Origin of the sequence: Streptomyces sp. JH002, assembly GCF_050916115.1 — a bacterium.
In the GTDB taxonomy this organism is placed as follows: Bacteria; Actinomycetota; Actinomycetes; order Streptomycetales; family Streptomycetaceae; genus Streptomyces; species Streptomyces xiamenensis.
Map to the genome: position 1 here is coordinate 3,226,909 of NZ_CP087989.1, position 113,302 is coordinate 3,340,210.

Annotated in this window: 104 protein-coding genes, 2 tRNA genes, 2 pseudogenes and 1 riboswitch (2 of these 109 running past the window's edge); of the genes and pseudogenes, 51 read left to right on the forward strand and 57 right to left on the reverse strand. The window is 70.8% G+C overall.

Features of this window, described 5'->3' with window-relative positions; all coding sequences use genetic code 11:
* Positions 1–402, forward strand: partial view of a rhomboid family intramembrane serine protease gene (locus H7827_RS14645; protein WP_386537833.1) — the 3' portion only. 486 nt of this gene lie to the left of the window's left edge; only the last 402 of its 888 coding nucleotides appear in the window; the start codon falls outside the window, past its left edge; the stop codon is at positions 400–402.
* Between the two features lie 184 nt (positions 403–586).
* Here the strand turns inward: H7827_RS14645 and crgA are convergent, their stop codons facing one another.
* Positions 587–847 carry a cell division protein CrgA gene (gene crgA / locus H7827_RS14650; RefSeq protein ID WP_030732651.1) on the reverse strand — a complete coding sequence of 87 codons (261 nt, stop codon included), beginning with the start codon at positions 845–847 and terminating at the stop codon, positions 587–589.
* A 109-nt stretch (positions 848–956) separates the two neighbouring features.
* On the opposite strand from crgA, the gene H7827_RS14655 reads away from it, so the two are divergent.
* The 5 genes from H7827_RS14655 (at position 957) to H7827_RS14675 (ending at position 4,596) form a co-directional block, all read left to right on the forward strand.
* Complete coding sequence (locus H7827_RS14655; RefSeq protein WP_432745637.1) at positions 957–1,694, forward strand: DUF881 domain-containing protein; 738 nt, start codon at positions 957–959, stop codon at positions 1,692–1,694.
* 92 nt (positions 1,695–1,786) lie between these two features.
* Complete coding sequence (locus H7827_RS14660; RefSeq protein WP_030732646.1) at positions 1,787–1,969, forward strand: hypothetical protein; 183 nt, start codon at positions 1,787–1,789, stop codon at positions 1,967–1,969.
* The gene (locus H7827_RS14665; protein ID WP_200365968.1) at positions 1,969–2,622 is read left to right on the forward strand and encodes an aminodeoxychorismate/anthranilate synthase component II; all 654 of its coding nucleotides are present in this window, start codon (positions 1,969–1,971) and stop codon (positions 2,620–2,622) included. Before H7827_RS14660 ends, H7827_RS14665 begins: the two co-directional genes overlap by 1 nt.
* A complete protein-coding gene (locus H7827_RS14670; protein ID WP_432745639.1) occupies positions 2,619–3,836 on the forward strand; it encodes a class E sortase in 1,218 nt (405 codons plus the stop codon). The genes H7827_RS14665 and H7827_RS14670 overlap by 4 nt, the downstream gene beginning before the upstream one ends.
* On the forward strand, positions 3,820–4,596 hold the full coding sequence (locus H7827_RS14675; RefSeq protein WP_432745641.1) for a class E sortase: 777 nt from the start codon (positions 3,820–3,822) through the stop codon (positions 4,594–4,596). Before H7827_RS14670 ends, H7827_RS14675 begins: the two co-directional genes overlap by 17 nt.
* A gap of 31 nt (positions 4,597–4,627) precedes the next feature.
* Here the strand turns inward: H7827_RS14675 and H7827_RS14680 are convergent, their stop codons facing one another.
* A complete protein-coding gene (locus tag H7827_RS14680) occupies positions 4,628–4,813 on the reverse strand; it encodes a hypothetical protein (RefSeq protein WP_432745643.1) in 186 nt (61 codons plus the stop codon).
* 57 nt (positions 4,814–4,870) lie between these two features.
* Positions 4,871–5,260: a LysR substrate-binding domain-containing protein gene (locus tag H7827_RS14685; RefSeq protein ID WP_432745645.1), complete on the reverse strand. Its 390-nt coding sequence runs from the start codon at positions 5,258–5,260 to the stop codon at positions 4,871–4,873.
* Positions 5,261–5,355: 95 nt separating this feature from the next.
* On the opposite strand from H7827_RS14685, the pseudogene H7827_RS14690 reads away from it, so the two are divergent.
* Positions 5,356–5,991: pseudogene (locus tag H7827_RS14690) on the forward strand (flavodoxin-dependent (E)-4-hydroxy-3-methylbut-2-enyl-diphosphate synthase); the annotation flags it as partial.
* A 190-nt stretch (positions 5,992–6,181) separates the two neighbouring features.
* A complete protein-coding gene (locus tag H7827_RS14695; RefSeq protein WP_432745647.1) occupies positions 6,182–7,105 on the forward strand; it encodes an RNA polymerase sigma-70 factor in 924 nt (307 codons plus the stop codon).
* A 102-nt stretch (positions 7,106–7,207) separates the two neighbouring features.
* Here the strand turns inward: H7827_RS14695 and H7827_RS14700 are convergent, their stop codons facing one another.
* Positions 7,208–8,323, reverse strand: a complete 1,116-nt coding sequence (locus H7827_RS14700; protein ID WP_432745649.1) for an NAD(P)/FAD-dependent oxidoreductase — start codon at positions 8,321–8,323, stop codon at positions 7,208–7,210.
* A 981-nt stretch (positions 8,324–9,304) separates the two neighbouring features.
* Here H7827_RS14700 and H7827_RS14705 point away from each other — a divergent pair.
* The 3 genes from H7827_RS14705 to H7827_RS14715 all read left to right on the forward strand — a co-directional run bounded on the left by H7827_RS14705 (position 9,305) and on the right by H7827_RS14715 (position 12,416).
* Positions 9,305–9,496, forward strand: coding sequence for a hypothetical protein (locus H7827_RS14705; RefSeq protein WP_432745651.1), 192 nt, complete (start codon positions 9,305–9,307; stop codon positions 9,494–9,496).
* Between the two features lie 995 nt (positions 9,497–10,491).
* Positions 10,492–11,280, forward strand: a complete 789-nt coding sequence (locus H7827_RS14710) for a hypothetical protein (RefSeq protein ID WP_432745653.1) — start codon at positions 10,492–10,494, stop codon at positions 11,278–11,280.
* A gap of 797 nt (positions 11,281–12,077) precedes the next feature.
* On the forward strand, positions 12,078–12,416 hold the full coding sequence (locus H7827_RS14715) for a MerR family transcriptional regulator (RefSeq protein WP_386537840.1): 339 nt from the start codon (positions 12,078–12,080) through the stop codon (positions 12,414–12,416).
* Positions 12,417–12,514: 98 nt separating this feature from the next.
* On the opposite strand, the gene H7827_RS14720 is transcribed toward H7827_RS14715, so the two are convergent.
* Positions 12,515–12,652 carry a hypothetical protein gene (locus tag H7827_RS14720; protein WP_386537842.1) on the reverse strand — a complete coding sequence of 46 codons (138 nt, stop codon included), beginning with the start codon at positions 12,650–12,652 and terminating at the stop codon, positions 12,515–12,517.
* 302 nt (positions 12,653–12,954) lie between these two features.
* Here H7827_RS14720 and H7827_RS14725 point away from each other — a divergent pair, with 302 nt between their 5' ends.
* Positions 12,955–13,158: a cold-shock protein gene (locus H7827_RS14725; protein WP_386537844.1), complete on the forward strand. Its 204-nt coding sequence runs from the start codon at positions 12,955–12,957 to the stop codon at positions 13,156–13,158.
* Positions 13,159–13,476: 318 nt separating this feature from the next.
* On the forward strand, positions 13,477–14,991 hold the full coding sequence (locus H7827_RS14730) for a DEAD/DEAH box helicase (protein WP_432745656.1): 1,515 nt from the start codon (positions 13,477–13,479) through the stop codon (positions 14,989–14,991).
* A 177-nt stretch (positions 14,992–15,168) separates the two neighbouring features.
* Here the strand turns inward: H7827_RS14730 and H7827_RS14735 are convergent, their stop codons facing one another.
* Both H7827_RS14735 and H7827_RS14740 read right to left on the reverse strand, forming a co-directional pair.
* Positions 15,169–15,324, reverse strand: a complete 156-nt coding sequence (locus H7827_RS14735; RefSeq protein WP_432745658.1) for a hypothetical protein — start codon at positions 15,322–15,324, stop codon at positions 15,169–15,171.
* Between the two features lie 170 nt (positions 15,325–15,494).
* Positions 15,495–15,567, reverse strand: a tRNA-Ala gene (locus tag H7827_RS14740).
* A gap of 143 nt (positions 15,568–15,710) precedes the next feature.
* Here H7827_RS14740 and H7827_RS14745 point away from each other — a divergent pair.
* Positions 15,711–16,271, forward strand: coding sequence for a helix-turn-helix domain-containing protein (locus H7827_RS14745; RefSeq protein ID WP_030732633.1), 561 nt, complete (start codon positions 15,711–15,713; stop codon positions 16,269–16,271).
* 328 nt (positions 16,272–16,599) lie between these two features.
* Here the strand turns inward: H7827_RS14745 and H7827_RS14750 are convergent, their stop codons facing one another.
* Together H7827_RS14750 and H7827_RS14755 are read right to left on the reverse strand one after the other, a co-directional pair.
* The gene (locus tag H7827_RS14750; protein WP_432745660.1) at positions 16,600–16,797 is read right to left on the reverse strand and encodes a ferredoxin; all 198 of its coding nucleotides are present in this window, start codon (positions 16,795–16,797) and stop codon (positions 16,600–16,602) included.
* Positions 16,798–16,814: 17 nt separating this feature from the next.
* Positions 16,815–18,023 (reverse strand): cytochrome P450, encoded by a 1,209-nt coding sequence (locus H7827_RS14755; protein ID WP_432745662.1) that lies wholly within the window; start codon positions 18,021–18,023, stop codon positions 16,815–16,817.
* Positions 18,024–18,124: 101 nt separating this feature from the next.
* On the opposite strand from H7827_RS14755, the gene H7827_RS14760 reads away from it, so the two are divergent.
* A complete protein-coding gene (locus H7827_RS14760; RefSeq protein WP_432745664.1) occupies positions 18,125–18,781 on the forward strand; it encodes a TetR/AcrR family transcriptional regulator in 657 nt (218 codons plus the stop codon).
* Between the two features lie 37 nt (positions 18,782–18,818).
* Here the strand turns inward: H7827_RS14760 and H7827_RS14765 are convergent, their stop codons facing one another.
* The 10 genes and pseudogenes from H7827_RS14765 to dnaA form a co-directional block, all read right to left on the reverse strand.
* Positions 18,819–18,962 carry a DLW-39 family protein gene (locus H7827_RS14765; RefSeq protein ID WP_218941161.1) on the reverse strand — a complete coding sequence of 48 codons (144 nt, stop codon included), beginning with the start codon at positions 18,960–18,962 and terminating at the stop codon, positions 18,819–18,821.
* A 201-nt stretch (positions 18,963–19,163) separates the two neighbouring features.
* Positions 19,164–19,240: transfer RNA gene (locus H7827_RS14770), tRNA-Ile, on the reverse strand.
* A 69-nt stretch (positions 19,241–19,309) separates the two neighbouring features.
* Positions 19,310–19,894 carry a DUF3566 domain-containing protein gene (locus tag H7827_RS14775; RefSeq protein WP_200365977.1) on the reverse strand — a complete coding sequence of 195 codons (585 nt, stop codon included), beginning with the start codon at positions 19,892–19,894 and terminating at the stop codon, positions 19,310–19,312.
* A 113-nt stretch (positions 19,895–20,007) separates the two neighbouring features.
* Positions 20,008–22,620 carry a DNA gyrase subunit A gene (gene gyrA, locus H7827_RS14780; protein WP_432745667.1) on the reverse strand — a complete coding sequence of 871 codons (2,613 nt, stop codon included), beginning with the start codon at positions 22,618–22,620 and terminating at the stop codon, positions 20,008–20,010.
* Positions 22,621–22,680: 60 nt separating this feature from the next.
* On the reverse strand, positions 22,681–24,735 hold the full coding sequence (gene gyrB, locus H7827_RS14785; protein ID WP_386537898.1) for a DNA topoisomerase (ATP-hydrolyzing) subunit B: 2,055 nt from the start codon (positions 24,733–24,735) through the stop codon (positions 22,681–22,683).
* Positions 24,736–25,016: 281 nt separating this feature from the next.
* A complete protein-coding gene (locus H7827_RS14790) occupies positions 25,017–25,655 on the reverse strand; it encodes a DUF721 domain-containing protein (RefSeq protein WP_432053342.1) in 639 nt (212 codons plus the stop codon).
* Positions 25,588–26,724: a DNA replication/repair protein RecF gene (recF, locus tag H7827_RS14795; RefSeq protein ID WP_432745669.1), complete on the reverse strand. Its 1,137-nt coding sequence runs from the start codon at positions 26,722–26,724 to the stop codon at positions 25,588–25,590. Before recF ends, H7827_RS14790 begins: the two co-directional genes overlap by 68 nt.
* Positions 26,725–26,746: 22 nt before the next feature.
* Positions 26,747–27,622 carry a phosphogluconate dehydrogenase (NAD(+)-dependent, decarboxylating) gene (gene gnd / locus H7827_RS14800; RefSeq protein WP_030732591.1) on the reverse strand — a complete coding sequence of 292 codons (876 nt, stop codon included), beginning with the start codon at positions 27,620–27,622 and terminating at the stop codon, positions 26,747–26,749.
* Between the two features lie 220 nt (positions 27,623–27,842).
* Positions 27,843–28,974, reverse strand: a pseudogene (gene dnaN / locus H7827_RS14805) (DNA polymerase III subunit beta).
* A gap of 808 nt (positions 28,975–29,782) precedes the next feature.
* Positions 29,783–31,684, reverse strand: coding sequence for a chromosomal replication initiator protein DnaA (gene dnaA, locus H7827_RS14810; RefSeq protein WP_432745672.1), 1,902 nt, complete (start codon positions 31,682–31,684; stop codon positions 29,783–29,785).
* Positions 31,685–32,054: 370 nt separating this feature from the next.
* Here dnaA and rpmH point away from each other — a divergent pair, with 370 nt between their 5' ends.
* The 8 genes from rpmH to H7827_RS14850 all read left to right on the forward strand — a co-directional run bounded on the left by rpmH (position 32,055) and on the right by H7827_RS14850 (position 37,726).
* Entirely contained in the window at positions 32,055–32,192 is a 138-nt protein-coding gene (gene rpmH / locus H7827_RS14815; protein WP_078635495.1) for a 50S ribosomal protein L34, read from the forward strand.
* A gap of 28 nt (positions 32,193–32,220) precedes the next feature.
* The gene (gene rnpA / locus H7827_RS14820) at positions 32,221–32,589 is read left to right on the forward strand and encodes a ribonuclease P protein component (RefSeq protein ID WP_030732583.1); all 369 of its coding nucleotides are present in this window, start codon (positions 32,221–32,223) and stop codon (positions 32,587–32,589) included.
* On the forward strand, positions 32,586–32,900 hold the full coding sequence (yidD, locus tag H7827_RS14825) for a membrane protein insertion efficiency factor YidD (protein ID WP_078635493.1): 315 nt from the start codon (positions 32,586–32,588) through the stop codon (positions 32,898–32,900). The genes rnpA and yidD overlap by 4 nt, the downstream gene beginning before the upstream one ends.
* Before the next feature lie 12 nt (positions 32,901–32,912).
* Positions 32,913–34,001, forward strand: a complete 1,089-nt coding sequence (yidC, locus tag H7827_RS14830; protein WP_432747989.1) for a membrane protein insertase YidC — start codon at positions 32,913–32,915, stop codon at positions 33,999–34,001.
* The gene (locus H7827_RS14835; RefSeq protein ID WP_375879571.1) at positions 34,001–34,522 is read left to right on the forward strand and encodes a protein jag; all 522 of its coding nucleotides are present in this window, start codon (positions 34,001–34,003) and stop codon (positions 34,520–34,522) included. Before yidC ends, H7827_RS14835 begins: the two co-directional genes overlap by 1 nt.
* A complete protein-coding gene (gene rsmG / locus H7827_RS14840; RefSeq protein WP_432745675.1) occupies positions 34,519–35,298 on the forward strand; it encodes a 16S rRNA (guanine(527)-N(7))-methyltransferase RsmG in 780 nt (259 codons plus the stop codon). Before H7827_RS14835 ends, rsmG begins: the two co-directional genes overlap by 4 nt.
* Before the next feature lie 275 nt (positions 35,299–35,573).
* Positions 35,574–36,620, forward strand: coding sequence for a ParA family protein (locus H7827_RS14845; protein ID WP_078635491.1), 1,047 nt, complete (start codon positions 35,574–35,576; stop codon positions 36,618–36,620).
* Positions 36,617–37,726, forward strand: coding sequence for a ParB/RepB/Spo0J family partition protein (locus tag H7827_RS14850; protein WP_432745677.1), 1,110 nt, complete (start codon positions 36,617–36,619; stop codon positions 37,724–37,726). Before H7827_RS14845 ends, H7827_RS14850 begins: the two co-directional genes overlap by 4 nt.
* A gap of 94 nt (positions 37,727–37,820) precedes the next feature.
* On the opposite strand, the gene trxA is transcribed toward H7827_RS14850, so the two are convergent.
* The 7 genes from trxA to H7827_RS14885 form a co-directional block, all read right to left on the reverse strand.
* Complete coding sequence (gene trxA / locus H7827_RS14855) at positions 37,821–38,168, reverse strand: thioredoxin (RefSeq protein WP_046724106.1); 348 nt, start codon at positions 38,166–38,168, stop codon at positions 37,821–37,823.
* A gap of 67 nt (positions 38,169–38,235) precedes the next feature.
* A complete protein-coding gene (gene trxB / locus H7827_RS14860; RefSeq protein ID WP_432745680.1) occupies positions 38,236–39,198 on the reverse strand; it encodes a thioredoxin-disulfide reductase in 963 nt (320 codons plus the stop codon).
* 125 nt (positions 39,199–39,323) lie between these two features.
* The gene (locus H7827_RS14865; RefSeq protein WP_432745682.1) at positions 39,324–40,157 is read right to left on the reverse strand and encodes an anti-sigma factor family protein; all 834 of its coding nucleotides are present in this window, start codon (positions 40,155–40,157) and stop codon (positions 39,324–39,326) included.
* Positions 40,154–40,876 (reverse strand): RNA polymerase sigma factor SigM, encoded by a 723-nt coding sequence (gene sigM, locus H7827_RS14870; RefSeq protein ID WP_200365985.1) that lies wholly within the window; start codon positions 40,874–40,876, stop codon positions 40,154–40,156. The genes H7827_RS14865 and sigM overlap by 4 nt, the downstream gene beginning before the upstream one ends.
* Positions 40,877–40,940: 64 nt before the next feature.
* Positions 40,941–42,590 (reverse strand): protein kinase family protein, encoded by a 1,650-nt coding sequence (locus H7827_RS14875; RefSeq protein ID WP_432745684.1) that lies wholly within the window; start codon positions 42,588–42,590, stop codon positions 40,941–40,943.
* A 176-nt stretch (positions 42,591–42,766) separates the two neighbouring features.
* Complete coding sequence (murJ, locus tag H7827_RS14880; RefSeq protein ID WP_432745686.1) at positions 42,767–44,788, reverse strand: murein biosynthesis integral membrane protein MurJ; 2,022 nt, start codon at positions 44,786–44,788, stop codon at positions 42,767–42,769.
* Positions 44,789–44,824: 36 nt separating this feature from the next.
* Positions 44,825–47,128 (reverse strand): DUF6049 family protein, encoded by a 2,304-nt coding sequence (locus H7827_RS14885; RefSeq protein ID WP_432745688.1) that lies wholly within the window; start codon positions 47,126–47,128, stop codon positions 44,825–44,827.
* Between the two features lie 64 nt (positions 47,129–47,192).
* On the opposite strand from H7827_RS14885, the gene H7827_RS14890 reads away from it, so the two are divergent.
* Positions 47,193–48,773: a CCA tRNA nucleotidyltransferase gene (locus H7827_RS14890; protein ID WP_432745690.1), complete on the forward strand. Its 1,581-nt coding sequence runs from the start codon at positions 47,193–47,195 to the stop codon at positions 48,771–48,773.
* On the opposite strand, the gene H7827_RS14895 is transcribed toward H7827_RS14890, so the two are convergent.
* The 3 genes from H7827_RS14895 to H7827_RS14905 all read right to left on the reverse strand — a co-directional run bounded on the left by H7827_RS14895 (position 48,745) and on the right by H7827_RS14905 (position 54,258).
* Positions 48,745–50,073, reverse strand: a complete 1,329-nt coding sequence (locus H7827_RS14895; protein WP_432745692.1) for an MFS transporter — start codon at positions 50,071–50,073, stop codon at positions 48,745–48,747. The genes H7827_RS14890 and H7827_RS14895 overlap by 29 nt on opposite strands.
* 12 nt (positions 50,074–50,085) lie before the next feature.
* The gene (locus H7827_RS14900; protein WP_432745694.1) at positions 50,086–51,522 is read right to left on the reverse strand and encodes a glycosyltransferase family 87 protein; all 1,437 of its coding nucleotides are present in this window, start codon (positions 51,520–51,522) and stop codon (positions 50,086–50,088) included.
* A gap of 63 nt (positions 51,523–51,585) precedes the next feature.
* Complete coding sequence (locus H7827_RS14905; protein ID WP_432745696.1) at positions 51,586–54,258, reverse strand: transglycosylase domain-containing protein; 2,673 nt, start codon at positions 54,256–54,258, stop codon at positions 51,586–51,588.
* A 411-nt stretch (positions 54,259–54,669) separates the two neighbouring features.
* On the opposite strand from H7827_RS14905, the gene H7827_RS14910 reads away from it, so the two are divergent.
* On the forward strand, positions 54,670–55,302 hold the full coding sequence (locus H7827_RS14910) for a PadR family transcriptional regulator (RefSeq protein WP_432745698.1): 633 nt from the start codon (positions 54,670–54,672) through the stop codon (positions 55,300–55,302).
* Between the two features lie 71 nt (positions 55,303–55,373).
* A complete protein-coding gene (locus H7827_RS14915; RefSeq protein ID WP_432745700.1) occupies positions 55,374–56,456 on the forward strand; it encodes an inositol-3-phosphate synthase in 1,083 nt (360 codons plus the stop codon).
* Positions 56,457–56,540: 84 nt separating this feature from the next.
* Here H7827_RS14915 and H7827_RS14920 read toward each other — a convergent pair whose 3' ends face one another.
* The 3 genes from H7827_RS14920 to H7827_RS14930 all read right to left on the reverse strand — a co-directional run bounded on the left by H7827_RS14920 (position 56,541) and on the right by H7827_RS14930 (position 59,273).
* On the reverse strand, positions 56,541–57,572 hold the full coding sequence (locus tag H7827_RS14920) for an alanine racemase (RefSeq protein WP_030732533.1): 1,032 nt from the start codon (positions 57,570–57,572) through the stop codon (positions 56,541–56,543).
* Positions 57,573–57,666: 94 nt separating this feature from the next.
* Entirely contained in the window at positions 57,667–58,785 is a 1,119-nt protein-coding gene (locus H7827_RS14925) for a lipid II:glycine glycyltransferase FemX (protein ID WP_030732531.1), read from the reverse strand.
* Between the two features lie 185 nt (positions 58,786–58,970).
* Positions 58,971–59,273, reverse strand: a complete 303-nt coding sequence (locus tag H7827_RS14930) for a hypothetical protein (RefSeq protein ID WP_386541355.1) — start codon at positions 59,271–59,273, stop codon at positions 58,971–58,973.
* Positions 59,274–59,478: 205 nt separating this feature from the next.
* Here H7827_RS14930 and rpsF point away from each other — a divergent pair, with 205 nt between their 5' ends.
* The 4 genes from rpsF (at position 59,479) to rplI (ending at position 61,230) form a co-directional block, all read left to right on the forward strand.
* Positions 59,479–59,769, forward strand: coding sequence for a 30S ribosomal protein S6 (rpsF, locus tag H7827_RS14935; RefSeq protein WP_030732527.1), 291 nt, complete (start codon positions 59,479–59,481; stop codon positions 59,767–59,769).
* Between the two features lie 101 nt (positions 59,770–59,870).
* Positions 59,871–60,446 carry a single-stranded DNA-binding protein gene (locus H7827_RS14940; RefSeq protein WP_364240474.1) on the forward strand — a complete coding sequence of 192 codons (576 nt, stop codon included), beginning with the start codon at positions 59,871–59,873 and terminating at the stop codon, positions 60,444–60,446.
* Positions 60,447–60,521: 75 nt separating this feature from the next.
* The gene (gene rpsR, locus H7827_RS14945; RefSeq protein ID WP_003978893.1) at positions 60,522–60,758 is read left to right on the forward strand and encodes a 30S ribosomal protein S18; all 237 of its coding nucleotides are present in this window, start codon (positions 60,522–60,524) and stop codon (positions 60,756–60,758) included.
* Between the two features lie 19 nt (positions 60,759–60,777).
* Entirely contained in the window at positions 60,778–61,230 is a 453-nt protein-coding gene (gene rplI, locus H7827_RS14950) for a 50S ribosomal protein L9 (protein WP_030732522.1), read from the forward strand.
* 169 nt (positions 61,231–61,399) lie between these two features.
* On the opposite strand, the gene H7827_RS14955 is transcribed toward rplI, so the two are convergent.
* A complete protein-coding gene (locus H7827_RS14955) occupies positions 61,400–62,731 on the reverse strand; it encodes an MATE family efflux transporter (RefSeq protein ID WP_432745705.1) in 1,332 nt (443 codons plus the stop codon).
* Positions 62,732–63,319: 588 nt separating this feature from the next.
* On the opposite strand from H7827_RS14955, the gene H7827_RS14960 reads away from it, so the two are divergent.
* Positions 63,320–67,078, forward strand: coding sequence for a replicative DNA helicase (locus H7827_RS14960; RefSeq protein ID WP_432747990.1), 3,759 nt, complete (start codon positions 63,320–63,322; stop codon positions 67,076–67,078).
* Positions 67,079–67,118: 40 nt separating this feature from the next.
* On the opposite strand, the gene H7827_RS14965 is transcribed toward H7827_RS14960, so the two are convergent.
* Both H7827_RS14965 and H7827_RS14970 read right to left on the reverse strand, forming a co-directional pair.
* Positions 67,119–67,442: a thioredoxin family protein gene (locus H7827_RS14965; RefSeq protein ID WP_432745707.1), complete on the reverse strand. Its 324-nt coding sequence runs from the start codon at positions 67,440–67,442 to the stop codon at positions 67,119–67,121.
* Between the two features lie 2 nt (positions 67,443–67,444).
* Complete coding sequence (locus H7827_RS14970) at positions 67,445–67,819, reverse strand: MerR family transcriptional regulator (RefSeq protein WP_432745709.1); 375 nt, start codon at positions 67,817–67,819, stop codon at positions 67,445–67,447.
* Between the two features lie 101 nt (positions 67,820–67,920).
* Between H7827_RS14970 and H7827_RS14975 the strand changes: the two genes are divergently transcribed.
* Both H7827_RS14975 and H7827_RS14980 read left to right on the forward strand, forming a co-directional pair.
* Positions 67,921–68,970, forward strand: coding sequence for a MerR family transcriptional regulator (locus tag H7827_RS14975; RefSeq protein WP_432745711.1), 1,050 nt, complete (start codon positions 67,921–67,923; stop codon positions 68,968–68,970).
* Between the two features lie 31 nt (positions 68,971–69,001).
* The gene (locus H7827_RS14980; protein ID WP_432745713.1) at positions 69,002–69,595 is read left to right on the forward strand and encodes a hypothetical protein; all 594 of its coding nucleotides are present in this window, start codon (positions 69,002–69,004) and stop codon (positions 69,593–69,595) included.
* A 6-nt stretch (positions 69,596–69,601) separates the two neighbouring features.
* Here H7827_RS14980 and H7827_RS14985 read toward each other — a convergent pair whose 3' ends face one another.
* Together H7827_RS14985 and H7827_RS14990 are read right to left on the reverse strand one after the other, a co-directional pair.
* Positions 69,602–70,351, reverse strand: a complete 750-nt coding sequence (locus H7827_RS14985) for an SDR family NAD(P)-dependent oxidoreductase (protein ID WP_262833565.1) — start codon at positions 70,349–70,351, stop codon at positions 69,602–69,604.
* 118 nt (positions 70,352–70,469) lie between these two features.
* Positions 70,470–70,862: a VOC family protein gene (locus H7827_RS14990; RefSeq protein ID WP_432745715.1), complete on the reverse strand. Its 393-nt coding sequence runs from the start codon at positions 70,860–70,862 to the stop codon at positions 70,470–70,472.
* Positions 70,863–71,021: 159 nt separating this feature from the next.
* On the opposite strand from H7827_RS14990, the gene H7827_RS14995 reads away from it, so the two are divergent.
* Positions 71,022–72,392 carry an MFS transporter gene (locus H7827_RS14995; protein ID WP_432745717.1) on the forward strand — a complete coding sequence of 457 codons (1,371 nt, stop codon included), beginning with the start codon at positions 71,022–71,024 and terminating at the stop codon, positions 72,390–72,392.
* Here H7827_RS14995 and H7827_RS15000 read toward each other — a convergent pair.
* A complete protein-coding gene (locus H7827_RS15000; RefSeq protein WP_432745719.1) occupies positions 72,334–72,807 on the reverse strand; it encodes a MarR family winged helix-turn-helix transcriptional regulator in 474 nt (157 codons plus the stop codon). The two genes, H7827_RS14995 and H7827_RS15000, sit on opposite strands and share 59 nt — an antisense overlap.
* Positions 72,808–72,950: 143 nt before the next feature.
* Between H7827_RS15000 and H7827_RS15005 the strand changes: the two genes are divergently transcribed.
* Positions 72,951–74,177, forward strand: coding sequence for an MFS transporter (locus tag H7827_RS15005; protein WP_432745721.1), 1,227 nt, complete (start codon positions 72,951–72,953; stop codon positions 74,175–74,177).
* Here H7827_RS15005 and H7827_RS15010 read toward each other — a convergent pair.
* On the reverse strand, positions 74,137–75,036 hold the full coding sequence (locus H7827_RS15010) for a GNAT family N-acetyltransferase (protein ID WP_432745723.1): 900 nt from the start codon (positions 75,034–75,036) through the stop codon (positions 74,137–74,139). The genes H7827_RS15005 and H7827_RS15010 overlap by 41 nt on opposite strands.
* A gap of 147 nt (positions 75,037–75,183) precedes the next feature.
* Here H7827_RS15010 and H7827_RS15015 point away from each other — a divergent pair, with 147 nt between their 5' ends.
* Positions 75,184–76,557, forward strand: a complete 1,374-nt coding sequence (locus H7827_RS15015) for a serine hydrolase domain-containing protein (RefSeq protein ID WP_432745725.1) — start codon at positions 75,184–75,186, stop codon at positions 76,555–76,557.
* 67 nt (positions 76,558–76,624) lie between these two features.
* Here H7827_RS15015 and H7827_RS15020 read toward each other — a convergent pair whose 3' ends face one another.
* Positions 76,625–77,089: a GNAT family N-acetyltransferase gene (locus tag H7827_RS15020; protein WP_364240512.1), complete on the reverse strand. Its 465-nt coding sequence runs from the start codon at positions 77,087–77,089 to the stop codon at positions 76,625–76,627.
* 226 nt (positions 77,090–77,315) lie between these two features.
* Here H7827_RS15020 and H7827_RS15025 point away from each other — a divergent pair, with 226 nt between their 5' ends.
* Both H7827_RS15025 and H7827_RS15030 read left to right on the forward strand, forming a co-directional pair.
* Positions 77,316–78,515 carry a globin domain-containing protein gene (locus H7827_RS15025; protein WP_200366022.1) on the forward strand — a complete coding sequence of 400 codons (1,200 nt, stop codon included), beginning with the start codon at positions 77,316–77,318 and terminating at the stop codon, positions 78,513–78,515.
* A 42-nt stretch (positions 78,516–78,557) separates the two neighbouring features.
* The gene (locus tag H7827_RS15030; RefSeq protein ID WP_432745728.1) at positions 78,558–79,553 is read left to right on the forward strand and encodes a pyridoxamine 5'-phosphate oxidase family protein; all 996 of its coding nucleotides are present in this window, start codon (positions 78,558–78,560) and stop codon (positions 79,551–79,553) included.
* A gap of 13 nt (positions 79,554–79,566) precedes the next feature.
* Here the strand turns inward: H7827_RS15030 and H7827_RS15035 are convergent, their stop codons facing one another.
* The 3 genes from H7827_RS15035 to H7827_RS15045 form a co-directional block, all read right to left on the reverse strand.
* Complete coding sequence (locus H7827_RS15035) at positions 79,567–80,064, reverse strand: NUDIX hydrolase (protein ID WP_432745730.1); 498 nt, start codon at positions 80,062–80,064, stop codon at positions 79,567–79,569.
* A 37-nt stretch (positions 80,065–80,101) separates the two neighbouring features.
* Entirely contained in the window at positions 80,102–81,244 is a 1,143-nt protein-coding gene (locus tag H7827_RS15040) for a cystathionine gamma-lyase (protein ID WP_432745732.1), read from the reverse strand.
* Positions 81,245–81,600: 356 nt separating this feature from the next.
* Positions 81,601–81,972: a phage holin family protein gene (locus H7827_RS15045; RefSeq protein WP_386535896.1), complete on the reverse strand. Its 372-nt coding sequence runs from the start codon at positions 81,970–81,972 to the stop codon at positions 81,601–81,603.
* Between the two features lie 51 nt (positions 81,973–82,023).
* Between H7827_RS15045 and H7827_RS15050 the strand changes: the two genes are divergently transcribed.
* A complete protein-coding gene (locus H7827_RS15050) occupies positions 82,024–82,341 on the forward strand; it encodes a cupin domain-containing protein (protein ID WP_030732473.1) in 318 nt (105 codons plus the stop codon).
* A gap of 149 nt (positions 82,342–82,490) precedes the next feature.
* The gene (locus tag H7827_RS15055) at positions 82,491–82,703 is read left to right on the forward strand and encodes a DUF5326 family protein (RefSeq protein WP_030732470.1); all 213 of its coding nucleotides are present in this window, start codon (positions 82,491–82,493) and stop codon (positions 82,701–82,703) included.
* On the opposite strand, the gene H7827_RS15060 is transcribed toward H7827_RS15055, so the two are convergent.
* Positions 82,669–83,940, reverse strand: a complete 1,272-nt coding sequence (locus tag H7827_RS15060) for a YibE/F family protein (RefSeq protein WP_432745735.1) — start codon at positions 83,938–83,940, stop codon at positions 82,669–82,671. The genes H7827_RS15055 and H7827_RS15060 overlap by 35 nt on opposite strands.
* A gap of 74 nt (positions 83,941–84,014) precedes the next feature.
* A riboswitch (TPP riboswitch) is annotated at positions 84,015–84,128 on the forward strand.
* Between H7827_RS15060 and thiC the strand changes: the two genes are divergently transcribed.
* Positions 84,123–85,721 (forward strand): phosphomethylpyrimidine synthase ThiC, encoded by a 1,599-nt coding sequence (thiC, locus tag H7827_RS15065; RefSeq protein ID WP_386535902.1) that lies wholly within the window; start codon positions 84,123–84,125, stop codon positions 85,719–85,721. (Overlaps the previous riboswitch by 6 nt.)
* Before the next feature lie 29 nt (positions 85,722–85,750).
* Here the strand turns inward: thiC and H7827_RS15070 are convergent, their stop codons facing one another.
* Entirely contained in the window at positions 85,751–86,677 is a 927-nt protein-coding gene (locus H7827_RS15070) for a BRO-N domain-containing protein (RefSeq protein WP_432745737.1), read from the reverse strand.
* Between the two features lie 182 nt (positions 86,678–86,859).
* Between H7827_RS15070 and H7827_RS15075 the strand changes: the two genes are divergently transcribed.
* Together H7827_RS15075 and H7827_RS15080 are read left to right on the forward strand one after the other, a co-directional pair.
* The gene (locus H7827_RS15075) at positions 86,860–87,561 is read left to right on the forward strand and encodes a DUF2637 domain-containing protein (protein ID WP_432745739.1); all 702 of its coding nucleotides are present in this window, start codon (positions 86,860–86,862) and stop codon (positions 87,559–87,561) included.
* 214 nt (positions 87,562–87,775) lie between these two features.
* On the forward strand, positions 87,776–88,576 hold the full coding sequence (locus tag H7827_RS15080) for an SAM-dependent methyltransferase (protein ID WP_432745741.1): 801 nt from the start codon (positions 87,776–87,778) through the stop codon (positions 88,574–88,576).
* Here H7827_RS15080 and H7827_RS15085 read toward each other — a convergent pair.
* The 6 genes from H7827_RS15085 to hisC form a co-directional block, all read right to left on the reverse strand.
* Positions 88,573–89,322 (reverse strand): SDR family NAD(P)-dependent oxidoreductase, encoded by a 750-nt coding sequence (locus H7827_RS15085; RefSeq protein WP_432745743.1) that lies wholly within the window; start codon positions 89,320–89,322, stop codon positions 88,573–88,575. The two genes, H7827_RS15080 and H7827_RS15085, sit on opposite strands and share 4 nt — an antisense overlap.
* A 37-nt stretch (positions 89,323–89,359) precedes the next feature.
* Complete coding sequence (locus tag H7827_RS15090) at positions 89,360–90,988, reverse strand: sensor histidine kinase (protein ID WP_432745745.1); 1,629 nt, start codon at positions 90,986–90,988, stop codon at positions 89,360–89,362.
* A 14-nt stretch (positions 90,989–91,002) separates the two neighbouring features.
* Entirely contained in the window at positions 91,003–94,593 is a 3,591-nt protein-coding gene (gene cydD / locus H7827_RS15095) for a thiol reductant ABC exporter subunit CydD (RefSeq protein ID WP_432745747.1), read from the reverse strand.
* Positions 94,594–94,632: 39 nt separating this feature from the next.
* On the reverse strand, positions 94,633–95,637 hold the full coding sequence (cydB, locus tag H7827_RS15100) for a cytochrome d ubiquinol oxidase subunit II (protein ID WP_432745749.1): 1,005 nt from the start codon (positions 95,635–95,637) through the stop codon (positions 94,633–94,635).
* Positions 95,638–95,657: 20 nt separating this feature from the next.
* Positions 95,658–97,199: a cytochrome ubiquinol oxidase subunit I gene (locus tag H7827_RS15105; protein ID WP_200366040.1), complete on the reverse strand. Its 1,542-nt coding sequence runs from the start codon at positions 97,197–97,199 to the stop codon at positions 95,658–95,660.
* Positions 97,200–97,339: 140 nt separating this feature from the next.
* Positions 97,340–98,485 carry a histidinol-phosphate transaminase gene (gene hisC, locus H7827_RS15110; RefSeq protein WP_432745751.1) on the reverse strand — a complete coding sequence of 382 codons (1,146 nt, stop codon included), beginning with the start codon at positions 98,483–98,485 and terminating at the stop codon, positions 97,340–97,342.
* A gap of 323 nt (positions 98,486–98,808) precedes the next feature.
* Here hisC and H7827_RS15115 point away from each other — a divergent pair, with 323 nt between their 5' ends.
* The 3 genes from H7827_RS15115 to H7827_RS15125 all read left to right on the forward strand — a co-directional run bounded on the left by H7827_RS15115 (position 98,809) and on the right by H7827_RS15125 (position 102,488).
* A complete protein-coding gene (locus tag H7827_RS15115; protein WP_030732437.1) occupies positions 98,809–99,975 on the forward strand; it encodes a LacI family DNA-binding transcriptional regulator in 1,167 nt (388 codons plus the stop codon).
* 179 nt (positions 99,976–100,154) lie between these two features.
* Positions 100,155–101,135, forward strand: a complete 981-nt coding sequence (locus tag H7827_RS15120; RefSeq protein ID WP_386535934.1) for a metallophosphoesterase — start codon at positions 100,155–100,157, stop codon at positions 101,133–101,135.
* 237 nt (positions 101,136–101,372) lie between these two features.
* Positions 101,373–102,488, forward strand: a complete 1,116-nt coding sequence (locus tag H7827_RS15125) for a hypothetical protein (RefSeq protein WP_432745754.1) — start codon at positions 101,373–101,375, stop codon at positions 102,486–102,488.
* A gap of 24 nt (positions 102,489–102,512) precedes the next feature.
* Here H7827_RS15125 and H7827_RS15130 read toward each other — a convergent pair whose 3' ends face one another.
* Positions 102,513–103,406, reverse strand: coding sequence for an HAD family hydrolase (locus H7827_RS15130; protein ID WP_432745756.1), 894 nt, complete (start codon positions 103,404–103,406; stop codon positions 102,513–102,515).
* A 98-nt stretch (positions 103,407–103,504) separates the two neighbouring features.
* On the opposite strand from H7827_RS15130, the gene H7827_RS15135 reads away from it, so the two are divergent.
* The 5 genes from H7827_RS15135 (at position 103,505) to H7827_RS15155 (ending at position 108,056) form a co-directional block, all read left to right on the forward strand.
* On the forward strand, positions 103,505–104,434 hold the full coding sequence (locus H7827_RS15135; RefSeq protein WP_200366048.1) for an LLM class flavin-dependent oxidoreductase: 930 nt from the start codon (positions 103,505–103,507) through the stop codon (positions 104,432–104,434).
* Between the two features lie 117 nt (positions 104,435–104,551).
* The gene (locus H7827_RS15140; RefSeq protein ID WP_386535943.1) at positions 104,552–105,505 is read left to right on the forward strand and encodes an ABC transporter ATP-binding protein; all 954 of its coding nucleotides are present in this window, start codon (positions 104,552–104,554) and stop codon (positions 105,503–105,505) included.
* On the forward strand, positions 105,502–106,407 hold the full coding sequence (locus H7827_RS15145; RefSeq protein WP_386535946.1) for an ABC transporter permease: 906 nt from the start codon (positions 105,502–105,504) through the stop codon (positions 106,405–106,407). Before H7827_RS15140 ends, H7827_RS15145 begins: the two co-directional genes overlap by 4 nt.
* Entirely contained in the window at positions 106,404–107,321 is a 918-nt protein-coding gene (locus tag H7827_RS15150) for an ABC transporter ATP-binding protein (RefSeq protein ID WP_432745759.1), read from the forward strand. The genes H7827_RS15145 and H7827_RS15150 overlap by 4 nt, the downstream gene beginning before the upstream one ends.
* A 12-nt stretch (positions 107,322–107,333) precedes the next feature.
* The gene (locus H7827_RS15155; RefSeq protein WP_432745761.1) at positions 107,334–108,056 is read left to right on the forward strand and encodes an ABC transporter permease subunit; all 723 of its coding nucleotides are present in this window, start codon (positions 107,334–107,336) and stop codon (positions 108,054–108,056) included.
* A gap of 71 nt (positions 108,057–108,127) precedes the next feature.
* On the opposite strand, the gene H7827_RS15160 is transcribed toward H7827_RS15155, so the two are convergent.
* From H7827_RS15160 to efeB, 5 genes are all read right to left on the reverse strand, one after another.
* Entirely contained in the window at positions 108,128–108,757 is a 630-nt protein-coding gene (locus tag H7827_RS15160) for a hypothetical protein (protein WP_432745763.1), read from the reverse strand.
* A gap of 419 nt (positions 108,758–109,176) precedes the next feature.
* On the reverse strand, positions 109,177–110,016 hold the full coding sequence (locus tag H7827_RS15165; RefSeq protein ID WP_030732411.1) for an HAD family hydrolase: 840 nt from the start codon (positions 110,014–110,016) through the stop codon (positions 109,177–109,179).
* Entirely contained in the window at positions 110,013–111,293 is a 1,281-nt protein-coding gene (gene serS / locus H7827_RS15170; protein WP_432745766.1) for a serine--tRNA ligase, read from the reverse strand. Before serS ends, H7827_RS15165 begins: the two co-directional genes overlap by 4 nt.
* 466 nt (positions 111,294–111,759) lie before the next feature.
* On the reverse strand, positions 111,760–112,692 hold the full coding sequence (gene pheA / locus H7827_RS15175) for a prephenate dehydratase (protein ID WP_386535961.1): 933 nt from the start codon (positions 112,690–112,692) through the stop codon (positions 111,760–111,762).
* Positions 112,693–112,726: 34 nt separating this feature from the next.
* Positions 112,727–113,302: the final stretch of an iron uptake transporter deferrochelatase/peroxidase subunit gene (gene efeB, locus H7827_RS15180; RefSeq protein WP_432745768.1), read on the reverse strand. Its footprint extends 669 nt past the window's final position; the window shows 576 of its 1,245 coding nt (coding positions 670–1,245); the start codon falls outside the window, past its right edge — the gene reads right to left on this strand; the stop codon is at positions 112,727–112,729.

Here is a 113,302-nt window from a genome sequence, read left to right on the forward strand (position 1 = left end):
GCGGCGCTCGGCCGGCTCCGGTACGTCGCGCTGTATCTGATCTCGGCGCTGGCCGGCTCGGCCCTGTCGTACGTGCTCGCGGCGCCGAATCAGCTCTCGCTCGGCGCCTCGGGGGCCATCTTCGGGCTGTTCGGCGCGACGGCCGTGCTCATGCGCCGGATGCGGTACGACATGCGGCCGATCGGTGTGCTGCTGGCGATCAACCTGCTGATCACGTTCACCTGGTCGGGCATCGCCTGGCAGGCGCACATCGGCGGCCTGGTGGCCGGGGCGGCGATCGCCTACGGCATGGTGCACGCGCCGCGCACCCGGCGGACGGCGGTGCAGGTCGCGACCTGTGCGGTGGTGCTGGCCGTGATCGTGGTGGCCTGCGTGATCCGCACACAGCAGCTCGTGGGCTGATCCTACTTATCCACAGGTCGCATCAGACCTGTGCACAACCTGTGACCGCCCCCGTCACATCTACGTTTCCGCAGGTCAGACGAGGTGTGCGCAGAGCGCCCGGCAGTCGGGAGCCGGAGCTTCGCCCCAAGTTATCCACAGCCCATCCGATGATCGGTGTGGATAACTCAGGGTGTGGCCCCGGTCACTTCCACTGCGTCGAGACGACGAACCCCACGGCGATGAAGCCGAAGCCCACGACGATGTTCCAGTTGCCCAGCGCACCCACCGGCAGATCGCCCTGGGTCACGTAGAACAACACGATCCATGCCAGGCCGATGACGAACATCGCCAGCATCAGCGGCGCCACCCACCGGCGGCCGCCCATGTCCAGCCTGGTGGTCTCCTTCTTCTCCGGGGCCTTGAAGGAATCGTCCTTCTTCTTCCGGATCCGGGACTTCGGCACGAGGGACTCTCCTGTCGATCGTGCGGCGGCTGGGGCGCGCACAGCGGTGGGATCGTCAGCTAGCGTAGTGCTTCCACGGCCAATACAGGAGACCAGGGGTGGGAGTGGGGTGCGAGTGAACCGGATACGTCCCGCCCGACTGGGGACCATCACCGTCTTCGCACTCGCCGGACTGCTCTTCTGGGTCAGCTTCAGCGTCTCCGGCGGCAGCAACATCCGCACCGACGACTCCCTGCTCCAGATGTCCGACCTCATCAGGGAGCGCGGCCGCGACAACGCCCGCCTCGAATCCGACGCCGCCGAGCTGCGCGCCGAGGTCGACGCCCTCACCAAGCGCGAGAACCCGGCCGACCCCGCCGGCAGCGAACGCCTCGCCCGCGTCGAGGACGCCGCCGGGCTCAGCGAACTCACCGGCGACGCCCTCACCGTCACCCTCACCGACGCACCCGCCGACGCCGTACCGCTGCTCCCCGGGCTCCCCGACCCGCTGCCCAACGACCTCGTCATCCACCAGCAGGACCTCCAGGCCGTCATCAACGCCCTGTGGGCCGGCGGCGCCGAGGGCATCCAGGTCATGGACCAGCGGCTCATCTCCACCAGCGCCGTGCGCTGCGTCGGCAACACCCTCATCCTCCAGGGCCAGCTCTACTCCCCGCCCTACACCGTCACCGCCGTCGGCGACCGCGAAGCGCTGCGCTCCGCCCTGGACGAGGACCCCACCATCCAGAACTACCGTGCCTACGTGGACGCCTACGGCCTGGGCTGGAAGGTGGAGGAGAGCACGGACGTGACCCTGCCCGCCTACACCGGATCCACCGCCCTGCAGTACGCCGGCCCGGCCGAATGATCCCGATCCTCTGAAGGGCACCCGCCACCCGTCGTAGGCTTGGGGCACGCGGCGCCGCCGCGCGGAGCGGGACACGAAGGAGAAGCGACGCCATGTACGGCTGGATCTGGCGGCACCTGCCGGGCAACACGCTGGTGCGCGCGCTGATCTCCCTGGTGCTGGCCCTCGGGGTCGTCTATCTGCTGTTCAGCTATGTCTTTCCCTGGGCCGAACCCCTCCTCCCGTTCAACGACGTGCCGATCAACGGCGAGCAGGGACAAGGGGCAGCCGGCTGATGAGCGCGCGCATTCTGGTCGTCGACAACTACGACAGCTTCGTCTACAACCTCGTCCAGTACCTCTACCAGCTCGGCGCCGAGTGCGAGGTGCTGCGCAACGACGCCGTACGCCCGGCCGACGTCACCGCCGACCGCTACGACGGGGTGCTGCTCTCCCCCGGGCCCGGCGCCCCCGAACAGGCGGGCGTGTGCATCGACATGGTGCGGCACTGCGCGGACACCGGCGTCCCGGTGTTCGGGGTGTGCCTGGGGCTGCAGGCCATGGCGGTCGCGTACGGCGGGGTGGTGGGGCGCGCGCCCGAGCTGCTGCACGGCAAGACCTCCGAGGTCGAGCACGGCGGCACCGGTGTCTTCGCGGGGCTGCCCTCCCCGCTGACCGTGACCCGCTACCACTCGCTGGCGGTCGCCGAGGGCACCGTGCCGCGGGAGTTCGAGGTCACCGGCCACACCGGGGGCGTCGTCATGGGGCTCAGGCACCGCACCCTGCCCGTGGAGGGTGTGCAGTTCCACCCGGAGTCGGTGCTCACCGAGGGCGGCCACCGGATGCTCGCCAACTGGCTGGCCACCTGCGGCGATCCGGGCGCGGTCGAGCGCTCGCACGGGCTGGCCCCGGTCGTCGGGCGGGCCGGACGGCAGGAGCCCGCGGCGTGACCGACGGGCGTGGGGGAGAGGGAGGCCCCTGGTACCCCGGGGAGGACGCCTACTACCCGCCGCACCAGCAACCACAGCAGCCCCAGCAGCCGCACCAGGAAGCACCGCAGCCCCAGCACCCCCCGCAGCAGCAGTCCTACCAGGAGCCGTACCCGTCCTGGTCACCGCAGCCGTACGACGAAACCCCGTACCAGGACGCCCCGTACGAGCCGGCCCCCTACGACAGCGGCACCGCCGACCCGCAGACCGTGGGGCTGCGGCCCCCGGCCGGCCTCGGCGGGGACGAGGCGGCCACCACCGTGCTGCCGCCCGTCCCGCCGGACGGGGGCCCGGCCGCCCCCGCACCCGTGCCCCCGCCGGGCGAGGGCCGCGCCGCCCGCCGCAAGGCGGCCAGGGCCGCCGGCCGGCACGGCGCCGCCCCGGTGCCCGAGCCGCGGCCCGCGGCACGGCCCGAGGCCCCGCCGGAGACCGGCGGCCGCGCCGCCCGCCGCAAAGCGGCCAAGGCCGCCAAGCAGACCGGCACCGCCATCAGCAATGTGATCGGCGAACTGTTCATCACCACCGGCGTGCTGCTCATGCTGTTCGTCGTCTACCAGCTGTGGTGGACCAACGTCGAGGCCAGGGCGCACGCCAACGGCCAGGCCGACTCCCTCCAGGAACAGTGGGACCGCGCCGAGAGCGGCGAGCGCGAGGAAGAGGAGGACGACCGCGAGGCCGGTGTCTTCTCCCCCGGCGAGGGCTTCGCCATCATCTACCTCCCCACCCTCGATGTCCGCGCCCCCATCGCCGAGGGCGTCGACCCCAAGGCCGTTCTCGACAAGGGCATGGTCGGCCACTACACGGCCGAGGACCAGCTGCCCACCGCCATGCCCTGGGACGAGGAGGGCAACTTCGGCCTCGCCGGGCACCGCAACACCCACGGCGAGCCGTTCCGCTTCATCAACAAGCTCAACCCGGGGGACCCGATCGTCATCGAGACGGAGACCACGTACTACGTGTACGAGATGGCCTCCCGGCTCGACTCCACCTCCCCCTCCAACATCAGCGTCCTCGACGCCGTGCCCGACCAGGGCGGCTTCACCGAACCCGGCCGCTACATCACCCTCACCACCTGCACACCGGAGTTCACCTCCACCTACCGGATGATCGTCTGGGGGCAGTTGACCGAGGAGCGTCCCCGCAGCGAAGGAAAACCCGATGCCCTCGTCGACTGAACCGGACACCGGCGCCGAAGAGATAGCACCCGAGCCGGACCCCGCACCGCCCGGCGAGCAGCCCGGCGCAGCGCGGCGCCGCGTCGCGCTCGCCATCTCCGTCTTCGGCGAACTGCTCATCACCGGTGGCATCGTGCTGGGCCTGTTCGTCGCCTACTCGCTGTGGTGGACCAACGTGGTCGCCAACCAGGAGGCGTCCCGCGCCAGTGACGCCGTGCGCGACCACTGGGAGAGCGAGGAGGCCGACCCCGAGGACCCGGTGGCGTACGACCCCTCCGACGGCATCGGCTTCCTGCACGTCCCCACCATGACCAAGGACGAGATCCTGGTCCTGGAGGGCACCGACCTCGACACCCTCAACGGCGGCGTGGCCGGCTACTACAACGAGCCGGTGGAATCCGCCATGCCCTGGGACGAGGAGGGCAACTTCTCGGTGGCGGCGCACCGGGACGGCCACGGCGCCAAGTTCCACAACATCCACAAGATCGAGGAAGGCGACGCGATCGTCTTCGAGACCCGCAACACCTGGTACATCTACCGGGCCTACGCGATCCTCCCGGAGACCTCGCGGTACAACACCGCCGTCCTGGAGGACATCCCCACCGAGTCCGGTGCCACCGAAGCCGGCCAGTACATCACCCTGACCACCTGCACCCCGGTGTTCACCTCCCGGCACCGCTACATCGTGTGGGGTGAGCTGGAGCGCACCGAGCCCGTGGACGAGCAGCGCACCCCGCCGGCCGAGCTGCTCGCGGACTGACCACCGCCGCGAGCACCCGCGCAGCAGGCGCTCAGACCACCGCGGGCGCTCCCGCCGACCCGCGCAGCTCGCGGATGAGGGCGCGTACGGCAGCGGCCCCCGCCTGCTCCCGGATGGTGACGCAGCCGATCCGCCGGATGGAACGTTCCGCGCCGAGGTCGGTGGTCCGGAGGGTCGGCGGCGCCGCTGTCAACGACAGCTCCGGCAGGATCGCCATCCCGACGCCGCTGCCACCACTCCCGGGTGGAGGAGGGGCAGTTCTCACTCCCGTCGATCACGGCAGTGAGCGCGGCGCCAGGTGTCCCGCCCGGTGCACCAGCGGGTAGGGATCCTCCAGCAGCGGACCGCCGAACAGCCCCGGCGGTTTCGGGCTGCTCGTACCCATCCTGGCGATGGCCAGGTCGGCGCGGCCCGCCGCGGCCTCGCGCACGATGCGGACCTCGGGTTCCAGCCGGAGGTGGCGGGCGCGCGGCCGTTCCAGCCCGGGCGGTAGCAGATACAGCTCCGCGCTGCGGAACGCCTCGATCCGTACGGTCCCGGTTGCCGCACCGGCACCGGCACCCGGCCCGCCCCCGGAAGCGGCAGCCCTCGTCCTTGCGCGCCTCGGCCGCCATGACGTCCGGCAGCCGCGTACAACGCGACGGAGCCGGTGGCCGCTCCCCACAGCCTCGACGCGGTCGTGGACAACGGCTGCTCCGCAAGCTGATGACCGCCCGGGGGGTGATCACCCCGGCCGTACATGCGGCCTCGGTCCACATCCTGTGGGAGGCCTCGCTCTTCGCCGAACACGGCTTCCACGACCTGAAGATCTCGGTCAAGCACAACGATCCGGTGATCATGATCCGCGCCCACGAGCTCCTGGCCGAGAGCTGCGACCACCCGCTGCACCTGGGCGTCACCGAGGCCGGCCCCGCGTTCCAGGGCACCATCAAGTCGGCCGTCGCGTTCGGCGCGCTGCTGCGCCAGGGCATCGGCGACACCATCCGGGTGTCGCTGTCGGCACCGCCGGCCGAGGAAGTCAAGGTCGGCGACCAGATCCTCCAGTCGCTCAATCTGCGACCACGCACGCTGGACATCGTCTCGTGCCCCTCGTGCGGGCGGGCGCAGGTGGACGTCTACAAGCTCACCGAGGAGGTGACCGCAGGCTTGGAAGGGCTGGAAGTGCCACTGCGGGTCGCGGTGATGGGCTGTGTCGTCAACGGCCCCGGCGAGGCGCGGGAAGCGGACCTCGGAGTGGCGTCCGGCAACGGCAAGGGGCAGATCTTCGTCAAGGGGAAGGTCATCAAGACCGTCCCCGAGTCGAAGATCGTCGAGACGCTGATCGAAGAGGCACTGTTGATCGCCGAGGAGCGGAAGCTGGAAAGCGGTCCCCTGCGGGTGGAAGCCCGTCCATAGGGCATGTTCACTGGCGACGACGAACCGCCCCGGTCAGCGGATGGCCGCCGCATCCGGCCGTGTGCGCGCGGGCGAAGCGGCGGTGACGAGGATGACCGAAGGGCGTGGTTTCTCCCACGCCCAGGCCGAGCCGAGCTTGGCCGGCAACCGCGCCACCCCTCGTGGCGCCCAGGCTTCACAGAGGAGTTCTATGACCCGGACCGAGGAGTTCGAGCAGCTGAGACCCCTGCTGTTCTCGATCGCCTACCGGATACTCGGCAGCGTGAGCGAGGCCGAGGACTCGGTTCAGGAGACCTGGCTGCGCTTCGAGTCCTCCAGGACACCACACACCTCGACCAAGGCATTCCTCTCGGCCACGGTGACCCGGATCTCCATCGACGTGCTGCGCTCCGCCCGCTTCCGGCGGGAGAGGTACGTCGGGCAGTGGCTCCCCGAGCCACTGCTCAGCGACCCCTACGAGGATCCCGCGCGGTCTGCGGAGCTGGCGGACTCGGTGTCGATGGCAGCCCTGTTGCTGCTCGAACGGCTCAGCCCGCTGGAACGGGCGGTCTTCGTACTGCGGGAGGTGTTCGGGTTCGGCTATCCCGAGATCGCGTCGGCGGTGGGAAGGTCGGAGCCGGCGTGCCGCCAGCTCGCGGCCCGGGCGCGGCGCCACATGGACGCGGGCCGCCCCCGGTTCGAGGCCGACCGCCAGGAGCGGGAGAAACTGGCGGCGCGCTTCTTCGAGGCGCTCCGGGAAGGCGATGTGGCGGGCCTGCGGGAACTGCTGGCCGCTGACGTGCAGATGGTCGGGGACGGCGGCGGCAAGGCCCCGCAGCTGGCCCATGGCACCAGCGGCCTGGAGAACGTGGCCCGGCTGCTGGGTGCGATCTTCCCCTGGATGGTGGAGATCGGGGTGGAGTTGGAGCCACGCGAGGTGAACGGCCACCCGGGCGCGATCTTCCGGGACCGGGACAACAAGGTGCTCAACACCTTGTCCCTTGACATCCATGAGGGGCGTATCCAGACCATCCGCTCGGTGATCAACCCCGACAAGCTGGGCCATGTGGGTCCGGTGGCCGATGCCTGGGAGGTCAACCGCGAGCTGAACCAGGCCCGTCGGCCCCCACATTGACAGAAAGAACCGAGTGCGCCCAGCGCCGGTGCGGATGGTCCGGCGCGGATTTCGCCGACTTCCCGGACCGGCAAGGGGCCGGCAGCCGGGTCCGGTTCCGGCCTACTTGGCGCTGCCCGGCTGCTTCGGCCCCGACCGCCAGGCGATCTTCGCGGTGCGCGCGCAGTACTTGGCCGTCCGTGCCCCTGCTTCCTTGCCCACCGCCGCGATGCGGCTGGCGATGTACAGCCGCTTCGGGCTGTCATCCTGCCGGGTCAGCTGGACCACGGCATCGCGTCGGCCGAGACTGAGCGCGGTCCCCGTATACCCCTGCGAGTACGGCTTGGGCTTGCGGCCCTTGAGCAGCCGGGCCAGGGTGTCGGCGGCGTGCGCTCCCTGCGGACCCGCCGTCTGGCAAGCGGGGCGGGCGCCGGGGACGGCGGCGCAATCGCCGATGACAAAGATCCGCGGGTCACTCACACTGCGCAGATACGCGTCGACGACGGCGTAGCCGTGCTCATCGACCTTCAGGCTGCTTCGCGCGGCCAGATCGGGAACACTTCCGAGCACGGCCCACAAGGTGAGGTCCGAACCGAGCTCCCCATTCGATCGCAGCAGCACCTTGTCGGTTCCCCGCTCGCCCTCACCGCGCAGCACCTGGGTCACAGTGTCCTCCAGCACCGTCACCTTCAAGCGCTCCAAGCCGGTGCGTACCCGCTTGCGGGCCCCTTCCGAGAAGGTGGGCGCGAGGCTCTGTCCCACCAGCCGCACCCGCAGGTCGGAGCGCCCGTAGGCGACTTCGGCTGCGGTCTCGATGCCGGTCAGCCCCGCACCGATGACGGACACGGTGCTGCCGGCCGGCAGCCGCGCCAGTGCCGCACGGGCATTCTCCGCACCCTCCCATGTCCCGACCGGGACCGTGCCGGGCAGCGGCGAGACGGTGCTGCCGACCGCCAGGAACAGGTAGTCGAAGTCGAGGTTCTCTCCCAGATCGAGCGTCACGCTGCCGTTGCCGATCTTCTCGACGGACGCCACTCGTGCGTGGATGCCGGCGCGCAGCATCTTCGTGAGGGGGGTGGCGGCCTTGCCCGTCCCGGCGATCTGTTCGTGCAGTCGCACCCGCTCGACGAAGTCGGGCCGCGGATTGATCATTGTGATCTCCGCTTCAGGAACCTTCTTCGCCAGTCGGTTCGCCGCGAGAGTCCCGGCGTACCCGGCGCCTGCCACCGCAACCTTCATGTCTGCCTCCTGCGTCGGGATGGGTTCCCCCATGGGACGAGGCAGACGGTTCCCCTGTGACACGAGAAAAAGTGACCTGCGTCATACAGCCCCCCATGCCGCCGCTCCACCCTCGCGAGTAAACGGAATCAGACACTCAGAGTGAGAATGGCAAATCGCTCTTGACGAGTGCTGTCATCTCTAGGAATCTGGGCCATCCTTCGCCACGCGGCAATCTCGCGGCCGCTGTCCGGCCCGACCACAGTTCTGCCGGTGCGCCGCGCATCATCCCGCGTGGCAGGGGCACACGGGCACCATTCCTCGACTGACCAGCCGAGGTTGTATGCACACCAGAAGGGGGATTGTGGTGGGCAGAGCACTGTGCCGATCCGCATGCGGAAGTACGGGGGAAAAACCAGGCCGGGCCAGTGACGGGGGAACTTTATGCTTGTCGTGCCGGGATCGTCTCATCAATGATCTGCTGAATCTGCCCACGCTGTATTCCGACTGCGGCACAGGCACCCGATCAAATTTGGTGCGCGTCATACGGAAGGTGCCACGGAGGGCCGCCGTCACCGATTCGATGAATCCCGCCGCCGCGGAAATACGGTCTTCGATCTGCACGGTCCTCGCTTCCTGGGCCGGCCTCGTCGCCAACGAGCGCCGACTGGAGCCACCGATCCGGGACGTCCGGACGCTCGCTCACTTTCTGGTGCGGCACGCCGAGTGGCTGAGCCGCCATCCCGCGGCAGGCGAGCTGGTGAACGAAATCCGGGATCTCACGTGTACCGCCAAAGACATCGCGTATCCGGGAAGTGTCCGACGTGTGCGTATCGGCCACTGCCCCGACAGCGAATGCGGTGGTGAACTAGTCGCACGCATCCGCCCGCACAGTGATTTCTCCTCCGAGATTGCCTGCACGATGTCCCCGGGTCACACGTGGCCGATCACTTGGTGGACGAAGCTCGCGCGCCGGATGCAAAACAGCCAGGGGGAAAGAGCGTGAATCGCGACATCGCCGTGACCGGCCTGACCGCCCATGACATCGCCACTCTCTGGCGCATTCCCAAGGGCACCATATACCGCTATGCCCATACGTATCGATGGCGTCGCTACACCGACACCGGGCGCACCTACTACCACCCGGACGACGTAACGACCACCTTTGACACGTTGAGTCTGGAGGAGGGCTAGTACTCCAGCGGGATTTCGCTGTCCGAGCTGCGGGTTCCGGTGAGCGGCTTGAGTGTTGCGGGCCGAGGAATGGTCGGGGGTGGTCTCACGGAGGCCGCCCCTCGACCGTGTGGCAACGTCGTATCCGTCACTGTGAGTCGATGGTCCCGGATGCCTCAGGAGCTTCGCCCTTCTTCCTTGGCCTGGTGTGCCGTGGGGCAGCCGGGAAGGCGTGTGCGAACACGGCGAAGGGTGATGTGCCGATACCAGCCCACGGAGTGGCGGACTTTGCACTGATCCGGGCCGCACTCGTTTTTCGCGGTCTGGAAGCACTCCCCGACGGCCCAGCGCGTCCCGGCTGTCCACCCCGGCTTCCGGGCGGTGGTCTCCGGAGGAGCGTAGGCAAGGTAGTAGGCGATGGCGCCGGGCTTGCGGATCGGGCCCTTGGCGCCCTGGCCTCGGGAAGTCTTCTCCCACGCCGCGCCCGGTGCCTGTGCGAACAGGGCCTCGGTGCGGGAACAGCCCACGGTGAACGGCGACGTGAGCACGGACAGCACGTATCCGACGCCCCAACCGTCGCGACCACCAAGAAAGAACCGGGATGAACGCCCCCGTTTCCATCCTTCTGGGTCCGACTCGATCCGGCTTGGTCCCGGGCCCGTGCTGCCATGTCAGCACGGGCCTCAGCATGATTGCATACGCAATCGGAGCGGGGCGGATTATCCAGTTCGAGGGTGCGGGTCCGCCCGTCGGCCAGATCGATGAGAACCCGTCGCAAGCGCACTCGCTTACCCGGTGCCGCTCAGTGCTCCAGCCCGGCACGGGCAGCAGGCAGCTCGGCCGAACAGCGACGGCAGTTCCTCCCATCAGCCCTCTCCCCACCCCCGGGTGACGACTGGGCGGCCATCCTGCGCCTGCTGCTCCAGTCCCTGTATGAGGAGGCTCGCTACGAGTCCGGCGCGGGCCGAGCGGCACTCCACGGTGGCATCGTCCTGTGCGGATCGGCCCTGTCGGTCATGCACGACCTACTCTCGGGCCAGCAGGCACTGCGCGGGCGTGCCACGCTCGACCTGCGCCCGAGTCCGCTGGGCTTCCGCGCCGCCCGCCGGTCCTGGGACATCGAGGACCTGCACACCGCGTTCCTGGTCGACGCCGTCTGCGGAGGTGTCCCGGGCTGTCAGGTACTCGCCGAACACGACACACCGCAGCACCCGGCCGGCTTCGACGCCTTCGCCGCCAATGGCCTCCTCACCCCCGGACATCCGCTGTACTCGCGCACCGAGACCGAATACCTCCTGCGCGAGGACCCGCGCCTGGACCAGCGGTCCGCCTCCTACCCCCTGCTGGGCGCCATGGTCGGCGGAGCAACGACCCCCACGGAGATCGGCGCCCGCATCGGAAAGGAACGCTCCACCACCGCACACGCCCTCGAAGTCCTGGAAGCAGCCGGATACGCCCGGCGCGACCGGGATCTCCTCAAGAAGCGCTCCCTCTCCCAACTGGTCCCCGACCCGGTGATCCGCTTCAACCAAGCACCGCCCGCACCAGGCACGAAGTCGACGTCACTCTCCTCGGCCCCGGCGAATCCCCCCGTCAGGCCCACCGCACCATCCGGCTGGTCGGCGAGGCCAAGGCGACCGCCTGACCGCGCGGCCCCGAGGACCTCGACCGCCTCGAACACATCCGCGCCCTCCTCGCCCGGCAGGGCCACCACACGGAAGGCGCGGTCCTCGCGCTCTTCTCCCTCCACGGTTTCTGGCCCGACCTGGAAGCCATCACCGCCCACCGCGACGATGTCCTCCTGATCAGCCCGCCAGAGCTCTACGGCCGCACCCTGGCGTAGTGGGTGAGCCTGGCCGGAGCTGGACCGCCGGGCACCCATCTCGTGACCTGTACCGACTATCTCTCTGCCTGGGTCACAAAAATCTATGTCGGCCGGAGTAGACATTGGGCAGCGGTGTAGCTATGGTTTCTCTCGTAACCAGAAAGACCGCAGGGCCCGGCAGACACGAACTGCCGGGCAGCAGTATCCGCAGTTCGCAGGACGGTGCGGTGGTGGAGTTTCGAAGCCAGGGTTGTTGCAGGACGGCGACGGGGCTGACGACCGGACCGGGTGGCCCGTAGTGATCAGGGGCCGCCGAGAGCAGTACCGCAGTTCACGCAGCAGTGTGGGCAGCACCTCGGTGAAGGCGTCGGCTGCGGACGCACGCACCGGGAGGTTCGACAGTGAGGTTCCAAGCCGGAGCAGACGCAGGACGGGCAACGGGGCCGGCTGTCGAAGGGTGGTGCTGTGACAGGCCACCGAGCATTGTGCAGGACAGCAGTAGGCAAGTGATTGATCCCAGAGGGAAGAACGGAGGAGGCAGGCACCATCAGGATCGCCTGGGCGGATTTTTGAGCCCAGGTACCGCAGGACATCGATAGTGAGGTGGTCTCCGGTCAAGCAACCGCGATCCCCGCAGCCCCGACAGCGTTCAGGTCGGGCCGGCGGACACAGAAGGCCGGCGCAGTATCAGGGCCGGCAGATGGTGTAGCAGTTCCTTCGGGGCCCGGGTGCCGTACGGCACCCGGGCCCCTCCACGCGTTCCGCAGAGAGGTGCCAATGACAGCAGACGACTCCTTCGGCCGTCTCGACGACGACGACTATCCCGCCTACACGATGGGCCGGGCCGCCGAGATGCTCGGTACCACGCAGGGCTTTCTCCGCGCCATCGGCGAAGCCCGCCTCATCACCCCGCTGCGTTCCGAGGGCGGCCACCGCCGCTACTCCCGCTACCAGCTCCGCATCGCCGCCCGTGCCCGGGAGCTCGTCGACCAGGGCACCCCCATCGAAGCCGCCTGCCGCATCGTCATCCTCGAAGACCAGCTCGAGGAAGCCCAGCGCATCAACGCCGAATACCGCCGGGCCGCCGCCTCACAGAAGCCGACAACCGCGGGCTGAGGCGGCCCGGTCCCGCCTGTGCGCGGAGCGTACTGCGGGCCGGGCCCCGGGCGGACCGCCCACCCGACGGGTACGCCACCGACGATGGCCAACGGCCGTCAGCCGATGGTGGCGGGATCCGGGGCATGGGTGAGCGGCCATGAACGCGTCAGGACGCGCTCATGGGCCGCCGCCGGGAAAAAGGTTGCCGCCGCGACGATCGCGCCCGCCGAGCCGTATGTGACGACCGCTTCCACCGGAACACTGTTTCGCGTGTGAGCCAATATCTATTGCCGCGGGACGAGGGTTAACCATGTCGCGCGGACAGCGTGTTTATCACAGCGAACAAATTCACTTTATCGGCCGTGCGCGGGCCACTACCGCATGCTACTGTCGATATCAGTTGCAGTTGTGGTTCCCAAAAACTTCAACGCTTACATCAGAGTTCAGCCGAGAAAAGCGTTTTGTATCCGGTAGTTCTCCGGGCCGGGCATCATCGCGGCGACCCGGTATCCGTGGATCGCGGGTGTCGGCGTACTGCCCCACAAGGAGATATGACATGGCGTCTGGCACTGTGAAGTGGTTCAACGCGGCCAAGGGCTTCGGCTTCATCGAGCAGGACGGTGGAGGTGCTGACGTGTTCGCCCACTTCTCGAACATCGCCGCCGAGGGCTTCCGCGAGTTGCTCGAAGGCCAGAAGGTCACCTTCGACCTCGCATCGGGCCAAAAGGGCCCGATGGCCGAAAACATCATTCCCGCCTGACGCTGACGCGCACTTCGTAGCTGGGCCGCATCTCTCGGGGCGCGGGCCACAGCTACGGAATTCCCCTCAGTGATGCCTCCCGCAGGACAGACCCCCAGCTCTCCTCCAGGAGTGCACGTCTTTCCCGGGCCGCACCCATCGATGTCCGGGGTCTCACTCCGAAATGACGTCACCCATTTCATCGCCTCCGCCCCGGACCGGGTTCACAGCAGGCGATATTCATTCAGCATTCCATTTCGGCCCGTTCTTGTGATTCCCCGTGCTGCCCTTCCGCTGCGGAAATTCCTTGATACGTGCCGTATCAAGGAAGGTTCTCAAATGAACCCCACACGCACGAACGACCGCACCCCCCGGACCCGCCGGACCGGCGGCCCCGCTCTCGGTTCCGGCGCCGCTACGGGCCGGGGCACTCGCTTCGGCTCGCCCGCTCCGAGCCGTTCCGGGAGCCCGAGCCGCTCGGGCGGCCATGGTCGGCGTTCCGCCGCGGCCTCGGGCGAGTTCGCCCCGCCGAAGACGATCACGCCCGCACTGCCCGCGGCCGAGGCGTTCGCCGACCTCGACATGCCCGCCCAGCTGCTGGCCGCGCTGACCGCGCGGGGCATGAGCGCCCCGTTCCCGATCCAGGGCGCGACCCTGCCCAACACTCTCGCCGGCCGCGACGCCCTGGGACGCGGGCGCACCGGATCCGGCAAGACCCTCGCCTTCGGCCTCGCCCTGCTGGCCCGCACCGCGGGCCGGCGCGCCGAGCCCCGCCAGCCGCTTGCCCTGATCCTCGTCCCGACGCGTGAGCTGGCCCAGCAGGTGACCGACGCACTCACCCCCTACGCCCGCTCCGTGAAGCTGCGCCTGGCGACCGTCGTAGGCGGAATGTCGATCGGCCGCCAGGCCAACGCGCTGCGGGGCGGCGCCGAAGTCGTCGTCGCCACGCCGGGCCGGCTCAAGGACCTCATCGACCGCGGTGACTGCCGGCTGAACCAGGTCGCGATCACCGTCCTGGACGAGGCCGACCAGATGGCCGACATGGGCTTCATGCCCCAGGTGACCGCGCTCTTGGACCAGGTGCGCCCCGAAGGCCAGCGGATGCTCTTCTCCGCCACCCTCGACCGCAACGTCGACCTTCTGGTCCGCCGCTACCTCACCGACCCGGTCGTCCACTCCGTCGACCCATCCGCCGGCGCGGTCACCACGATGGAGCACCACGTACTGCATGTGCGCGGCGCGGACAAAAACCGTACGACCACCGAGATCGCGGCCCGCGACGGCCGGGTGATCATGTTCCTGGACACCAAGCGCGCTGTGGACAAGCTCACCGACCACCTGCTGGCCAGCGGTGTGAGGGCCGCCGCCCTGCACGGCGGGAAAGCACAGTCGCAGCGCACCCGGACCCTGACCCAGTTCAAGACCGGACACGTCACCGTGCTCGTCGCCACCAACGTCGCCGCACGCGGCATCCACGTCGACAACCTCGACCTCGTCGTCAATATCGACCCGCCGACCGACCACAAGGACTACCTCCACCGCGGTGGCCGCACCGCGCGGGCCGGCGAGTCAGGCAGCGTCGTCACCCTCGTCACCCCGAACCAGCGCCGCGACATGAGCCGTCTCATGACCGCCGCCGGGATCGTGCCCCGGACCACCCAGATCCGCTCGGGCGAAGAGGCGCTGAGCCAGATCACCGGCGCCCAGGCACCTTCCGGCATCCCCGTCACGATCACCGCGCCGGTGGCCGAGCGACGCAAGCGCAGCGCGGCCTCGCCCCGCCGACGCCTCCCCGCCTCGGCTGCCCCGCGCAGGACCGCGCGGCAGACGTCCTTCGGCGCGGCGGGGGCCTAGAAATCTCATGATCAGGTAACAGACGCCCCCCCGCACACCAGACCGCGGTGAACGCCGTGGACAAAGGCGCACTGCGAGTCTGCGACGACATGACCACCGACGTCGCTCTGTCCGGCATCGGCCCCGGGGTCGGTACGTCGGTTGTCGGTTGTCAGTTGTCGGTGAGAACGATCATGGTCATGGCGTGAGCGTGCCGACCAGGGTCTCGTACTCGCGGCGGACCTTGCGCTGAGCCGGGGCCACCGGAACACCTCGGCCATCGGCGAGCCGCTGACAGCGGGCCAGGAGCCCGCGGAGCCCGTCGGGGACGCGCAGGGCGGCTGGCTCACCCATCAACTCACCTCTCCGCAGCCGCACTCCGTGGTCCGGCCCAGGAGATCACCGGGAGAGACAGGGGAAGCCAACCCCTTGGGAGGCACGGACCGCCTCTGCGCCCAGCGAGAACCAGTGGGCACAAAAGAGCCCTCCGAACTGCGTTTCCGCCGTTCGGAGGGCATCCAACGTGGAGCCTAGGAGAGTCGAACTCCTGACATCCGCCATGCAAAGACGGCGCTCTACCAACTGAGCTAAGGCCCCGGGGCCCTCTCGGGCATGCCCTAGCGTACCCAATCTTCCCACCGGAAACCGACCGGGTATCGCCCCGCGCCACCGCGCTCCGTAGGATGACGCGCAACTTCGCTCACGTGAAGCGATCAGGGGAGAACAAAGGGGAGAGAACGATGGACTCAGCCCAGCAGGAGGCCACGGAGAAGGCGAGAGAGCAGCAGACCACCTGGTACGGAGAGCCCCTGGGCACCCTTTTCCGCAGGCTGATCACCGACCTCGGCCTCAACCAGGCACGGCTCGCCGTCGTTCTCGGGCTGTCGGCACCCATGCTCTCCCAGCTGATGAGCGGACAGCGGGCGAAGATCGGCAACCCCGCCGTCGTCCAGCGGGTCCGCGCGCTGCAGGAACTTGCCACCGAGGTACGCGCCGGCCACCTGAGCGCCGCCGAGGCCACCGCCGCCATGGACGACATCCGCCGCAACTCCGGCGGCAACGTCCTGGGCGCCCACTCCGGCACCGCCCGCTCCGGCTCCCTGGGCATCCCCGCCAACCCCACCAAGCGCGTCGTCCGCGAGATCCAGGCGCTGCTGCGCTCGGTCTCCGACGCCACCGAGATCCAGAGCGCCTCCCGGCTGCTCACCGACAGCCATCCCGAACTTGCGGAGTTCCTGCGGATCTACGGCATCGCCCGCACCCGTGAGGCCGTCGAGCACTACGAGAGCCACCAGGGCTGATAGGGAGGTCCTCGCGGCGGCCGTCGAGCTGCTGACCGGTGAGGAGGGCCCTGGGCGCACGGCAGCGGGTGGAGGTCGCGCAGCCGCCGTCCGCCCGGGGCCGACCAGCAGCAGCACCCCGAGCCCGTCCGTCACCGGTCGTCCTTCAGTACCTGGGCGCCCGGGGCCAACACGTCGAGCGTCGTGGGCTACGTGCCGGCGCGGCCGGCATGAGCATCAGCATCGTGCCCGCCGCGCCCGCGAGCCCCCTGTCCGCGCGTCGTATCCGGTCCATGGTCACGGGGCCCCGCGACCCCGTGACGTACCGGGCCCCGTCCTGCCCGCCGGTCTACCCGCCGCTCACTCGGAGCGCGCCGGACGGGCACAGGGCGACCGCATCGCGTACCAGCGCCTCCTGCTCCCGGGTGGGTTCGGGGGCCAGGAGGACGACGGTGCCCTGGTGTTCCTCCTGGTCGAAGACCTCGGGCGCGGTGAGCGCGCACATCCCGGCCGCCACGCACACCTGTTGATCCGCCGTGATCCGCACGGCGGTCCGCTCCCCGCTCACCAGGTGACGGGCAGCCGGTGCAGCCCGTGGATGGCGGCCCGGGTGCGTACGGGTACCTCTTCGGGCGGGGCGGCGAGCCGTAGTCCCGGGAAGCGCTGCAGGAGGGCGGGGAAGGCCAGCCGCAGCTCGATCCTGGCGAGTTGCTGGCCCAGGCACTGGTGGATGCCGTGGCCGAAGGCGAGATGCCCCGGCCGGTCGGCCGCCGCGTCGGGGCGGTCCGCGTCGGTGAAGCGCTCCGGGTCGCGGTTGGCGGCACCGAGGTGGAGGGTCACCGTCTCGCCGGCCCGGATCAGCTGCCCCTCGATCTCGACATCGGTCACGGCGGTACGCACGAGGACGTACACCACGCTGAGGTAGCGCAGCAGTTCCTCGACGGTGGTGTTGATGGTGACCGGATCGGCGGCGGCCGCTCGCACAGCTGGATCGGTCAGCAGGACGAGGGTGCCCAGCGCGAGCACGTTGGAAGTGGTCTCGTGTCCTGCGATGAGCAGCAGGGTGGACATGCCGGCGATCTCGCGGTCGGAGAGCGTGGGGTCGGCGGCCAGGGAGCTGATCAGGTCGTCGGCGGGCTCGGCGCGTTTGGCGGCCACCAGTCCCTGGAGGTAGCCGGTCAGCCGGTCCAGGGCCGCGGTGACCTCCTCCTCCGGGAGCTCGAAGTCGATGAGCTGTTCGGTGTCGCGCCGGAAACCGGCCCGGTCGGAGTAGGGGACGCCGAGCAGTTCGCAGATGACCAGGGAGGGGACGGGCAGCGCGAAGTCCTGTACCAGGTCGGACGGGGCTCCGGCGGCGGCCATCGCGTCGAGCCGCTCGGTGATGATCTCGCCGATCCGGCCCTCCAGCTGCCGCATCCGGCGCACGGTGAACTGCCCGGTGAGCAGCTTGCGGTAGCGGATGTGGTCGGGCGGGTCCATCAACAGGAAGAAGCCGGAGGGGGTGACGTCCTTCGGCTTCTCGGGCCGCCCCATGGGCGGGTGGTTGAGTTCGGGGCGCGTGCTGAACCGGGGGTCGGCGAGGATCGCGCGGGCAGTGGTGTGGCCGGTGGCCAGCCAGCCGAGGTGGCCGTCGGCGAAGGTCATGCGGCGGATCCGCGGCTCGCCGGCCGGGGCGGTCAGCCCGGGCGGCGGATCGAAGGGGTTCGGCCGGGCGAGGGGCAGCGCCTGTGGTGCGGGTTCGGCAGCTGTGCCGGGCATCGTCACATCGCTCATGACCACGCCTTACCCCGGAAAACAGCACTCGATGCAAAATCTCATCTCGTGAAAATTTTCAGCAAGCGCTATTTTCGGCCACGGTGTGCTAGGTTCTCGCCGTGACCGAGGAACCGGGGCTGCGCCAACGCAAGAAACGCCGCACCCGGCAAGCCCTCATCGAAGCCGCCCTGCGCCTGTTCGCCGAACAGGGATACGAGCGCACCACGCTCCATCAGATCGCCGCCGCGGCCGACATCTCCACCCGCACCTTCTTCAGCTACTTCGCGAGCAAGGAAGATGTGGTCTTCTTCGACTTCGAGCCGCGCCGCCTGCACGCGCTGGCCATCATCAGCGACCGCGCCCCCGGCGAGAGCCTGAGCACACTGCTGCGCCGCACCGTACGGGGCATCACCACCGACCGGGACACCGGCGTGGACCGGCTCTTCGCCCTCGCTCCCGTCCGCGACGCCCTGGTGGCCACGGTCCCCGCCCTCCAGGCCCGCGAACTCCACCTCACCTTCGCCCTCCAGCGGGATCTGGCCGACGCCCTGACGGAGGTCTTCGCCGGTGAACTCACCCCGCTCGACGCCATGACGGCCATCGGCGCGCTCAGCGGCGCCCAGCAACTGGTCGCCTCGGTGGTCCTGGAGAACGGCGGCTCCCCCGAGGACCTGCACGCCGCCATCACCCGCACCACCGACATCGTCCTCGACGGACTGCGCCGCCTGGACGGCCACCAGGAGCCGCACGACAGCACAACGGGCCCCGGCCGCTAGCTGCGCGGCAGGGGCCCGGAGGCGATATGCCTGGGAGTCAGACGCCCGCTGGGGTGGAGTCGGCCGGCACGGTGTCCGTGGCCTCCGTCCAGAGGTCGTCCTCGGCCTTCTTGGCCTGGAGCTGCCGGTACACGAGGAGGCCACCGACGGTGGCCAGTGCGACCAGGAGGAGCTTCTTCACCGCGCTACCTCGTCCTTCTTCGACGTAAACAATCATCCGCCGCCCGATGATACCGAATGAGCCGGGCGAAGCGCCGCTGTCAAGAGCGAGCAGGGCTCACCCGGTCGGGCGGACCCGCCGAGCGCGGTGCCCCGACCGGCGGTTGGCGTCAACCGGTGACACAGAACGCCCCCGGCCGAACCCGGCCGGGGGCGTTCACGCTGGTGGGGCTAACAGGACTTGAACCTGTGGCCTCATCCTTATCAGGGATGCGCTCTAACCATCTGAGCTATAGCCCCTCGCGCACGGCAAGGTTAGCGCATCCCGGCCCCGCTTCCCAAATCGGTTGGCGGAACCCTGATCTGCGGTTACTCGTCCTCCGCCAAGGTGACCTCCACACCGCCGACGAAGCCCGCCGACAGGTTGTAGATGAAGGCCCCCAGCGTGGCCAGCGCGGTGGCCAGCACCACGTCGATCACCGCGATCAGCGTGGTGAACATCAGCACCCGCGGCAGCGACAGGAACGCCTCCAGGTCGAAGCCCGAGCCGTCCTCCGCGCCCGTCGCCTCGATGATCACGTCACCGATGGAGGAGAAGACCCCCATCGCGTCCATGACCATCCACAGCACCCACACGGCGATGATCGTGCAGATGCCGACCGCGATCGACAGCAGAAAGCTGACCTTCATCACCGACCACGGATCGGCCTTGGCCACCCGCAGCCGCGCCTTGCGGGTACGCGGCACCGTACGGGCCCCCGTACGCGGCCGGCGCACCCCTCCGCCGGAGGTGCCACCGCCCAGGGTGCCTCCGCCGGAGGTGCCCCCGCCGCCGCCCTGGTGGCCGACGGACGGGGCACCGCCCGGCGGCGCCGGGTAGGCCTGCGGCGGATGGTACGTCTGGCCGGTCTGCCCGTCCTGTGAATAAGGATCCACCGGTCTGGCGCTGGTCATCGTGGAACCCCCACGAGTCGTCTCTTCCTGGGACGGCCCGGCGGACTGTGGCCCGGCCTCACTGCTCGTACCGCTCGTAGCGCCCTGTGCGGCGCCCGCGGCACCCCTCACGCCTACTCCTCGTCGCTTGTGACCGGGCCGGCGTCGCCCTCGGCGCCGCCGTCGCCCTCGATGGCCTCGACTTCCTCGGCCTCCCGGCCCGCCTCGGCATTGCGTGCGATGCCGACGACGGCATCCCGCTTCCCGAGGTTGATGAGCTGGACGCCCATGGTGTCACGGCCGGTCTCCCGCACCTCGTTCACCCGGGTACGGATCACGCCACCGCCCAGGGTGATGGCCAGGATCTCGTCGGTGGCCTCCACCACCAGCGCGCCGACCAGCGAACCGCGGTCCTCGACGATCTTCGCCGCCTTGATCCCCAGGCCGCCGCGGCCCTGCACCCGGTACTCGTCCACCGGGGTCCGCTTGGCGTAACCGCCGTCCGTGGCGGTGAACACGTACGTGCCCGCCCGCACCACGTTCATCGACAGCAGTTCGTCACCGGGGCGGAAACTCATCCCCTTCACCCCGGACGTGGCCCGGCCCATCGGCCGCAGCGAGTCATCGGTGGCGGTGAACCGGATGGACTGCGCCTTCTTGCTGATCAGCAGCAGATCGTCGTCCGCCGAGACCAGTTCGGCACCGATCAGCTCGTCGTCGCGGCCGTCCTCCATCTCCCGCAGGTTGATGGCGATGACCCCGCCCGAGCGCGGCGAGTCGTAGTCCTTGAGCGCGGTCTTCTTCACCAGACCCGACTTGGTGGCCAGCACCAGGTACGGCGCCGCCTCGTAGTCGCGCACCGCGAGGATCTCGGCGATCCGCTCATCGGGCTGGAACGCCAGCAGGTTCGCCACGTGCTGGCCGCGCGCGTCGCGGCCGGCGTCCGGCAGCTCGTACGCCTTCGCCCGGTACACCCGGCCCTTGTTGGTGAAGAACAGCAGCCAGTGGTGCGTGGTGGAGACGAAGAAGTGGTCGACGATGTCGTCCTCGCGCAGCTTGGTGCCGCGCACCCCCTTGCCGCCGCGCTTCTGCGCCCGGTAGTCCACCGCCTTGGTGCGCTTGACGTAGCCGCCGCGCGTGATCGTGACGACGATGTCCTCTTCGGCGATCAGGTCCTCGATGGACATGTCGCCCTCGAACGGCACCAGCGCGGTGCGCCGGTCGTTCCCGAACTTGGCGACGATCGCCGCCAGTTCCTCGGAGATGATGGTGCGCTGCCGCGCCGGGGAGGCCAGGATCGCGTTGTACTCGTCGATCTTCGCCTGGAGCTCGTCGTGCTCGGCGATGATCCGCTGCCGCTCCAGGGCCGCGAGGCGGCGCAGCTGCATCTCCAGGATCGCGTTCGCCTGGATCTCGTCGATCTCCAGCAGCCGCATCAGGCCGCCGCGCGCCACATCGGCCGTGTCCGAGCGCCGGATCAGCGCGATGACCTCGTCGATGGCGTCCAGGGCCTTCAGCAGACCGCGCAGGATGTGCGCCCGCTCCTCGGCCTTGCGCAGCCGGTAGCGGGTGCGGCGCACGATCACGTCGATCTGGTGGTTCACCCAGTTGCGGATGAACGCGTCCAGCGACAGGGTGCGCGGCACCCCGTCCACCAGCGCCAGCATGTTGGCGCCGAAGTTGGTCTGCAGGTCGGTGTGCTTGTAGAGGTTGTTCAGCACCACCTTGGCGACCGCGTCCCGCTTGAGGACGATCACCAGCCGGCGGCCGGTGCGCGAGGAGCTCTCGTCCCGCACGTCGGCGATCCCGCCGACCCGGCCGTCCTTCACCAGATCGGCGATCTTCAGCGCGAGGTTGTCGGGGTTGACCTGGTACGGCAGCTCGGTGACCACCAGGCACTGCCGGCCCTGGACCTCCTCCACCGCGACGACCGCCCGCATGGTGATCGAGCCGCGGCCGGTGCGGTACGCCTCCTCGATGCCCTTGCGGCCCACCACCAGCGCGCTGGTGGGGAAGTCGGGGCCCTTGATCCGCTCGATCAGGGCCTCCAGCAGCTCCTCGGGGCTCGCCTCGGGGTGCTCCAGGTACCACTGGGCGCCGGCCGCGACCTCGCGCAGGTTGTGCGGCGGGATGTTGGTGGCCATGCCGACCGCGATACCGGCCGAGCCGTTGATGAGGAGGGAGGGGAAGCGCGACGGGAGGACCGTCGGCTCCTGGTTGCGGCCGTCGTAGTTGTCCTGGAAGTCGACGGTCTCCTCGTCGATGTCCCGGAGCATCTCCATCGCCAGCGGCGCCAGGCGGCACTCGGTGTACCGCATGGCGGCGGCCGGGTCGTTGCCCGGGGAGCCGAAGTTGCCGTTGGAGTCGACCAGCGGCATCCGCATGGTCCAGGTCTGGGCGAGCCGCACCAGGGCGTCGTAGATGGAGCTGTCGCCGTGCGGGTGGTACGTACCCATGACGTCACCGACGACGCGGGCGCACTTGTAGAAGCCGCGCTCGGGGCGGTACCCGCCGTCGTACATGGCGTACAGCACGCGCCGGTGCACCGGCTTGAGGCCGTCGCGCACGTCGGGCAGCGCGCGCGAGACGATCACGCTCATCGCGTAGTCGAGATACGAACGCTGCATCTCGGTCTCGAGCGTCACCGGCTCGATGCGCTGGACCACTTCTTCTTCGAGCACCGCGGCGGGGTTCTCGGCGATGGGGGAGTCCCCGCCGTCCGAGGGGGGAGTGATGTCGTCGGCCATGACGGAAGTCGGATTCCTCTCAAGCTGCTCAGGCTGCTACGGCTGCCAGGTGGGTGGTGCTCAGATGTCCAGGAACCGGACGTCCTTGGCATTGCGCTGGATGAAGGACCGGCGTGCCTCCACGTCCTCGCCCATGAGGATGGAGAACAGGTCGTCGGCGGCGGCGGCGTCATCGAGCGTCACCTGGCGCAGCACGCGGTGCGCGATGTCCATGGTGGTCACGCGCAGCTCTTCGGCGTTCATCTCGCCCAGGCCCTTGAAGCGCTGGATGGAGTCCTCGCGGATGCGCTTGCCGCGCTCGCGGCCCAGCAGGATCAGGGAGTCACGCTCCCGGTCGGAGTAGGCGTACTCGAACTCGTCGCGGCCCCACTTGATCTTGTACAGGGGCGGCTGGGAGAGGAAGACGTGTCCGGCCTCGACCAGGGGGCGCATGAAGCGGAAGAGGAGGGTGAGCAGCAGGGTGTTGATGTGCTGGCCGTCGACATCGGCGTCCGCCATCAAGATGATCTTGTGGTAGCGGAGCTTGTCGATGTCGAAGTCCTCGTGGATACCGGTGCCGAACGCCGAGATCAGCGCCTGGACCTCGGTGTTCTGCAGGACCTTGTCGATCCTGGCCTTCTCCACGTTGAGGATCTTGCCGCGGATGGGCAGGATCGCCTGGAACTGCGGATCACGGCCGGCCTTGGCGCTGCCGCCGGCCGAGTCGCCCTCCACGATGAAGATCTCGCACTTGGCGGCGTCGTTGGACTGGCAGTCGCTGAGCTTGCCGGGCAGCGAGGCCGTCTCCAGCAGACCCTTGCGGCGGGTGAGATCGCGCGCCTTGCGGGCCGCCACCCGGGCGGTGGCCGCCTGGATGGACTTGCGGATGATGTCGGCGGCCTCGGACGGGTTGCGGTCCAGCCAGTCGGTGAAGTGCTCGTGCACGATCTTCTGCACGAACGTCTTCGCCTCGGTGTTGCCGAGCTTCGTCTTGGTCTGGCCCTCGAACTGCGGCTCGCCCAGCTTGACGGAGATGATCGCCGTCAGACCCTCGCGGATGTCCTCACCGGTGAGGTTGTCGTCCTTCTCGCGCAGCAGCTTCTTGTCCCGGGCGTACCGGTTGACCAGCGCGGTCAGCGCCGCCCTGAAGCCCTCCTCGTGGGTGCCGCCCTCATGCGTGTGGATGGTGTTGGCGAAGGAGTAGACCCCCTCGCTGTACTGGGTGTTCCACTGCATCGCGATCTCGACCGAGAGCTTGCGCTCGGTGTCCTCCGCCTCGATGTCGATCACCGAGGGGTGCACCGGCTCGCCCTTGCGGGAGTTGAGATGCCGCACGAAGTCGGAGATGCCGCCCTCGTAGTGGTAGGTCACGGTACGCGGCTGGTCGTCGTCCTCCGCCGCCACCGAGTCCGCACCCGAGGTCTGCTTCGCCGCCGCCCGCTCGTCGGTCAGCGAGATGGTCAGCCCCTTGTTCAGGAACGCCATCTCCTGGAAACGCCGCGACAGCGTCTCGAAGGAGTAGACCGTCGTCTCGAAGATGTCGCCGTCGGCCCAGAACGAGACCGTCGTGCCCGTCTCGGACGTCTCCTCGTGCCGCGCCAGCTCGGCGGTGGGCACGCCCAGCGCGTACTCCTGCGTCCAGCGGTAACCGTCCGTACGGATATCCACCGCCACCTTGGTGGACAGCGCGTTCACCACGGACACGCCCACCCCGTGCAGACCGCCGGAGACCGCGTAACCGCCGCCGCCGAACTTGCCGCCCGCGTGCAGCACCGTCAGCACGACCTCGACCGCCGGCTTGCCCTCCGAGGCCACCACGCCCACCGGGATACCGCGGCCGTTGTCCACGACCCGGACCCCGCCGTCCGCCAGCAGCGTCACATCGATGGTGTCCGCGTAACCGGCCAGCGCCTCGTCGACCGCGTTGTCCACCACCTCGTACACCAGGTGGTGCAGACCGCGTTCACCGGTCGACCCGATGTACATGCCCGGGCGCATACGCACCGCGTCCAGGCCCTCCAGCACCGTGATCGCACTGGCGTCGTACGCCGCAGCCTCCGCCGGCACACCGAGCGCGACCTCCGGCTCTTCGCCGGGGGTCGGAATGTTGTTGTTGGAATCGCCGGAATCGGCCACGAAGCGCCCTTTCTGGCACAGCGCGAGCCGTTTGCGTTCCCACAGAAACGGCTGCGTCGTTCGACTTGGTCCGTGACAGCACGGATGCGGTCCAGTCTACCGCTAGCGCCAACCTCGATGGCGGTTTGCGGGCCCCTGAGTCCGCATGTGCCGCCCTGAACTGGCATCCCCCGACTCCCCATATGCGGCCCCGGGGCCGCATCCGCTCCAGGCGGCGCACAGCGCCTTCACCTGTCAACCCACAGCAACGTGACCGGCATCACATCGCAAGGGGAACAAATCTACCCATACGTGTCGCCCGGGCCACGGCTTCCCGGCGCCCTCAACCGGCCACCCGCACCACCGGAACGCGGCGGACCACCGGGCCCCAGCACCTTGATCAACCGCACCGAACCCTGACCCACATCCGCGTTCAGTTTCCGCACCACCTGAGGCGCCATCCACCGCAACTGCGTGGCCCACGCCGTCGAGTCACAGCGCACCGCCAGCACCCGCTCCGCCTCGTCGAACGACAACGGCTCACAGTGCGCGGCGATCTCCGGCCCCACCAACTCCGGCCAGCGCCCCATCACCCCGCCCACCGCCAGCGGAACCTCCCAGCCCCGCTCCACCCGCAACCGCTCCACCGCCGCCCCCAGCAACAGCGGATCACGCCCACCCGGACGCGCCCCCGACCGCAGACCCCCACCACGCCGCGCCTGCCGGCGCTGACCGGCCTGATCACCGCGCTCCCTGGCCCGCGCCTTCGCCGCCCGCAACGCCACCCGCGCCAGATCCACCCCGGTGGGCTCCGGCGCCCCCGCGCCGTCCTTCTTCCCCTGCCCGGCCCCCCGGCCCTGCGGCCCGCTCCCGTCACTCGGCACGCTCGACCCGCCCGTCCGACACCGCGAACCTCGCCCCCGCCAACGACGCGGGCACATCCTCGGCCACCGCCGCCGTCACCAGCACCTGCTCCCCGCCGGCCACCAGCCCCGCCAGCCGGTCCCGCCGCCGCGCGTCCAACTCCGCGAAGACGTCATCGAGTACCAGCACCGGCTCCGGGCCCTCCTCCCGCAGCAGCCCGTACGCCGCCAGCCGCAACGCCAGCGCCAGCGACCACGACTCCCCGTGACTGGCGTACCCCTTCGCCGGCAACTCCCCCAGCCGCACCACCAACTCGTCCCGGTGCGGCCCCACCAGCGTCACCCCCCGCTCGATCTCCCGCTTGCGCGCCTCCCCCAGCGCCGCCAGCAGCACCCCGTACAACTCGTCGCGGCCCGGCTCCCCCTCCAACGACTCCTCGGTGGCCGCCGAACGGTACTCCAGCCCGACCGGACCGCCCCCCGGCGCCAGCTCCTCGTACGCCTTGTCCGCCAACGGCCCCACCGCCGCCAGCAACCCCAGCCGCTGACCCCACAGCTCGGCACCCGCACGCGCCAGATGCTGATCCCACACATCCAGCGTCGACAGATCCACCCCGCGGCCACCGTGCCGCCGCGCCATCGCCGCCGACTTCAGCAGCGTGTTCCGCTGCCGCAGCACCCGCTCGTAATCCGACCGCACCCCCGCCAGCCGCGGCACCCGCGCCGTCACCAACTCGTCCAGGAACCGCCGCCGGTCCCCCGGATCGCCCTTCACCAGCGCCAGATCCTCCGGCGCGAACAGCACCGTGCGCACGATCCCGAGCAGATCCCGCGGCCGCACCGGCGAGGAACGGTTGATCCGCGCCCGGTTCGCCCGCCCGGGATTCAGCTCCAGCTCCACCAGCTGGCGCCGGTCCCCCTCGACCACCGCGGCCCGCACCACGGCGCGCTCCGCCCCGGAGCGCACCAACGGGGCGTCCGAGGACACCCGGTGGCTGCCCAGCGTCGCCAGATAGCCGACCGCCTCGACCAGATTCGTCTTCCCCTGCCCGTTCGGGCCCACGAACGACGAAACGCCCGGGCCGAGTTCCACCTCGGCCCGGGCATAGGACCGGAAGTCCGCCAGCGACAGATGCGTCACATGCACGATGCGCCCCGCCGGCCCGCCGCTACTTGCTCTCGACCGCGTGACCACCGAACTGGTTACGCAGCGCCGCGATCATCTTCATCTGCGGCGAGTCGTCCTGCCGCGAACCGAACCGCGCGAACAGCGACGCCGTGATCGCCGGCAGCGGCACCGCGTTGTCGATCGCCGCCTCCACCGTCCAGCGGCCCTCACCCGAGTCGGCCGCGTAGCCGCGCAGCTGCTCCAGGTGCTCGTCGTCGTCCAGCGCCCGCACCGACAGGTCCAGCAGCCAGGAACGGATCACCGTGCCCTCCTGCCAGGACCGGAAGACCTCGCGCACATCGGTGACCGAGTCCACGGTCTCCAGCAGCTCCCAGCCCTCGGCGAAGGCCTGCATCATCGCGTACTCGATGCCGTTGTGGACCATCTTCGCGAAGTGCCCGGCACCCACCTTGCCCGCGTGCACCGCGCCGAACTCGCCCTCGGGCTTGAGCGCGTCGAAGATCGGCTGCACCCGCGCCACGTGCTCGGCGTCACCGCCGTACATCAGCGCGTAGCCGTTCTCCAGACCCCACACACCACCGGAGACGCCGCAGTCCACGAAACCGATGCCCTTGGACGCCAGCTCACGCGCGTGCTTCTCGTCATCGGTCCACCGCGAGTTGCCGCCGTCGACGACGACATCCCCGGGCTCCAGCAGCTCGGCCAGCTCGTCCACGGTGGACTGGGTCGCCTCACCGGCCGGCACCATCAGCCACACCACGCGGGGCGCGGCCAGCGAATCCACCAGCTCCTTGAGACTGTGCACATCCGAGACATCCCGCTGGTGGGCATACCCGACGACGGTGTGACCGGCACGGCGGATGCGTTCCCGCATGTTCCCGCCCATTTTGCCCAGGCCGACGAGACCCAGCTCCATCAGGACTCCTTCATCGTGCTCAACACTTCACGCCGAGCCTACGCCCGCGCCCTCGCGCTCACCTGCGGGGTCAGCCGCTCAGACGGCTGACGCCGTACGGTCGGTGACCGTACGGCGCGATCCGGTAACCCGTCCCGTCTCAGCCGGACAGGCGCACCGGCATACCGCGATCTTGTGAGGGGCGACCCTCACCCTCCCGATCAGCCGGTGCCGTCCCGTCTCAGCCGGACAGGCGCACCGGCATGATCAGGTACTTGTACGCCTGATCCGCCTCGGCGTCCTTCGCCGGGCGGCCACTGAGCAGCGCCGGCTTCGTCGAGGTGGTGAACGCCAACTGCGCCACCGGGGAGTCGATCGCGCTCAGACCCTCCAGCAGGAAGCCCGGGTTGAAGGCGATCGAGATGTCGTCGCCCTCCAGGTCCGCGTCCACGCGCTCCACAGCCTGTGCGTCGTCGCTGGAGCCGGCCTCCAGCGTCAGCACACCCTGCTCGAAGCTCAGCCGCACCGGGGTGTTCCGCTCGGCCACCAGCGCCACACGCTTGACGGCCTCCACGAACGGCGCCGTCTCGATCACCGCCACCGAGTTGAACTCGGTCGGGAACAGCGTGCGGTACTTCGGCAGATCGCCCTCCAGCAGCCGCGTGGTGGTACGCCGCCCGGCCCCCCTCGAAGCCGATCAGGCCCTCGCCGGACCCCGAGCCCGACAGCGCCAGGGAGACCGTCTCACCGCCGCTGAGCGACTTCGCGGTGTCCAGCAGCGTCTTCGCCGGCACCAGGGCGACGGCCGACACATCGGCGACCTCCGGCTTCCACAGGAACTCGCGCACCGCGAAACGGTAGCGGTCGGTGGAGGCCAGGGTGACCGTGTCGCCCTCGATCTCGATCCGCACACCGGTCAGCACCGGCAGGGTGTCGTCTCGGCCCGCGGCGATCGCCACCTGGGAGACGGCGGACGCGAACACCTCGCCCGGCACGGTGCCGGTCGCGGTCGGCATCTGCGGCAGCGCCGGGTACTCCTCCACCGGCAGCGTGTGCAGCGTGAACCGGGACGAGCCGCACACCAGCGAGACCCGCACCCCGTCGGTGGAGATCTCCACCGGACGGTTCGGCAGCGCCCGGCAGATGTCGGCGAGCAGCCGGCCGGACACCAGGACGGTGCCCTCCTCCTCGGCGTCCACCTCCACCGAGACCCGCGCCGAGACCTCGTAGTCGAAGCCGGACAGGCTCAGCATGCCGTCCTCGGCCTTCAGCAACAGGCCAGCGAGAACCGGCACCGGCGGTCGGGCCGGCAGGCTCCGCGCGGCCCATGCCACCGCCTCCGCGAGCACATCGCGTTCTACCCGGATCTTCACTTCAGCCGCCTCCTGCTGTCGCTGGCTGCTCCCAGCCCTTGCTGCCTTGCTGGCTCTCTACCGGCCACCAGTCTGACGCACGGCACTGACAGTAGGGGCTCGAGTGCGTCAAATCGATCCGGGACGGGTAGACCGCAGGAGGCCCGTTCATCCACAGCACCCACTTCGAAACGACTTCCCCGCTCTAACTGTGTCGTAGTAGTAGTAGGGCCTGTGGAAACCGTGGATAACTCCCTTTTCCCAGCTCAGGCCCGGTTTTTTGTCCACATGCCCTGTGCATGGACCGGTGGATGAACAGGGGGTCCCTGTGGACGGCGGCCCGGTCGTCCACAGGCGTCCACAGAAGCCCCCGAGTTACCCACAGCCGCGTCCACAGAATCCGGCCCCCTTATCAACAGGGCGCGCGGCCCCTCGCTGTGACCCGATTCACCCTCAACGGTGAGTCGGCGCGTTGTGTTGCCGAACAGTGGACAGCCTTGTGGATCACCTGTGGGTAACCTGGCCTCTCCTGTGGATCAAGCGGGTTCGCCTGGGGAAACCCGAGGTGAACACCAGTCCACCCCGGGCGTTGTCCACAGCCTGTGGAAGATCGTTATCCACGTTTCCACAGCCGACTGACCTGCGAAGAAGACCGATCGCCCGACCCCCTGTGGACACAGATGTGGGCGACGCGCCGTTCCCACAGGGTGTGGACACCCAGGGACCCTCCGTTCTGTGGAAAACCGGCCCGTGGGACCCCGTAATCGAACAGCGCCCCCGGGAGGTCCCGGGGGCGCTGTGAGGTCCTGCGGTGCGTGCGGCGGCCGGCTCAGCCGTTCTTGATGCGGTTGGTGAGCTCGGTGACCTGGTTGTAGATGGGCCGGCGCTCGGCCATCAGCACCCGGATCTTGCGGTCGGCGTGCATGACGGTGGTGTGGTCCCGGCCGCCGAAGTGCTGGCCGATCTTGGGCAGCGACAGGTCCGTGAGCTCCCGGCACAGGTACATGGCGATCTGCCGCGCCGTGACCAGCGTGCGGCTGCGGGAGGAGCCCGCCAGGTCCTCCACGCCCAGGCCGAAGTACTCGGCGACGGCGGAGGTGATCGCGTCCGCCGTGATCTCCGGGGTCGACTCCTCGCCGCCGGGGATCAGGTCCTTGAGGACGATCTCGGTGAGCCCGAGGTCCACCGGCTGCCGGTTGAGACTGGCGAAGGCGGTGACCCGGATCAGCGCGCCCTCCAGCTCCCGGATGTTGCGGGAGATCCGGGACGCGATGAACTCCAGCACGGCCGGCGGGGCGTTCAGCTGCTCCTGGACGGCCTTCTTGCGCAGGATCGCGATCCTGGTCTCCAGTTCGGGCGGCTGGACGTCGGTGATCAGGCCCCACTCGAAGCGGTTGCGCAGCCGGTCCTCCAGGGTGATCAGCTGCTTGGGCGGCCGGTCCGAGGAGAGCACGATCTGCTTGTTGGCGTTGTGCAGGGTGTTGAAGGTGTGGAAGAACTCCTCCTGCGTGGACTCCTTGGAGGCCAGGAACTGGATGTCGTCCACCAGCAGGATGTCCATGTCGCGGTAGCGCTTGCGGAACGCGTCCGCCTTGCCGTCGCGGATGGAGTTGATGAACTCGTTGGTGAATTCCTCCGAGCTCACGTAGCGCACCCGGGTGCCCGGGTAGAGGCTGCGCGCGTAGTGCCCGATGGCGTGCAGCAGATGCGTTTTGCCCAGGCCGGACTCGCCGTAGATGAACAGCGGGTTGTACGCCTTGGCCGGGGACTCGGCGACGGCGACGGCCGCGGCGTGCGCGAACCGGTTCGAGGCGCCGATGACGAAGGTGTCGAAGAGGTACTTGGGGTTCAGCCGCGCGGTGGGCTCCGCCGGGCCCACTCCGCTGCCGCCGCCGGAGGCCGGCTCGGGCAGCGAGGAGCCGGGCCCTTGGCCGTGCCCCTGGCCGCGTCCCTGCCCCGGACCGTGCTGCCCGGAGCCGGGTCCGCTGTTCTGGCCGGGAAGGGCGTCCGGGGGCAGTTGCTGCTGGGGGGTGTGGTCGTAGCCGCGGTAGCCGGAGTCGTAGGCCGGCGGCTCGTGCCGGTTGTAGCGGGCCGGCTGGGCGGGGATCTGCGGATAGCCGTCCGGGCCCGGCCAGCTCCCGGGGGCGCGGCCACCGCTCGCCGGGCGCGGCGCCTGGGGGTGGTCCGGGTAGGCGGGCCGGGCGGTCGGCAGCTCCTGGTCGTAGCTCTCGTACCCGCCGCGGCTGCCACCGCCCTCGTTGTACCGGCCGCCGTCGTAGCCGCCGTACCCCCCGTCGTACCCGTCGCGGGCCGGCTCGGCGGGGCGGTGCTGCTCGTGGCGGGGCGCGGGCCCCTGGGCGGGCTCCTCCGGGAGGTGCGGTGCCTGGTGCTGTGGTGCTTGGTGCTGCGGTGGCTGGTGCTGCGGTGGCTGGTGCTGCGGTGCGGCGGCCTGGGGCTCGGGCGGCGGGGCGGTGACCGTGATCGCCAGCCCGATGGGCTGCCCGCACTCGCGGCTGAGCGCCTCGCCGATCATCGGCGCCAGCCGGCCCTCCAGCACGCTCTTGGCGTACTCGTTGGAGACGCCGAGCAGGGCGGTGCCGGAGACCAGGGCGAGCGGGCGGCAGTCCTGGAGCCAGCGGTGGTCCTTGGACTCCACGCCCTGCCCCTCGGCGAGGATGGCGCTCAGCACCCTGGGCCACACCGCGGCAAGATCTGCAGGTAGGTCAGCCACGGGGCACGCTCTCTCACTCGCTGGGGTGGCGCCGGCTGTGGTCATGAGGTGTGACGCGGAGGCGACCGGGACATAGATGTCGAGTTGAGCCACGTTAGTCAGCGGGGCGCAAGGACATCAAGTCATTGTCCACAGGGTGTGTACAACCGGCCCCGGTCCGGTTTGACCGTACGGCCGTGTCGCACGTACCGTTGCCAGGTCTCATTGTCGACGGCTGCTGCCGCCTGCCTCCGATGGTCCGCCCTTCCCGTGTGAGCGGGAAATCGTTCCGTTGCGAGTCCCTCGTGGGCGCACGGTGGCAGCCTGTCGGCCCGCCGCATCCTGTCTCGGCAGCCTGTGCCGGTACACCGAAAACTTCTGGAGCCCCCGAGTGAGCAAGCGCACTTTCCAGCCGAACAACCGTCGTCGGGCCAAGACCCACGGCTTCCGGCTGCGCATGCGGACCCGTGCCGGCCGCGCGATCATCACCGCCCGTCGCACCAAGGGCCGCGCTCGGCTGTCGGCCTGAGCCGCCGCCGGATCGACGGGTCCATGCGGTGCTGCCCCCCGAGAACCGGTTGCGGCGGCGTGAGGACTTCGCGACCGCGGTACGCCGTGGTCGCAGGGCCGGTAATCGGCGTCTCGTCGTCCATCTGAGCAGTGGTACGGACCCGCACGCGGGCCGGGAGAGTCCTCTTCCGGCGCGTGCGGGTTTCGTCGTGAGCAAGGCCGTGGGCAACGCCGTGGTGCGCAATCGCGTACAGCGGCGCCTGCGGCATCTCATACGGGCCCGGCTGTTCCGGGTGCCCCCCGGTAGCCTGGTCGTTGTCCGGGCCCTGCCCGGCGCGGGCACCGCCGACAACGATCAGCTGGCCCGGGATCTCGATGCCGCGCTGGAGCGGCTGCTGGGAGGGGTACGTCAGTGAAGTACCCGCTGTTGCTGCTGATCAAGCTGTATCAGTGGACCATCTCCCCGCTGCTCGGGCCGGTCTGTCGTTACTACCCGTCGTGCTCCCATTACGGATACACAGCGGTCGGTCGGCACGGCGCGATCAAGGGATCCGTGTTGACCGCATGGCGCATCCTGCGGTGCAACCCCTGGTCTCCCGGTGGTGTGGACCACGTGCCGCCGCGTAAGCGTCCCGTCTGGCATCGGCGTCTGCGTGATCGCTGGCGGCACCGGACTCTCCCCCAGATCCCATCCGGGGGCGCCTCTCACAATGCCCAAGGAGTCTGACTCGTGGACACGATCAACTCGATCCTCAGTCCCCTTTACTTCGCAGTGTCGTGGATCGTCATCCGGTTCCACGATCTGTACAGCCTGGTCTTCAACGAGGACAGCGGGTGGGCCTGGGGCCTGTCGATCGTGTCCCTGGTGGTCGTGATCCGGATCGCCCTGATCCCGCTGTTCTTCAAGCAGATCAAGTCGACGCGCAACATGCAGGCGCTCCAGCCGAAGATGAAGAAGATCCAGGAGCGCTACAAGAACGACAAGCAGCGGCAGTCCGAGGAGATGATGAAGCTGTACCGGGAAACCGGTACGAATCCGCTCTCCAGCTGTCTGCCGATCCTGGCGCAGTCGCCGTTCTTCATCGCGCTCTTCCAGGTCCTCAACCACATCGCGAACAACGACAAGGTCGGCGTGCTCACCCAGGAGCAGGTCACCAGCGCGCGTGAGGCCACCATCTTCGGCGCCCCGATCGCGGCCCGCTTCCTGGACAGCGCCGACAAGCTCGCCGAGCTGGGCGCCTCCCTGGTGGACGTCCGGGTGGTCACGGTCATCATGATCGTGCTGATGTCGGCCTCGCAGTTCTTCACCCAGCGCCAGCTGATGACGAAGAACGTGGACCTGACGGTCAAGACGCCGTTCATGAATCAGCAGAAGATGCTGATGTACATCTTCCCGATCATGTTCGCCGTCTTCGGCATCAACTTCCCGGTGGGTGTGCTGATCTACTGGCTGACCACCAACGTGTGGACGCTCGGCCAGCAGATGTACGTCATCACGCGCAACCCCACCCCGGGCAGCATCGCCTTCCAGCAGCGCCAGGAGCGGCTGAAGAAGAAGGGCAAGCTGAAGGAGGACCCGGCCGTGGCGGAGGCCAAGAAGGCCGCCGAGACGGCGCGGGGCACCCGTACCCAGCCCAAGCGGCAGAGCAAGTCGCAGCGGCAGTCCGGTGGCACCCATCCGCAGGGCAAGCCGGAGAGCGGCCAGCCCGCCGCCGAGCAGCCGGAGAAGCCGGAGAAGCCCGAGCGGGCTCAGCCGAAGCAGCAGGGCAAGCAGCGGCCCAAGAAGGCGCAGCCGGGTAAGCCCAAGTCCCCCAACAGCAAGAAGTGATGAAGGAGTCCCCCGTGACGGACACCACCTCGACCGCCGCTGAGGGCACCGACGCCCTGACCCGCCTGGAGCAGGAGGGCGAGATCGCGGCCGACTACCTCGAGGGGCTGCTGGACATCGCCGACCTCGACGGTGACATCGACATGGATGTCGAGGCGGACCGTGCCGCGGTGTCGGTGATCTCCGAGGGCACCTCGCGTGATCTCCAGAAGCTGGTCGGCCGCGACGGTGAGGTCCTGGAGGCGCTCCAGGAGCTGACCCGGCTCGCGGTCCTGCGGGAGACCGGTGAGCGCAGCCGGCTGATGCTGGACATCGCCGGGTTCCGGGCGCAGAAGCGGGAGAAGCTGACCGCGCTGGCCCAGGAGGCCGTGGAGCAGGTCAAGGAGTCGGGCGAGTCGGTGAAGCTCAGCCCGATGACACCGTTCGAGCGCAAGGTCGTGCACGACGCGGTCGCGGCGGCCGGTCTGAGCAGTGAGTCGGAGGGCGAGGAACCGCAGCGCCGCGTGGTCGTCCTGCCGTGAGCGGGGACGCGACACCCGGGCCGTCGCCGGACGCCGAGCTGTCACCGCCGCCGGCGGTGGCCGCGGAGGTCTTCGGGGACCGGCTGCCGGACGCGGTGCGCTATGCGGAACTGCTGGCCGACACCGGGGTACGGCGAGGGCTGATCGGCCCCCGCGAAGTGCCCCGGCTGTGGGAGCGGCACCTGCTGAACTGTGCGGTGCTCTCCGAGGTCGTACCCGAGGGCGTGACGGTCTGCGATGTCGGTTCGGGTGCCGGGCTGCCCGGCATTCCGCTGGCGCTGGTGCGGCCGGACCTGGAGATCACGCTGCTGGAGCCGCTGCTGCGGCGCACCAACTTCCTCCAGGAGGTCGTGGAGCTTCTGGGCCTGGACCACGTGACCGTGGTCAGGGGCCGGGCGGAGGAGGTGCTGGGCAGCTTCACCCCGGTGCACGTGGTCACGGCGCGGGCGGTGGCCCCGCTGGACCGGCTGGCCGGATGGGGCGTTCCGTTGCTGCGTCCGTACGGCGAGATGCTCGCCATCAAGGGCGACACGGCCGAGCAGGAACTGAAGTCGGCCAGGGCGGCGCTCGGGAAGCTGGGGGTCGTGGAGACCTCGGTGCTTCAGGTGGGCGAGGGTCTGGTGGATCCGCTGTCCACTGTGGTGCGGGTCGAGGTCGGGGAGAGCCCGGGCGGGGTGCGCTTCGCTGCGAAGCGGGCCAAGGCGTCGCGCTCGCAGCGCGGGAGCCGGGACGGCTGGCCGAGCCGGGGGAACCGCGGCGGACGCCGGGCGCGCTGAGCCGGATTCTCCCGGTGCGGCACCACCGAACCAGGCAAAAGAGCTGAATATATCCCGGGCGCGGAGTGTCGCCCGGCCGTGAGCGGCGTGGCGTGGGCATCGTGTTTCACGTGAAACGCCGCTCACTGCTGAACGGAATCCTCAGCCGTGGTCGCGCGGCCGCCGCGCCGCGCGACCGTAAGTCGTCGTCGGCCTCCAAAAGGGTGACCGACGTATCCACACCCCCCGAGTTGTCCACACGTAACCGGGCCTCGCTGGTTCACAACCCCCGAGACATGGCAGGCTTTGACTCCACGGAGCCTTCGCATGTCGAGGAGAGTGAACCATTGCGGTCCGACGCCAATATCGCTGGGCAGACGGCCGATCCCGTCCCCGGACCCCGGTCCGAGCCGGTGGACGCGCCGGGCGGTGCCGTTGACATCGCCCACAGCGCGCCCGCGGCGGCCGATGCCCCGGTGGGGCGGGCGGCGCAGCAGACGGTCGCGGCCATGTACCGGGCCGGCGGCGGCCTGCCCCGTCCGGACCGTACCCGCATCATGATCGTCGCCAATCAGAAGGGCGGCGTCGGCAAGACCACCACCACGGTGAACCTGGCGGCCTCGCTGGCCCTGCACGGGGCCCGGGTGCTGGTCATCGACCTCGACCCCCAGGGCAACGCCAGTACGGCGCTGGGCATCGACCACCACGCCGAGGTCCCCTCCATCTATGACGTGCTGATCGACAGCCGCCCGCTGTCCGAAGTGGTGCAGCCGGTCCGGGACATCGAGGGACTGTTCTGTGCTCCTGCCACCATCGACCTGGCCGGCGCCGAGATCGAGCTGGTGTCCGTGGTGGCCCGTGAGAGCCGCCTCCAGCGCGCCATCAGCGCCTATGAACAGCCGCTGGACTACATCTTCGTGGACTGCCCGCCCTCACTGGGGCTGCTGACGGTCAACGCGATGGTGGCCGGCGCAGAGGTCGTCATCCCGATCCAGTGCGAGTACTACGCGCTGGAGGGTCTGGGCCAGTTGCTGCGCAACGTGGAGCTGGTGCGCGGCCACCTCAACCCCGATCTCCATGTCTCGACCATCCTGTTGACGATGTACGACGGCCGGACCCGGCTGGCGTCACAGGTGGCGGAGGAGGTGCGCGGCCACTTCGGCAAGGAGGTGCTGCGCACCAACATCCCGCGGTCGGTGCGGATCTCGGAGGCGCCCAGCTATGGGCAGACGGTCCTCACGTACGACCCGGGTTCCAGTGGCTCGCTGTCCTATCTGGAGGCGGCCCGGGAGATTGCCCTGCGGGGCCCCATTCCACGGCAGCATGAGGGGAATCATCAGTGAGCGAACGACGCAGGGGTCTGGGGCGCGGGCTGGGTGCGCTGATTCCGGCGGCGCCGAGCGGCCCGGAGACCACCACGCCGACGGTGGAGCAGGGTGGCACCACCTCGCCCAGCGCGGTGCCGGTGCTGACCCCCGAGCGGGGGACCGCCGCGGCCAAGGTGGTCTCGCCGCCGGAGCCCGAGGTGTACGGCGAGGTTCCCGGGCCCGCTCCGGAGCCGGACCTGCCGCGTGTTCAGGAGGCCGGAACGGTGGCGGGCGCGCACTTCGCGGAGCTGCCCCTGGACGCCATCACTCCCAACCCCCGGCAGCCGCGTGAGGTCTTCGACGAGGACGCCCTCGCGGAACTGGTCACCTCCATCAAGGAGGTGGGCCTGCTTCAGCCGGTGGTGGTCCGGCAGCTCGGCGCGGAGCGCTATGAGCTGATCATGGGCGAGCGCCGGTGGCGGGCGTGCCGGGACGCGGGCCTGGAGGCGATCCCCGCGATCGTCCGGGCGACCGAGGACGACAAGCTGCTGCTGGACGCCCTCCTTGAGAACCTGCACCGGGCGCAGCTGAACCCGCTGGAGGAGGCGGCGGCGTACGACCAGCTGCTGCGGGACTTCAAGTGCACCCACGACGAGTTGGCGGACCGGATTGGGCGGTCGCGCCCGCAGGTGTCCAACACGCTGCGACTGCTGCGGCTTTCGCCGCGGGTGCAGCGGCGGGTGGCGGCGGGCGTGCTGTCGGCCGGTCACGCGCGGGCGCTACTGTCGGTGGACGACTCCGAGGAGCAGGACAAGCTGGCCCGGCGCATCGTCGCCGAGGGTCTGTCGGTGCGTGCGGTCGAGGAGATCGTCAGCGTGCAGGCGGCAGCGGTCAAGAGCGGTGGCCGGCACCGTAAGCCCCGGGCGGGCAAGCTGATCTCGCCGGCGCTGGACGGCCTGGCCGGCCGGCTGTCGGACCGCTTCGAGACCCGGGTGAAGGTGGACCTGGGGCAGAAGAAGGGCAAGATCGTGGTGGAGTTCGCCTCCATGGACGATCTGGAGCGCATCCTGGGTCAGCTGGCCCCGGGCGAGGACCGGGTCCTGGAGCAGCAGTTGCAGGGCGAGGAGTCCGAGGACGAGTAAGCACACGGCTCGTTCCATGCGGAAGGCCCGCTGTTTCACGTGAAACAGCGGGCCTTCCGCATGAGCGCGTGGCGCCCGGTTCGGCGGGGTGATGTCAGCCGATGTAGTCGACCAGGTCACGCTCCAGCGCGGCCTTGGGCTTGGCGCCCACGATGGTCTTGGCGACCTCGCCGCCCTGGTAGACGTTCATGGTGGGGATGGAGAGAATCCCGTACCGGGCGGCGATGGCGGGGTTCTCGTCGATGTTGACCTTGGCGATGGTGAGCTTCTCCGCGTTCTCTGCGGCGATGGCCTCCAGGGCGGGCGCCACCTGCCGGCAGGGGCCGCACCACTCGGCCCAGAAGTCGACCAGAACCGGCTTGTCGCTCTGCAGGACCTTCTCGTCGAAGTCGGCCTCGGTCACGGTGATGGTGGCCTTTGCGCCGGACTTGGCATCCGCCATGGTGGTTCTCCTTCGGATTGCGAGGGTGTGGGGTGGGAGGGCGCCTCCGGGCGGGAGGCGGGTGAGGTCAGGCCTGAAGGGCTTCGGCAGCCTCGGAGTGGCTGAGGGCCGCCAGGTAGCGTTCGGCGTCCAGGGCGGCGGAGCAGCCGGTACCGGCGGCGGTGATGGCCTGGCGGTAGGTGTGGTCGACCACGTCGCCGGCGGCGAAGACACCGGGGATGTTGGTGCGGGTCGAGGGGGCGTCGACCTTGAGGTAGCCCTCCTGGTCCAGGTCGAGGACACCCTTGAACAGCTCCACCCGGGGGTCGTGACCGATGGCCACGAACAGGCCGGTGGCCGGGAGGTCCGAGAGCTCACCCGTGGTGGTGGAGCGGATCTTCAGGCCGGAGAGCTTGCCGTCGCCCTGGATCTCCGCGACCTCGCTGTCCCACAGGAAGGTGATCTTGGGGTCGGCGAAGGCACGCTCCTGCATGGCCTTGGAGGCGCGCAGGGTGTCCCGCCGGTGCACGACGGTGACGGTGCTGGCGAACCGGGACAGGAAGGTGGCCTCCTCCAGCGCGGTGTCACCGCCGCCGATCACGGCGATGTGCTGCTCGCGGAAGAAGAAGCCGTCGCAGGTGGCGCAGTAGGAGACGCCGCGGCCGGACAGCTCGTCCTCGTTCGGCAGGCCGAGCTTGCGGTGCTGGGAGCCGGTGGCGACGATGACCGCCTTGGCCTGGTGGACGGTGCCGGCGGTGTCGGTGACCGCCTTGATGTCCCCGGAGAGGTCCACGGCGACGATGTCGTCCGGGATCAGTTCCGCGCCGAACCGCTCGGCCTGGGCCCGCATGCCGTCCATCAGGTCCGGGCCCATGATCCCGTCCTGGAAGCCGGGAAAGTTCTCCACCTCGGTGGTGTTCATCAGTGCGCCGCCCGCCGTCACCGCGCCTTCGAAGACCAGCGGCTTGAGGGAGGCACGGGCGGTATAGAGCGCGGCGGTGTAGCCCGCGGGTCCGGAGCCGATGATGATCACGTTTCGGACGTCGCTCACGGAATTCTTCCTTGTCTCGGGGCACTCACCCAGGGCCCCGGATGGGGTCCACAGTCCAGTAACAGATCCTAGGGTCCCAGACATTCCCGGCGGTCAGCCGCCCCCGAGGGGGTGGTGCGAGGGGGTTACCGGTCGAGCGGGTAGCTCTCCTTGGCCAGGACTTCGCCCTCGACCGGCGGGGAGGCGCTCACGCAGTCGGCGTCCACCACGTAGGCGTCCACCCGGAGCGGGTCCACGGAGTGCGGCAGCAGGACGAGATAGGCGTCGTTGCCCTCGTAACGCTCCGGCTCCACCGCCAGCGGGTCCTCGGTGCGGCCGATCGCCGACTCGACACAGGAGGGGATGGGGGCAGAGGCCGCCCCGAAGCTGTCGCTGCCGCCGGGCTCCGCCGCCTCGGTGGTTTCCGGGACGGGCCCGCCGGACTCCCGCTCGGACTCCTCGGCGAGCGCGCCGGCTTCCCCGGACTCAAGAATGTCGGCGTACTGCGGCACATCCGCCTCTGCCAGCAGTTCACGCACCTGATGCTCCAGCGGATCCTCGGCACCGTCAGCGGCTGCCTCCGTGACCGGCTCGTCCGTGACTCCGGTACCGCCGAGGTTGAGCCCTTGCACCACGATGGTGCCCAGGCCGAGGGCCACCACTGTGCCCACGGCGGCCAGCGCCAGCCGGGGCCAGCGTCCTGTTTCACGTGAAACGAGGGCGCGGAACCGGCGGCCGCCGACGGGTGTCGTGGCAGCCTCGGCCGCCAGCGCGGCGTCGATCCGGGCCGCGACATCGGGCGGCATCTCCGGAGCTGCCATCTGGGCCAGTTCCTGGCGCAGTAGCTGGAGTTCCTGCTGAACCTGTCGGCACTCCTGGCAGTCGGCCAGATGTGCCCGCAGCCGGCGTGCCTCTGCGGCCGGGTGCAGATCGTCGTCAAGAGCCGCGATATCAGCGGGCTCGGGATGCATATCAGTCATGTGCGTCCGCCTCCACCCCGCACGGCCCCATTCTCTCCGGTATCTCTCGGAGGTGGGACGGATGTACCTGGTGTCCGGTTCCTGCCCGCTCGGTCCGGTGAGGAGTCGTCCTCGGATTCACGGGGATGGAGATGACTGACGAGCGGCAGCAACCGGGCGCGGGCCCGGGCGCAGCGGCTCTTGATGGTGCCGACCGGGATATTGAGGATGGCCGCGGCTTCGGCCACCGGATAGCCCTGCATGTCGACCAGAACCAGGGCGGCGCGCTGTTCCGGGGGCAGGACCTCCAGTGCCGTGCGCAGCTGACGGCGCAGGTCCTGGCGCTCGGCGGGCGCGGCGGCGGACTCATGGGGTTCGAGCAGGGTCTCCAGCCGCTGTGGCTCCGGCACGGGCGTGGCGCGGCGGGTCTTGGCCTTGCGGAGCCGGTCGAGGCAGGCGTTGACGGTGATCCGGTGCAGCCAGGTGGTGACGGCGGACTGGCCGCGAAAAGTGTGGGCGGCCCGGTAGGCGGAGACCAGCGCGTCCTGGACGGCGTCAGCTGCCTCCTCGCGGTCGCCGAGGGTGCGGATGGCGACGGCCCACAGGCGGTCGCGGTGACGGCGGACCAACTCGGTGAAGGCGTCCGGGTCACCAGCGGCGTGCTGGGCCAGGAGCTCCTTGTCGGTGGGGCCGTCCGGCGGTGCGGAGGTGGAGGGAACGCGTCGCGTGCGCCTGCTCACGGCGGATCCTCCCCTTCTGTTGTGCTGGTCGCGCTGGTCTGACGGGTGCGGGCCGGCCCGCTGATCAGCCGGAGACGGTGATCTCGCTGACCCGGCCGCGGTAGTTGCCGTCGCTTCCCTGCGGCAGGTCCGTCAGCCAGACCAGAACGAACCGGGTGGTGACGGGCTCCTCGGCGGTGAGGGTGTGCGACTCGCCGCCCCCCTGGGCCAGTAGTTGAAAGTCTGCCAGGCTCGTGGGCCGGGTGGTGACATCGGGCCCCGCCACCCGGAACTCCAGTTGGGTGGCACCGATGGTGCTCACCGTGAGGGTGTCCACCGTCTTCGGCTCCCCCAGATCGAGGACGAGGCCGAGCCCCTCCTTGAGATTGCCGAACTTCGAGTACCCGTAGAAGTTGCTGGTGTGCCAGAACGTCTCGGGGTCTCCGTCGAAGGCGTTGGGCACCGCCTCGGGGTTCTGTGAACCGCCGGGCTTGGCCGGGTCGAACTCGACGGCTTCCTGGATCGCGTGCACCTGCGGGTCGGAGACTTCCTCCTCCGCGACGGGCGGATCGCTCTTGGCGGGCGGGTCGGCCGGGGTGTCGCCCTTGATCAGCGCGTCGGCCAGCTGCCAGCTGCCCAGGGCGAGCGCGGCGATCAGCAGCGCGGAGACCCCCCACTTGAGGGCGGCCCCGGTACGGCCGGGCAGGGTGGGCGGTACGGGCGGTGCCGGGGCGGTGTGCGGCAGCGGCGCGCCCTGAGGGCTGCCGGCCCCCAGTGGGCCGCGCTGGTACGTGGTGCGCTGGTATCCCGCGAGATCGACCGGCGGCGGCTCGGGAGCGGGGATGCGCGGCAGGGCGGCGATCGCCCGGGAGAGTTCCTCCGGGGTGGTGCAGGGCTGCAGCTGGCTGGTGGCGGTGGCCCCGTTGTTGACCATGGCGCGCATGGCGAGCTCGGACAGGCCGCGGTGCACCCCCGCCCGTACCTGCTCGGGGGTGGCCAGGGACTCCCGCGAGCTTTTGCTCAGGCCCGCTACGCCATTCAGGCCATAACCGCCGTCGCCGTACGGCCAGCGCTGGGTCAGGGCGGCGTACAGCAGCGCACCGATGGCCTCGGTGTCGGTGCGCTGGGGGTGCTCGGAGGTGATGCCGCGCAGGGCGGCGTCCACGGCCAGGCCGCGGATCCTGAACTGGCCGGGGCCGGTCCGCAGGACCGTGGCGGGGGTGAGCCGCAGATGAGGCAGTCCCTCGCGGTGGGCCGCGGCCATGGCCTGGGAGATCTGGCTGACGAGCGCGTACGCCTCGTGGGCGTCCAGCGGGCCGCTCTGCAGCACGGTACTGAGCGGGGTGGCGTCGGGAAGCCACTCGTGGATCACGTGGACGACATCGTTCTCCTCGACGGCGTCCAGGACCTGGACGAAACGGGGATCGCCCAGCAGCGCGGAGGAACGGGCGGCGGAGATCACGGAGGCGGCGCGGTCGTGGTCGGCGGGCAGGACGTGCACACCCACCGCCCGGCGCAGCTTCTCGTCGACGGCCCGCCAGCTGCTGAAGCCGTCCAGCCGGGTGATGCACTCCTCCAGCCGGTACCGCTTGGCGAGTCTGTGGCCGCTGTGCGGATCGGCGGCGCGGGAGGGCGCCGGGGGTGTGCTGGGCGTCGCTGTTCCGGCGCTCTCCGCCTGCTCCGCGTCCCGTTGCGAACGCTGCGGAGGGCTGGTCGCCGTGCTCCGTTCCGCCACCGTTGAATCCGCCTCCCCGTGTTGGCTGCCGCTGGTGACACTGCCAGATTCATTGTGCCGGTAGTCCGTCACCCTGCACGACATGTGAGTGCGGCCAGGGGTTGTACAGCGCGTGGCCGGCTCGTTCCCGACGAGGGGCGCTCCCACCGGTTTTCGGCCGGTGGGAGCGCGGGTGGTCAGCGGCCGAGTCGGGAGCGGACCATGCCGACCATGGCGGTCAGTTCCTCGACCCGCATCCGGCGCGCGGTGAGGTAGAAGACCGCCAGCAGTACCGCTCCGCCGCCGGCCAGGGCGGCGAGGGAGCCGATGGTGCCGTGGCCGAGGGCGCCGGTGATGGCGTAGCCGGCGCCGCCGCCGAGCAGCGCGGCGGGGATGCTGGCCCCGGCGAGCCTGATGTAGGTGCGGACCACGCGGGCGCCGTCCAGGTCGGTGCCCATCCGGGCGCGCAGTCGGCGCCAGGCGATGGAGACGCCCAGACCGTAGGCGATTCCGTAACTGAACGCGATGCCCGCCACGACCCAGCGGTCGGGAAGAGTGACGAAGGACACGGCGGACAGCACGATCCAGGCGGCCGAGACGATCACCGTGTTGTAGAAGGGGGTGCGGGTGTCCTCGTAGGCGTAAAAGGCGCGCAGCACCACGTACTGGGCGGAGAAGGGGATCAGGCCCAGGCCGAAGGCCATCAGGATGTAGCCGAAGGACCGGGCTCCCTCGTCGCCGGCGGAGCCGAACAGCAGGGTGCACATGGGGATGCCGAGGGCGACGAAGGCGAAGCCGATCGGCACGATCGCCACGGCCGAGGTGCGCAGACCGTGCGAGAGGTCGTCCCGTACGGCCGCGGTGTCGCCGTCGGCCGCGGAGCGGGAGATACGGGGGAGCAGCGCTGCCATGACGGAGACCGTGATGATGGCCTGCGGCATCTGCCAGATCAGCAGGGCGCTGTTGTACGCGATGAAGCCGGTACCGGGGAATCCGGCGCGTTCGGCGTTGTCACCGGCCCAGGTGGCGAACTGGGTGATGACCACCAGGCCGGCCTGGTTGGCGAAGACGAACAGCACGGTCCACTTGGCGAGCTTGGCCGCCTTCCCCATGCCGTGGCCGCGCCAGTCGAAGCGGAGCCGCATCCGGAAGCCGGCGGCGCGCAGGTACGGGATCATCGACAGGGCCTGGACCACGAGGCCGAGCAGGGTGCCGATACCGAGCAGCCGGACGCCTTCGGGCGTGATGGTGGTGACGCCGAGCTCGGAGCTGCGCTGGGTGCCGTAGACCCACAGGAACATGCCGAAGGTGAAGATCACCACGATGTTGTTGAGGACCGGGGTCCACATCATCGGTCCGAAGGAGCCGCGGGCGTTGAGGATCTGGCCCATGACCACGTGGACGCCCATGAAGAAGATCGTGGGCAGGAAGTAGCGGGCGAAGGTGACGGCCACCTCGTTGGCGGCCGGGTCGTCCGCGATCTTGGCGGACATCATGCGGACGAGCAGTGGTGCGGCCAGTACGGCCGCGATCACCAGGCCGCCCAGGACGACCATGACCAGGGTGAGCAGCCGGTTGGCGTAGGCGTCGCCGCCGTCGTCGTCGTTCTTCATGGCCCGGACCAGCTGGGGCACGAAGACGGAGTTGAGGCCGCCACCGATGGTGAGGATGTAGATCATCGAGGGCAGGGCCCAGGCCACGGTGTAGGTGTCACCGAGGACGGCGGCGCCGAGTGCGGCCACCAGGACCAGCTGGCGTACGAAGCCGGTGAGCCGGGAGACCAGGGTGCCGGCGGCCATGATCGCGCTGGAGCGCAGTATCCCGGCGGCCTTGCCGCCGCGCTTGGGCGCGGGGGCCGCCTCCGGAGCGGGGGCGGGCGGGGGCGGCGGTGGCTGTTGGGCGGCGGGCGCGGGGGCCAGCGTGCCGGCTCCCGGTGCCGGCTGGGCCGGGTAGCCGCCGCCCGGGCCCTGGGCGGGGCCGGGCCCGGCCGGGCTCTGCTGGTCGCGGAAGAGGTGCGCGAAGGCATCCTGCTGGGGCTGCTGGGGCGTGCCGGACCAGCCCTGTGGGTCGCGCGGGGCGTAGGGCTGCTGGTACTGCGGCTGCTGCGGCTGCTGATAAGGGTGCTGCTGGTGGTGGTAGGGGCCCGCGGGATACGGGTCGGCTTGCGGGTCGCCGTCCCCCGGATCCCGGCCGTCTTCACGGTCGTACGGCGCTTGCATCGCTACCCCACCTCTGGTTCCCGGCCGGAGTCCGGCTCACTCGCTTCGATCCACCCTCTCACCATCGGGAGGGGTGCTGGTGCCGTCGTCGCCGGTGTCGGCACCGCTCTCACCCGAGGGCGCGGGCTCGGTGGCCGCTCCCTGCTCGGGCGCGGTGTCGGCGTCGGCGGGCCGGGCGGCGCGCTTGCGCTTGGTGTACATACGGACCCCGGCCAGGACCACCAGCAGCAGGCCGCCGGCGATCACCATCAGCACGGCGGAAGTGATGGAGGTGACCTGGGCCTGGAAGCGCATCGGCGTGCCGTACGGCTTGCCGTCCGCCGTGTACAGCTGCGCTTCCAGATAGGTGAGGCCGTTGGCGCGGGCGGTGGTGGAGAACTTCACCGAGGCGCTGTGGCCGCCGTTGACGGTGACCTGCTGGGCGTCGCCGACGTCCAGACCGATCTTGCGGCTGGAGGTCAGCCGCAGCTCCAGGTTCTGCACCCCCTGGACCAGGTTGTTCTGCACCGAGATGGGGATGGTGGCGCTGCGTCCGGACAGGGTGATCTTGGTCTTCTGGATCAGGTGCACGCGCTCGGTGAGGCCGGTCAGATCGCTCTGCACGGTGGCGCGGTACTGGGCTGCCTCGGTGGCGTGGCCGCGCCAGGAGACGGACATCTCACGGCGGATGGCGTTGCCGAAGGGCGTGGTGACCCGGCCGGGGCGGGTGAGGATGACCTGGAAGTCGTCCAGGGTGCGCTGGGTCTCGCGCATCTCCTGGAAGGCGCTGGTGGGCAGTTCCTGGTCGCGCAGCCGCTCGGGATAGGCGCCGCTGCCCGGGACCTGGCGGTTGGCGCCGGGGTCGGGCTGGGCGTCGGCGGCTTCGGCCAGCCCGGTGAAGGTGATCCACTCCGGGTGCGCGGTGAGAGCGGTGATCGCGCCGGCCATCGCCCGGGCCTGGTCGGTGGTCGGGGTGCGCTGCGGGGCGAGCAGGAGGCTGCGGTCACGGCCCGGGTCCTGCTGGGCGATGGTCTGAGCCTGGCCCAGCAACTGCTGGCGCGCGGTGATGGCGTTGGCCGGCAGGCTCATGTCGGCCTCGAAGAGGCGGGAGAGCGTGCTGTCGGCGACCAGCGCGGTGGTGCCGCCACCGATCGGACGGGCGGCGGTCTCGGTGTACCCGAGGGAGTCGCCGGGGCGCAGGCTGTCGCTGCGGCTGATGATGTGGTGGGCTCCGGCCGAGGTGGCCACGGAGACGATGTCCGGGTCGATGGCCCCCTCGACGGGCCAGGCGAAGTCTGTGCTGGGCTGGACGCCCAGGACGGTCTCCACCGTCAGGGCGGAGACCTCGGTGGCGGTGCGCAGCTGGCCCAGGGCGCCGGGGACATCCTTGCCGCGGTGGGCGAGCGAGGCGAGATCGGGGTCGCCGAAGGGCAGCGCGATCACGTCCTGGTCCCGCACGGCGTCATCGAGGGCGGCGAGCCAGCTGCGGGCGGCCTCCTGGCCGGTGCCGGGCTGGAGACCGTCCGGAGTGTGGATGCGGTAGTCCTCGGTCATGGCGTCCACCGAGGCGAGCAGGTCGGCGTCGATGACCCAGGTGACGGGGAGGTCGGCGCCGAGCGTCACCATCTCGTGCAGCCGGCCGCCGGGGGAGATGTCGGTGAGCAGAGAGTTGTCGCGGAAGGCCGGGGTCTGCTCCTCGTCGGCGTCGGTCTCGGCCGTGAGGTGAGTGGAGGAGATCAGCGGCCACAGCACGGTCAGCTGGGTGCCGGAGCCCGCGTCGCCCGACCCTTCCTGCCAGGGCAGCAGGCTGCGGCCCACGCCGAGGATCTGGTCCCAGGACTCGGCCTCGGTCTGGCCGGTCAGGGTGACCGCCAACTGATAGACGCCGTTCGCGCCGAGGTCGAGATCGGCGACGGGCAGCTGGAGGTCGAAGGTGGCGGACATGCCCGGCGCGATGGTGCCGATGTCCTGACCGTGCTCGTTGACCAGCCGGCCGTCCAGCGCGGAGTCGAAGCCGGTCCGCGCCAGCGCCTCGCTCAGACCCTCCCGGGAGTCCAGGAGAGTGCCGGTGCGGGGAGCCAGCCGACTGCCGGTGATGGCGGAGTCGCCCTCATTGGTGATGGTGCCGCGCAGGGTGAGGGTGTCGCCCTGCGCCGGGACATCGGGGGCGATCTCGGTGAGGGAGATGGTGGCGGTGCGCTGGCCGCTGCCGACGTCCTGGGCGGGCGCGGCCTGCGGCGCCCGGCTCACGGCGGTGACCAGGGGAAGCACGACCAGCAGACTGAGCAGTGAGGCCAGGATCAGCTGGGCACGGCGCAGGGCGGGGCCCCGGCTCCGGTCCGGGTGGGCACGGGAGATCATCGCCGGCACCTCTGTCACGCGATTGCCCCGTTCCCTCGTCCCAGAACCCGCACTCATGGTAACGATGCCTGACGGGGCTCCGTGCCCGGGAGCGGGCCGGGGAAGCGGCGGTTCGGTGAGGGTGGGCCACGTACCCTGTGATGTTGTGCCGAACGACAGGAAAGACACCCACGCCCCGCAGTCCCTCCCCGTGCTGAGCCAGGTGCAGCAGCAGGCCGTGAGTGAGTTGTTGCGGGTCTCCCCCATCGCCGATGATCTCGCCAGGCGGTTCGAGGCAGCGGGCTTCTCGCTGGCCCTGGTGGGCGGCTCGGTGCGCGACGCGCTGCTGGGGCGGCTGGGCAACGATCTCGACTTCACCACGGATGCCAGGCCACAGGACGTGCTGCGCATTGTGCGGCCCTGGGCGGACGCGGTGTGGGAGGTGGGGATCGCCTTCGGCACGGTCGGCTGTCGCAAGCGGGCCCCAGAAGAGGGGCAAAACGGCTCGGGCGATGGTCAGCGTGACTATCAGCTGGAGATCACCACCTATCGGTCGGAGGCGTACGACCGGGACTCCCGCAAACCGGAGGTCGCCTACGGGGACTCCCTGGAGGAGGACCTGCTGCGCCGGGACTTCACCATCAACGCGATGGCGGTGGCCCTGCCGCGCAAGGAGTTCATCGACCCGCACCACGGCCTGGAGGACCTGGCCCGCAGGGTGCTGCGTACCCCCGGGACACCGGAGGCGTCGTTCTCCGACGATCCGCTGCGGATGCTGCGGGCCGCCCGGTTCGCCGCCCAGCTGGACTTCCAGGTGGCCGACGAGGTGCGCGCCGCGATGACGGCGATGGCGGACCGTATCGCCATCGTCTCCGCCGAGCGGATCCGGGACGAGCTGAACAAGCTGGTACTGGCGGACCGCCCGCGCCGGGGACTGACCCTGCTGGTGGACACCGGCCTCGCCCGCCATGTGCTGCCGGAGCTGCCGGCGCTGCGGCTGGAGCGGGACGAACACCACCGGCACAAGGATGTCTACGAGCACAGCCTGACGGTGCTGGAGCAGGCCATCGCGCTGGAGACCGAGGGCCCCGATCTGACGCTGCGGCTCGCGGCGCTGCTGCACGACATCGGCAAGCCGAAGACGCGACGCTTCGAGAAGGACGGCCGGGTCTCCTTCCACCACCACGAGATGGTCGGTGCCAAGCTGACCAAGGCCCGCATGATCAAGCTCAAGTACCCCAATGAGCTGGTGAAGGACGTCTCCCGGCTGGTGGAGCTGCATCTGCGCTTCCACGGCTACGGCACGGGCGAGTGGACCGATTCCGCGGTGCGTCGCTACGTACGGGACGCCGGCCCTCTGCTGGACCGGCTGCACAAGCTGACCCGCTCGGACTGCACCACCCGGAACAAGCGGAAGGCGCTGGCGCTCTCCCAGTCCTACGACGGACTGGAGCTGCGGATCTCCCAGCTTCAGGAGCAGGAGGAACTGGACGCGATCCGTCCGGACCTCAACGGCAACGAGATCATGAAGATCCTCGACATCGGCCCGGGGCCCGAGATCGGTGAGGCCTACCGCCACCTCCTGGAGCTGCGCCTGGAGCACGGCCCGATGGAGCACGAGGCGGCCGTGGCCGCGCTCAAGGACTGGTGGGCGTCTCGGGGCTGACGGGCGGCAACGGCGGTGTTTCACGTGAAACAGTGCCGCGATGCAGCCGGAAGATGAGGGCCGCGGTGATGGCGAAGAGGGCGGACACCAGCAACAGCAGTTGCGCGGAGCGTCCGTCGGGCGGGAGCATCAGCGCGGCCAAACCGGCGGAGCTGACGAAGGCGATGTTGAACAGCATGTCGTAGAGGGCGAAGATCCGGCCCCGGTAGACATCGTCGATGGAGGACTGCACCACGGTGTCCGTGACGATCTTCGCGCCCTGTGAGGTCAGCCCGAGCACGAAGGCGGCGATCAGCATGGGCACCGGGTGGAAGGGCAGCCCGAGGGGAGGCAGCAGTACGGCGGCAGTGGCGGCGCAGAGGGAGAACCAGCCCAGCCGTCCCCACCGCGTCACCGCGCCGGGGGTCAGCACAGCGGCGGCGAAGAAGCCGGCGCCGGTGCTGCCGACCGCGAGTCCGAGCAGCGTCATGCCGCTGCCATTGCCGTCGTTGCCCCAGGAGTTGCGGGCCAGCATCAGCAGCATCACCAGCAGCGCGCCGTAGCCGAAACGCATCAGCACCACTCCGGCCAGCGCCCAGGAAGCCAACCGGCGCTGGGTGAGATGCCGCAGCCCGGCAGCCAGTCCCCGCGCGGTGGAGGCGACCGCGGCCATCACCCGCGGCTGAATCTCAGCCGGGTTCGGCCCCAGCAGATCCCGGCCCATCCGCAGGGCGGCGACGCCGGCTGCGCCGTAGATCAGCGAGGCCGCGATCAGCGCCAGCGCGTCCTCACTGACGGCGGTGTGGGTGAGTGCCTGGGTCACCAGGGTCACCCCGCCGCCCACCGTGGCGGCGAGCGTGCCGGCGGTCGGGGACAGCGCGTTGGCGACCACCAGACGGTCCGGATCCACCACCCGTGGCAGCGAAGCGGAGAGTCCGGCCAGGATGAAGCGGTTGACCCCGGTCACCGAGAGCGCCGAGAGATAGAAGAGCCAGTTGGGCACGCCGTGAAGCACCAGCGCACAGGTGACGGCCGCCATCACCGACCGCAGCAGATTCCCGTAGAGCAGCACCTGGCGCCGGCGCCAGCGGTCCAGCAGGACACCGGCGAACGGGCCGAGGAGTGAGTAGGGGAGCAGCAGTACGGCCATGGCCGCCGCGATATCGCCCGGGGTGGTCTGCTGCTCGGGGGAGAAGACCACATAGGTGGCCAGCCCGACCTGGAAGGCGCCGTCGGAGAACTGGGAGAGCAGCCGGACGGTCAGCAACCGCCGGAAGTTGGGGAAGCGCCACAGCGTCCGGAGATCGGTGACGACAGTCACGCGTTCCGCCCTTCATGTTTCACGTGAAACGCCCCAGCCGATGGCGGAGGACCGGCGGCGCAGGGTGAAGACATCGGGCGCACCGTCCAGGACACCTCCTCCTGGGTCGTCGGACCCACCACGGCGGATCACATCATGATCGGGCCGTAGCGCATCGCGAACGATCATCACACAGAGATAGAGCGTGCCCAAGAGATGTGCTGCGATGGCCAGCTGATAGCCGCCCACCGGCAGCCCTTCATTGCCGTCGCCGGTGATGTACGCGAGATACATCCAGATGCCGAAGAAGTAGAGCACCTCACCGGCCTGCCAGATGAGGAAGTCCCGCCAGCGGGGGCGGGCCAGAGCGGCGAGGGGGATCAGCCAGAGCACGTACTGCGGTGAGTAGACCTTGTTGGTGAGGATGAAGACGGCCACGACGAGGAAGGCCAACTGCGCCAGCCGGGGACGGCGCGGCGCCCGGAGTGCCAGCAGCGCGATGCCGGCGAAGCCGAGCAGCGTCAGCGCCGTGGCGTAGGTGTTGACCGCGTCCAGCGGAAAGTCGGTGCGCTGGGCGAGGATGAGCCAGAACGAACCGAAGTCCACGGGCCGTTCCTCGCTGAAGGTGTAGAAGGTCGCCCAGCCCTCCCAGGCCAGCAGCATCACCGGACCGTTCACCACCAGCCAGGCCCCGGCGGCGCTCAGCAGCGTGGTCGCGAACTCCCGCAGCCGCCCGGCCCGCCAGCACAGCAGGAACAAGGGGCCGAGCAGCAGCAGCGGATAGAGCTTGGCGGCGGTGGCGAGCCCGAGGAGCACCCCGGTGGCGAGCGGCCTGCCGCGCGACCACATCAACAGCGCCCCGCACAGGAGCGCCCCGGCCAGCAGGTCCCAGTTGATGGTGGCGGTCAGCGCCAGCGCGGGGGCGAGCGCCACCAGCAGCCCGTCCCAGGGCCGGTCCCGGTGGATGCGGCTGACACAGCCCGCGATGACCGCCGCACAGATCAGCAGCATCCCCGCGTTGACGAGCCAGTACAGCTGCGCGGGCGCCGGGGTGGTGATGGCGGCCGGGGTGAGCCAGGCGGCGACCTCCATGAACAGCCCGGTGAGCACCGGGTATTCGAGAAAGTCCTTGTCGGGGGAGAGGGTGTCGGGGATGCGGTCGAAGTAGGGGATCAGCCCGTCCGCGAAGCCCCGCCCGTAGTAGAGGTGCGGGATGTCCGAGTAGCACGCCTGGGTGTACTGGGCGGTGGGCCCGCCGACCCAGCTGTCCGTGTAGCAGGGCAGCTTCTGCACCATGCCGAGGGCGAACATCCCGATCATCACGAGCACGATGACCCGGGCCGGGTTCCACCACCCCCGCCCGGGGGCGACCCGCTTCCCCGCGGGCCCCCCGATCAGCTCACTGCCGGCGGCGGCCACCTCATCATGCGTGGTGGGCCGTACGGGCACGGGTGGGGTGGTCGGTGCCATGCCCACAATCCTGCCGTACGACCCACCAGGGTCAGCCGATGACTCGGCTAGCTGTCAGAACCGCTAACCGGTTCCTCCGCTCCACCAGCCGGAAGCTCCGCTGTCGGAATCCCCGCTGGAGTCGGTTTCTCCGGAGCCCGCGTCCGCTCCGGCGTCTGCTCCCGCGTCCGCTCCGGAGTCGGTGCCGGTGCCGCCCTCGTTGTTGCCGGCGTTGCCCCCGCCCGGGAGGCCGTTCCCCCCGCTGTCGTTGCCCTGGGAGCCGCCACCGCTGGCGCAGTTCTGGTCTCCGGGCTGACAGGAGTCGGTCGGGTCCGGGTCCGGGTCGGCCGGCGGGTCGGGCTCCGGGTCGGTCTCCGGCTCCTCGGTCTCATCCGTCTCCGGCTCGTCGGGCTCATCCGTCTCCTCGACCGGCGGCGGGTCGGGCAGCTCGGGCTCGGTGCCGATGCCGCGATACTCCTCGCCGATCTTGCCGGGCTTGGGGAAGTCCTCGACGGGGTCGTTCTTGGTGGCTTCCTTCATGAAGCCGAGCCAGATGTCGGCGGGGAGCGACCCACCCGTGATCTTCTCCATCCCGGCGGTGCCGCGCATGGAGAGGAACTTGCGGTCCGCGGGGTCGATGTCCTCGGAGTCCGGGAAGCGCCACATGCCGATCGCGGTGGACAACTGCTTCGTGTAGCCGACGAACCAGGCGCTGTTGTTGCCGTCCGTGGTGCCCGTCTTGGCGGCGACGGGTCGCCCGAGCGCCTGGACCTTCCGGCCACTGCCCTGTTCACCGGTCACCACATTGACCAGTACATCGGTGACATTGTCGGCGATGTTGGCTTCGAAGTGCCGCTCGGGATTCGTCTCGTGCTCGTAGACGGACACACCTTCGAGCTCCGCGTGGGTCACGAAGTACGGATCGGCCTGCTCGCCGCTGGCCGCGAAGGTGGCATACGCGGTGGCCATGCGGATCGGTCCGGGGGTGGAGACACCGAGGGCGAAGGAGGGAACACTGTCGTCCGCCGGACCCAGGGTGCCTTCCAGCAGCCCCGCGTCCATGGCGGCCTCTTTGACCTTGGCCGGGCCGATATCCATGCCCAACTGGACGAAGGGGGAGTTGGAGGAGATCTCCATCGCACGGCGAATGGTGATGTCCCCCTCTTCACCGGCCTCGAAGTTCGGCTGATGCCAGGGCTCGTCCTCGCCGGTCTCGGGGTCCTCGCCGTACCAGATCTCCCCGTCGTAGGTGCGGATCAGCAGATTGTTCTCGCTGGAGTAGACGCTCTCCGGCGAGATCGGGGTGCGGTCCTTGTCCGGCTGGTCGGCCGGCTTCTCCGGATCCCGCACGCCGTCGCGCATCGCCGCCGCCAGGACGAAGGGCTTGAAGGTCGAACCGACCTGGGCCCCGGCGTTGTTGGCGTTGTTCAGGTAGTGCTCGACCGCGTTGTGCCCGCCGTAGATGGCGACCACCGCACCGTCACCGGGGACCACCGCCGCGCCGCCGAACTGGACGTGCTCGTCCTCTTCGCGGTTCTCCGGGTCCAGGTTGTCGTCGATGACCTGCTGGACCGCCTCCTCCATCTGGTTCACCATCTCCTGGTTGAAGGTGGTATGGATGGAGTAACCGCCCATGGCGAGCTTGTCCGCGTCGACGTCGATGTCGTCGTTGTTGATCAGGTAGTTGTCGGCCAGCTCCTTCAGGTAGCCGATCTGGCCGGCCAGGTTGGTCGCCGGCTTGAGCTCCTGCGGCGTCGGGAACTCGGTGTACTCGTTGCGCTCCGACGCGTCCATATTGCCGACCGCGACCCGGCGGTCCAGGACCGTCACCCACTGGTTGGTGGCCCGCTCGGTGTTGGCCGCGGCGCGCTCCGCACCGCCGGTACCGCCCGAGGTGTCGTACAGATCGGCGCCCTTCAGCAGGGTGGTGAGGTAGGCACACTCATTGGCGTTGAGGTCCTTGGCGTCCTTGTCGTAGTACGCCCGGGCCGCCGCCTGGATGCCGTAGGCCCCCCGGCCGAAGTACGCGGTGTTGAGGTACCCGGCCATGATCTCTTCTTTGGGTACGTCGGAGGACACCTTGACCGAGATCAGCAGTTCCTTGAACTTACGGCTCAGCGTCTGGCTCTGGTCCAGGTACATGTTCTTCACGTACTGCTGGGTGATGGTCGAGCCGGACTGGGTGTCCCCGCCCTGGGCCATGTTCACCACGGCACGGGCGATGCCCTTGAGGTCGACACCCGGGTCGTCCCAGAACGTCGCGTTCTCCGCGGCGACCACCGAGTCCACCATGTCGGTGGGGATCTCGGTGAACGGGATGATCTGCCGGTTGTAGTCACCGCCGCCCGCGACGACCATCTCCGTGCCGTCGTCCCAGTAGTAGACGTTCTTCTGGCTCTCGGCGGTCTTGTTCACGTCCGGGATGTCGACCATCGCGTACGCCAGGCCGACCAGACCGACCAGCATGCCCATGAAGATGATCGCCGAGCCCAGGACCTGCTTCCAGGACGGCAGCCAGCGGCGCGCGCCCGTGTGCTGGGCGCGTGGGTAGTCGATGAATCGCTTTTTCGGGGGGGGCTCCGGCCGACGCCTGGCGGCGCGGCGGCCCGCGCCTTCGGCCGCGTTCGCGGCTGCCTCGCGCCGATGCCCGCTCCCGCCGCTCTCCTCGCGCGGCGGCGGCGGCGCGGCCCGGCGGCCGGAAGGCGCCGCGGCGCGGCGGCCGCGCGATTGCGGCGGCTTGCGACGGTGCTCGCTCATGGACAGCTACTCCTCGGACAGACGTGAGACGTCTGCTGCGGCAATGACGTGTGGTGTCTTGCAGTCCCCCCGTTGTGCGCGGCCCGGCCAATGGCCTGGACGCACGTCACCGTGAACGAGGACGCTGAATTCGGCCCCAGGGTTCCCGGACAGTGATCCGCACACGGGGTTCAGGGTACGCAGCCCCAAAGACCAATTTTCCTGGCATAACAGCCACTTCGGTCATTTAACTTTCAGTGAAGCGAAGATGTGATCCCCTTCACCAGGACCCCTCTTGCAGCACCTCTCGGGCCGTTCTATCGTGGCGATGTATCGGGCCGATACATCGACCCAATACATCGCACCAGCGATACAGACCGTTCAGACACAGCACGACACGACAGGCAGTCCACCAGGGAGGTGATTCCAGCCGTGAGCCGACGCTCCGGAGTCCTGGAGTTCGCCGTACTCGGGCTCCTGCGGGAATCCCCGATGCACGGGTACGAGCTGCGCAAGCGGCTCAACACCTCGCTGGGCGTCTTCCGGGCGTTCAGCTACGGCTCCCTCTACCCCTGTCTCAAGACGCTGGTCCAGCACGGATGGCTCGCCGAGGAGCCCGGCAGCGACGCGGAGGACCCACGGGCCACCGCGCTGTCGGGGCGGCGCGCCCGTATCGTCTACCGGCTCACGGGCCCTGGCAAGGAACGCTTCGAGGAGCTTCTGACCCAGACCGGCCCCGACGCCTGGGAAGACGACAACTTCGGTGTCCGGTTCGCTTTCTTCGGCCAGACCTCACGTGATGTACGGATGCGGGTGCTGGAAGGCCGCCGCAGCCGCCTGGAGGAGCGTCTCGCCAAGATGCGCGCCTCCCTGGTCCGTACCCGGGAGAAGCTGGACGACTACACGCTGGAGCTGCAGCGCCACGGCATGGAGTCCGTGGAGCGCGAGGTCCGCTGGCTCAATGAGCTGATCGAGAGCGAGCGGGAGGGCCGCGAGCGCGGCACCGCTCCGCCGGGTGGTTCCGGTCCGCCGGGTGGCTCCGGCGACAACGACACCACCACTTGACCATCACTTGACAATTCCGGGCCCCGCGACGGCGTGGGGCCATGCCGAAACACACACAGGGAGCAACCGGAATGGGTTCGGTTCGCGTAGCCATCGCCGGCGTGGGCAACTGCGCCGCCTCGCTGGTACAGGGCGTCGAGTACTACAAGGACGCCGCCCCGGACAGCCGGGTGCCGGGTCTGATGCATGTCCAGTTCGGCGACTACCACGTCTCGGACATCGAGTTCGTGGCCGCGTTCGACGTCGACTCCAAGAAGGTCGGCCTCGACCTGGCGGACGCCATCGGCGCCAGCGAGAACAACACCATCAAGATCGCCGACGTGCCGGCCACCGGCGTCACCGTCCAGCGCGGCCAGACCCTGGACGGCCTGGGCAAGTACTACCGCGAGACCATCGTGGAGGCCGACGCCGAGCCCGTCGACATCGTGAAGGTCCTCAAGGACACCAAGGCCGACGTCCTGGTCTGCTACCTGCCGGTCGGCTCCGAGGACGCCGCCAAGTACTACGCGCAGGCCGCCATCGACGCCAAGGTCGCCTTCGTCAACGCGCTCCCGGTCTTCATCGCCGGCACCAAGGAGTGGGCGGACAAGTTCACCGAGGCCGGTGTCCCGATCGTCGGTGACGACATCAAGTCCCAGGTCGGCGCCACCATCACGCACCGCGTCATGGCCAAGCTGTTCGAGGACCGCGGGGTCATCCTGGACCGCACCATGCAGCTGAACGTCGGCGGCAACATGGACTTCAAGAACATGCTGGAGCGCGACCGGCTCGAGTCCAAGAAGGTCTCCAAGACCCAGGCCGTCACCTCCCAGATCCGCGACCGCGAGCTGGGCGAGGGCAACGTGCACATCGGCCCCTCCGACTACGTCGCGTGGCTCGATGACCGCAAGTGGGCGTACGTCCGCCTCGAGGGCCGCGCCTTCGGCGACGTGCCGCTGAACCTGGAGTACAAGCTGGAGGTCTGGGACTCCCCCAACTCCGCCGGTGTGATCATCGATGCGCTGCGCGCCGCGAAGATCGCCAAGGACCGCGGCGTCGGTGGCCCCATCACCTCCGCGTCCTCGTACTTCATGAAGTCCCCGCCGGTCCAGTTCTTCGACGACGAGGCCCGCGACAACGTGGAGAAGTTCATCAACGGCGAGCTGGAGCGCTGAGCAACGCTCACGCGACACGCTCCCCCATGACGGCGGCCCGGGCATCTGCCCGGGCCGCCGTCATGGATCAGGAGATACGTCCGCTCACTCGTCGACGACCCGGTCCACCTGCGTGGTGGTGTGCCGCAGGATCGCCCGCAGCTCGTCCCCGACCTTGGGTCCCTTGGACTCGGCCGGCACGAACAGGATCGACACCTGCATGTGCGGCGGCTCCGCGAACCACCGCTGCTTGCCGTCCCACACGAACGGCGACAGGTTGCGGTTCACCGTGGCCAGCCCGGCCCGCGCCATCCCCTTCGCCCGCGAGGACATCCCGTGCAGCGCCTTGGGCGCCTCCAGGCCCACGCCGTGCGAGGTGCCACCGGCCACCACCGCCAGCCAGCCGTCCCCGGGCGCCTTCTGCTGCCGGTACCCGAAGCGGTCCCCCTTGGCCACCGGCGTCACATCGAGCACCGCGCCGCGGTACTCCGTCGCCGTGTGGTCCCCCAGCCACAGCCGGGTGCCGATCCGCGCCCGGAACCGGGTCTGCGGGAACTGCTGGCGCAGCCGGTTCAGCTCCTCGGCGCTGAGGTGGCTCACGAACATGGTGTCCAGCGGCAGCCGGGCGGCCCGCAGCCGGTCCATCCAGCCGATGACCTCCTCCACCCCGTCGGTGCCATCGGTGCGGTCCAGCGGCAGGTGGATCGCGAAGCCCTCAAGACGCACGTCCTCCAGCGCCGCGCTCAGCTTCCCCAGATCCGCCGGTGTCACCCCGTGCCGGCGCATCGAGCTCATCACCTCGACGACCACCCGGGACCCCACCAGCCCGTACACGCCGTCCACCGAGGAGGCCGAACGAATCACCCGATCGGGGAGAGGCACCGGCTCCTCGCTCCGCCGGTAGGGGGTCAGCACCAGCAGGTCGCCGCTGAAGCGGTCCTTCATGGCCTCGGCCTCGTACGCCGTGCCGACCGCCAGCGTCTCGATGCCCAGCTCGGTGACCTCCTCGGCGAGCCGGTCGTGACCGAAGCCGTAGCCATTGCCCTTGCAGACCGGCACCAGGTCGGGGAAGTCGGCGACGATCTTCCGCTGGTGCGCCCGCCAGCGGTCGGTGTCGACGTAAAGGGTGAGCGCCATGGCCGGGAGGGACCCTTCTGTTGGGGTTGTACGAGGTGGGAAGGGGTGTGGGGGGTGAGGGAACGCGGTGGGGGCGGGGTGCGGGTCGGCGTCGTCAGCGTCGCGACATGTAGATGTCGAGCGCCTTGTGCAGCAGCTTGTTGAGCGGGAAATCCCACTCGCCCAGGTACTCGGCCGCCTCCCCGCCCGTACCCACCTTGAACTGGATCAGGCCGAAGAGATGGTCCGTGTCCTCCAGCGAGTCGCCGATGCCCCGCAGGTCGTACACGTGGGCCCCCAGCGCCTGGGCGTCCTGGAGCATGCGCCACTGCATCGCGTTGGAGGGCCGCACCTCACGCTTGTGGTTCGCGGAGGCACCGTACGAATACCACACATGGCCGCCCACGATCAGCATGGTGGCGGCGGCCACCGCCTCTCCCTCGTGCTTGGCGATGTACAGCCGCATGCGGTCCGGGTCCTCGGAGTTGAGCGCCTTCCACATGCGCTCGAAGTACGCCAGCGGGCGCGGCCGGAACTTGTCACGGACCGCGGTGACCTCGTACAGCTCCTGCCACAGCGGCAGATCGTCGTAGCTGCCCCGCACCACCTCGACGCCGGCCTTCTCGGCCTTCTTGATGTTGCGGCGCCACAGCTGGTTGAAGCCCTTGTGGACATCCTCCAGGGAGCGGTCCTTGAGCGGGATCTGGAAGACGTAGCGGGGCTGGACGTCGCCGAACCCGGCGCCCTCCTCCTCGCCCTGCTGCCAGCCCATCCGGCGCAGCTTGTCGGAGACCTCGAAGGCGCGCGGCTCCAGCTCGCTGGCCTCGACGTCGCGCAGCCGCTTGACCTCGGGGTTCTGGATGCCCGCCTTGATGGCGGCGGCGTTCCAGCGGCGGATGACCACCGGCGGGCCCATCTTGACCGAGAACGCACCCTGCTTCTTGAGGTGCGCGAGCATCGGCCGCAGCCACTCCTCCAGGTTGGGCGCGAACCAGTTGATGACCGGGCCCTCGGGGAGGTACGCGAGGTAGCGCTTGACCTTGGGCAGCTGCCGGTAGAGGACGAGGCCCGCGCCCACGCAGACACCGGACGTGTCGAACCAGCCCAGGGACTCCGTCCGCCACTCGGCCTTGACATCGCCCCAGGCCGGCACCTGCATGTGGCTGGCGGCCGGCAGGGAGCGGATATACGCCAGATGCTCCTCGCGGCTGATGGTCCTCAGGGTCAGGCTCATTCGGGGCGCTCCTTGGGCGTCAATCGCGGCGTCTGGCGGGAAGCCTAGCGGCGCGGTGGACGCCGGGGGCGCGGCGGCCTGCCCGGGGGGCCGGATCGGGGCGGCCGCAGGCGCGGGGCGGGGGCGTTCCCGTACCGGCCCGGCGCACGGGTGGAACAGCGCCGGGCCGTGGCCGCAGGGCCCGGTCAGCCCAGGACGCCGCCGAACAGGCCGCCGTGCGCCATGCCGAGATAGAAGCCGGTGGCGGCGGCGCCCAGGCCGATGACCAGCACGAAGCGTTCGGCCGTGGTGGCGGACACCAGCTGGCCCCAGCCGCCGGTGGCGATGCCCGCCAGGCCGGCCCAGGAGGCCGCCAGGTGCATGCCGGGCCACAGGGAGAGAAGGAGGGCCGCCGGGCCGAGGACCGCGGTGACGGCGGCGAGGATGTTGGGGACGGGGTGGGAATGGCCGTCGGAGTTGAAGACGCTGCTGAGCGTCATGTGGGCCATGGGGAACCTCCTGCGGAGCGCTGCGGAAGCCGTGTACCCGATCTCTCCAGGTTGCTCGGGTCGGGGCCGGATTTCAACCGGAAGGTGCTCGCCGGGTACGGTGTACTGTCCCGTGCTTCGTCACTGACGGCAGGGGACACGCATCACGACCCTCCTGCCACGGATCGCCCGTGGCCGCCTGAGTCCAGAGGAGGTGGGTTCCACAATGCGTCAGTACGAACTGATGATCATCCTCGATCCCGATCTTGAGGAGCGCTCTGTCGCCCCGCTGATCGAGAGCTTCCTTGCTGTCGTCCGTGAGGGCAACGGCAAGGTCGAGAAGATCGACACGTGGGGTCGCCGTCGGCTCTCCTACGAGATCAACAAGAAGCCCGAGGGCATCTACTCCGTCATCGACCTGCAGGCAGCCCCCGAGACCGTCAAGGAACTCGACCGGCAGCTGAACCTCAACGAGTCGGTTCTGCGGACCAAGGTCCTCCGTCCCTCGACCCACTGAGCATCACGCTCCGCGGGATCAGCGGGACACCGAGTAGCGATGTCAGTGCCATAAGTAATCATCGCAGCAACAGCAGTTAGCACCCCGCCGAGAGGTTCACCATGGCAGGCGAGACCGTCATCACGATTGTCGGCAATCTGGTCGACGACCCCGAGCTGCGCTTCACCCCCTCAGGTGCGGCGGTCGCGAAGTTCCGTGTCGCGTCCACGCCGCGCATCTTCGACCGGCAGAGCAACGAGTGGCGGGACGGCGAAGGCCTGTTCCTGACCTGCTCCGTCTGGCGGCAGGCGGCGGAGAACGTCGCCGAGTCCCTGACCAAGGGGATGCGTGTCATCGTGCAGGGCCGCCTCAAGCAGCGGTCGTACGAGGACCGGGAGGGCATCAAGCGCACGGTCTACGAGCTGGACGTCGAGGAAGTCGGCCCCAGCCTGAAGACCGCGACTGCCAAGGTCACCCGGGGCGCGAGCGGCGGCGGCCGCGGCGGTCAGGGTGGCGGCAGCGGCTGGGGCGGTGGCCCCGGTGGCGGCCAGGGCCAGCAGCAGGGCGGTGGCGGCGCTCCCGGGGGTGACCCGTGGGCGACCGGCGCGCCGGCCAGTGGTGGCCAGCAAAGCGGCGGTGGTAACGGCTGGGGCGGCGGTGGCTCCGGCGGTGGCTACTCGGAGGAGCCCCCGTTCTGAGGCCCGCCCCGGCGGGCTGAAGGGAACGGCCGGGCTCGGCTATTCACTTCTTATTGAGATCAACGGAGAGAGACCATGGCGAAGCCGCCTGCTCGCAAGCCAAAGAAGAAGGTTTGCGTGTTCTGCAAGGAGAAGATCTCCTATGTGGACTACAAGGACACGAACCTGCTGCGGAAGTTCATTTCCGACCGCGGGAAGATCCGTGCCCGCCGGGTCACCGGCAACTGCACCCAGCACCAGCGTGACGTCGCCACGGCCGTGAAGAACAGCCGTGAGATGGCGCTGCTGCCCTACACCTCGACCGCGCGCTAAGGAAGGATGGTTCAGCATCATGAAGATCATCCTGACGAGCGAGGTCTCCGGCCTGGGCACGGCCGGTGACGTTGTCGAGGTGAAGGACGGGTACGCCCGTAACTACCTGCTTCCCCGCGGTGTCGCGATCCGCTGGACCCGGGGTGGCGAGAAGGACGTCGAGCAGATCCGGCGCGCGCGCAAGATCCGCGAGATCGCCACGATCGAGCAGGCGAACGACATCAAGGCGCAGCTGGAGAAGGTCACGGTCCGCCTGAAGGTCCGTGCGGGCTCCGGCGGCCGGCTGTTCGGTTCGGTCACCCCCGCGGACATCGTCTCCGCGGTGAAGACCTCCGGTGGTCCCGATGTCGACAAGCGTCGCATCGAGCTCAGCAACCCGATCAAGAGCCTGGGTACCCACCAGGTCTCGGTCCGGCTGCACCCGGAGGTCGTGGCGAAGGTCGGACTGCACGTCGACTCGTCCGCGAAGTGAGCGGTCCGCGGTGATCCTTCGGTGATCCGCGGCACGCGGTAGGCAGTACCGGTACGGCGCCGGTCGCGTCCCGTCCCAGCAGGGCGGGGTCCGCGACCGGCGCCGTTTCCGTTGCCGTCCTGCGTCGCCGTCCTGCGTCGCCGTCCTCCGGTCCGCCCGGAGGCGGCGGTCAGGCGCGCTCGGCGCCGGTGATCAGCCAGCGTCCGGTGCGGGTGCGCAGCCCCAGGGTGACCAGGCGGGTGGCCATCATCAGTCCCGCCACCGCCCACCACAGGGTGCTGACGCCGCCGCCGATGGTGGGGACCAGCAGCGCCACGGGGGCGAAGACGGCGAGGGTGAGCAGCATGGCGGCGGCCAGGTAGGTGCCGTCGCCCGCGCCCATCAGGACGCCGTCCAGGACGAAGACCACCCCGGCGATGGGCTGGGTGACGGCGATGATCAGCAGGACCGGCAGCAGCCGCTCGTGCACGGCGTCGTCACCGGTGAACAGGGGCATGCCGAGGGGCCCGAGCACGGCGACCAGGGCGCCGAGCACGATCCCGGAGACGACGCCCCAGCCGATCATGCGGCGGCAGATCGCCCGGGCGCCGGCCGCGTCGCCCGCGCCCAGGTAGCGGCCGATGATGGCCTGGCCCGCGATGGCGATGGCGTCGAGGGCGAAGGCGAGCAGCGTCCAGATGGTCAGGGCGATCTGGTGGGCGGCGACGTCCGCGTCGCCGAGCCGGGCGGCGACCAGGGTGGCGAGCAGGGTGATGGCGCGCAGCGACAGGGTGCGGACCAGCAGCGGGGCGCCGGCCCTGGCACTGGCGCGGATGCCGGCAGGGACGGGGCGCAGGGCGACGTCGTGCCGGCGGGCGCCGGCCAGGACGGTGCGCAGATAGACGGCGGCCATGCCGAACTGGGCGATGACGGTGCCCCACGCGGAGCCGGCGATGCCCCAGCCGAGGCCGTAGATGAACAGCCCGTTGAGGGCGACGTTGGTGGTGAAGCCGCCGATGGCGACGTAGAGCGGGGTGCGGGTGTCCTGGAGGCCGCGCAGGACGCCGGTGGCGGCGAGCACGATGAGCATGGCGGGGATGCCGAGGATGCTGATGCGCAGGTAGGTGGTGGCGTGCGGGGCGGCCGTGGCGGAGGCGCCGAGGGCGTCGACGAGGGCCGGGGCGGCGGGGACGCCGATGAGGACGACGGCCAGGCCGAGGAGCGCGGCGAGCCAGATGCCGTCGATGCCCTGGCGCAGGGCGGCGGGCAGATCGCCGGCGCCGAGGCGGCGGGCGACGGCGGCGGTGGTGGCGTAGGCGAGGAAGACGAAGACGTTGACCGCGGTGGTGAGGATGGCGGCGGCGATGCCGAGGCCGGCGAGCTGGGGGGTGCCGAGGTGGCCGATCATGGCGCTGTCGGCGAGGAGGAAGAGGGGTTCGGCGACGAGGGCGCCGAAGGCGGGGAGGGCGAGGGTGAGTATCTCGCGGTCGTGGCGGCGGTGCGTGGCGCTCTGCTGGGACACGAGGAGATCCAAACATCCACAGGTAATAGACGCAATGGTTTTGTGATCCTTACCTCTGTCGGCCTCCGGTGTGATGTTCAGCGGGTGTTGACGTGAGCCCGCCGAGTGAACGGGTGTTCCCGTAATCGGGGGTGGGCGGACAGTGAACGCCCAGGTCAGAGTGGGTGTGAAGTGGATCATGGACGGGTGGTCGCGGAAGGGTGCCGCACCTTGTCCACAGGAAGCCCCGGCTTATCCACAGGCCGCGATCTGAAATCCACATAGCCTGTGGATAACTTGTCCGGCGGAGCCCTCCCCCGGCTGTCCCGACCACCGGCCGACTGCCGTAGCGTAGGTCCGCGCTCGGTACGGAAATGTCGGAGCCGTGCCGTACAACGGGTCCGGGAGGAGGTGGGGTCAGTGGCCGATTTCGAGCACGGTGAACCCCCCTGGGACGATGCGGCGTCGGGCGACGGGCCGCCGCCGGCCCGCGGCGGCCCCGGAGCGGGGCAGGGCCATGGCTCCGGCCCGGACGACGGCGCGTCGTCCACCGCCTTCGAACGCGTGCCGCCGCAGGACGTCCGCGCCGAACAGTCGGTGCTGGGCGGCATGCTGCTGTCCAAGGACGCCATCGCCGACGTGGTCGAGACGCTGCGGGGCGCGGACTTCTACAAGCCCGCCCACGAGACGATCTACGCGGCGATCCTCGACCTGTACGCCAAGGGCGAGCCGGCCGACCCCATCACCGTCGCCAACGAGCTGACCAAGCGCGGCGAACTCGCCAAGGTGGGCGGCGCGGGCTATGTGCACTCGATCGTGCAGATGGTGCCCACCGCCGCCAACGCCCTGTACTACGCGGAGATCGTCCACGACAAGGCGGTGCTGCGCCGCCTGGTGCAGGCCGGCACCCGCATCACCCAGATGGGATACGCGGCGGACGGCGACGTCGACGACATCGTCAACACGGCGCAGGCGGAGGTCTACCAGGTCACCGAGCAGCGGACGTCGGAGGACTACCTGCCGCTCAGCGACATCATGGAGGGCGCCCTCGACGAGATCGAGGCCATCGGCGCCCGCAGCGGCGAGATGACCGGCGTCCCCACCGGCTTCACCGACCTGGACTCCCTGACCAACGGTCTCCACCCCGGCCAGATGATCGTCATCGCGGCCCGGCCGGCCATGGGCAAGGCGCTGGCACTCGACACCCCGCTGCCCACCCCCACCGGATGGACCACCATGGGCGAGGTACGTCCGGGTGACCACCTGCTCGACGCGTCGGGCCGCCCGACGCGCGTGGTGGAAGCCACCGAGGTGATGACCGGACGGCCTTGCTACGAGGTGTCCTTCGACGACGGCACGACCGTGATCGCCGACGCGGACCACCAGTGGCTCACGGACACCAGGGCCTCGCGCAGGTCCGCACACGTCCCGGCGGCGGTCAGAACCACCAAGGAAATCGCCGAGACCCTCCACTGCCTCACCGCCGACGGCCGCCACAACCACACCGTAAGGAACACGGCCCCGCTCGACCTGCCTCAGCGGGACCTGCCCATTCCTCCGTACGTCCTGGGCGCCTGGCTCGGCGACGGTCACAGCGCCGCCGCCAGGATCACCTCGGCGGACGCGGAACTCGTCCGCCGCATCGCCGACGAGGGCTTCGACGTCCGCCGGGTCGGGTCCTCGATCACCTACGCCCTGCGGTTCGCCGTCCACGCGCCCGAGCCGGTCGAGCGGATGTGTGTCGTCTGCGGCAAGCCGTACGCGCCCAAGCTCGCCCACGTGCGCACCTGCGGGCGCTCCTGCGGCGGCAAGGCCCGGTTCGTCTCGGACCCCCAGCCCCACACCACCTGCGTGGACTGCGGCGCGACGTGCTTCTCGGCCTCGCCCGAGCCGCGGTGCGCCTCCTGCCACCGGAGGCACGGCAGCCTCCTGGTGCAGCTGAGAGAGCTGGGTGTGCTGGGGGACAAGCACATTCCGCTCAGCTACCTGCGCGGCTCCGTCGCGCAGCGCAGAGCACTCCTGGCCGGGCTGCTGGACACGGACGGGACGGTCACGAACACCGGATCGGTGCAGTTCGCGGTGGTCAGCCGACGGCTGGCCGAGGGTTTCCGTGAGCTGGTCGTCGGCCTCGGCTATCGCTGCGGAGTGCGGACCAAGGCGGTCAACGGGCGCTCCGTGGGGTCCTCCACCGCGTACGTCATCACCTTCACCCCCACGGACGACGTGTTCGCGCTGGGACGCAAGCGGCGGTTGCACGCGGAGCGCAGGCGCCCCGGGACGGCGAAGCTCGGACAGCGCGTCATCACCGGTGTCCGGGAGGTCGCCGGGGTTCCGGTCCGCTGTGTCCAGGTGGACAACCCGGATCACCTGTACCTCGCCACCCGTTCGATGGTGCCCACGCACAACTCGACGCTCGCTCTGGATTTCGCCCGCGCGTGCTCCATCAAGCACAAGCTGCCCAGCGTCATCTTCTCGCTGGAGATGGGGCGCAACGAGATCGCCATGCGTCTGCTGTCCGCCGAGGCGCGGGTGGCGCTGCACCACATGCGGTCGGGCAGCATGACGGACGAGGACTGGACCCGGGTGGCGCGGCAGATGACGGAGGTCAACGACGCGCCGCTGTACATCGACGACTCTCCGAACCTGTCGATGATGGAGATCCGAGCCAAGTGCCGGCGGCTCAAGCAGCGCAACGATCTGCGGCTGGTCGTCATCGACTATCTCCAGCTGATGCAGTCCGGCGGCAGCCGCCGGCCGGAGAGCCGGCAGCAGGAGGTCTCGGAGATGTCCCGGAACCTGAAGCTGCTGGCGAAGGAACTGGAGGTCCCGGTGATCGCGCTCTCCCAGCTGAACCGTGGCCCCGAACAGCGCACCGACAAGAAGCCGATGGTCTCCGACCTGCGCGAATCGGGCTGTGTCACCGCCGAGACCAGAATCCTGCGCGCCGACACCGGTGCGGAGGTGACCATCGCCGAGTTGATGGAGAGCGGCGAGCGCGGCTTCCCGGTGTGGTCGCTGGACGAGCAGCTGCGACTGGTCCGCCGGCCGATGACCCATGTGTTCTCCAGCGGAGTCAAAGAGGTCTTCCGGCTGACACTCGCCTCGGGGCGGGAAATCGACGCCACCGCGAATCACCCGTTCCTGATGTACGACGGCTGGCGGCCGCTGGGCGAGCTGTCACCCGGTTCGCGGATCGCGGTGCCGCGCGGGACGGGTGTGCCGCAGCACACGAGGGAATGGCCCGAGGCTGAGCTGATCATGCTCGCCCATCTGATCGGTGACGGCTGTGTCGCGCCGCGCCAGCCCGTGCACTACACGAGCAACGACGAGGCGAATCTGACCGCGGTGCGGGAGGCCGCGGCGCATTTCGGTATCACTCCGCGGCTGGTGCGGCAGGACAGCCGGTGGCATCTGTACCTGCCCTCGCCGCACCCGACCGGGCGCGGGCGCCGCAACCCGATCGCGGAGTGGCTCGACGGCTTCGGCCTCTACGGCAAGCGTTCTCATGAGAAGTTCCTGCCGAGCACGATCTTCGCCCTGCCGGACGAGCAACTGAGGCTCTTTTTGCGCCACCTGTGGGCCACCGACGGCTCGGTGACCGTGTCACGGTCGGGAGCGGTGCGCGTGTACTACGCGACGACGAGCGAACGGCTCGCCCGTGACCTGCAGTTGCTGCTGCTGCGGCTGGACATCCGCGCCCGGCTGCGCTCGGTGACCGGTTCCCCCGGCCGTCCGGGCTGGACCCTGGACATCTCCGGGGTGGAGGACCAGCGCCGCTTCCTGGAGCGGGTGGGTGTCCACGGGGCCCGGGCACGGCATGTCGTGACGGCCGCCGAGCGACTGCGCGATGTCCGGACGAACACCTACATCGACACGGTTCCCAAAGAGGTCTGGGGCACCGTCCGCGCGCTGATGGGCGTCGAGCACATGACCACCCGTGCGTTCCAGAGCGCCCTGGGGGTGCGCTACAACGGCACGGCGCTTTACCGCAGTGCCCCGAGCCGGGGCAGGCTGGGCCGGGTCGCGGAGGTGCTGCGGGCCGAGGACCTCGAACTGCTGGCCACCAGTGATGTGTTCTGGGACGAGGTCGTCTCGGTGCGGAGCCTGGGAGAACGGGAGGTCTTCGACGCGACGGTGCCCGGGACCCACAACTTCATCGCCAACGGCATCAACATCCACAACAGCATCGAACAGGACGCGGACATGGTGATCCTGCTGCACCGGGAGGACGCCTACGAGAAGGAGTCCCCCCGGGCGGGCGAGGCGGACCTGATCGTGGCCAAGCACCGTAACGGCCCCACGGCCACCATCACGGTGGCGTTCCAGGGCCACTACTCGCGCTTCGTCAACATGGAGGGCGGGTTCTGAGCCCTGCCGCCCCGCCCGCCGCGTCCGCGGCGGCCGGAGGCTACCGGCCGTCGAGTTCCCGGAGCAGGCGCTGCTTGCTGCGGGCGCCCACCAGGGAGAGCACGGGTTCTCCGGCGCGGAAGAGGATCAGTGTGGGGACCGACAGCACGCCGTAAGCGGCGGCCGTCGCGGGGTTGTGGTCCACGTTCAGTTCGGCGACCTTCAGTTCCCCGGCCCGTTCGGAGGCGATCGCGGCCAGGACCGGGCTCAGCTGGTGGCAGGGCGGGCACCAGTCGGCGGTGAACTTCAGCAGGACGGGAAGGTCCGCAGCCAGGACCTCCTCGGCGAAGGTGGCGTCGGTGACGTCGGCGAGCCCGGTTTTCATGGTCAGCCTCCCAGGTGGCATTTCGGTTCCGTCGCGGAGCGCAGCAGCCGCTCGCTCACCTCGGCGCGCACGGCACGCAGCCGCTCCATGAGCGCGTCGATCTCGGCGAGCTTCCTGCGGTACACGTCGAGCGAGTCGGGGCAGGAGTCGCCGCGCGGATGGCCTGCCCGCAGGCACTCGACGAACGGGCGGGTCTCCTCCAGGCCGAAGCCGGAGCCCTGGAGGGTGCGGATCTGGCGCACCACTTCCAGGTCGGCGTCGTCGTAGACGCGGTATCCGTTGGCGGCGCGCGGGGCGCTGAGCAGGCCGCGCGCTTCGTAGTAGCGCAGGGTGCGGGTGCTGACCCCGGCCCGTTCGGCGAGTTCACTGATGCGCATGTCCGTGACGGTAGACGTTGACGTCGGCGTCAGGGCAAGGGCCGGGTGTCGTGGTGCCGGGGTTTGACCCTCGGGTTGGCTGAAGGCTCAGCATGAGCGGCATGGACGAGGACCAGGACGAGATGTTGCTCGGGATCGGGGCGTTCGCCCGGCTGGCCGGGCTGAGCCCCAGCGCGTTGCGCTTCTACGACGACTGCGGGGTGCTGCCGCCGGCCGAGGTCGACGCGGTGACGGGTTACCGGCGGTACGCGCCGGGTCAGGCGCAGCGCGCGGTGCTGCTGCGCCGGCTGCGCGGTGCGGGGCTGCCGCTGGTGGAGGCCGCCGTGGTGCTGGACGGTCCGGCCGGGCGTGGGCGTGCGGTGCTGGAGGAGTGGCAGCGGCGTACCCGGGAGGAGGCGCGGGCGGCGGGCGCGGTGTTCGCCGAGGTGCTGCGGGAGTGGCCGGGGGCGGTGCCGGCGCGGGTCGTGCTGGGCGGCGCGGAGTTGGCCGGTGCGGTGCGGCAGGTGGTGCCGGCGACCGATCCCGGGCATCCGCTGTTGCGGTGTGTGCTGGTCGAGGCGGCCGGGGAGGAGGTGCGGCTGGTGGCGACGGACCGGTACCGGCTGTCGGTGCGGACGTTGCGGGCCCGGACGGTGCCCGGTGCGGGGCCGGGGCCGCTGCTGGTGGAGGCGGCGGAGCTGCGGGAGGTCGCGGAGTGGGCGCGGGGTGCCGGTGAGGTGGTGCTTGAGGTGTCCGGTGAGGGCCGGGCGCGGGTGCGGGACGGGGAGCGGGTGCGTGAGGTGTGCCTGACGGAGGGGGAGTTCCCGGCGTACCGGCTGGTGCTGGAGGGTCTGGGGCCGGTACGGCACCGGGTGGTCGCGGACCGGGTGGCGTTGCGTGCGGCGCTGGAGCGGGATGTGGGGCCGGTGGTGGTCCGTACGGCGGGGTCGGAGGGGCTGACGGTCGGTGGGGTGCGGGTGCCGGCGCTGGTCACGGGGCCTGGGGTGCGGGTGGCGTTCGATCCGGTGGTGCTGGCCGGGGCGGTGGAGTCGGCGGTGGGGCCCGATGTGCTGCTGGAGCTGGGGGAGCAGGGGTGCGGGCCGGTGCTGGTGCGCTCGGCGGACCAGGGCAGTTTCACGACGCTGGTGATGCCGGTGCGTGATGGATCCTGAGAACCCGGTGGTGCGGCTGTGTGCGCGGGGCATGGCGAACGATGACGGGGAACTGTTCTGGCGGGCCTGGGAGGTGGCGTCGGACGACTATGAGCGGTGCGTGGCCGCGCACTATGTGGCGCGGACGCGGAGCACGGCCGGGGAGCGGCTGCGCTGGAACCTGCGGTGTCTGGAGCTGGCGGACGCGGTGGGGGACGCGAGGGTGGCGGGGTTCTATCCGTCGCTGCACGCCGCTCTCGGGCAGGGGTACGAGGAGGCGGGGGACGGCGTGAGGGCGCGGGCGCATTTCGAGCGGGCGGCCGGGCATGCCGGGGTGCTGGGCGAGGACGGGTACGGGAACTGGCTGCGGATCGCGGTGGCGGGCGGGTTGCGGCGTACGGGGGCGGGCGTGGTGCGGCCGGAGGCGGTGGCGGGTCCGCTGGGTGAGCTGGTGGCGTCGCTGGGGGAGCGTGGCGAGTGGCGGGCGCTGGCGCTGCTGTTGCCCGCTCAGCTGGGGGACCTGGGTGGTGAGGGGGACGAGGTGCGGCTGGGGGCGGCGGTGCGGATGGTGCTGGCGACGGAGTGGCTCGGCGGGGAGCGGGAGTGGGCCGCCGCGCGGGAGGTGGTGGCGGCGTTGGGCGGGTAGGGCGGGTCAGGTCAGGCCGCCGGTGGCGTGGAGGTTCTGGCCGGTGATCCAGCGGCCGTCGGGGCCGGCGAGGAAGGCGATGACGTCGGCGACGTCGGCGGGGGTGCCCAGGCGGCGCAGTGGGGTGAGGGCGGCGACGTGTTCGAGGGCCTCGGGCGGGTTGGTGCCGCGCAGCATGTCGGTGTCGGTGGCGCCGGGGGAGACGGTGTTGACGGTGATGCCGCGGGGGCCGAGTTCCTGGGCGGCGACGGCGGTGAGCTGTTCGAGGGCGCCCTTGCTCGCGGCGTACGCGGCGATGCCGGGGGCGGGGCGGGTGGTGTTGAGGGAGGAGACGCTGATGATCCGGCCGCCGTCGGGCATGTGGCGGGCGGCGTGGCGCAGGGTGCGGAAGACGGCGGTGGTGTTGACGGTCATGACCGCGTCGAAGTCGGCCGGGTCGGTCTCGGCGAGCGGGGTCGGGGGGAAGGACAGGGCGGCGTTGTTGACGATGATGTCGGGGGTGCTGTGCAACCTTGTCGCCTGGTCGAGGAGTTCCTCGGCGGCTCCGGGGCTGGTCAGGTCGAGGAGGACGCCGTGGGCGCTGCCGGGGCCGCCGGAGCGCTGGACGGCGGCGACGACCTCGGCGGCGGCGGCCTCGCTGCGGGCGTAGTTGAAGACGACGTGGGCTCCGTCGCGGGCGAGTCGTTCCACGACGGCCCGGCCGATGCCGCGTGAGCCTCCGGTGACGACGGCGGTTTTCCCCTGGAGTGCGGTCATGCGGTGCACTGTAATGCGGTGGTATGCGGTGGTATGGGCATGATCGCGGCGTGGTACGGGGTGGGTGCGAGCGTGGTGGTGCGGCTGCGGCGCGGGTTGCGGCGCGGGGCCGGTGGGGTCAGCCGAGGGGTGCGAACAGGTCGATGTGGTTGCCGTCGGGGTCCAGGACGGTGGCGTAGCGCTGGCCCCACACGGCGTCCCAGGGCGGGGCGGCGCCGGGGTGGCCGGCGGCGGTGAGTTCGGCGTAGAGGGAGTCGACCTCGGCGGGGTTGTCGCACAGGAAGGCGAGGCTGATGCGCTGTCCGCCCCGGGGCGGGGTCCAGTCGGGCTGGAAGGAGGTGATGGTGGCGACGGAGTCCCAGGCCAGGCGCAGTCCGCCGGGGAGCAGGGCCTCGACGTGGGGGGTGTCGGGGGTGGTGTCGGGAATGTCGAGGCCGAGTCGCCGGTAGAAGGCGAGGGAGGCGCTGAGGTCGTCGGTGATCAGTCCGATGAGGTCGCATCGTGGTGCCATGCGGGCAGCGTAGGCGGGGTGTGGCGGGGGTCTTGAAGGAAACGGACGGATGCGGGCGGGGTGCCGTGCCGATGTGATTGTCCACAGAATTCGGGGTTCTGTGGATAACTTTTCGGCTGCCGGGCCGGGTTGTCAGTGCGTCGCCCTACGGTCTGGGGCATGACCGCTCCCCCGACGTCCACCGCGCCCGGTGCCACCGATCCCGCCGATCCCGCCTGTGCCGCTCCCGCTGTGCGGTTGCCCGGGGTGTACCGGGTGTGGCTGGCCGGTGCGCTGGTGTCGATGCTGGGCACGAGTGTGATGTTCTTCGCGCTGGGGTGGGCCGCTTCGGCGCACGGGGGGATGGTGGCCGGTGCGGTGCTGACCGCCGTCAATCTGCCGCGCTTCGCGCTGTTGCTGGTCGGGGGCGCGCTGGGGGACCGGGCGGGTGCCTGGCGGGTGATGGTGGCGGGGGATCTCGCCATGGTGGTGGTGTCGCTGGGGGTGGCGCTGTCGGCGTGGCGGTTCGGGTCGCCGGTGTGGCTGCTGCTGGCCGCCGCGCTGCTGACGGGGGTGGTGGACGCGTTCTACCTGCCGGCCTCGGGGTCGATGCCGCGGCGGCTGGTGGGGGCGGCGGTGCTGCCCCGGGCGCTGGCGCTGCGGCAGACGGGGGTGCAGTTGACGATGTTCGCGGGCGGCTCGCTGGGCGGGGTGCTGGTGTCGCGGGCGGGGCTGGGCGGGGCGGCGCTGGTGCAGGTGGGCACGTTCTCGCTGATGCTGGCGGTGCTGGTGGGGATACGGGGCCGGTTCGCGGAGGAGGGTGCCGGGCGCGGGGCCGGGGGTTCGATGCTCGGAGACATCGCGGACGGGTTGCGGCTGGCGTGGCGGGACCGGCTGTTGCGGGTGTCTTTGGGGGTGCTGTCGGTGGCGGCGGCCTTCCTGCTGCCGGTGGTGTCGCTGCTGGTGCCGCTGCTGGCGCGGGAGCGGGGCTGGGGCGCGGAGCCGGTGGGCCTGGTGAGTGGTGCGCAGGCGCTGGGGATCGTCGCGGTGTCGCTGGTGGTGCTGCGGCGCGGGGGCGCGGCGCGGCCGGGGGTCGCGGCGGGGGCCGGGCTGCTGGTGGCGGGCGGGGGGATCGCCGCGCTGGGGCTGGTGGCGTCGCCGGTGGTGGCGGTGGTCGCCGGGTTGCTGGTGGGGTCCGGGAACGGGCTGTTCGCGGCGCATGTGGCGCCGCTCATTCTGACGGCGGCGCCGGAGTCCCATCTCTCCCGGGTGCAGGCGATCATGACGATGGTGCAGACCGGGTCGCTGCTGCTGATGAATCTGACGCTGGGCGCGGCGGCCGAGCGGATACCGGTGGGGGCGGTGCTGGCCGGCTGTGCGCTGGCGGTGGCCGCGACGGGTGTGGGGGCGCTGTGCTCGGCACCGCTGCGCGAGGTGCGGCGCGCCGAGGCTCGGGCGGGGGCCGGGGTGGTGCGGCGCCGGGCGCCGGGGCTCAGGCCGGGGTGGCGGCCGGGGCGGTGGAGCGCCGGGCGTGGTCGCGGAGGGCGGTGACCAGGGGGGCCAGTTCGGGGTGGGTCGCGGCCTCGGTGAGGGCCAGGTCCAGGGCGGCGTCGTTGGTGGGGCGGGCCCGGTCCAGGAGGGCCCGGCCGGCCTCGGTGACATCGGTGTAGATGCCCCTGCGGTCGTCCGCGCACAGGTGCCGGGCGAGCAGCCCGCGGTCCTCCAGACGGTTGACCAGGCGCGTGGTGGCGCTCTGGCTGAGGACGACGGCCTCGGCGAGTTCGTTCATCCGGTAGTGGCCGCCGGTGCCCTCGTGCTGCTGGACGAGGACGTTGAGGACGGAGTATTCGCGCACGCTCAGGTCGTGGGCGGCCTGGAGGGCGCGCTCGATGGCCGTCTCGATGCGGCCGTGCAGGGCGGACAGGGCGCACCAGCCCTGGCTGAGGCTCTGGTCGGGGCGCGTCATCGGGCCTCTCCTTCCACGGCGGCGGTTGCCGTGCCCAGGTTAGCTCACCTCCGCAAGAGTCGGCGTTTGCATATAGCCCGCGTCTGCAATTATTGTCCAAGCCGGTAAAAGTTGTCTGCATGCAATAGCCCGGAGGGACTCCCATGCCACTCGCGCTCCTCGCGCTGGCCATCGGCGCCTTTGGCATCGGTGCCACCGAGTTTGTGATCATGGGCCTGCTGCCCGAGGTCGCCGAGACCTTCTCGGTGTCCATCCCCACCGCCGGGTACCTCGCCACCGGCTACGCCCTGGGCGTGGTCATCGGGGCGCCCGTACTGGCCGTGGCCGGGGCCAAGGTCTCCCGCAAGCGGATGCTGATGGCGCTCATGGGGCTGTTCATCGCCGGCAACGCCCTGTCCGCCGCCGCACCCGTCTTCGCCCTGATGCTTGCCGGACGGGTCATCGCCTCCCTGGCGCACGGGGCGTTCTTCGGCATCGGCGCGATCGTGGCGGCCGGACTGGTGGCGCCGCACAAGCGCGCCGGGGCGATCTCCTTGATGTTCACCGGGCTCACCGTCGCCAATGTGATCGGCGTCCCGCTGGGCACCTGGCTGGGCCAGCAGGTCAGCTGGCGGGCCACCTTCGCGGTGATCGCCGGGGTCGGGGTCATCGCCCTCGCCGGGGTGGCGGCCCTGGTGCCGCACCGGGTCGGGGAACCGGCCGGCGGCGGGGCACCGGTCCCGGCACCGGCCGGCGGGCTGCGCAGCGAACTGGCCGCGCTGCGCGACCCCCAGGTGCTGCTGGCGATGGCCATGACCGTGCTCGGCTTCGGCGGGGTCTTCGCCGCCATCACCTACCTGGCACCGATGATGACCGGCGCCGCCGGATACGCCCCGGGCAGCGTGACCTGGCTGCTGCTGCTCTTCGGCGCCGGCATGGTCATCGGCAACCTGGTCGGCGGCCGGTACGCGGACCGCGCGCTGCTGCCCATGCTGTACGTGTCGCTGGGCGGCCTGGCCGTGCTGCTGGCCCTGTTCACCGCCACCGCGCACCACAAGGCGGGCGCCGCGCTCACCCTGCTGCTCATCGGCGGTTTCGGGTTCGCGACCGTCGCCCCGCTGCAAAAGCGCGTCCTGGACCACGCGGCCCAGGCACCGACCCTCGCCTCGGCCGTCAACATCGGGGCGTTCAACCTCGGCAACGCGCTCGCCGCCTGGCTCGGCGGCCTGGTGATCGCGGGCGGCCTCGGCGACACCGCGCCCAATGTCGTCGGTGCGGCGATGACCACCGCCGCCCTCGGCCTCGCGGTGGTCGCCGCCACGCTGGAACGGCGTTCCGCCGTCGTCCGGTTCAGCCCAGCGCCACCGAGTACGGTGCGAACCGGCGGCTGATGTCTCCGGGCAGGTCGGTGGCGCCGCGCACCATGAGGGTGCACCGGAAGTCGCCCGACAGTCCCCGGGAGCGCAGCCAGCCGGCCAGCTCGGGGTGGCGGTCGTCCACGTCGTAGCGCAGCGGCAGCGTGGCCGCCGCGCCGAGGTGGGAGATCAGGGCTCGCGCCGTGCGGAGGTCCTGCGCCACGACCGGGCCGATCACCGTGGTGGTGACGTTCGGCCAGGAGGCCGCGTAACCGGTCAGCCGCCCGTCCGGCGCCTGCGCCACCGCCAGCCGGTCGGCGAACGACGGCAGCCGGGCGAGCAGTTCGGTGCGGTCGGTACCGAACACCGGCCGGTCCAGGTCCAGCAGTGCCGGCATGTCGGCCGCCGTCGCCGGCCGGACCCGTACCCCGTCCCGGCCGTGCCCGTCGTCCTGGGACGTGTCACCGTGGCCCGGGTCCGCCCCGGTGAACGGGCCCTGGAGCGTCGTCACCGCGCCCACCGCCGTGAAGCCCAGCTTCTCGTACAGCGGACGGCCGTTGTCGGTCGCGCTCAGGAAGACCACCGCGTCCCCCGACTCGGCGATCGCGTGCCGCATCAGCCGCTCCCCGAGCCCGCGCCGCTCGTGGCGCCGCGCGACCAGCACCATGCTGACGCACCGGTACCCGGGGTAAGGGGTCAGGACGAACGCCCCGATCAGACCGCCCACCGGGTCATCGGCCGGGGCGTCGATCCCGTACCCCGTTCCCGCGCTGAGCAGCAGCCGCCACTTGTGCGCCTCCCGGGCCCAGGACCGGTCGGCGGCCAGGTCCAGGGCCGCCGGCAGATCGGCACGGGTGAGACGGCGGACGGGCAGCATGAGTGATGAGGTCGGCACGCCGTCCAGGCTTACCCGCCGCACGCGTTCGCCGCGACCGGTTTTCCCGCCGCGCACCCGGCTGCGTGGCAACCCGCCCCGGTGCCCCCTTCGCGCGGCAGGTCCGGCGTACTACCCGCCGGGCCGGGCCGGTGGCAGGGTGACGCCATGACCGATGATCACCAGCTGCTGCCCGAGACCCGCCGCGCCCTGCGTCACCGGGTCGCCACCGCCCAGGCCCGGGGCAGGGCGCCCTCGGTGGTCGCCGGTGTCGTACGGGAGGGCACCCCGGTGTGGCACGGCGCGTACGGCGAGGGCGCCGCCGACGCACACCGGCAGTACCGCATCGGGTCGATCACCAAGACCTTCGCCGCCGTCCTCGTCCTGCGGCTGCGCGACGCCGGGCTGCTGGACCTCGGCGACCGGCTGCGCACCCATCTGCCCGACGCCCCGTACGGCGGCGACGCCACCCTCGCCCAGCTGCTCTCGCACTCCGCCGGCCTCGCCGCCGAGGCGCGCGGCCCCTGGTGGGAACGGACCGACGGCGCCCTGCGCCCCGCACTGGCCGACATCTTCGGCGACTCCCCGGACAAGCACCCCGCAGGACGCCTGTACCACTACTCCAACCCCGGGTACGCGCTGCTCGGCGCCCTGGTGGAGCGGCTGCGCGGTGCGCCGTTCGAGGACGTGCTGCGCGAGGAGGTGCTCCGGCCGCTGGGCATGACCCGCACCACCGCGCTGCCGCAGGCCCCGTACGCCCGCGGCTGGGCGGTGCACCCGTACGCCGACGCCGTGCAGCCGGAGCCGCTCACCGACACCGGGCGGATGGCCCCGGCCGGACAGCTGTGGTCCACGGTCACCGATCTGGGCCTCTTCGGCCGTTTCCTGCTGGAGGGCCACGAGCGGGTGCTGGACGCGGGCACCCTCGCCGAGATGCGCGTCCCGGCCGTCGCCCCGCAGGACCCCCAGTGGGAGTCCTCCTACGGCCTGGGCCTGCAACTGGCCCTGGACGACGGCCGGGTGCTGGCCGGACACAGTGGCTCCATGCCGGGGTTCACCGCCGGGCTGTGGACCTGCCCCGAGGAGCGCCTGGTGGCCGTCGCGTTCGCCAACGCCACCTCGGGCGTCGGGGCCGGCGCGCTCGCCGCCGCGCTGCTGGCGGAGGTCGCCGACCGCGAGCCGGTCCTGCCCGCCCCCTGGCTGCCGATGCCGGCCGCCGACGCCGAGCCGTGGCTGCTCGACCTGACCGGCACCTGGTACTGGGGCACCATCCCCCACACACTGCGGCTGCTCGCGGGGCGCACCCTCACCCTCGCTCCGGTGAACGGCGGCGGGCGCGGTTCGCGCTTCCGGCCGGTGGACGGGGACAGCCGGCGCTGGAAGGGCCTGGAGGGGTACTACGCCGGGGAGACGCTGCACGCCGTTCCCGAGGGCGCCGCACCCCATCTCGACCTGGGCAGCTTCATCTTCACCCGTACCCCCTACGACCCCGGCGCCCCCACCCCCGGGGGCGCCGACCCCGGCGGCTGGGGCGGGCTGTGAGCCACGCCCCGTCCCGCCGCATGGGGGCGGTCCGGGCGGTCCGGGCGCAGGCGGCAGGCGCGCCCGGTCAGCCGCCCAGCGTCATCTTGAAGCCGAGGTGGCTCGCCTCGAACCCGATCCGCTCGTAGAACCGGTGCGCGTCCACCCGCGTGGCGTCGGAGGTGAGCTGCACCACAGCGCACCCCTGGCGCCGCGCCTCCGCCACCGCCCAGCCGATCATCTCGGTCCCGAGCCCGCCGCCGCGCTGCGAGGCGTGCACCCGTACCGCCTCGATCAGCGCCCGTGAGGCGCCCCGGCGCGAGAGCCCGTGGATCACCGACAGCTGCAGCGTGCCGACCACCTGGCCCGCGGCGTCCGCGGGTTCGGCCACCATCAGATGCTGATTCGGGTCGGCGGCGATGCGTTCGAAGGCCGTCTCGTACGGCTTGAGGTCGTCCGGGCTCTCGCGGGCCGCACCCAGCGGGTCGTCGGCGAGCATCGCGACGATCTCCGGAATGTCCTCGCTCGTCGCGTATCTCATGGTGATGTTCATGCCACCGAGTCTAGAAAACCCTTGCGGACCGGCCATCGCGGCACAGGAAGGGGGTTGTGTCTCGTCCCTATAACGGTAGGGTCGGTGTCGCCTGCTGGGCGACGGCCAGCCGCTCAGTTCATGAGGTTCGGGGGCTTGAAGCCGGAATTTCCGGCTCATCACCCGGCCCCGGTGCGTACACCGACACGCTGTGCCACCGGGAGTTGATCGAGGCGAGGCAGAGCAGATGACCGCGATACCGGCCGAGGACGGCACCGCCGCCACAGGATTCCAGCAGGGGCGCCGACCGTCCCCCGACGCTGTGGTGATCCGGCGCACTCTGGCGGAGATCGAGCCGGCGGCCGACGAGGTCACCTCGTACTTCTACGCGCTGCTCTTCGTCAACCACCCCTACCTGCGGCAGATGTTCCCGCCCGCGATGGACGCCCAGCGCGACCGGCTGTTCGGCGCGCTGCTCAAGGCGGCGGAACACATAGACGACACGGTCACCCTGACCGACTACCTCATGCAACTGGGCCGCGGCCACCGCAAGTACGGCACCCGCGCCACGCACTACCCAGCGGTCGGCGAGTGCCTGATGGCGGCCCTGGAGCGGTTCGCGCCGCGCACCTGGGGCCAGGAGGCGGAGGCCGCCTGGGTGCGCGCCTACACCGCCATCTCCCAGATCATGATCGACGCCGCCGCCGACGACGAACTGCGCGCCCCCGCCTGGTGGCAGGCGGAGATCGTCGCCCACGAGGCGCGCACCTCCGACGTCGCGGTGGTCACCGTACGGCCCGACCAGCCCTACCCGTACCGTGCCGGCCAGTACGCCGCCATGGAGACCCCGTGGTGGCCGCGCGAGTGGCGGCAGTACTCCTTCGCCTGCTCGCCGCGGCCCGACGGGCTGCTGATGTTCCATGTGAAGGCGGTGCCCGCGGGCTGGGTCTCGCGGGCCCTGGTGCACCGGGCGCAGTGCGGCGACGTGATCCGGCTCGGGCCGCCCGAGGGCGCGATGACGATCGACCACACCTCCGACAGCGGGCTGCTGTGCGTGGGGGGTTCGACGGGTATCGCCCCGATCAAGGCACTGGTGGAGGACGTCGCCGAGCGCGGCAGACAGCGCCGCATGGAGGTGTTCTTCGGCGCCAACCGGGACACCGACCTGTACGAGCTGGACACCTTCCTCGAACTGGAGCGGCGGCACCCCTGGTTGTCGGTGCGCCCGGTCGTCGCGCAGTACGCGACCCGCGGCTTCGCCGGGCAGCTGCCGGAGGCGGTCAAGGAGTACGGTCCGTGGCCCGAGTTCGACGGCTATCTGTCGGGACCGCCGCAGATGATCCGGCACAGCGTCGCCGCGCTGGTGTCCGCAGGGATCGAGGAGCGGCGGATACGGCACGACTTCACGGGTACGTTGGCCGCCGCGGGGATGTCCCCGGGGGCGTGACCACGCCAGCAGTGACCAGCACGACGCAAGGTCGGATCGATCATGAATCACGGGGATGACGGCGCGCGCCTGCCCGGCAGCGACGGAGAGCACGAACTGCAGCGGCAGCTCGGCAGCGAACACCGGGCCGACCGGTTCTACGAGGAGCAACTCCTCGATCATCTCAATGAGCGGATGCGGGAGTTCGTGGCCAGGGCGGAGATGTTCTTCCTGGCCACCGCCGACCGGCACGGTGAGTGCGACAGCACCTTCCGGGCCGGGCCGGCCGGGTTCATCCACGTACTGGACCACCGGGCGGTGGCCTACCCGGAGTACCGGGGCAACGGGGTGCACGCCTCGATGGGCAACATCACCGAGAACCCGCACGCCGGAATGCTGCTGATGGACTTCGACCGGGCGCGGATCGGGCTGCACATCAACGGGCGGGCCACGATCGTGCCGGACGCCGAACTGCGGGCGCTGCACCCGGAACTGCCCCGCGACACGGCACCGGGGCGGCGGGCGGAGCTGTGGGTGCGGGTGGACGTGGAGGAGGCGTACATCCACTGCGCCAAGCACATACCGCACCTGGTGAAGGCGCCCAAGCGCACGGCGCGGGCCTGGGGGAGCGACGACTACCGGCGCAAGGGCGGCGACTTCTTCGGGGCCGCCCGGCAGGCGCGCGAGGCCCGCGGGGCGGCCGAGCCCAGGAGGGCCGGGGCGGACCCGGGTACGGGGCCGGGTGCGCCGGCGTCCGTACCGGCGCCGCCGGCCGCGCCGCTGCCCGCTCCCGCGCCCGTACCGCCACCGGCCCCCGTACCGCCACCGGCCCCCGTACTGCCGCCCGCCACCGGGCCCGCCCCTGGGGCCGCGCCGCTGCCGCTGCCCGCCGCCGTACCGCCGTCGTTCGTCCCGGCGGATTCCGAACTGCCGCTTCCGCCGCCCTCGGTGCCCGTCCCGCCGCCACGCCCCCACGACTGGCGGGAAGCGGCCGAACGGGCGCTGGCCGAGGCCGAGCGGCGCGGCCCGCAGGACCCCGGGGCGGGCTGGTTCGGCTAGGACGCCCCGCCGCTCAGCCCAGGTCGCGGGCGAGGAGTGCGCGCATTCCGGCGATGTTGCGGGACAGATAGGCCAGCAGGGTCGCCGGAACGAGGTCGACGGCGGCGAGCCCTTGCGGGGTGAACGGCAGCCGGACGATCTCGTACCGGCCGCACGGATCGGTCACTTCGGGCCCGTGCCGCAGCGCAGGGTCCATGGAGGCCAGCCGACAGACGAAGAAGTGCTGCACCTTCAGCCCCGGCGGGGTGGTCTTCCCCGGATCGGGCAGGTGCGGAACGGTGTCGACGAACGCCGGCACCACATCGGTGATCTTGGCGCCCAGTTCCTCGAACACCTCGCGGTGCAGGGCGTCGAGCACGGTGGCGTCGGAGGACTCGACGCCACCGCCCGGGGTGATCCAGTACGGCGGCTGACCCGGCTTGGTGCGCTTGATCACGATCAGCTCGGTGTCGTCCGCGGCCAGGAGGATGGCGCGGGCGGTGCGTTTGACCACAGGCCGTGCATCGGTCATGCGGGTACTTGTCGCCCGTACCGCCCGGTACGAAACCTCAGCCGGTGGCGCGGTCCAGGGCCGCCGTCAGATCGGCCACGAGGTCCGCGGCGTCCTCGATGCCCACCGACAGCCGGATGAAGCCCTCGGGGACGTCGTCGCCGCCCCAGCGGGCCCGCCGCTCGGCGGTGGACCGTACGCCGCCGAAGCTGGTGGCGTTGTCGACGATGCGCAGGGCGGCGAGGAAGCGTTCGGCCGTGTCGCGGTCGGGGAGGGCGAAGGAGACCACACAGCCGAAGCGCCGCATCTGGCGGGTGGCGAGGGCGTGCGCCGGATCGTCGGGGAGCCCGGGGTGGCGCAGTCCCGTCACCTCGGGGCGGGAGCGCAGCGCGGTGGCGACGGCCAGCGCGTTGCTCGCCTGCCGGTCCACGCGCAGCTGGAGGGTGGCCAGGCTGCGGTGCGCCAGCCAGGTCTCCATGGGGCCGGGGATGGCGCCGATGGCGGCCCGCCAGCCGCGCAGCGCCTCGGCGGCCTCCGGGTCGCGGGTGACCACGTAGCCGAGCAGCAGATCGCCGTGGCCGCTGAGCGCCTTGGTGCCGCTGGCCATGGAGAAGTCCGCGCCGAGTTCCAGGGGGCGCTGACCGAGCGGGGTGGCGAGGGTGTTGTCGACGGCGAGCAGCGCGCCGTGCGCGTGGGCGGCGTCCGCGAGCGCGGCGAGGTCGCACACGTCGAGGCCCGGGTTGGAGGGCGACTCGGTCCACAGCAGCCGCGCGCCGTCGAGCGCCGCGTACTGCCGCGGGCCGCCGGTGGGCACGGTGGTGACGCGGATGCCGAACGCCTCCAGGCGCGGGATCAGGCCCGAGGTGCCGTGGTAGCCGTCGGTGGGCAGCACGGCGGTGTCGCCGGCCCGCAGCTGGGTGAACAGCACGGCGGAGGTGGCGGCCATCCCGGAGGCGAAGACGACGGCGTGCGCCTCCTGGCCGGGCGACTCCAGCGCGGCCAGGGCGGTTTCCAGCGCGGTCCAGGTGGGGTTGGCGTTGCGGCCGTAGCCGTAGGTGGCGTCGGCCGGGTCGCCCGGCAGGTGGTAGTGGGCGGCGAAGACCGGCCCCGGCAGCGCGGGCTTGCCGGGCCGCGGGGCGGGCAGGCCGGCGTGGACGGCGCGGGTTCCGTCGCCGGGTCCGGTGACTGGGGGGTGGCTCATGGGTGGTGCTGCTTTCCGTGGAGTGCTGTGCCGACCTCGGTCGGCGGGTGGGGCGCGGCGGGCACGGGGGCGGCGCCTTCGTGCACCCCCGTTCGCCCGCGGTCCTGGCCCGGGGCCGGTTCGGGACCGGTTCGGGACCGGTTCGAGGGCTGGGTCCGGGGCGCTTCCGGGACCTGGGGCCGGCCGGTGCCGAAGGCCCGGGCGGCAGCACCGCCCCCGCCTCCGTCACCGGCGTTCCGCGGCGCCCGTTCCCGGGCGGCCCCCGGAAGCCCCGGCCATCGGCGAGGGGCGGATGCCGCCGCTCGGACGGAGCGGATGGGCGACCGCGCGCGGTGCGCGCGGTCATGGCCGGTTCGTCAGTCCTGGTCCAGGACGAGATTGACGGCCCACGACACGATGGAGATGATCAGACCGCCGAGCACGGCTGATCCGAAGCCGTTGACCTCGAAGGAGTCCCCGGCGATCCAGCCGGTCAGCATCAGCATCAGCGCGTTGATCACCAGGGTGAACAGGCCCAGGGTGACGACGAGCAGCGGAAAGGCCAGGATCTTCACGATCGGCTTGACGACGAGGTTGACCAGGCCGAAGATCAGCGCGACGAGGATGAGGGTGAGGGCTTTGCCACCGGTGGTTGTCTCTCCGTCGCCGAGAGTGATGCCGCTGACCAGCCATACCGCCACCAGGAGCGCCAAGGCGTTGGCGATGAACTTGAACAGGATGCTCTTCATGCAGGAGATCGTTGCAGACCGGGCCATGGGCCGGGCAAGGGGTGCGAGGCGATGAAGCAATTCCGGCTGGATCAGCTGGAGGCGGAGCGAACCGCCCACAACGGCGCCTACCTGCGGTTTCTCCGTGAGCGCACCATGTCGGCCGGGCTGTACGCGCTCAATGTGGGTGACACGGATTCGCAGGGGCCGCAGCGGCAGGACGTGCTGAACTTCGTGGTGAGCGGTCATGCCGAGGTCACGGTGGGCGGCGAGACCACCCGGGTGGCGCGCGGCAGCATCGTCTACGTCCCGGCGCACACCCCGTGCAAGTTCCATCACATCACGGAAGATCTGCGGGTGATGGTCATCTTCTCTCCGCCCGAAGGGTGACCTCCGGGCCCGTGGACCTCAGGGTTCCCTCGGGGGACGGTCAGGGGAGGACCGGGGCCGCGGGCCCTCCCGCCCGCCCACGGGCCCGCTTAGCATCGACATGACGGTGCCGGGGGATGTCGGAGAGCGGATGTGAGGAGCCGTGCGTCATGAAAGAACTGTTCAGGTCACTGCCGTGGTGGGTGCGCTGGGTCGCCATTCCCGCCATCGTGCTGGTGGTCTTCGGCGGGCTGATCACCTCGGTGCTCACGTGGCTGATGAGTCTGATGTTCAAGATCCTGGTCTGCGCCGCACTCATCGCGCTGCTGATCTTCATCGTGCGGAAGTTCACCTCTTCCTCCTCCTCCGGCGGCGGTTGGTAGGAGCCGTACCGCCGCCCGGCCCGTCCCCCGCGGGCCGGTCGGCGCTCACCACCAGCGCCGCGAGCACGGTGGTGACGGGTACCGAGGCGACCAGACCGATCGAACCGACCAGGGTCCGTACGATCTCCTCGGACACCAGCTCGCTGAACGCCACGGTCCCCACGCTCGCGTTGGCCACCGTGAACAGCAGCAGCAGGGGCAGCGCGGCTCCCGCGTACGCCAGCACCAGGGTGTTGACCACCGAGGCGATGTGGTCCCGGCCGATGCGCATGCCCGCCCGGTAGAGCTTGAGCCAGCCGGCGTCCGGCTCGGCCGCCTTGAGCTCCCACACCGCCGAGGTCTGGGTGACGGTGACGTCGTCGAGGACGCCGAGCGATCCGATGAGGATGCCGGCCAGCAGCACTCCGCGGATCTCGATGCCGGGGTAGAGGGCGTGGATCAGGCCGGTCTGGTCGTCGGTGTTGCCGGACAGATGCGCCCAGACGGTGAACAGCGAGCCCAGCAGGCCGATCAGCACCAGCGAGATGAGCGTGCCGAGCACCGCCACCGAGGTGCGGGCGTTGACGCCGTGACACAGGTAGAGCGTCACCAGCATGATGGCGCTGCCGCCGATGACCGCCACCAGCAGCGGGTTCGAGCCGTGCAGGATGGCCGGGAGGATGAACAGCGTCAGCACCCCGAAGCTGACCACCAGGCCGATCAGCGCCAGCAGCCCGCGCATCCGCCCCACCAGGACGACCGCGACGGCGAAGACGGCGGCCAGCAGGAGGATGGGGAACTTCCGGTCCACGTCGGAGACGCTGTACTGGAGTTCCTCGGGGGCGTTGGGCGCGAACGCCACGATCACCTTCTGCCCGGCGTGGAACTTCTGGGTGGCGTCCGGGGGCACCACCTCCTGGAAGGTCCGGCCGGTGTGCGGACCGGTGGTCACCTCGATGGTGGCCTGGGCGCACTGGCCGTCCACCCCGCGCGGGACCTGCACCCCGAGCTGGGCGCAGTCCCGCTCCTCGACGCCGGTGACCTTCGCCTCCTCGAACTGCTGGTCGAAGCCGACGCCGGTGTGCTCGTCGCCCGCGGTGGGGGCGCCACCGGGCCACAGCAGGAGCAGACCGCCCGCCACCGCCACCGCGAACGGGATCAGGACGGCCGCTATGACCCGCCGCAGATGCGCCGAGACGGGGGGCGGCGGCCCGTGGCTGTGGCTGTGGCCGTGGCTGTGTCCATGGGTGTCTGTCACGCGCCGATCATCGCAAGAGATTCCCGGGCGCACTGTTCAGCCGGGCCGGGGACCCGTTAGCGTAGGCGGCGATTATGTGACATCGCGGGAGCTCCGAGCACGGGGCTGAGAGGGCGCTGAACGAGCTGCGCCGACCGCCGAACCTGGTACCGGGTAATGCCGGCGTAGGGAGTTGGGTCGTCATGACCAAGCAGGACACACGTGTGCTCGGATCGCACAAGGGATATGTCACCGGATCGCGCCCGGACTTGCGGGTGCCGGTGCGGCGCGTGCACCTCACCGACGGGCGGGACGTCACGCTGTACGACACCTCGGGTCCGTACACCGACCCGGAGGTCACCACGGACGTACGGCGCGGACTGCCGCCGCTGCGCGCCGGATGGCTGGCCGAGCGCGCGGCGCGCCGGCGCCCCGCGGACGGGCTGACACAGCTGGCGTACGCCAGGCGCGGGGAGATCACCGAGGAAATGGAGTACGTGGCGATCCGGGAGGACCGCGCTCCCGAGTTCGTGCGCGACGAGATCGCGGCGGGCCGGGCGGTGCTGCCGGCCAACGTGAACCACCCGGAGGCCGAGCCGATGATCATCGGCAAGAACTTCCTGGTGAAGGTGAACGCCAACATCGGGAACTCCGCCGTCACCTCCTCCATCGAGGAGGAGGTGGAGAAGATGCGCTGGGCGACCCGCTGGGGCGCCGACACCATCATGGACCTGTCGACCGGCAAGGACATCCACACCACCAGGGAGTGGGTGCTGCGCAACTCCCCGGTGCCGGTGGGAACGGTGCCGCTGTACCAGGCGCTGGAGAAGACCGGCGGCCGGGCGGAGGAGCTGAGCTGGGAGATCTTCCGCGACACGGTGATCGAACAGGCCGAACAGGGCGTGGACTACATGACCGTGCACGCCGGGGTGCTGCTGCGGTACGTACCGCTGACGGCGCGCCGTACGACGGGGATCGTCTCGCGCGGCGGCTCGATCATGGCGGCCTGGTGCCTGGCGCACCACGAGGAGAGCTTCCTCTACACCCACTTCGCCGAACTGTGCGAGATCCTGCGGGCGTACGACATCACCTTCTCGCTCGGGGACGGGCTGCGGCCGGGTTCGATCGCGGACGCCAACGACGAGGCGCAGTTCGCGGAACTGCGGACGCTGGGCGAACTGAACCGGATCGCCAAGTCCCATGACGTGCAGACCATGATCGAGGGCCCCGGGCATGTCCCGATGCACAAGATCAAGGAGAACGTCGACCTGCAGCAGGAGATCTGCGAGGAGGCGCCGTTCTACACGCTCGGGCCGCTGACGACGGACATCGCGCCCGCGTACGACCACATCACGTCGGCGATCGGGGCGGCCATGATCGGATGGTGGGGCACGGCGATGCTGTGTTACGTGACGCCGAAGGAGCACCTGGGGCTGCCGGACCGGGACGACGTGAAGACCGGCGTGATCACGTACAAGATCGCGGCGCACGCGGCGGATCTGGCCAAGGGCCATCCCGGTGCGCAGCGGTGGGACGACGCGCTGTCGCAGGCGCGGTTCGAATTCCGCTGGGAGGACCAGTTCAATCTCGCGCTCGACCCGGACACGGCGCGGGCCTTCCACGACGAGACGCTGCCGGCCGAGCCGGCGAAGACGGCGCATTTCTGCTCGATGTGCGGGCCGAAATTCTGCTCGATGAAGATCTCGCACGACATCAGGGCCGAGATGGACCGTAAATCGGAGGAGTTCGCGCAGGCCGGGAACCGGGTGTACCTGCCGCTGGCGGAGACCGACGGGAGCTGACGGCAACCGCGCGTTCCGGCTGACGCCGGTCAGGGCAACGCGTACACGGGTGCGTTGTGCAGAATGCCGATCTGGCGGATGCAGTGCCGCCTGAGGAGAAAGCGCAGACTGTCGTGCACCCGGGCCGAGCTGAGGCCGGTGCGGGCGGCGATCTCGTCGACGGACCAGTTGACCCGGCCGTCGGTGACGAGGGCGGGGGCGAGCAGCACGGCGACGGCCCACACGTCGTCGGTGACCGTGAGCCGCTCCCGCCAGCCGGCCAGCAGTTCCTCGGCGCCCCGCCCCCGCGCGCGGGGCGCCGTGCGCTGCCGGGGCACCCGCGGTGCCGGTGCGGGGCCGAGCCGGTCACGGATGCCGCCGAGCACGTCGGCGACGCACCGCAGGGCATCCGCCATCTCCCGCCGTGCGGCGTTCGCCTCGCGCTGCAGGGCGGCGAGCGCCGCGTCATCGCGCAGGGCGCGCTCCTCCAGCCGCACGATCGCGTCGGCGACCTGGGGCGGCACGGCGTACGCGACGGGGGCCCCGGGGGCGGCGGGCTGGAGCTCGGCGGCGGGCAGGGAGTAGGAACCCTCGCGCTGGATGGTGACGATGACCTCGGTGATCCATCGCTTGAAGGGACGCGCAGCGGGTTTGCCGGAACCTGCGACCAGCATCAGCAGCCCGGGGAGATTCACGATCAGCATGTTCTTCTTGAGCCCGTGACCTGCGGGAACGGACGAACCATATCCCCTGGTTAGAGTTCCCAGAAACGTTCGTGAGTCCGGTGGGACGTGGTCGTTCAAGGTCTTGGTCGTGTTGGTGTAGCCGAGCTCCCTGATCACGTCGGCCGCCGGGAACCAGTGCTCGCCCTCCGGGGTGGTCAGCCGCCGGACGCGGGCGCCGGTCGCCGCGAAGACGAAGTCGCCGATGTCGATGGCGTCGTGGTGCGGGACCGGCTGACGCTGCTGATCATTCATGTTTGTACGGTAAGCGTGCCTTTCCGCCATGTTGCTCCGAACGAACTGAAGTTCACCCGGGAGTGGGATATTCAGTCGCAATTCCGAGATAAGCCGTGGCATTCATCGTTTCATTAATAAATAAACTGGACATTCACTCCAATGCCACGCATCGAGGCCAAATGCAGTGTCGTTGGCGGAGTATGACTCCACAGAATCCCTCGGCCCACCCCGAACCCCCTTACGGATCGGTCCTGTACGAGGCGGAGGACACCCAGCACCTGCTGCGGAACGGCGAAGGGAACTGGCAGTTCGACGGCGATCTCGCCCAGCTTCTCCAGGCCGCCGCCGCCCCCCAGCCGACCCCCCGCCACCCGGCACCGGCGCACGCCGCCCCCGTACCCGACGCGGGCGACCCCAGCGCCCGCCACCGGCGGCCCCGGCGGCGCGTTCCGCTGCCCAGCCGGCCCGGCCCGGTGCAGTGGCTGCGCTGGAGCAGTCTCCTCATCGCCGCCTCCCTCACCGTCATCGCCGCCATGCTCAGCATTCTCGGCGGTCTCATCTCGTACGTGCCGCTGCGCGAGATGGTCTCCCCGACCGCCGCCAGCGGGCTCACCGGCTGGTGGCCGGTGCTGATCTACGGGCCGTGGCTGGTCGCGTCGCTCTCGATCGTGCGGGCCGCCCTGCACCAGCGCCGGGCCGCCCACTCCTGGGCCGTGGTGATCTTCTTCTCCGGTCTCGCCGTCTACCTCTGCGTTGAGCAGGCCGCCAACACGGTCACCGATCTGGCCGTCGCCGGGCTGCCGCCGATCTCCGCGCTGGTCGCCTTCCACCAACTGGTGCGCCAGATCACCCTGATCAACCCGCCCCGGCACGCCGTCCCGCAGCCCCGCCCCGCCAGGTGACCGCCCGCATGTCCGGGAACGGGCGGATCCCCCGGTGGCGCACCGCGGCCCCGCCCCGCCCGGTGGCCGGAACCGCCGGCGTTCCCGCGGACTTGGGAGGGCGGGGACGGCGTGCCGGACGGTCCCGCCGGCCGTGACCGCACCCCTCCCGCCCCAGCCTGCCCAGCATTAAGCTGACGGTCACTCACCACGACGGCGGCGGAGGGGCACTGCGATGAGCGACGAGGTCATCCCGGGGATCGACCTGAGCCGGCCCAGCATCGCGCGGACCTACGACTACCTGATCGGCGGCAAGGACAACTACGCCGTGGACCGGGAGTTCGGCGACCAGTTCATCGTGAAGCTGCCCGGCGCCGTGCAGATCGCCATCGACAACCGGCAGGCGCTGGTGCGGGCTGTCGGGGACATCGCCGGTACGACGGGGATCCGGCAGTTCATCGACTTCGGCAGCGGCCTTCCCACCGCCGACAACGTGCACCAGGTCGCCGAGCGGCACGTCCCCGAGGCGCGCGTGGTGTACATCGACAACGACCCGATCGTGCTCGCCCACGGCCGGGCGCTGCTCGCCGAGAACGAGCACACCGTCGTGATCCAGGCGGACCTGCGCCGTCCCCGTGCCATAAGGGAGGACCCCGCCCTCCTGCGGCTCATAGATTTCGACCGGCCGGTGGGCGTCATTCTCTCCGCCGTGCTCCATCACCTCAACGACGACGAGGACCCGTACGGCGTCATGCGGTTCTGGCGGGAGGCGGTGCCCTCCGGCAGCCACTTCTTCATCAGCCACTTCCGCAGCCGCCGCGACCCGGAGTCGGCGAAGCTGGAAGGGCTGCTCCAGGGCTCGCTCGGCCGGGGCCGCTGGCGCACGGACGAGGAGATAGCCGCGCTGTTCGAGGGCCTGGACATCCTGGAGCCCGGCATCCGGCCCGCCGCCGAGTGGCGGCCCGTGCTGGAGCACCGCTCGTCGCTGACGATCTGGCAGCAGCTGATCGTCGCCGGCGTGGCGGTCAAGCCCTAACGGCCGCGCTCCGCACCGCCGTTGACCTGGATGACCTGGGCCGTGATGTGCCCGGCCGCGTGCGAGGCCAGCCAGAGCAGGGTCTGCGCCACATCACCGGGCTCGCCCGCCCGGCCGTTGAGGGTCTCGGCCACCCGTGCCCGGCGCCGTTCCTGCGACATGCCGCCGCCGAAGAACTCCGTGTCGTCGACCAGCCCCGGCGCCACCACATTGACCGTGATGCCGCGCGGTCCGAACCGCCGTGCCAGGTCGAAGGCGTAGGGGTGCAGGGCCGCCTTGCTGCCGCCGTAGCCGCCGGCCCCCGAGCCGCGCAGGGCGGCGATCGAGGACAGGAACAGCACCCGACCGCCCGGTGAGGCCAGCCGGTCCCGCAGCGCCTCGGTCAGCAGCACCGCCGTCAGCGTGTTGATCCGGAAGGACTCGGTCCACTCGTGGGCCGCTGCCACCAGCGGGTCGCTCCCGTCACCGGGCGGAGCCGGGGCGAGCCCGCCCGCGTTGTGGATCAGCACGTCCACCGTGCCGAACCGCTCCCCGATCACCGCCGCCGCCCGCGCCACCTGATGGGGGTCCGTCAGGTCGGCCGGTACCGGCACCGCCCCGTCGATCCGCTCCGCCGCCCGTTCCAGTACGTCCGCGCGGCGCCCGATCAGCACCGGGGTGTCGCCCCCGCGCGCGAACGCCTCCGCCGTGGCCAGGCCGATGCCCGTGCCGCCGCCGCTGATCACCACTGTGCGCCCGCTCACCATGGGCGAGACCGTACCCGCACGGGTGCTCGGCTGTCACTCACAGCGGCACCTGCCACACCAGGGCGAGGCCCCGGTCGAACAGGCCCGGGCCCAGGTCGGCCGAGCCGCCCAGCGCCGTGGCCCGGTCGGTCAGATTGCGCAGCCCGCTGTACCGGGGGGCGCCCTCGGGCGGGAGGCCGACGCCGTCGTCCGCGACCGTCAGCCGGACCGCCTCCCGGCCGTCCGGCAGGGTGACGGTGGCGTCCACCGTCACCTCCACCCGGCCGGCCCGCGCGTGCCGGGACGCGTTCGACAGCGCCTCGCGCAGCGCGGCGATCAGGTTCTGCGCGACGCCCTCGCCCACCCGGGTGTCCACCGGCCCCGTGAAGGACACCGACGGCGCGAAACCCAGCCCCTGGGCGGCGGTGCCGGTCTCCCGCAGCACCCGGGTGCGCAGTCCGGCGTGCGCCTCGTCCGGGTGCTGCTGGAGCGCGAAGATGGTGGTGCGGATCTCCTGGATGGTCGCGTCGAGTTCGGAGACCGCCTTGGCCAGCCGTTCGTCGGTGTCCTGGGAGGCGCCCTCGGGTGCGGCGCGCCGGGCTCCCTCCAGCAGCATGCCGACCGCGAAGAGCCGCTGGATCACCAGATCGTGCAGGTCGCGCGCGATCCGGTCGCGGTCCTCGTACACCGCCAGCGCCTCGCGGTCCGAACGGGCCTGTGCCAGCACCAGGGCGAGCGCCGCCTGCTGCGCGAACTGGGTGGCCATCGCCCGCTCGGGTACGGAGTAGACCTCGGCGCCGGGGGCCCGGGGAAGGCCGAGGGCGCCGAGGGTCTTGTCGCCGCTGGTGAGCGGCAGCAGCATGCAGGGGCCGAAGTGCTCGGCGAAGCGGGGAGCGGTGAGCCGGGGGTCGGTGGCGGCGTCGTCGATGAAGACAGGTTCGCCGGAGAGCAGACCGGCGATGGTCTCGGCGTCGACGGGCAGCGCGCTGCCGATCAGCGGCGGGCCGCCGGGTGAGGCGCTGGCGGCGACCACCTCCAGGACCGTCCCGGGTTCTTCGGTGGGTACCAGCACCAGTCCCGCGTCGGCGTCGGCGAGCCGTCTGGCCTGCTCGGCGACGACCGCGAGCGCGTTGTCCACGTCCTCGGCCAGCAGTGAGGCGGACAGTTCCACGCTGCCGTCCATCCAGCGGGCCTGCTGGCGCACCGCCTCGTACAGCCGGGCGTTGCCGACCGCGATGCCCGCCTCGGTGGCCAGGATGCGGAGCATCTGGAGGTCCTCGGGGGTGAACGGCTCCCCGCCGGGCTTGTCCGCCAGATAGAGGCCGCCGAAGCCGGCCCCGTGCACCAGGATGGGGACGCCGATCATGGGGGCGTTGCCGTCGGGCTCCGCGCGCTGCAGGGGCCGGCCGCCGCGTTCCAGCAGTTCGGACAGGAGCTGGTCGCGGCCGGGGATGCCGGGGTCACGGCCGTGGGTGACGAACTCGCCGACGCGTTCGCCGTCGTCGGTCAGTACGGCCAGCGCGGCGTACCGGGCGCCGGCCAGTTCGGCGGCGGTCCCCACGATCCGCCCCAGCAGGGTGGGCAGCTCCACATCGCCGCCCAGTGAGGTCATGGCGGCGAGCAGCCGGGGCATCCGGCGGGCCAGCTCCGGGCTGAGCGGTGGCGCGGGTGCCTCCTGCTGTGTCATAGCAGTGAGAGTAATTAGTCCGGCTTTGCGGCGAAAGTCGGGATCGGTGATCGCGGCTGCCGCTCCGCCCCCGCCTCCGCTTCGGCCTCCCGCTCCAGCATCCGGCGGAACGGACCCCCCACGGCGGCCAGCTCGGCGTACGGGCCGCGCTGTACGGGGCGGCCGGCCGCCAGGACCAGCACCTCGTCCACCGCGTCGAGTCCGGCCAGCCGGTGCGTGATGAGCACGGTGGTGCGTCCCTCGGTGGCCGCCAGCAGGTCCTGGGTGAGCGCGTCGGCGGTGGGCAGATCGAGGTGTTCCGCGGGTTCGTCGAGGATGAGGACGGGGAAGTCCGCGAGCAGCGCGCGGGCGAGGGCGAGCCGCTGGCGCTGGCCGCCGGAGAGCCGGGCGCCGTGTTCGCCGACCTCGGTGTCCAGGCCCTCGGGCAGCGCGTCCACCCACTCCAGCAGCCGGGCGGCGGCCAGCGCGGCGCGCAGCGCCTCGTCGTCGGCGGTGGGGGCGGCCAGCCGGAGGTTCTCGCGCAGGGTGCTGTCGAAGAGGTGGGCGTCCTGGGCGCACAGGCCGATGTGGCGCCGTACGGTGTCGCCGTCCAGCGCGGCGGCCGGGGTCCCGTGCAGGGTGTAGCCGCCGGGGTCGGTGGGGTCCAGAAAGCGCAGCAGCACCTGGGCCAGGGTGGTCTTCCCGGCGCCGGAGTGGCCCACGACCGCGATCCGGTGGCCGGGGGTGAGGTCCAGGTCGAGTCCGTCCAGGGCGGGCGGGGTCCCGGGGGCGGCGCCCGGGTAACGGGCGGTCAGTCCGCGCAGCCGCACGGGGAACGGGGTGGTGGGGGCGGCGGCCGGCCGGGCCGGTTCCCGGACGGGGGCGGGGGCGTCCAGCACTTCCCGGATCCGTTCGGCCGCACGGCGGGCCCGCTGCCGGTGCTGCACGGCCAGCGGCAGGCCGAGGACCGCCTCGAAGGCGGCCAGCGGGATGAGAACGACGGTGGCCAGCCAGACGCCGTTCAGGTCTCCGCCGGTCACGGCCGGGACGCCGGCCCAGGCGGCGGCGGTGACGGTGAGGCCGGTGGTCAGGGCGAGCAGTCCGCCGGCCAGGCCGGTGACGGCGGCGGAGCGGGCGGCGATCCGGGTCAGCCGGGAGTCGGCCTCGCGGACGGCGCCCAGCTGGGCGGGGAGCGCCCCGGCCACGGTGAGTTCGGCGGTGCCGGTGAGGAGATCGACGGTGCGGGTGGACAATTCGCCCCGGGCGGGGGCCAGCCGGCGGTCCGAGCGGCGGGCGAGGGCGGCGCTGAGGGCGGGGACCGCCACCCCGGCGAGCAGCAGTCCGGCGGCGAGGATGGCACCCGCGAGGGGCAGCAGCCAGGTGGTGAAGGCCACGGCGGCGACCGATACCGTGCCCGCCGCGACGGCGGGCAGCAGCCAGCGCAGGAAGTAGTCCTGGAGGGCGTCGACATCGGAGACGACCCGGGAGAGCAGGTCCCCGCGCCGGGTGGTGCGCAGCCCGGCGGGTGCGAGCCGCTCCAGACGCCGGTAGACCGAGACCCGGAGCCCGGCGAGGATCCGCAGCACCGCGTCGTGGCTGATGAGGCGTTCGGTGTAGCGGAAGACGGCCCGGCCGATGCCGAACGCCCGGGTCGCGGTCACGGCGACCATGAGGTAGAGGATGGGCGGCTGTTCCGAGGCCCGTGAGATCAGCCAGCCGGAGACGGCCATCAGTCCGGTGGCGGAGCCGAGGGCCAGGGCTCCGAACACGGCCCCGAGGACGAGCCGGCCCCGCCATCCGGCCCCGGTCCGCCGCACCCACGCCAGCGGGCCGAGGGTTCCGGGCGCGGGGGTGGCCCCCACGGTGTCCGCCGCATCCGTCTCTTCGGCCGTATCCGCCGGGTCGGGGTGTCCGGCCGCCGCGCGGTGCTGGTCCGGGTCGGCGCCGACCGCACCGGTCGGCCGGGCCGGCGGGGTGTGCCGCTCCCTCTGGTCGGGTGCGCCGCCGAGGTGGTGTTTCACGTGAAACACCCGATCGGCCGCGGCCAGCAGAGCGGGGCGATGGGTGACCAGCAGCACCGTACGGTCGGCCGCCAGAGCGGTGATCGCCGCGACCACCTCCGCCTCGGTGGCGCCGTCCAGGGCCGCGGTGGGTTCATCCAGCAGCAGGATCGGGCGGTCGGCCAGCAGGGCACGCGCCAGGGCCACCCGCTGGCGCTGACCGGCCGACAGTCCGTTTCCGGAATCGTCCAGTCGGCGACCGGGGTCCAGGTCGCCCGCTGCCGCCGCCCGCAGTGCCGCGAGGACCTCCTCGTCGGTTGCCTCGGGCCGGGCCAGCCGTACGTTCTCGGCGATCGTGCCGGCGAACAGCCGGGGGTGCTGCGGCACCCAGGCGATCCGGCGGTGCCAGGCGGCCAGATCCACCGTGGACAGGTCGGTACCGCCGACCAGCGCCCGCCCCCGTACCGGCTGTGCGAAGCCCAGGACGGCGTTCAGCAGAGTGCTCTTGCCGGCCCCTGAAGGGCCGGTCAGCGCCACGGTCTCACCGGGGGAGAGCGTCAGAGTGGTGGGTGCCAGGGAGTCCTGCTGCCGGCCGGCATGGCGGATCACCACGCCGTCGAGCGCGATCGCCGCGTTCTCCGGCGGCGCCACCGTGCCGCTGCCCCGGTCCGGCTCGGTCTCCAGGACCTCGAAGACCTCGGCCGCCGCCGACAGGCCCTCCTGTGCGGCATGGAACTGGGCCCCCACCTGGCGCAGCGGCAGATACGCCTCCGGCGCCAGGATCAGCACCACCAGACCGGTGTAGAGGTCGAGTTCGCCGTGCACCAGCCGCACGCCGATGCTGACGGCGACCAGGGCCACGGAGATGGTGGCCAGCAGTTCCAGCGCGAAGGAGGACAGGAACGCCACGCGCAGCGTGCGCAGGGTGGAGCGGCGGTAGTCGGAGGTGATGGCCCGGATGTTCTCGGCCTGCGCTGTGGCCCGGCCGAACACCTTCAGGGTGGTCAGTCCGCCCACCACATCGAGGAAGTGTCCGGACAGCCGGGCCAGTTGCCGCCACTGGCGGTCCATCTGGGCCTGGGTCGCCCAGCCGATGAGGATCATGAACAGCGGGATCAGCGGCAGCGTGCCCGCGATGATCGCCGCCGAGACCCAGTCGTCCGTCACGATCCTGGCCAGCACGGCCACCGGCACGACCACCGCCAGGCCGAGCTGCGGCAGATAGCGCGCGAAGTAGTCGTCCAGCGCGTCCACGCCCCGGGTGGCCAGCGCGGTCAGCTCCCCGCTGCGCTGTCCGCTCAGCCAGCCGGGCCCGAGCCGGGTGGCGTGGCCGAGCAGCCGGAGCCGCAGCTCGGACTTGACGGCGGCGCCCGCCCGGTGGGCGGCCAGTTCGGTCAGCCAGGCCACCAGGCCGCGCCCCAGCGCGGCGGCGCCGAGCAGCAGCAGCGGGGTGCGCAGCTCCGCCGGTTCCCTGCCGTCCTGGAAGGTGCCGGCCACGATCTCGGCGATGAGCATGGCCTGCCCGATGAGCAGGACCGCGCCGGCCAGCCCCAGGACGACCGAGGCGGCGAGAAAGCCCCGGGTCGCGCGGGCGTGCTGGAGCAGTCGCGGGTCCACGGGCTTCATCGGTCCACTCCCTCGCTGCCTCGGCCGTCGCCGCGCACGTCAGTGTGCCGCCGGCGCGATGTGCTGGGTCCCGATGCGCTTGCGGAACACCCAGTACGTCCAGCCCTGGTAGAGCAGGACCACCGGGGTGGCGATGGCCGCGCACCAGGTCATGATCCTCAGGGTGTACGGGCTGGAGGCGGCGTTGTCGATGGTCAGGGTGCCCGCCGGGTCCCCGGTGGAGGGCATGACCTCGGGGAACAGCGCCAGGAACAGCATGGCCACCGCGGCCACGATCGCCACCCCCGACCAGGCGAAGGACCAGCCCTCGCGTCCCCTGGTGTTGGCCGTCAGCGCGGCGCCCAGCGCGACCGCCGCGACCACCAGGGCGACCAGGGTACGGCTGTCGCCGCTCTCGCTCTGGGTCCACAGCAGGAAGCCGGCGGCCGGCGCCATGGCGGCCAGGCCGAGGCCGGTGGCCAGCCGCCTGGCCCGTACCCGGATGTCGCCGACCGTCTTGAGCGCCGTGAAGACCGCGCCGTGGAAGGTGAACAGCACCAGGGTGAGTGCCCCGCCGAGCAGGGCGTACGGGTTGAGCAGGCCGAAGACGTCGCCGGTGTACTCGTGGGCGGCGTCCAGCGGTACCCCGCGCACGATGTTGGCGAAGATGACGCCCCACAGGAAGGCGGGGATCGCCGAGCACCAGAAGATGGCGTGCTCCCAGTTGCGCTGCCAGCGCTCCCCCGGCCGCTTGGCGCGGTACTCGAAGGCGACGCCGCGCACGATGAGGCTGAGCAGCACGGCGAGCATGAGGAGGTAGAAGCCGGAGAAGAGCGTGGCGTACCAGTCGGGGAAGGCGGCGAAGGTGGCTCCGGCGGCGGTCAGCAGCCAGACCTCGTTGCCGTCCCAGACCGGCCCGATGGTGTTGATGAGGACGCGCCGCTCGGTGCGGTCGCGGGCCAGCGTCTTGGTCAGCACGCCGACGCCGAAGTCGAAGCCCTCCAGGAAGAAGTAGCCGATCCACAGGACGGCGATGAGCGCGAACCAGAGGTTGGGGAGTTCCATCACATGCTCCTGACGGACAGCTAGTAGGAGAAGGCCATGGGACGGTCCACCGGCTTCGGGCGGTCCGGGTCGTCCGGGTCATCGGTACGGTCGTGGCCGCCGATCCGGGTCGGCGGGTTGCGGTCCGCGTCGGTCAGCTCCGGCGGTCCGGCCTTGGCGTACTTGGCCAGCAGCCGCACCTCCACCACGGCGAGGATCGCGTACAGCAGCGTGAAGAGCGTCATGGAGGCGATGACCTCGCCCTGGGAGACGCCGGGCGAGACCGCGTCGGAGGTGCGCAGCACCCCGTACACCACCCAGGGCTGCCGGCCGGTCTCGGTGAAGATCCAGCCCCAGGCGTTGGCGATCAGCGGGAAGAGCATGGTGAGCAGGGCCAGCCGCCAGTAGCCGCGGGTGAGGGTGGGGCCCAGTTCGCGGTCGCGGGTGAGGGCGAGGCGCGGGACGGTCTCCTCGTCGGTGCGCAGCCGTTCGGAGAGCCACAGCCGGCGGCGGGTGAGCCACAGTCCGGCGGCGCCGAGCGCGAAGGAGGACATGCCGAACCCGATCATCCAGCGGAAGCTCCAGTAGGCCACCGGGATGTTGGGGCGGTAGTCACCGGGTCCGTACTGCTCCTGCATCGCTTCGTTGGTGTCGTTGATGCCGGGGACCGGGTCGCTGAAGTTGTCGTGGGCCAGGAAGGACAGCAGCCCGGGGATCTCGATGGCGACGTCGTTGTGGCCCCGGGCGACGTCACCGATGCTGAACAGCGAGAACGGTGCCGGTGCCTGGGTGTCCCACAGGGCCTCGGCGGCGGCCATCTTCATGGGCTGCTGGTCGTACATGATCTTGCCGAGCCGGTCGCCGGAGAAGGCGGTCAGCATGCCGGCGACGACCATGGTGATCAGGCCCAGCCGCAGCGAGGTGCGCATCACCGGGATGTGCTGCCTGCGGATGAGGTGGTAGGCGGCGATGCCGACCATGAAGGCGCCGCCGGTGAGGAACGCGGCGGTGATGGTGTGCGCGAACTGCGCGACGGCGGTGTTCTGGGTGAGGACGTGGACGATGTCGGTCAGTTCCGCCCGTCCGGTCTCCTCGTTGATGCGGTAGCCGACCGGGTGCTGCATCCAGGAGTTGGCGGCCAGGATGAAGTACGCGGAGAGCACCGTGCCGATGGCCACCATCCAGATGGTGGCGAGGTGGATCTTCTGCGGCAGCTTGTCCCAGCCGAAGATCCACAAGCCGATGAAGGTGGATTCGAAGAAGAAGGCGATGAGGGCCTCGAAGGCCAGCGGGGCGCCGAAGACATCCCCGACGAACCGGGAGTAGTCCGACCAGTTCATGCCGAACTGGAATTCCTGGAGGATCCCGGTCACCACGCCGAGCGCGATGTTGATGAGGAAGAGCTTTCCCCAGAACTTCGTGGCCCGGAGGTACTTCTCTTTGCCGGTGCGTACCCAGGCGGTCTGCAGGCCGGCCGTGAGGGAGGCGAGCGAGATCGTCAGCGGTACGAAGAGGAAGTGGTAGACGGTGGTGATACCGAACTGCCACCGTGCCAGTGTCTCGTCGGCGAGCGCCAGATCCACGGGGGTCTCCTTCCCTGCGCCCCGTACCTTGTGAACGTATTCACATTCACAAGTACGATGATGGCACACCGCTCCCGGGGTCCCTCAGGGGGGCCCGAAAGCGGTGCCGCACGATAAAAGCGCAGGTCAGAAGGGTGAGATCAGGAGGAGGCGAGGTCGCGGAAGGCCGCCGCCGTGGCCAGCACCACATCGTTGGCCTCGGGCTCGGCGACGGTGATCCGTACGCCCTCCCCACCGAACGGCCGCACCATCACCCCGGCCTCCTCACAGGCCGCGGCGAAGCGCGCGGTGTCCGCGCCCAGGCGCAGCCACACGAAGTTCGCCTGGGACTCCGGCACCGTCCAGCCCTGGTCCCGCAGGTCCCGCGTCACCCGGGTGCGCTCGGCGACCAGCGCGGCCACCCGCTCCAGCAGGGCGGGCTCGGCACGCAGCGAGGCGATCGCCGCGTTCTGCGCGATCTGGCTCACCCCGAACGGCACCGCGGTCTTGCGCAGCGCCGCCGCCACCGGCTCGTGGGCCACCGCGAAACCCACCCGCAGCCCGGCCAGCCCGTACGCCTTGGAGAAGGTGCGCAGGACACAGACGTTGGGCCGGTCCCGGTACAGCGCGATGCCGTCGGCCGCGGCGTCGTCCCGGACGAACTCCCGGTAGGCCTCGTCGATGACCACCAGCACGTCGCGGGGCACCCGGTCCAGGAAACGCGTCAGCTCGGCATGGCCCAGGGCGGTGCCGGTGGGGTTGTTGGGGGTGCAGAGGAAGATGAGCCGGGTGCGGTCGGTGATGGCCTCGGCCATCGCGTCCAGGTCGTGCTCCTCGCCGTCCGTCAGCGGCACCTGTACCGAGGTCGCCCCCGAGATGCGGGTGATGATCGGATAGGCCTCGAAGGAGCGCCAGGCGTAGATCACCTCGTCCCCGGGGCCCGCCGTCGCCTGCAGCAACTGCTGGGCCACGCCCACCGAGCCGGTCCCGGTCGCCAGATGGCTCACCGGGACCTCGAAGTGCGCGGCCAGTTCGGCCAGCAGGGCGCCCGCCGTCATGTCCGGGTAGCGGTTGAAGGCGCCGGCCGCGCCGACGACGGCTTCCAGCACGCCGGGCAGCGGCGGGTACGGGTTCTCGTTGGAGGACAGCTTGTACACCGCCCGGCCGTCGGCGCGGTCGGCGGCGGGACGGCCCGGGACGTAGGCCGGGATGTCCTCCAGTACGGCGCGCAGCCGGGGGCCGGCCACCTCCGCGGCGGCGGACTGGGGTGCGGCGTCCCGCGGGGTGCCCTGGGAAGATACGGTCATCCTCCACACTGTATGAGGAAAGCCGCGCCAGGCGTATCCCCCGGGGCGTTCACGGTGACCGAGGTACAGCGCCCACGCGAAATTTCGCGCCGGTGGCGAGCGCCCTGGCGCGCCTCACTCGTGAGAGTGAACCGGCGCCCGTTGAATTCGAGTGAAGTGTTCGGAAGTAAGCGCCCGCACATCGGTTCTATCGCAGGGGAAGTGGCCGAATACTCCTGCTGATCCAAGGCAGAACGCCTAGTTGACCATGCAGAAACGTAATCGCGCCCCCCACGCTTCGTCGGCTCAGCAAGCCCCGCCCCCGGGCCTACCATCAGGTCGCCATGACAGCAGCGAAGCATCAGGTGACTCGGTCCGCCGGGCGCCGGCCGAGCGGGCGGGCCGGCATCCGAGATGTCGCCGCGGCAGCCGGTGTCTCGATCACGACTGTCTCCGACGCGCTCAACGGTAAGGGCCGGCTGCCCGACGCCACCCGCCGTCACGTGCGCAGCGTGGCGGACCGCCTCGGCTACCGCCCCTCGGCCGCCGCCCGGACGCTGCGCACCGGGAAGTCCGGGCTCATCGGGCTCACCGTCACCACCTACGGCGAAGAACCCTTCACCTTCACCGAGTTCGCCTACTTCGCCGAGATGGCCAGGGCCGCCACCTCCGCCGCCCTCGCCCGCGGCTACGCCCTGGTGATCCTCCCGGCCACCTCCCACCACCGTGACTTCGACGTCTGGTCCAACGTGGCGCTGGACGGCACCGTCGTCATCGACCCCGCCGACCACGACCCGGTCGTCACCGAACTCGTCCGGCAGGGCATCCCGGTGGTCTCCGACGGCCGGCCCGACGCCGCGCTCCCCGTCACCGCCTGGGTCGACAACGACCACGAGGCCGCCGTCCTGGGCCTGCTGGACCACCTGGCCGGCTCGGGCGCGCGCCGCATCGGCCTGCTCACCGGGACCAGCACCGACACCTACACCCGGCTGTCCACCACCGCCTACCTCAGCTGGTGCGAGCGGGTCGGCCAGGAGCCCGTCTACGAGGCCTACCCGGCACACGATCCGTGCGCCGGGGCGGTGGCCGCCGACCGGCTGCTGGCCAGGCCCGACCGGCCCGACGCCGTCTACGGCCTGTTCGACCCCAACGGCACCGATCTGCTGGCCGCCGCCCGCCGTTACGGCCTGCGGGTGCCCGACGACCTGCTGGTGGTGTGCTGCAGCGAGTCCCCCGTGTACGCCACCACCGAACCGCCCATCACCACCTTGTCCCTGAAACCGGGGCGGATCGGCTCCACCGTCGTCCAGCTGCTCATCGACGCCATCGAGCGGGCCGGGGAGCGCGGCCGTGAGCACGACCGCGACCGGGTACGGACGGCCGCCCGGGTGCCCTCGCACCAGCTCATGCCGACCGAACTCATCGTCCGTGCCTCCTCCCAGCGCACCGCCCACAGGATCGCGCGCACCACGGTCACCGCACCGCGCACGCCGCCTCCGGGCGATCGCTAGTTTCCGGCCGCCGCTTCCGGCAATATCGTCTTACGACAGAACCTCGGCGCCCCGGCGAACCATGCCGGGGGATCGTCACACCCGGGTGTGTCACAAGTGAGCGGCTGGATTCCTATGATGGGCGAATGAGACCGGGATCCGGCCGAAACGGCAGGTCCCGCAGGTGAAGGCGGCGTGTGATGGTGGAGGGGTCGATGACTCACGGGGCCGACGAGGGACCCAAGACGTGGCAGGGCGCGACCGAGGGCGGTCCGGCCATTCCCCCGCGGCCCGCGCAGGAGCCCGATCTGTACACCCCCACCGTGCAGGACCTGCCGGTGCTGGAGGGCGCGGGGCCGCTGTACGTGGTCGGTGACGTCCACGGCTACCTGGACGAGCTGCGCGCCGCCCTGCGGGCGGCCGGGCTGACCGACGCCGAGGACCGCTGGGCGGCCGGCAACTCGCGGCTGTGGTTTCTGGGGGACTTCACCGACCGCGGCCCGGACGGCATCGGCGTCATCGACATGGTGATGCGGCTGTCCGCGGAGGCCGCAGCCGCCGGCGGGTACTGCAAGGCGCTGCTCGGCAACCACGAACTGCTGTTCCTGGGCGCCAGCCGGTTCGGTGACACCCCGGTCGAATCCGGCGCCGGCACCGCCTCCTTCCACGCCGCCTGGATGCTCAACGGCGGTCAGCGCGCCGACATGGAACGGCTGCGCGACCACCACATCCAGTGGATGTCCCGGCTGGACTCCATGGCCGTGGCGGACGGCCATCTGCTGCTGCACTCCGACACCACCGCCTATCTCGAATACGGCGAGAACGTCGACGACGTCAATGACGCCATCTGGCAGGCCCTCGCGCGCAATGACGCGGAGGAGACCTGGGACCTGTTCCGTAAATTCACCAAACGCTTCGCCTTCCGGGACGAGGGCGGGCCGCAGGCCGCCCGCGAACTGCTGGACGTCTACGGCGGTCTGCGCATCGTGCACGGCCACAGCCCGATCCCGTATCTGACCGGCGAGCCCGCCGAATCCGAGTCGGGCGACCCCGACGCGCCGGACGCCGCCCCCCGGATCGACGGCCCGCACCTGTACGCCGATTCCCTCGCCATCGCGATGGACGGTGGCGTCACCATGGCCGGAAAGCTGCTGGTCGCCCGACTCCCCCTGGATGATTGAGCGTTCGCTCCCTGTTGTACGGAGTGCGCGGCCCTGAGGGCGGGCAGGTGAGAGACGGGGCCCACAACGCCCCGGGGGTGCCAGATATCCCTCTGGCGAGGGCGGTGGAGAGAAAGTTTCCGGCAATGTCCTATCACGGGGCGCCGGAAGCCCTTTACCATCAGTCCCTCACCAGCTCTCTGCCCACCCTGGCCGCTCGGTCGGCAGGAAGGCCCTTCGGAGCATCTGGGGATTTATATGAACAGCGCTCAGGATGTGCTGCCAGAGGATCGCGCTGAATTCGAGCGCGTCCTCGACGAGGCGTTGCGCTCGGCCCGGCCGGGGGACGGCGGCGCGGACGCCACCGTCGTACGCCGGGTACGGGAGGCCGCGCTGGAGGCGCGACCGCAGCTGACCGCCACGGCGGCCGACGAGTACCACCGCTATGTCCGGCTGCGCGAGCAACTGCGGGCCCCCGACGGGGCGCTGGGCGCCCCGGAGCGTTCCGGGGGCGGCAACCTCGCGGTGATCTCGGTGCTGATCCCGGTGCTGGCGGGCATCGCGGCCGTGGTGTTCCTGCTGGTCGGCTACGGCATGGGGCTCTCCGACGACGAGGCGGGGGTGGCCGGATCGATGCGGGACATCGGCTGGGTGTTCGCGCTGTTCGCCGCGTTCGGACTGCTGCTCGCGGTGGCGGGTCTGGTCGTCACCGCGGCCCGCAACGGCTCTGCCTCCGCCATCAGGGCCGGCGACCGGGCGCCGGGGCGCGGCGGTCTCGCCGGTGACGTGGCGGAGGCGCGCGAGGACTGGCGGCGGGCCCTGGCGGAGCGCGGCATCGGGCCGTTCCTGCGCGAGATGGCGGCGCTGCGCGACGGCGGCCCCGGCGCGGACGGCGGACACGGGGACGGCGGGCGGAAGACGCCGCAGCTGCGGTTCTCCAGCCCCGACTTCTCCAGCCCGACCGGCGGCGCACCCCGTACCGCCCCGCGCGCCGGCCGCGCGGAGTTCTCCCAGCCCCGCTTCTCCAGCCCGGAGTTCTCCACCCAGGGCAACCCGGAGGAGGGCGCGCGGGCCAAGGGGTACGCGGCGCCCGACTTCTCCTCGCCCGAGCGCGGCGGCGGCGCGAGCCGCGGCTACTCCGCCGGTGAGTTCTCCGCCGGCGATTTCTCCGCGGGGGAGTACTCCGCGGGTGAGTTCGCCAGCCCGGACTACTCCTCGGGCGGCAAGGACGGCGCCGCGCAGGGCGAGCGTCCCGGGAAGGGGTACGCGACCCCCGGTTTCGGCAGCCCCGACTACGCGGGGCCGCGCCGCAGGGGCGAGAAGGGCGACGGCGAGGGCACCACGGAGGGCACGGGCGGCGAGAACCGCCCGTAGTCCGCCGCCCGGCCCCGGCCCGGCTCAGAACCGGGCGAGCAGCCGCTCGATGACGACCGCCACCCCGTCCTCCTGGTGGGAGGCGGTGCGCCGTGCGGTGCCCGCCAGCACCGCCGGGTGGGCGTTGGCCATGGCGTAGGCGCGGCCCGCCCAGCCGAGCATCTCCAGGTCGTTGGGCATGTCCCCGAACGCCACCACCTCCTGCGCGGTGACGCCCCGCCGGGCGCAGTGCAGGGCCAGCGTGCTGGCCTTGCTGACGCCGGGGCCGCTGATCTCCAGCAGGGCGGTGGGCGAGGAGCGGGTGATCTCGCCGCGCCCGGCGGCCACCGAGCGGGCCAGGGCGAGGAAGGCATCCGGGTCGAGTGTGCGGTGGTGCGCCAGCAGCTTGAGCAGCGGCTGGCCGGCGTACGGGCTGTCGTCCGCGAGCAGTTCCTCGACGGGGGTGACGCCGACGACGGTCGGGTCCTCCTCGTGCAGCGGGGGGTAGCCGGTGGCGTAGTGGATGCCGCCGGTGCGTTCGACGGCGAAGGTCACCCCGGGGGCGACGGCCCGCAGGGCCGCGATCAGGGCGAGCGCGTTGCCGACCGGCAACGGGCGGGCCGCCAGCAGCGCGCCGCCGCGGCGCAGATCGATGAGCGAGGCGCCGTTGCCGCAGATGGCGATGCCGCCGTGGGCGTGCTCACGCAGCGGGGTGACCCAGCGGGCGGGGCGGCCGGTCACGAACAGCACCTCGATGCCGGCGCGGGCGGCGGCGGCCAGCGCGGCGGCGGTGCGGGGCGAGACGGTTCCGTCGGCGCGCAGCAGGGTGCCGTCCAGATCGGTGGCGATCAGCCGGGGGAGCGCGGCCCTGCTGGGCTGACGGGGGAGGAGGGTGAGGGTGCGGGCAACTGGCGGGGGCACAGAGTCAGGCACAGTCATGCAGCATATGCCCGCCCATGCGTGCAGGGGGCCCGCCCGGATGAGCCATTGCCCGGAAGCGGTGAATTCCTGACCGGAAAGGGCCTAGGCTTCCCCGCATGGCTGTTTCCCCCGCCCTCCCCCTGCGGCTCTCCACCGTGATCCTTCCCGTCTGGCGATGGCAGGAAGGGGGCCGGCGAAGCTGGCAGCACGCCGAGGACCTGGGCTTCCACACCGCGTACACCTACGACCACCTGTCCTGGCGCAGCTTCCGCGACCAGCCCTGGTTCGGCGCCGTGCCCACCCTGACCGCGGCCGCCGCCGTCACGGAGCGCATCCGGCTGGGCACCATGGTGATCTCGCCAAATTTCCGGCACCCCGTCACGCTGGCGAAAGAACTCATCACTCTCGATGACCTGTCCGGGGGACGGATCACCCTGGGCATCGGCGCCGGCGGCTCCGGATTCGACGCCACCGCGCTCGGCCACGACGCGTGGACGCCACGGGAGCGCGCCGACCGGTTCGCCGAGTTCGTCCCGCTGCTCGACCGGCTGCTGAGCGAGGGCGGCACCAGCGGTGTCTCGTACCGCGGCGACTTCTACTCCGCCCACGAGGTACGCAACATCCCCGGCTGTGTGCAGCGGCCCCGGCTGCCGTTCGCGGTCGCCGCCACCGGCCCGCGCGGCATGCGGCTCGCCGCCCGGCACGGACAGGCCTGGGTCACCACCGGCGATCCGAAGTCCCTGGACGGCGGCCCCGACGCGTTCCTGGCCGGGCTCGGCCGCCAGGTGGAGCGGCTGGCCGGCATCTGCGAGGAGGCGGGACGCGAGCCCGGCGCCCTGGACAAGATCGTGCTGGACTCCTCCCTCGCCCCCGACGTCAACCCCCTGGCGTCGGTGACCGCCTTCGTCGACTTCGCCGGACGCTGCGCCGAGCTCGGCTTCACCGAACTGGTGGTGCACTACCCGGTGCCCGACTCGGTCTACGCGGCCGACATGGACGTCTTCGAACGGATCGCCACCGACGGCCTCGCCCAGCTCACCAACTGAGCCGGCCCGGGCGCCGGCCCGCCGTGGTCCTCAGGGGCAGCGCTCCCCTTCCCCTAAGGGGAAAGGGAGCCACGAGAGTGAGGTACACGCCCGCCCACCGGCACTAGTGTCTGCCGGGTGAGTGTGATTGCGACCGAAAGCCTGAGCAAGCGGTACCCCCGGGTCACCGCCCTTGACCGGCTGACCGTGGACATCGGGCCCGGTGTCACCGGCCTGGTGGGGGCCAACGGAGCCGGCAAGTCGACGCTGATCAAGATCCTGCTGGGGCTCGCCCCCGCCAGCGAGGGCAGCGCGGCCGTCCTGGGCCACGACTCCGCCCGGGACGGCGCCGCCATCCGCGAGCAGGTCGGGTACATGCCCGAACACGACTGCCTGCCGCCCGATGTGTCGGCGACGGAGTTCGTGGTGCACATGGCCCGGATGTCGGGCCTGCCCGCCACGGCGGCCCGCGAACGTACCGCCGACACCCTGCGCCACGTCGGCCTCTACGAGGAGCGGTACCGCCCCATGGGCGGCTACTCCACCGGCATGAAGCAGCGGGTGAAGCTCGCCCAGGCGCTGGTCCACGACCCCAAGCTGGTGCTGCTGGACGAGCCCACCAACGGCCTCGACCCGGCCGGCCGCGACGAGATGCTCGGCCTGATCCGCCGCGTGCACACCGACTTCGGCATATCCGTGCTCGTCACCTCGCATCTGCTGGGCGAACTCGAGCGCACCAGCGACCACATCGTGGTCATCGACGGCGGCAAACTGCTCAAGTCGCAGTCCACCCAGAGCTTCACCGAGACCACCACCACCCTGCTCGTCGAGGTCACCGACTCCGACGCCCACCCCGACGGGGCGCTGGCGCTGCGCACCGCGCTGGCCGCCGCCGGCGTCGAACCGGTGGCGGAGCCCGAGGCCCTGCCCGGCGCGGCCCGCCTGGTCGTCGTCGAGGCGGACCAGGACAGCGTGTACGACACGGTCCGCGACACCATCGCCGACCTCGGCCTGGGCATGGTGCGCATGGAGCAGCGCCGGCACCGGATCGCCGAGGTCTTCCAGGAGGACAGGGAGGCAGCGGCCTCATGAGCGCACCCACCGAGCCCGCACCCGCCACCCCCGCGGCGCGGATCCACAACATCGGCTACCGCCACTACGACGGACCGCGGCTGGGCGTCTCCTACGCCCGGCTCTCCCTGTTCACCCACTCCCTGCGCGGCGCGTACGGGCTGGGCCGCTCGGCCCGCTCGAAGATCCTGCCCTTCACGCTGTTCGCCATCATGTGCGTGCCGGCCCTGGTCATGGTGGCGGTCGCGGTCACGGTCGGCATGAACAGCCTGCCGCTGGACTACACCAAGTACGCCCTGTTCATGCAGCCGATCGTCGGCCTGTACCTCGCGCTGGCCGGGCCGCAGCTGGTCTCCCTCGACCAGCGCTTCCACACGCTGCCGCTGTACTTCTCGCGGCCGATCGAGCACGCCGACTACGTACGGGCCAAGGTGGCCGCGCTGGCCGCCGCGCTCTTCGTGTTCACCGCCACCCCCGTGGTGCTGCTGTACGCCGGAGCCCTGCTCGCGAAGCTCCACGTGGTGGACGAGACCATCGGCTTCGGCAAGGGGCTGCTGACGGCGGCCGTCTTCTCGGTGCTGCACGCCGCGATCGCGCTGCTCATCGCCTCCCTCACCCCGCGCCGCGGCTTCGGCGTCGCGGCCATCATCGGAGCGCTGACCGTGCCGTACTTCGCGGTCACCGTGGTGCAGGCGGTCCTGGGCGACCAGGGCAGCGACGGCGCCATCGGCTGGCTGGGGCTGCTGTCCCCCGGTTCCCTGCTGGACGGGTTCCAGGGCGCGCTGCTGGGCGGGTCCACGGACTTCCCGTACGCGTACGTCCCCTCCGGCGCGATGGGCGTCGGCTATCTCGCGGTGATCATCGGGCTGACCGCCGCCTGCTACGCGCTGCTGCTGCGCCGCTACCGGAAGGCGGGACTGTGACCACCATCCGCATCGAGAACGCCTCGCGCTGGTTCGGCAACGTCGTCGCCGTCAACGACGTGAGTGTGTCGATCGGCCCCGGCATCACCGGGCTGCTGGGCCCCAACGGCGCCGGCAAGTCCACGCTGATCCACATGATGGGCGGCTTCCTGCCGCCGTCGGCCGGGGCGGTGACGCTGGACGGCGAACCGATCTGGCGAAACGAGAGCGCCTACCGGCACATCGGGCTCGTCCCCGAACGCGAGGGGATGTACGACTACCTGACGGGTGAGGAGTTCGTGGTCGCCAACGCCGAACTCCACGGCCTGCCGGACCCGGGCGCCGCCGCCAGGACCGCCCTGGCCACCGTCGACATGGAACACGCCGCGGACCGGCGCATCGACACCTACAGCAAGGGCATGCGGCAGCGCGTCAAGATGGCCTCCGCACTCGTCCACGACCCGTCGGTGCTGCTGCTGGACGAACCGTTCAACGGCATGGACCCGCGCCAGCGCATGCAGCTGATGGATCTCCTGCGCCGGATGGGCGAGGCGGGCCGCACCGTGCTGTTCTCCTCCCACATCCTGGAGGAAGTCGAACAACTCGCCTCGCACATCGAGGTGATCGTCGCCGGCCGGCACGCCGCCTCCGGGGACTTCCGCACCATCCGCCGGCTGATGACCGACCGGCCGCACCGCTATCTGGTGCGCTCCAGCGACGACCGCGCCCTGGCCGCGGCCCTCATCGCCGACCCGTCCACCACCGGCATCCACCTGGACGCCGAGGAGGACGGACTGCGGATCGAGGCGGCCGACTTCCCCCGCTTCACCGCCCAACTGCCCCGGCTGGCCCGGGAACACGGGATCCGGCTGCTGTCGGTCTCCCCGTCGGACGAATCCCTGGAGAGCGTCTTCTCCTACCTGGTCAGCGCGTAAGGAGCCCCTGCGATGTACCACCACACCGTCGCCCGGCTCACCCTCCGGGCCCTGCTGGGCCGACGCCGTGCCCTCATCCTGCTGGCGCTGCCCGCGCTGCTGATCGCGATCGCGCTGGCGATCCGCATCGTGGGCGGCGCGGACGACCGGGCCGCCACCGAGATCCTGGGCGGCTTCGCCCTGGCCGTCATGGTGCCGCTGATCGGCGTGATCGCCGGCACCGGGGCGATAGCGCCCGAGATCGACGACGGCTCGATCGTCTACCTGCTGGCCAAGCCGCTGAAGCGGCACACCATCATCCTGACCAAGCTGTGGGTGGCCATCGGCGTCACCCTCGCCTTCACCGTCGTCCCCACGCTGCTGGCGGGGATCATCCTCAACGGCAACGGCCAGGCCATCGCGAGCGCGCTGGCCGTGGCGGCGGCGTCCTCGTCGATCGCCTACAGCGCGGTGTTCCTGCTGCTGGGCACCATCTCGCGGAACGCGGTGGTGCACGGGCTGATCTACGCGCTGGTGTGGGAGTCGCTGTTCGGCAGCCTGGTGCCGGGGGCGCGCGCCCTGAGCATCCAGCAGTGGTCGCTGGCCCTGGCCGAGCAGGTGGCCGCGCCGGGCGCGAACATCACCTCGGAGGTCGGTCTGCCGGCCGCCCTGCTCCTGCTGACCGCGGCGACGGTGGCGGGCACCTGGTACGCGGCGCGCCGGCTGCGGGTGCTGACGCTGGCGAGCGAGGGCTGAGCGGACCCGGAGCCGAGCGGACGGGGAAGGGGGCGGGCCGGAGACAACCGGCCCGCCCCTTCGTGTGCCTCTTACGGGCGCCCGTGCCGGTACCGGCGGCACAGCCGGTGGGAGATGTCCGGATCTCCGGCGAGATCGGCGAGCCGGACACTCATCCCGGCGACGATCCGCCGGGTGCTCTCCAACTCGGTCCGCATGTGGTCGAGCCGGGCGTCCATGTCCCCGAGCCGGGTCTCCACATCGCCGAGGCGGGTGTCCATGTCCCCGAGCCGGGTCTCCACGCGCCGCAGCCGGTCGTCCACCCGGTGCACGACCATGGCGAGATCCCGCATCGCCGAGCCGACCTCGCCCAGGACTCCCTCGATCGCGCTGACCCGGCGCTCCAGATCGGCGGCGGGCGCCTCGTTCCTCTCGACCGCATTGAGCAGATGGGCCCGGACCTCCCGCGCGACCGGGCTGTCGCGCAGCAGCATGGCGACATTGAGAACGGTGCGGCGGGTGTAGAGGGTGAGGCGCCTGCGCTTGGCCTGTGGATAACTTTCATTTGAGGGACTCATCTTGAGTCCCTCAAATTCTTGCAGGTCAGCGCCCTGCAACACGGTCAGGCCGCTCTCCGTCAGCTCCTGTCGATGCCGTGCCACGAGGTTCTTGATGGTGCTCCTGTGGACAACGAAGTAGGTGGCGACGAGCGCCGTCGTCACGTGCAGACCGTCGGGCAGCAGGGTGAGTGCCTTGACCTTGTCCAGGGTTTCGGTGCGCCCCGGACGTTCTCGCGCAGGGTGCGCGATTCCAGCAGTGCTTGTTCCTTGATCATGACGAGAGGGGCCTCTCAGGGCGTCTGTGGCAGGTGGACGGACCCCGTGGCATCCGGAGTCCGGTGCGCCCGTAACCAGGGCTCAGGAGAGGAGATCCGCTCTACTCGTCACTTCACCGGCTCACAGTGGGTGGTACGTCGCTCTCCGGCCCCTACCGTGCGCAACCTCTCGACGCCTCGTACTCCCGTCGCCCCCGCGCGCGATATGTCCAACGAGCCGATCGTCAGACGGTCACGCGTTCGGAGCAATGCAGCGGGGAGGGGCAGGGGGCCGCACTGGCCCGCTCCCCCTCCCCGCGCCCGGCGTCAGCCCAGGAGCAGCCGCTCCAGCACCTTCGCGATGCCCTCCGCGTCGTTGCCCGCCGTCACTTCGTCCGCCACCGCCAGCAGGTGCGGGTGCGCCCCGGCCATCGCGACGCCGTGGGCCGCCCACGACAGCATCGGGATGTCGTTGGGCATGTCGCCGAACGCGATCGTGCCGGCCGCCGTCGCGCCCAGCCGGCGGGCGGCCAGGGACAGGCCGGTCGCCTTCGTCAGGCCCAGGGGAAGCATCTCCACCAGGTCCTCGCCCGAGACGACGAACGCCGCGTACGCGCCCGCCGCCTCCGTACCAGCCGCCGCCAGCTGGTCGTCCGACAGCTCGGGGTGGCGCAGGTACAGCTTGCTGATCGGTGCCGCCCACAGCCCCTCCCGGTCGGCCACCGGCCGCGACAGGTCGGGGGCGTTGGGGTGCGGCACGGACTCCGGGTCCTGGCGCCAGGCGAAGCCGGGACCCATGGCGATGCCACCGTCCAGTCCGTCGAGCGAGGCCGCGACCACGACCGGGCCGACCCGCTGCTCCAGCGCCTCCAGCGCCCGGCGCGCCACGGCGCGGTCCAGGGTCACCGAGGTGAGCAGCCGGTCCTCCCCCGCGTGGTACAGCTGTCCACCCTGGCCGCACACCGCGAGTCCGGTGTAGCCGAGGTCGTCCAGGATGTGCCGGGTCCAGGCCACGGTGCGCCCGGTCGCCACGATGTGGGCGGCCCCTGCGGTGCCGGCCGCCGCCAGTGCCGCCCGGGTGCGCTCGGATATCGTCTGGTCGCCGCGCAGCAGCGTGCCGTCCAGATCGGTGGCGATGAGCTGATAGGGGAAACGGGAGACGGTCACCTGCTGACCGGCTCCAGCACCTCACGGCCGCCCAGGTAGGGGCGCAGCACCTGCGGCACCCGCACCGAACCGTCGGCCTGCTGGTGGTTCTCCAGCAGCGCCACGATGGTGCGCGGGATGGCGCACAGGGTGCCGTTGAGCGTGGCCAGCGGCCGTACGGCGCCGCCCTTCTCGCGCATCCGCACCTGGAGCCGGCGGGCCTGGAACTCGTTGCAGTTGGAGGCGGAGGTCAGCTCGCGGTACTTGCCCTGGGTGGGGATCCACGCCTCGCAGTCGTACTTGCGGGAGGCCGAGGCGCCGAGGTCGCCGGAGGCCACGTCGATGACCTGGAAGGGCAGTTCGAGCGAGGTCAGCCACTGCTTCTCCCACGCCAGCAGCCGTTCCAGCTCCCCCTCGGCCTCCGCGGGGTCGACGAAGCAGAACATCTCCACCTTGTCGAACTGGTGCACACGGAAGATGCCGCGGGTGTCCTTGCCGTACGAGCCGGCCTCGCGGCGGAAGCACGGCGAGAACCCGGCGTAGCGGCGCGGCAGCGCGTCCGCGTCCAGGATCTCCTCCATGTGGTACGCGGCGAGCGGCACCTCCGAGGTGCCGACCAGGTAGTAGTCGTCCTTCTCCAGGTGGTAGACGTCGGCGGCGGCCTGGCCGAGGAAGCCGGTGCCCTCCATGGCGCGCGGCTTGACCAGCGCCGGGGTGATCATCGGCGTGAAGCCGGCCTCGGTGGCCTGGGCGACGGCCGCGTTGACCAGGGCCAGTTCGAGCAGGGCGCCGATGCCGGTGAGGTAGTAGAAGCGGGATCCGGAGACCTTGGCGCCGCGTTCGGTGTCGATGGCGCCCAGGCCCTGGCCGAGCTCCAGGTGGTCCTTGGGCTCGAAGCCCTCGGCGGCGAAGTCGCGGATGGTGCCCAGGGTTTCCCGGACGGTGAAGTCGTCCTCGCCGCCGACGGGGACGTCGGGGTGGACGAGGTTGCCGATGCCCAGGAGGAGTTCCTGGGCGCGGGCGGCGGCCTCGTCGCGTTCGGCGTCGGCGGCCTTGACGGCGGCGGACAGCTCGCCGGCCCGCTGGAGCAGCGCGGTCTTCTCGTCGCCGGTGGCCTTCGGGATCTGCTTCCCGAGCTGCTTCTGTTCACCGCGCAGCGCGTCGAAGCGCACGCTGGAGGACCGGCGCAGTTCGTCGGCGGCGAGGAGTGAGTCGACGATGTCGACATCCTCGCCACGGGCGCGCTGGGAGGCGCGTACTCGGTCAGGGTCCTCACGAAGCAGGCGAAGGTCAATCACCCCACCAGGCTACCGGTGATTCCGGGCAGAATCCCGGGGAATTGATTGGCGCCTTTTGTCCGCTTTGTCGGTACGGCTCCCGCTGCTGAATCCACAGGTCAGCGCGGGGTTTCCCACATGTTTTCCACAGGCTCCCGGTGACCCTGTGGATGAATGGGGATCGCGGCCCATCCGCTAGGATGTGCAGCCGGCAATTCCCCTTTCAAACGTCACTCACTCGCTCTTCCGAGGGAATCCCGGTGAATCGAACGGTGATTTCCCTCACTCCAAAGAGTTGCTTCGGGCGAATGGGGTGACGAAGGGTGATCTGTCCCCTGTGGATGAGGTGTGGACAAGGGGCAGGGTCACCAAGCCGTTATGTCGACAATGACCGATTGTTACCTGCCAGGTTATCCACAGCTGACCAGGCGACCCTGTGGATAACCCCCACGCCCTCTCCCCGTACCTCCACAGGCGTCACGCGGCGTCACGCGCTCCGCCCGTCCAGGCACCGGGTCAGCCAGTCCGCCGCCCGCAGGAAATCCGGATCCGTGGTCCCTTCCCGCACCGTGGGCGCGACCCGGTCGGCGCGCGGGTAGGACCCCAGGAACCGTACGTCCCGGCACAACCGCCGCAGCCCCATCAGCGCCTCGCCCACCCGCCGTTCGGAGATGTGCCCCTCGCAGTCGAGCGAGAAGCTGTACTGCCCGATGCCCGCCCCCGTCGGCCGCGACTCGATCCGCATCAGGTTCACCCCGCAGTTCGCGAACTCCTGCAGCACCTCCAGCAGCGCACCGGGGTGGTCGTCGCGCAGCCACAGCACCACCGAGGTCTTGTCCGCGCCGGTGGGCGCCGCGGGCCGCGCCGGGCGGCCGGTCAGCACGAAGCGCGTGGTGGCGTTGTCGGCGTCGTGGATCTGCGTGACCAGCGGGTCCAGACCGTACGTCGCCGCCGCGAACTCCCCCGCGAACGCCGCGTCGAACCGCCCCTCCTGCACCAGCCGCGCGCCGTCCGCGTTGGAGGCAGCCGACTCCCACTGCGCCTGCGGCAGATGCTCCGCCAGCCACCGCCGCACCTGCGGCTGCGCCACCGGGTGCCCGGTCACCGTCTTGATGTCGGCCAGCGTCGTACCGGGCCGCACCAGCAGCGCGAAGGCGATCGGCAGCAGCACCTCGCGGTAGATCATCAGCGGTGCGCCGGAGGCCAGTTCGTCGACCGTGGCGGAGACCCCGCCCTCCACCGAGTTCTCGATCGGCACCAGCGCGCCCGCCGCCTGCCCGCCCCGTACCGCGTCCAGGGCGGCCGGCACCGAGATCATCGGGACGAGCTCCCGGGTGGCCGCCTCCGGCAGGGTGCGGAGCGCGGCCTCCGTGAACGTGCCCTCGGGGCCGAGATACGTGTAGCGGCTCGCTGCTGTCATGACGCAACGGTATCCCCTCCCCACCGGCCCCCGGTCAGCCTTCCAGCAGCGCCTGCCCCACGTAGCCGCCCCGCGCCGCGCCCCCCGGCACCGCGAACAGCGCGCTCGCCTCGTGCCGCAGGAAGGGGGACAGGGCGTCCCCGCGGTCGAGCTTGCGCTGCACCGGGACGAAGCCGCGCAGCGGGTCCGCCTGCCAGCACACGAACAGCAGCCCGGCGTCCGGGGCGCCGTCCGGCAGCAGCCCGTCGTGGTACGAGAAGGGGCGGCGCAGCATGGCCGCACCGTCGTTGGTCTCGGGGGAGGAGACCCGCACGTGGGCGTTGACCGGGATGACGGGCCTGCCCGCCCCGTCCAGCGCGGCGAGGTCCACCGGGGTGGTCTCGCTGTCGCCGCCCAGTGGCGCCCCGTCGCTCTTGCGGCGGCCGATGACGCGCTCCTGTTCCTCCTGGGCGAGCTCCTCCCAGGGGTCGAGCAGCATCCGGATGCGGCGGACGACGGCGTACGAGCCGCCCGCCATCCACGGCGGATCCCCCTGGGCCGGTACGAAGATCCGCCGGTCGTAGTCCTCGTCCTCGGGCTGGGGGTTGTTGGTGCCGTCGATCTGGCCCAT

What these genes read in the sequence shown, in the direction of transcription:
- H7827_RS14660 (WP_030732646.1), top strand. Translation starts at nt 1,787, where the DNA reads ATGTACGGCTGGATCTGGCGGCACCTGCCGGGCAACACGCTGGTGCGC.
- H7827_RS14665 (WP_200365968.1), top strand. Translation starts at nt 1,969, where the DNA reads ATGAGCGCGCGCATTCTGGTCGTCGACAACTACGACAGCTTCGTCTAC.
- H7827_RS14675 (WP_432745641.1), top strand. Translation starts at nt 3,820, where the DNA reads ATGCCCTCGTCGACTGAACCGGACACCGGCGCCGAAGAGATAGCACCC.
- H7827_RS14680 (WP_432745643.1), bottom strand. Translation starts at nt 4,813, where the DNA reads ATGGCGATCCTGCCGGAGCTGTCGTTGACAGCGGCGCCGCCGACCCTC.
- H7827_RS14695 (WP_432745647.1), top strand. Translation starts at nt 6,182, where the DNA reads ATGACCCGGACCGAGGAGTTCGAGCAGCTGAGACCCCTGCTGTTCTCG.
- H7827_RS14700 (WP_432745649.1), bottom strand. Translation starts at nt 8,323, where the DNA reads ATGAAGGTTGCGGTGGCAGGCGCCGGGTACGCCGGGACTCTCGCGGCG.
- H7827_RS14710 (WP_432745653.1), top strand. Translation starts at nt 10,492, where the DNA reads ATGCACGACCTACTCTCGGGCCAGCAGGCACTGCGCGGGCGTGCCACG.
- H7827_RS14715 (WP_386537840.1), top strand. Translation starts at nt 12,078, where the DNA reads ATGACAGCAGACGACTCCTTCGGCCGTCTCGACGACGACGACTATCCC.
- H7827_RS14725 (WP_386537844.1), top strand. Translation starts at nt 12,955, where the DNA reads ATGGCGTCTGGCACTGTGAAGTGGTTCAACGCGGCCAAGGGCTTCGGC.
- H7827_RS14730 (WP_432745656.1), top strand. Translation starts at nt 13,477, where the DNA reads ATGAACCCCACACGCACGAACGACCGCACCCCCCGGACCCGCCGGACC.
- H7827_RS14735 (WP_432745658.1), bottom strand. Translation starts at nt 15,324, where the DNA reads ATGGGTGAGCCAGCCGCCCTGCGCGTCCCCGACGGGCTCCGCGGGCTC.
- H7827_RS14745 (WP_030732633.1), top strand. Translation starts at nt 15,711, where the DNA reads ATGGACTCAGCCCAGCAGGAGGCCACGGAGAAGGCGAGAGAGCAGCAG.
- H7827_RS14755 (WP_432745662.1), bottom strand. Translation starts at nt 18,023, where the DNA reads ATGAGCGATGTGACGATGCCCGGCACAGCTGCCGAACCCGCACCACAG.
- H7827_RS14775 (WP_200365977.1), bottom strand. Translation starts at nt 19,894, where the DNA reads ATGACCAGCGCCAGACCGGTGGATCCTTATTCACAGGACGGGCAGACC.
- gyrA (WP_432745667.1), bottom strand. Translation starts at nt 22,620, where the DNA reads ATGGCCGACGACATCACTCCCCCCTCGGACGGCGGGGACTCCCCCATC.
- H7827_RS14790 (WP_432053342.1), bottom strand. Translation starts at nt 25,655, where the DNA reads ATGTGCCCGCGTCGTTGGCGGGGGCGAGGTTCGCGGTGTCGGACGGGC.
- gnd (WP_030732591.1), bottom strand. Translation starts at nt 27,622, where the DNA reads ATGGAGCTGGGTCTCGTCGGCCTGGGCAAAATGGGCGGGAACATGCGG.
- H7827_RS14835 (WP_375879571.1), top strand. Translation starts at nt 34,001, where the DNA reads ATGAAGGAGTCCCCCGTGACGGACACCACCTCGACCGCCGCTGAGGGC.
- H7827_RS14845 (WP_078635491.1), top strand. Translation starts at nt 35,574, where the DNA reads ATGGCAGGCTTTGACTCCACGGAGCCTTCGCATGTCGAGGAGAGTGAA.
- trxA (WP_046724106.1), bottom strand. Translation starts at nt 38,168, where the DNA reads ATGGCGGATGCCAAGTCCGGCGCAAAGGCCACCATCACCGTGACCGAG.
- H7827_RS14865 (WP_432745682.1), bottom strand. Translation starts at nt 40,157, where the DNA reads ATGACTGATATGCATCCCGAGCCCGCTGATATCGCGGCTCTTGACGAC.
- murJ (WP_432745686.1), bottom strand. Translation starts at nt 44,788, where the DNA reads ATGCAAGCGCCGTACGACCGTGAAGACGGCCGGGATCCGGGGGACGGC.
- H7827_RS14885 (WP_432745688.1), bottom strand. Translation starts at nt 47,128, where the DNA reads ATGATCTCCCGTGCCCACCCGGACCGGAGCCGGGGCCCCGCCCTGCGC.
- H7827_RS14890 (WP_432745690.1), top strand. Translation starts at nt 47,193, where the DNA reads ATGCCTGACGGGGCTCCGTGCCCGGGAGCGGGCCGGGGAAGCGGCGGT.
- H7827_RS14900 (WP_432745694.1), bottom strand. Translation starts at nt 51,522, where the DNA reads ATGGCACCGACCACCCCACCCGTGCCCGTACGGCCCACCACGCATGAT.
- H7827_RS14905 (WP_432745696.1), bottom strand. Translation starts at nt 54,258, where the DNA reads ATGAGCGAGCACCGTCGCAAGCCGCCGCAATCGCGCGGCCGCCGCGCC.
- H7827_RS14915 (WP_432745700.1), top strand. Translation starts at nt 55,374, where the DNA reads ATGGGTTCGGTTCGCGTAGCCATCGCCGGCGTGGGCAACTGCGCCGCC.
- H7827_RS14920 (WP_030732533.1), bottom strand. Translation starts at nt 57,572, where the DNA reads ATGGCGCTCACCCTTTACGTCGACACCGACCGCTGGCGGGCGCACCAG.
- H7827_RS14925 (WP_030732531.1), bottom strand. Translation starts at nt 58,785, where the DNA reads ATGAGCCTGACCCTGAGGACCATCAGCCGCGAGGAGCATCTGGCGTAT.
- H7827_RS14930 (WP_386541355.1), bottom strand. Translation starts at nt 59,273, where the DNA reads ATGGCCCACATGACGCTCAGCAGCGTCTTCAACTCCGACGGCCATTCC.
- rpsF (WP_030732527.1), top strand. Translation starts at nt 59,479, where the DNA reads ATGCGTCAGTACGAACTGATGATCATCCTCGATCCCGATCTTGAGGAG.
- H7827_RS14940 (WP_364240474.1), top strand. Translation starts at nt 59,871, where the DNA reads ATGGCAGGCGAGACCGTCATCACGATTGTCGGCAATCTGGTCGACGAC.
- rpsR (WP_003978893.1), top strand. Translation starts at nt 60,522, where the DNA reads ATGGCGAAGCCGCCTGCTCGCAAGCCAAAGAAGAAGGTTTGCGTGTTC.
- rplI (WP_030732522.1), top strand. Translation starts at nt 60,778, where the DNA reads ATGAAGATCATCCTGACGAGCGAGGTCTCCGGCCTGGGCACGGCCGGT.
- H7827_RS14960 (WP_432747990.1), top strand. Translation starts at nt 63,320, where the DNA reads ATGCTGCTGTCCAAGGACGCCATCGCCGACGTGGTCGAGACGCTGCGG.
- H7827_RS14965 (WP_432745707.1), bottom strand. Translation starts at nt 67,442, where the DNA reads ATGAAAACCGGGCTCGCCGACGTCACCGACGCCACCTTCGCCGAGGAG.
- H7827_RS14970 (WP_432745709.1), bottom strand. Translation starts at nt 67,819, where the DNA reads ATGCGCATCAGTGAACTCGCCGAACGGGCCGGGGTCAGCACCCGCACC.
- H7827_RS14975 (WP_432745711.1), top strand. Translation starts at nt 67,921, where the DNA reads ATGGACGAGGACCAGGACGAGATGTTGCTCGGGATCGGGGCGTTCGCC.
- H7827_RS14980 (WP_432745713.1), top strand. Translation starts at nt 69,002, where the DNA reads ATGGCGAACGATGACGGGGAACTGTTCTGGCGGGCCTGGGAGGTGGCG.
- H7827_RS14985 (WP_262833565.1), bottom strand. Translation starts at nt 70,351, where the DNA reads ATGACCGCACTCCAGGGGAAAACCGCCGTCGTCACCGGAGGCTCACGC.
- H7827_RS14990 (WP_432745715.1), bottom strand. Translation starts at nt 70,862, where the DNA reads ATGGCACCACGATGCGACCTCATCGGACTGATCACCGACGACCTCAGC.
- H7827_RS14995 (WP_432745717.1), top strand. Translation starts at nt 71,022, where the DNA reads ATGACCGCTCCCCCGACGTCCACCGCGCCCGGTGCCACCGATCCCGCC.
- H7827_RS15000 (WP_432745719.1), bottom strand. Translation starts at nt 72,807, where the DNA reads ATGACGCGCCCCGACCAGAGCCTCAGCCAGGGCTGGTGCGCCCTGTCC.
- H7827_RS15005 (WP_432745721.1), top strand. Translation starts at nt 72,951, where the DNA reads ATGCCACTCGCGCTCCTCGCGCTGGCCATCGGCGCCTTTGGCATCGGT.
- H7827_RS15015 (WP_432745725.1), top strand. Translation starts at nt 75,184, where the DNA reads ATGACCGATGATCACCAGCTGCTGCCCGAGACCCGCCGCGCCCTGCGT.
- H7827_RS15020 (WP_364240512.1), bottom strand. Translation starts at nt 77,089, where the DNA reads ATGAACATCACCATGAGATACGCGACGAGCGAGGACATTCCGGAGATC.
- H7827_RS15025 (WP_200366022.1), top strand. Translation starts at nt 77,316, where the DNA reads ATGACCGCGATACCGGCCGAGGACGGCACCGCCGCCACAGGATTCCAG.
- H7827_RS15030 (WP_432745728.1), top strand. Translation starts at nt 78,558, where the DNA reads ATGAATCACGGGGATGACGGCGCGCGCCTGCCCGGCAGCGACGGAGAG.
- H7827_RS15035 (WP_432745730.1), bottom strand. Translation starts at nt 80,064, where the DNA reads ATGACCGATGCACGGCCTGTGGTCAAACGCACCGCCCGCGCCATCCTC.
- H7827_RS15040 (WP_432745732.1), bottom strand. Translation starts at nt 81,244, where the DNA reads ATGAGCCACCCCCCAGTCACCGGACCCGGCGACGGAACCCGCGCCGTC.
- H7827_RS15045 (WP_386535896.1), bottom strand. Translation starts at nt 81,972, where the DNA reads ATGAAGAGCATCCTGTTCAAGTTCATCGCCAACGCCTTGGCGCTCCTG.
- H7827_RS15050 (WP_030732473.1), top strand. Translation starts at nt 82,024, where the DNA reads ATGAAGCAATTCCGGCTGGATCAGCTGGAGGCGGAGCGAACCGCCCAC.
- H7827_RS15055 (WP_030732470.1), top strand. Translation starts at nt 82,491, where the DNA reads ATGAAAGAACTGTTCAGGTCACTGCCGTGGTGGGTGCGCTGGGTCGCC.
- thiC (WP_386535902.1), top strand. Translation starts at nt 84,123, where the DNA reads ATGACCAAGCAGGACACACGTGTGCTCGGATCGCACAAGGGATATGTC.
- H7827_RS15070 (WP_432745737.1), bottom strand. Translation starts at nt 86,677, where the DNA reads ATGAATGATCAGCAGCGTCAGCCGGTCCCGCACCACGACGCCATCGAC.
- H7827_RS15075 (WP_432745739.1), top strand. Translation starts at nt 86,860, where the DNA reads ATGACTCCACAGAATCCCTCGGCCCACCCCGAACCCCCTTACGGATCG.
- H7827_RS15080 (WP_432745741.1), top strand. Translation starts at nt 87,776, where the DNA reads ATGAGCGACGAGGTCATCCCGGGGATCGACCTGAGCCGGCCCAGCATC.
- H7827_RS15085 (WP_432745743.1), bottom strand. Translation starts at nt 89,322, where the DNA reads ATGGTGAGCGGGCGCACAGTGGTGATCAGCGGCGGCGGCACGGGCATC.
- H7827_RS15090 (WP_432745745.1), bottom strand. Translation starts at nt 90,988, where the DNA reads ATGACACAGCAGGAGGCACCCGCGCCACCGCTCAGCCCGGAGCTGGCC.
- cydD (WP_432745747.1), bottom strand. Translation starts at nt 94,593, where the DNA reads ATGAAGCCCGTGGACCCGCGACTGCTCCAGCACGCCCGCGCGACCCGG.
- cydB (WP_432745749.1), bottom strand. Translation starts at nt 95,637, where the DNA reads ATGGAACTCCCCAACCTCTGGTTCGCGCTCATCGCCGTCCTGTGGATC.
- hisC (WP_432745751.1), bottom strand. Translation starts at nt 98,485, where the DNA reads ATGACCGTATCTTCCCAGGGCACCCCGCGGGACGCCGCACCCCAGTCC.
- H7827_RS15115 (WP_030732437.1), top strand. Translation starts at nt 98,809, where the DNA reads ATGACAGCAGCGAAGCATCAGGTGACTCGGTCCGCCGGGCGCCGGCCG.
- H7827_RS15120 (WP_386535934.1), top strand. Translation starts at nt 100,155, where the DNA reads ATGGTGGAGGGGTCGATGACTCACGGGGCCGACGAGGGACCCAAGACG.
- H7827_RS15125 (WP_432745754.1), top strand. Translation starts at nt 101,373, where the DNA reads ATGAACAGCGCTCAGGATGTGCTGCCAGAGGATCGCGCTGAATTCGAG.
- H7827_RS15130 (WP_432745756.1), bottom strand. Translation starts at nt 103,406, where the DNA reads ATGACTGTGCCTGACTCTGTGCCCCCGCCAGTTGCCCGCACCCTCACC.
- H7827_RS15135 (WP_200366048.1), top strand. Translation starts at nt 103,505, where the DNA reads ATGGCTGTTTCCCCCGCCCTCCCCCTGCGGCTCTCCACCGTGATCCTT.
- H7827_RS15145 (WP_386535946.1), top strand. Translation starts at nt 105,502, where the DNA reads ATGAGCGCACCCACCGAGCCCGCACCCGCCACCCCCGCGGCGCGGATC.
- H7827_RS15155 (WP_432745761.1), top strand. Translation starts at nt 107,334, where the DNA reads ATGTACCACCACACCGTCGCCCGGCTCACCCTCCGGGCCCTGCTGGGC.
- pheA (WP_386535961.1), bottom strand. Translation starts at nt 112,692, where the DNA reads ATGACAGCAGCGAGCCGCTACACGTATCTCGGCCCCGAGGGCACGTTC.